109 protein-coding genes and 1 tRNA gene (2 of these 110 cut by a window edge) are annotated in these 115,343 nt (G+C 66.6%); 70 read left to right on the forward strand and 40 right to left on the reverse strand.

From position 1 onward, the window contains the following. From BST28_RS04260 to BST28_RS04275, 4 genes are all read left to right on the forward strand, one after another. Positions 1-522 carry the 3' portion of a TetR/AcrR family transcriptional regulator gene (locus tag BST28_RS04260; protein WP_370474583.1) on the forward strand. The gene continues 132 nt to the left of window position 1, outside the view, so only the last 522 of its 654 coding nucleotides appear in the window; its start codon lies off the left edge, out of view; its stop codon occupies positions 520-522. Positions 523-567: 45 nt separating this feature from the next. Continuing rightward, a complete protein-coding gene (locus tag BST28_RS04265) occupies positions 568-1,005 on the forward strand; it encodes a PaaI family thioesterase (protein WP_011560605.1) in 438 nt (145 codons plus the stop codon). Further along, positions 1,005-1,916 (forward strand): alpha/beta fold hydrolase, encoded by a 912-nt coding sequence (locus BST28_RS04270; RefSeq protein ID WP_011560604.1) that lies wholly within the window; start codon positions 1,005-1,007, stop codon positions 1,914-1,916. Before BST28_RS04265 ends, BST28_RS04270 begins: the two co-directional genes overlap by 1 nt. A 90-nt stretch (positions 1,917-2,006) precedes the next feature. Next, on the forward strand, positions 2,007-2,588 hold the full coding sequence (locus BST28_RS04275; protein WP_005110548.1) for a TetR/AcrR family transcriptional regulator: 582 nt from the start codon (positions 2,007-2,009) through the stop codon (positions 2,586-2,588). A gap of 16 nt (positions 2,589-2,604) precedes the next feature. On the opposite strand, the gene BST28_RS04280 is transcribed toward BST28_RS04275, so the two are convergent. From BST28_RS04280 to BST28_RS04290, 3 genes are read right to left on the reverse strand one after another with little or no spacing between them, the layout of a single operon-like run. Then, the gene (locus BST28_RS04280) at positions 2,605-3,804 is read right to left on the reverse strand and encodes an NAD(P)/FAD-dependent oxidoreductase (RefSeq protein ID WP_011560602.1); all 1,200 of its coding nucleotides are present in this window, start codon (positions 3,802-3,804) and stop codon (positions 2,605-2,607) included. Next, complete coding sequence (locus tag BST28_RS04285; RefSeq protein WP_011560601.1) at positions 3,801-5,189, reverse strand: cytochrome P450; 1,389 nt, start codon at positions 5,187-5,189, stop codon at positions 3,801-3,803. The genes BST28_RS04280 and BST28_RS04285 overlap by 4 nt, the downstream gene beginning before the upstream one ends. Positions 5,190-5,219: 30 nt before the next feature. Next, complete coding sequence (locus tag BST28_RS04290; RefSeq protein WP_011560600.1) at positions 5,220-5,540, reverse strand: 2Fe-2S iron-sulfur cluster-binding protein; 321 nt, start codon at positions 5,538-5,540, stop codon at positions 5,220-5,222. Positions 5,541-5,654: 114 nt separating this feature from the next. Here BST28_RS04290 and BST28_RS04295 point away from each other — a divergent pair, with 114 nt between their 5' ends. The 11 genes from BST28_RS04295 to BST28_RS04350 all read left to right on the forward strand — a co-directional run bounded on the left by BST28_RS04295 (position 5,655) and on the right by BST28_RS04350 (position 14,790). Beyond that, positions 5,655-6,659: a helix-turn-helix domain-containing protein gene (locus BST28_RS04295; RefSeq protein WP_011560599.1), complete on the forward strand. Its 1,005-nt coding sequence runs from the start codon at positions 5,655-5,657 to the stop codon at positions 6,657-6,659. Between the two features lie 280 nt (positions 6,660-6,939). Further along, positions 6,940-8,106: a thiolase family protein gene (locus BST28_RS04305; RefSeq protein ID WP_011560598.1), complete on the forward strand. Its 1,167-nt coding sequence runs from the start codon at positions 6,940-6,942 to the stop codon at positions 8,104-8,106. Then, positions 8,103-8,540, forward strand: a complete 438-nt coding sequence (locus BST28_RS04310) for a Zn-ribbon domain-containing OB-fold protein (protein WP_011560597.1) — start codon at positions 8,103-8,105, stop codon at positions 8,538-8,540. The genes BST28_RS04305 and BST28_RS04310 overlap by 4 nt, the downstream gene beginning before the upstream one ends. Continuing rightward, positions 8,537-9,580, forward strand: a complete 1,044-nt coding sequence (locus BST28_RS04315; RefSeq protein ID WP_014382413.1) for an LLM class flavin-dependent oxidoreductase — start codon at positions 8,537-8,539, stop codon at positions 9,578-9,580. The genes BST28_RS04310 and BST28_RS04315 overlap by 4 nt, the downstream gene beginning before the upstream one ends. Then, a complete protein-coding gene (locus BST28_RS04320) occupies positions 9,573-10,031 on the forward strand; it encodes an FAS1-like dehydratase domain-containing protein (protein ID WP_011560595.1) in 459 nt (152 codons plus the stop codon). Before BST28_RS04315 ends, BST28_RS04320 begins: the two co-directional genes overlap by 8 nt. Beyond that, complete coding sequence (locus BST28_RS04325) at positions 10,028-10,453, forward strand: dihydroxy-acid dehydratase (protein ID WP_011560594.1); 426 nt, start codon at positions 10,028-10,030, stop codon at positions 10,451-10,453. The genes BST28_RS04320 and BST28_RS04325 overlap by 4 nt, the downstream gene beginning before the upstream one ends. A gap of 32 nt (positions 10,454-10,485) precedes the next feature. Beyond that, positions 10,486-10,977 (forward strand): FAS1-like dehydratase domain-containing protein, encoded by a 492-nt coding sequence (locus BST28_RS04330; protein WP_017205330.1) that lies wholly within the window; start codon positions 10,486-10,488, stop codon positions 10,975-10,977. Then, entirely contained in the window at positions 10,974-11,444 is a 471-nt protein-coding gene (locus BST28_RS04335) for a hotdog family protein (protein WP_011560592.1), read from the forward strand. The genes BST28_RS04330 and BST28_RS04335 overlap by 4 nt, the downstream gene beginning before the upstream one ends. A gap of 43 nt (positions 11,445-11,487) precedes the next feature. Then, on the forward strand, positions 11,488-12,255 hold the full coding sequence (locus tag BST28_RS04340) for an enoyl-CoA hydratase/isomerase family protein (RefSeq protein WP_011560591.1): 768 nt from the start codon (positions 11,488-11,490) through the stop codon (positions 12,253-12,255). A gap of 1 nt (position 12,256) precedes the next feature. After that, positions 12,257-13,069, forward strand: coding sequence for a TIGR03084 family metal-binding protein (locus BST28_RS04345; protein WP_011560590.1), 813 nt, complete (start codon positions 12,257-12,259; stop codon positions 13,067-13,069). Beyond that, on the forward strand, positions 13,066-14,790 hold the full coding sequence (locus tag BST28_RS04350; RefSeq protein WP_011560589.1) for an acyclic terpene utilization AtuA family protein: 1,725 nt from the start codon (positions 13,066-13,068) through the stop codon (positions 14,788-14,790). Before BST28_RS04345 ends, BST28_RS04350 begins: the two co-directional genes overlap by 4 nt. On the opposite strand, the gene BST28_RS04355 is transcribed toward BST28_RS04350, so the two are convergent. From BST28_RS04355 to BST28_RS04380, 6 genes are all read right to left on the reverse strand, one after another. Further along, positions 14,787-15,380 (reverse strand): TetR/AcrR family transcriptional regulator, encoded by a 594-nt coding sequence (locus BST28_RS04355; RefSeq protein WP_011560588.1) that lies wholly within the window; start codon positions 15,378-15,380, stop codon positions 14,787-14,789. The genes BST28_RS04350 and BST28_RS04355 overlap by 4 nt on opposite strands. Before the next feature lie 219 nt (positions 15,381-15,599). Next, the gene (locus BST28_RS04360) at positions 15,600-17,153 is read right to left on the reverse strand and encodes an acyl-CoA synthetase (protein WP_011560587.1); all 1,554 of its coding nucleotides are present in this window, start codon (positions 17,151-17,153) and stop codon (positions 15,600-15,602) included. A 26-nt stretch (positions 17,154-17,179) separates the two neighbouring features. Beyond that, on the reverse strand, positions 17,180-18,334 hold the full coding sequence (locus tag BST28_RS04365) for an acyl-CoA dehydrogenase family protein (RefSeq protein WP_011560586.1): 1,155 nt from the start codon (positions 18,332-18,334) through the stop codon (positions 17,180-17,182). 54 nt (positions 18,335-18,388) lie between these two features. Then, complete coding sequence (locus BST28_RS04370; RefSeq protein WP_005116476.1) at positions 18,389-20,422, reverse strand: ATP-binding protein; 2,034 nt, start codon at positions 20,420-20,422, stop codon at positions 18,389-18,391. 5 nt (positions 20,423-20,427) lie between these two features. Beyond that, positions 20,428-22,029, reverse strand: coding sequence for an acyl-CoA carboxylase subunit beta (locus tag BST28_RS04375; protein WP_011560585.1), 1,602 nt, complete (start codon positions 22,027-22,029; stop codon positions 20,428-20,430). A gap of 343 nt (positions 22,030-22,372) precedes the next feature. Continuing rightward, positions 22,373-23,047 carry a TetR/AcrR family transcriptional regulator gene (locus tag BST28_RS04380; protein ID WP_083080094.1) on the reverse strand — a complete coding sequence of 225 codons (675 nt, stop codon included), beginning with the start codon at positions 23,045-23,047 and terminating at the stop codon, positions 22,373-22,375. A 69-nt stretch (positions 23,048-23,116) separates the two neighbouring features. Here BST28_RS04380 and BST28_RS04385 point away from each other — a divergent pair, with 69 nt between their 5' ends. Next, complete coding sequence (locus tag BST28_RS04385; protein WP_083080095.1) at positions 23,117-23,986, forward strand: metal-dependent hydrolase; 870 nt, start codon at positions 23,117-23,119, stop codon at positions 23,984-23,986. A gap of 178 nt (positions 23,987-24,164) precedes the next feature. On the opposite strand, the gene BST28_RS04390 is transcribed toward BST28_RS04385, so the two are convergent. Further along, complete coding sequence (locus BST28_RS04390) at positions 24,165-24,797, reverse strand: TetR/AcrR family transcriptional regulator (protein WP_109560635.1); 633 nt, start codon at positions 24,795-24,797, stop codon at positions 24,165-24,167. Positions 24,798-24,925: 128 nt separating this feature from the next. Here BST28_RS04390 and BST28_RS04395 point away from each other — a divergent pair, with 128 nt between their 5' ends. The 14 genes from BST28_RS04395 to BST28_RS04460 all read left to right on the forward strand — a co-directional run bounded on the left by BST28_RS04395 (position 24,926) and on the right by BST28_RS04460 (position 41,633). Beyond that, positions 24,926-25,780, forward strand: coding sequence for an SDR family NAD(P)-dependent oxidoreductase (locus tag BST28_RS04395; RefSeq protein ID WP_083080097.1), 855 nt, complete (start codon positions 24,926-24,928; stop codon positions 25,778-25,780). Positions 25,781-25,792: 12 nt separating this feature from the next. Then, positions 25,793-26,716 carry a reductase gene (locus tag BST28_RS04400; protein ID WP_083080098.1) on the forward strand — a complete coding sequence of 308 codons (924 nt, stop codon included), beginning with the start codon at positions 25,793-25,795 and terminating at the stop codon, positions 26,714-26,716. Beyond that, a complete protein-coding gene (locus BST28_RS04405) occupies positions 26,713-28,206 on the forward strand; it encodes a flavin-containing monooxygenase (RefSeq protein WP_083080100.1) in 1,494 nt (497 codons plus the stop codon). Before BST28_RS04400 ends, BST28_RS04405 begins: the two co-directional genes overlap by 4 nt. Before the next feature lie 44 nt (positions 28,207-28,250). Continuing rightward, entirely contained in the window at positions 28,251-29,768 is a 1,518-nt protein-coding gene (locus tag BST28_RS04410; protein WP_011560579.1) for a flavin-containing monooxygenase, read from the forward strand. Beyond that, on the forward strand, positions 29,765-30,730 hold the full coding sequence (locus BST28_RS04415) for an alpha/beta hydrolase (protein WP_012296509.1): 966 nt from the start codon (positions 29,765-29,767) through the stop codon (positions 30,728-30,730). The genes BST28_RS04410 and BST28_RS04415 overlap by 4 nt, the downstream gene beginning before the upstream one ends. 76 nt (positions 30,731-30,806) lie before the next feature. Beyond that, complete coding sequence (locus BST28_RS04420; protein ID WP_083080101.1) at positions 30,807-32,369, forward strand: flavin-containing monooxygenase; 1,563 nt, start codon at positions 30,807-30,809, stop codon at positions 32,367-32,369. Positions 32,370-32,469: 100 nt separating this feature from the next. Beyond that, complete coding sequence (locus tag BST28_RS04425) at positions 32,470-33,927, forward strand: cytochrome P450 (RefSeq protein ID WP_083080103.1); 1,458 nt, start codon at positions 32,470-32,472, stop codon at positions 33,925-33,927. Next, positions 33,924-34,577, forward strand: a complete 654-nt coding sequence (locus BST28_RS04430; RefSeq protein WP_083080104.1) for a transglutaminase-like domain-containing protein — start codon at positions 33,924-33,926, stop codon at positions 34,575-34,577. Before BST28_RS04425 ends, BST28_RS04430 begins: the two co-directional genes overlap by 4 nt. Positions 34,578-34,603: 26 nt before the next feature. Beyond that, entirely contained in the window at positions 34,604-36,223 is a 1,620-nt protein-coding gene (locus BST28_RS04435) for a fatty acid--CoA ligase (RefSeq protein ID WP_109560643.1), read from the forward strand. Between the two features lie 38 nt (positions 36,224-36,261). After that, a complete protein-coding gene (locus tag BST28_RS04440; protein WP_083080107.1) occupies positions 36,262-37,407 on the forward strand; it encodes an acyl-CoA dehydrogenase family protein in 1,146 nt (381 codons plus the stop codon). A gap of 46 nt (positions 37,408-37,453) precedes the next feature. Beyond that, positions 37,454-38,512, forward strand: coding sequence for a BtrH N-terminal domain-containing protein (locus BST28_RS04445; protein ID WP_083080109.1), 1,059 nt, complete (start codon positions 37,454-37,456; stop codon positions 38,510-38,512). A gap of 93 nt (positions 38,513-38,605) precedes the next feature. Continuing rightward, positions 38,606-39,016, forward strand: a complete 411-nt coding sequence (locus BST28_RS04450) for an SCP2 sterol-binding domain-containing protein (protein ID WP_083080110.1) — start codon at positions 38,606-38,608, stop codon at positions 39,014-39,016. 146 nt (positions 39,017-39,162) lie between these two features. After that, entirely contained in the window at positions 39,163-40,269 is a 1,107-nt protein-coding gene (locus BST28_RS04455; protein WP_083080112.1) for an NDMA-dependent alcohol dehydrogenase, read from the forward strand. 164 nt (positions 40,270-40,433) lie between these two features. Beyond that, positions 40,434-41,633, forward strand: a complete 1,200-nt coding sequence (locus BST28_RS04460) for an acyl-CoA dehydrogenase family protein (RefSeq protein ID WP_083080113.1) — start codon at positions 40,434-40,436, stop codon at positions 41,631-41,633. 142 nt (positions 41,634-41,775) lie between these two features. Here the strand turns inward: BST28_RS04460 and BST28_RS04465 are convergent, their stop codons facing one another. Beyond that, entirely contained in the window at positions 41,776-42,495 is a 720-nt protein-coding gene (locus tag BST28_RS04465; protein ID WP_083080114.1) for a creatininase family protein, read from the reverse strand. Continuing rightward, on the reverse strand, positions 42,492-43,709 hold the full coding sequence (locus BST28_RS04470; RefSeq protein WP_234808192.1) for a hypothetical protein: 1,218 nt from the start codon (positions 43,707-43,709) through the stop codon (positions 42,492-42,494). The genes BST28_RS04465 and BST28_RS04470 overlap by 4 nt, the downstream gene beginning before the upstream one ends. A gap of 155 nt (positions 43,710-43,864) precedes the next feature. Between BST28_RS04470 and BST28_RS04475 the strand changes: the two genes are divergently transcribed. From BST28_RS04475 to BST28_RS04490, 4 genes are all read left to right on the forward strand, one after another. Next, complete coding sequence (locus BST28_RS04475; protein WP_083080115.1) at positions 43,865-44,203, forward strand: SCO3933 family regulatory protein; 339 nt, start codon at positions 43,865-43,867, stop codon at positions 44,201-44,203. 91 nt (positions 44,204-44,294) lie between these two features. Next, complete coding sequence (locus BST28_RS04480) at positions 44,295-45,707, forward strand: FtsK/SpoIIIE domain-containing protein (protein WP_083080117.1); 1,413 nt, start codon at positions 44,295-44,297, stop codon at positions 45,705-45,707. Between the two features lie 86 nt (positions 45,708-45,793). Beyond that, the gene (locus tag BST28_RS04485) at positions 45,794-47,278 is read left to right on the forward strand and encodes a replication initiator (protein ID WP_234808194.1); all 1,485 of its coding nucleotides are present in this window, start codon (positions 45,794-45,796) and stop codon (positions 47,276-47,278) included. 186 nt (positions 47,279-47,464) lie between these two features. Then, positions 47,465-49,105, forward strand: coding sequence for a recombinase family protein (locus BST28_RS04490; protein WP_083080120.1), 1,641 nt, complete (start codon positions 47,465-47,467; stop codon positions 49,103-49,105). Here the strand turns inward: BST28_RS04490 and BST28_RS04495 are convergent. Continuing rightward, positions 49,087-49,172 (reverse strand) — tRNA-Leu (locus BST28_RS04495). The genes BST28_RS04490 and BST28_RS04495 overlap by 19 nt on opposite strands. A gap of 113 nt (positions 49,173-49,285) precedes the next feature. On the opposite strand from BST28_RS04495, the gene BST28_RS04500 reads away from it, so the two are divergent. Continuing rightward, on the forward strand, positions 49,286-50,620 hold the full coding sequence (locus BST28_RS04500) for a M20/M25/M40 family metallo-hydrolase (protein ID WP_083080121.1): 1,335 nt from the start codon (positions 49,286-49,288) through the stop codon (positions 50,618-50,620). Between the two features lie 43 nt (positions 50,621-50,663). Beyond that, a complete protein-coding gene (locus tag BST28_RS04505) occupies positions 50,664-51,194 on the forward strand; it encodes a YbhB/YbcL family Raf kinase inhibitor-like protein (protein WP_083080122.1) in 531 nt (176 codons plus the stop codon). Positions 51,195-51,315: 121 nt separating this feature from the next. Here BST28_RS04505 and BST28_RS04510 read toward each other — a convergent pair whose 3' ends face one another. The 3 genes from BST28_RS04510 to BST28_RS04520 are packed head-to-tail and all read right to left on the reverse strand — an operon-like array spanning position 51,316 to position 53,676. Further along, positions 51,316-52,383, reverse strand: coding sequence for a quinone-dependent dihydroorotate dehydrogenase (locus BST28_RS04510; RefSeq protein WP_083080124.1), 1,068 nt, complete (start codon positions 52,381-52,383; stop codon positions 51,316-51,318). Positions 52,384-52,387: 4 nt separating this feature from the next. Continuing rightward, a complete protein-coding gene (locus BST28_RS04515) occupies positions 52,388-52,654 on the reverse strand; it encodes a DUF5703 family protein (protein ID WP_065289311.1) in 267 nt (88 codons plus the stop codon). Continuing rightward, a complete protein-coding gene (locus BST28_RS04520) occupies positions 52,651-53,676 on the reverse strand; it encodes a YncE family protein (protein WP_083080181.1) in 1,026 nt (341 codons plus the stop codon). The genes BST28_RS04515 and BST28_RS04520 overlap by 4 nt, the downstream gene beginning before the upstream one ends. Before the next feature lie 131 nt (positions 53,677-53,807). Between BST28_RS04520 and BST28_RS04525 the strand changes: the two genes are divergently transcribed. Then, positions 53,808-54,098 carry a hypothetical protein gene (locus BST28_RS04525; RefSeq protein ID WP_020425456.1) on the forward strand — a complete coding sequence of 97 codons (291 nt, stop codon included), beginning with the start codon at positions 53,808-53,810 and terminating at the stop codon, positions 54,096-54,098. On the opposite strand, the gene BST28_RS04530 is transcribed toward BST28_RS04525, so the two are convergent. Continuing rightward, complete coding sequence (locus BST28_RS04530) at positions 54,040-56,394, reverse strand: MMPL family transporter (RefSeq protein WP_083080125.1); 2,355 nt, start codon at positions 56,392-56,394, stop codon at positions 54,040-54,042. The two genes, BST28_RS04525 and BST28_RS04530, sit on opposite strands and share 59 nt — an antisense overlap. Positions 56,395-56,590: 196 nt before the next feature. Here BST28_RS04530 and BST28_RS04535 point away from each other — a divergent pair, with 196 nt between their 5' ends. From BST28_RS04535 to BST28_RS04545, 3 genes are read left to right on the forward strand one after another with little or no spacing between them, the layout of a single operon-like run. Continuing rightward, positions 56,591-57,562, forward strand: a complete 972-nt coding sequence (locus BST28_RS04535; protein ID WP_420093422.1) for a type III polyketide synthase — start codon at positions 56,591-56,593, stop codon at positions 57,560-57,562. A 3-nt stretch (positions 57,563-57,565) separates the two neighbouring features. Continuing rightward, positions 57,566-58,066 carry an isoprenylcysteine carboxyl methyltransferase family protein gene (locus BST28_RS04540; RefSeq protein WP_083080128.1) on the forward strand — a complete coding sequence of 167 codons (501 nt, stop codon included), beginning with the start codon at positions 57,566-57,568 and terminating at the stop codon, positions 58,064-58,066. After that, positions 58,063-59,079 carry an NAD(P)/FAD-dependent oxidoreductase gene (locus BST28_RS04545; protein WP_083080130.1) on the forward strand — a complete coding sequence of 339 codons (1,017 nt, stop codon included), beginning with the start codon at positions 58,063-58,065 and terminating at the stop codon, positions 59,077-59,079. Before BST28_RS04540 ends, BST28_RS04545 begins: the two co-directional genes overlap by 4 nt. A 32-nt stretch (positions 59,080-59,111) precedes the next feature. On the opposite strand, the gene BST28_RS04550 is transcribed toward BST28_RS04545, so the two are convergent. From BST28_RS04550 to BST28_RS04565, 4 genes are all read right to left on the reverse strand, one after another. Then, a complete protein-coding gene (locus tag BST28_RS04550) occupies positions 59,112-59,741 on the reverse strand; it encodes an anti-sigma factor family protein (protein WP_083080131.1) in 630 nt (209 codons plus the stop codon). A gap of 77 nt (positions 59,742-59,818) precedes the next feature. Then, positions 59,819-60,349, reverse strand: coding sequence for a sigma-70 family RNA polymerase sigma factor (locus BST28_RS04555; RefSeq protein WP_083080133.1), 531 nt, complete (start codon positions 60,347-60,349; stop codon positions 59,819-59,821). Positions 60,350-60,409: 60 nt separating this feature from the next. Beyond that, positions 60,410-62,026, reverse strand: a complete 1,617-nt coding sequence (locus BST28_RS04560; RefSeq protein ID WP_083080134.1) for a carotenoid oxygenase family protein — start codon at positions 62,024-62,026, stop codon at positions 60,410-60,412. Then, positions 62,023-62,538 carry a sigma-70 family RNA polymerase sigma factor gene (locus tag BST28_RS04565; protein WP_083080136.1) on the reverse strand — a complete coding sequence of 172 codons (516 nt, stop codon included), beginning with the start codon at positions 62,536-62,538 and terminating at the stop codon, positions 62,023-62,025. The genes BST28_RS04560 and BST28_RS04565 overlap by 4 nt, the downstream gene beginning before the upstream one ends. Before the next feature lie 184 nt (positions 62,539-62,722). Here BST28_RS04565 and BST28_RS04570 point away from each other — a divergent pair, with 184 nt between their 5' ends. From BST28_RS04570 to BST28_RS04600, 7 genes are read left to right on the forward strand one after another with little or no spacing between them, the layout of a single operon-like run. Continuing rightward, entirely contained in the window at positions 62,723-63,577 is an 855-nt protein-coding gene (locus BST28_RS04570) for an undecaprenyl-diphosphate phosphatase (RefSeq protein ID WP_083080183.1), read from the forward strand. Further along, on the forward strand, positions 63,574-64,260 hold the full coding sequence (locus BST28_RS04575; protein WP_083080137.1) for a histidine phosphatase family protein: 687 nt from the start codon (positions 63,574-63,576) through the stop codon (positions 64,258-64,260). Before BST28_RS04570 ends, BST28_RS04575 begins: the two co-directional genes overlap by 4 nt. Positions 64,261-64,310: 50 nt before the next feature. Then, a complete protein-coding gene (locus tag BST28_RS04580) occupies positions 64,311-64,904 on the forward strand; it encodes an Rv2134c family protein (protein ID WP_019739060.1) in 594 nt (197 codons plus the stop codon). After that, positions 64,888-65,706: an Rv2133c family protein gene (locus BST28_RS04585; RefSeq protein WP_083080139.1), complete on the forward strand. Its 819-nt coding sequence runs from the start codon at positions 64,888-64,890 to the stop codon at positions 65,704-65,706. Before BST28_RS04580 ends, BST28_RS04585 begins: the two co-directional genes overlap by 17 nt. Positions 65,707-65,752: 46 nt before the next feature. Next, on the forward strand, positions 65,753-66,532 hold the full coding sequence (locus BST28_RS04590; RefSeq protein WP_019739058.1) for a 3'(2'),5'-bisphosphate nucleotidase CysQ: 780 nt from the start codon (positions 65,753-65,755) through the stop codon (positions 66,530-66,532). A gap of 24 nt (positions 66,533-66,556) precedes the next feature. Then, complete coding sequence (gene mshC / locus BST28_RS04595) at positions 66,557-67,792, forward strand: cysteine--1-D-myo-inosityl 2-amino-2-deoxy-alpha-D-glucopyranoside ligase (RefSeq protein ID WP_083080140.1); 1,236 nt, start codon at positions 66,557-66,559, stop codon at positions 67,790-67,792. Positions 67,793-67,832: 40 nt separating this feature from the next. Then, positions 67,833-68,708, forward strand: coding sequence for an SDR family oxidoreductase (locus BST28_RS04600; RefSeq protein ID WP_083080142.1), 876 nt, complete (start codon positions 67,833-67,835; stop codon positions 68,706-68,708). A 1-nt stretch (position 68,709) separates the two neighbouring features. Here the strand turns inward: BST28_RS04600 and BST28_RS04605 are convergent, their stop codons facing one another. Continuing rightward, the gene (locus tag BST28_RS04605; protein ID WP_019734849.1) at positions 68,710-69,576 is read right to left on the reverse strand and encodes a PAC2 family protein; all 867 of its coding nucleotides are present in this window, start codon (positions 69,574-69,576) and stop codon (positions 68,710-68,712) included. Positions 69,577-69,777: 201 nt separating this feature from the next. On the opposite strand from BST28_RS04605, the gene metH reads away from it, so the two are divergent. The 5 genes from metH to BST28_RS04630 all read left to right on the forward strand — a co-directional run bounded on the left by metH (position 69,778) and on the right by BST28_RS04630 (position 76,066). Continuing rightward, entirely contained in the window at positions 69,778-73,518 is a 3,741-nt protein-coding gene (metH, locus tag BST28_RS04610) for a methionine synthase (RefSeq protein WP_019734850.1), read from the forward strand. 26 nt (positions 73,519-73,544) lie between these two features. Continuing rightward, positions 73,545-74,279 carry an HAD family hydrolase gene (locus BST28_RS04615; RefSeq protein WP_083080185.1) on the forward strand — a complete coding sequence of 245 codons (735 nt, stop codon included), beginning with the start codon at positions 73,545-73,547 and terminating at the stop codon, positions 74,277-74,279. 100 nt (positions 74,280-74,379) lie between these two features. Then, positions 74,380-74,661, forward strand: a complete 282-nt coding sequence (locus BST28_RS04620; protein WP_029249489.1) for a phosphoribosyl-ATP diphosphatase — start codon at positions 74,380-74,382, stop codon at positions 74,659-74,661. 2 nt (positions 74,662-74,663) lie between these two features. Then, positions 74,664-75,524: an ATP phosphoribosyltransferase gene (hisG, locus tag BST28_RS04625; protein ID WP_043337687.1), complete on the forward strand. Its 861-nt coding sequence runs from the start codon at positions 74,664-74,666 to the stop codon at positions 75,522-75,524. Between the two features lie 59 nt (positions 75,525-75,583). After that, positions 75,584-76,066 (forward strand): DUF4126 family protein, encoded by a 483-nt coding sequence (locus tag BST28_RS04630; RefSeq protein WP_019738474.1) that lies wholly within the window; start codon positions 75,584-75,586, stop codon positions 76,064-76,066. Positions 76,067-76,076: 10 nt separating this feature from the next. Here BST28_RS04630 and BST28_RS04635 read toward each other — a convergent pair whose 3' ends face one another. Together BST28_RS04635 and BST28_RS04640 are read right to left on the reverse strand one after the other, a co-directional pair. Next, positions 76,077-76,862 carry a thioesterase family protein gene (locus tag BST28_RS04635; RefSeq protein WP_065289316.1) on the reverse strand — a complete coding sequence of 262 codons (786 nt, stop codon included), beginning with the start codon at positions 76,860-76,862 and terminating at the stop codon, positions 76,077-76,079. Beyond that, positions 76,859-77,671, reverse strand: coding sequence for a RecB family exonuclease (locus BST28_RS04640; protein ID WP_019736557.1), 813 nt, complete (start codon positions 77,669-77,671; stop codon positions 76,859-76,861). The genes BST28_RS04635 and BST28_RS04640 overlap by 4 nt, the downstream gene beginning before the upstream one ends. A gap of 65 nt (positions 77,672-77,736) precedes the next feature. On the opposite strand from BST28_RS04640, the gene BST28_RS04645 reads away from it, so the two are divergent. Continuing rightward, on the forward strand, positions 77,737-78,570 hold the full coding sequence (locus tag BST28_RS04645) for a tRNA (adenine-N1)-methyltransferase (RefSeq protein ID WP_065289301.1): 834 nt from the start codon (positions 77,737-77,739) through the stop codon (positions 78,568-78,570). Positions 78,571-78,596: 26 nt separating this feature from the next. On the opposite strand, the gene BST28_RS04650 is transcribed toward BST28_RS04645, so the two are convergent. The 3 genes from BST28_RS04650 to BST28_RS04660 are packed head-to-tail and all read right to left on the reverse strand — an operon-like array spanning position 78,597 to position 79,952. After that, positions 78,597-78,890: a DUF503 domain-containing protein gene (locus tag BST28_RS04650; protein WP_019736559.1), complete on the reverse strand. Its 294-nt coding sequence runs from the start codon at positions 78,888-78,890 to the stop codon at positions 78,597-78,599. Between the two features lie 2 nt (positions 78,891-78,892). Beyond that, the gene (lppK, locus tag BST28_RS04655) at positions 78,893-79,423 is read right to left on the reverse strand and encodes a lipoprotein LppK (RefSeq protein ID WP_019736560.1); all 531 of its coding nucleotides are present in this window, start codon (positions 79,421-79,423) and stop codon (positions 78,893-78,895) included. Positions 79,424-79,433: 10 nt separating this feature from the next. Further along, complete coding sequence (locus tag BST28_RS04660; protein WP_052312243.1) at positions 79,434-79,952, reverse strand: MTB12 family secreted protein; 519 nt, start codon at positions 79,950-79,952, stop codon at positions 79,434-79,436. 124 nt (positions 79,953-80,076) lie between these two features. Between BST28_RS04660 and arc the strand changes: the two genes are divergently transcribed. Next, positions 80,077-81,900, forward strand: coding sequence for a proteasome ATPase (arc, locus tag BST28_RS04665; protein WP_029249107.1), 1,824 nt, complete (start codon positions 80,077-80,079; stop codon positions 81,898-81,900). 109 nt (positions 81,901-82,009) lie between these two features. Here the strand turns inward: arc and BST28_RS04670 are convergent, their stop codons facing one another. Continuing rightward, a complete protein-coding gene (locus tag BST28_RS04670) occupies positions 82,010-82,426 on the reverse strand; it encodes a hypothetical protein (RefSeq protein ID WP_083080143.1) in 417 nt (138 codons plus the stop codon). A 125-nt stretch (positions 82,427-82,551) separates the two neighbouring features. On the opposite strand from BST28_RS04670, the gene BST28_RS04675 reads away from it, so the two are divergent. The 6 genes from BST28_RS04675 to BST28_RS04700 all read left to right on the forward strand — a co-directional run bounded on the left by BST28_RS04675 (position 82,552) and on the right by BST28_RS04700 (position 87,294). Beyond that, complete coding sequence (locus BST28_RS04675) at positions 82,552-83,178, forward strand: TetR/AcrR family transcriptional regulator (RefSeq protein ID WP_029249108.1); 627 nt, start codon at positions 82,552-82,554, stop codon at positions 83,176-83,178. Between the two features lie 22 nt (positions 83,179-83,200). Next, positions 83,201-84,709 carry a depupylase/deamidase Dop gene (gene dop / locus BST28_RS04680; RefSeq protein WP_019736565.1) on the forward strand — a complete coding sequence of 503 codons (1,509 nt, stop codon included), beginning with the start codon at positions 83,201-83,203 and terminating at the stop codon, positions 84,707-84,709. 101 nt (positions 84,710-84,810) lie between these two features. Continuing rightward, positions 84,811-85,005, forward strand: a complete 195-nt coding sequence (locus BST28_RS04685; protein ID WP_013828730.1) for a ubiquitin-like protein Pup — start codon at positions 84,811-84,813, stop codon at positions 85,003-85,005. After that, the gene (gene prcB / locus BST28_RS04690; RefSeq protein ID WP_019736567.1) at positions 85,002-85,886 is read left to right on the forward strand and encodes a proteasome subunit beta; all 885 of its coding nucleotides are present in this window, start codon (positions 85,002-85,004) and stop codon (positions 85,884-85,886) included. The genes BST28_RS04685 and prcB overlap by 4 nt, the downstream gene beginning before the upstream one ends. Continuing rightward, positions 85,883-86,629 carry a proteasome subunit alpha gene (gene prcA / locus BST28_RS04695; protein WP_019736568.1) on the forward strand — a complete coding sequence of 249 codons (747 nt, stop codon included), beginning with the start codon at positions 85,883-85,885 and terminating at the stop codon, positions 86,627-86,629. Before prcB ends, prcA begins: the two co-directional genes overlap by 4 nt. 8 nt (positions 86,630-86,637) lie before the next feature. Further along, entirely contained in the window at positions 86,638-87,294 is a 657-nt protein-coding gene (locus BST28_RS04700; protein ID WP_083080145.1) for a GntR family transcriptional regulator, read from the forward strand. A gap of 96 nt (positions 87,295-87,390) precedes the next feature. Here BST28_RS04700 and BST28_RS25030 read toward each other — a convergent pair whose 3' ends face one another. Both BST28_RS25030 and gjpA read right to left on the reverse strand, forming a co-directional pair. Beyond that, entirely contained in the window at positions 87,391-89,625 is a 2,235-nt protein-coding gene (locus tag BST28_RS25030) for a PGRS repeat-containing protein (protein WP_165758050.1), read from the reverse strand. A 49-nt stretch (positions 89,626-89,674) separates the two neighbouring features. Beyond that, on the reverse strand, positions 89,675-90,766 hold the full coding sequence (gene gjpA, locus BST28_RS04710) for an outer membrane porin GjpA (RefSeq protein ID WP_083080148.1): 1,092 nt from the start codon (positions 90,764-90,766) through the stop codon (positions 89,675-89,677). Positions 90,767-91,319: 553 nt separating this feature from the next. On the opposite strand from gjpA, the gene BST28_RS04715 reads away from it, so the two are divergent. Continuing rightward, the gene (locus BST28_RS04715; protein ID WP_420093424.1) at positions 91,320-93,587 is read left to right on the forward strand and encodes a PEP/pyruvate-binding domain-containing protein; all 2,268 of its coding nucleotides are present in this window, start codon (positions 91,320-91,322) and stop codon (positions 93,585-93,587) included. Here the strand turns inward: BST28_RS04715 and BST28_RS04720 are convergent. The 4 genes from BST28_RS04720 to BST28_RS04735 all read right to left on the reverse strand — a co-directional run bounded on the left by BST28_RS04720 (position 93,562) and on the right by BST28_RS04735 (position 96,323). After that, a complete protein-coding gene (locus BST28_RS04720) occupies positions 93,562-93,798 on the reverse strand; it encodes a DUF167 domain-containing protein (protein ID WP_019736957.1) in 237 nt (78 codons plus the stop codon). The genes BST28_RS04715 and BST28_RS04720 overlap by 26 nt on opposite strands. Before the next feature lie 96 nt (positions 93,799-93,894). Beyond that, positions 93,895-95,091, reverse strand: coding sequence for a lipid-transfer protein (locus BST28_RS04725; RefSeq protein ID WP_019736958.1), 1,197 nt, complete (start codon positions 95,089-95,091; stop codon positions 93,895-93,897). Beyond that, positions 95,084-95,533 carry a Zn-ribbon domain-containing OB-fold protein gene (locus BST28_RS04730; RefSeq protein WP_019736959.1) on the reverse strand — a complete coding sequence of 150 codons (450 nt, stop codon included), beginning with the start codon at positions 95,531-95,533 and terminating at the stop codon, positions 95,084-95,086. The genes BST28_RS04725 and BST28_RS04730 overlap by 8 nt, the downstream gene beginning before the upstream one ends. Before the next feature lie 100 nt (positions 95,534-95,633). Further along, a complete protein-coding gene (locus BST28_RS04735) occupies positions 95,634-96,323 on the reverse strand; it encodes a sensor domain-containing protein (RefSeq protein ID WP_165607132.1) in 690 nt (229 codons plus the stop codon). A gap of 71 nt (positions 96,324-96,394) precedes the next feature. Here BST28_RS04735 and polA point away from each other — a divergent pair, with 71 nt between their 5' ends. After that, entirely contained in the window at positions 96,395-99,121 is a 2,727-nt protein-coding gene (gene polA, locus BST28_RS04740; RefSeq protein WP_083080151.1) for a DNA polymerase I, read from the forward strand. A gap of 93 nt (positions 99,122-99,214) precedes the next feature. On the opposite strand, the gene BST28_RS04745 is transcribed toward polA, so the two are convergent. Continuing rightward, entirely contained in the window at positions 99,215-100,351 is a 1,137-nt protein-coding gene (locus tag BST28_RS04745; RefSeq protein ID WP_029249182.1) for a PrsW family intramembrane metalloprotease, read from the reverse strand. Positions 100,352-100,517: 166 nt separating this feature from the next. On the opposite strand from BST28_RS04745, the gene rpsA reads away from it, so the two are divergent. Both rpsA and coaE read left to right on the forward strand, forming a co-directional pair. Further along, complete coding sequence (rpsA, locus tag BST28_RS04750) at positions 100,518-101,957, forward strand: 30S ribosomal protein S1 (RefSeq protein ID WP_019736963.1); 1,440 nt, start codon at positions 100,518-100,520, stop codon at positions 101,955-101,957. A 30-nt stretch (positions 101,958-101,987) separates the two neighbouring features. Then, a complete protein-coding gene (gene coaE / locus BST28_RS04755) occupies positions 101,988-103,205 on the forward strand; it encodes a dephospho-CoA kinase (protein WP_083080152.1) in 1,218 nt (405 codons plus the stop codon). Between the two features lie 6 nt (positions 103,206-103,211). Here coaE and BST28_RS04760 read toward each other — a convergent pair whose 3' ends face one another. Both BST28_RS04760 and BST28_RS04765 read right to left on the reverse strand, forming a co-directional pair. Further along, a complete protein-coding gene (locus BST28_RS04760) occupies positions 103,212-103,640 on the reverse strand; it encodes a hypothetical protein (RefSeq protein ID WP_019736965.1) in 429 nt (142 codons plus the stop codon). 10 nt (positions 103,641-103,650) lie between these two features. Further along, positions 103,651-104,193, reverse strand: coding sequence for a ribonuclease FAU-1 family protein (locus tag BST28_RS04765; RefSeq protein ID WP_019736966.1), 543 nt, complete (start codon positions 104,191-104,193; stop codon positions 103,651-103,653). Positions 104,194-104,238: 45 nt separating this feature from the next. Here BST28_RS04765 and uvrB point away from each other — a divergent pair, with 45 nt between their 5' ends. Then, positions 104,239-106,410, forward strand: a complete 2,172-nt coding sequence (gene uvrB, locus BST28_RS04770) for an excinuclease ABC subunit UvrB (RefSeq protein WP_083080154.1) — start codon at positions 104,239-104,241, stop codon at positions 106,408-106,410. An 82-nt stretch (positions 106,411-106,492) separates the two neighbouring features. Beyond that, the gene (locus BST28_RS04775) at positions 106,493-107,908 is read left to right on the forward strand and encodes an MFS transporter (protein WP_165607059.1); all 1,416 of its coding nucleotides are present in this window, start codon (positions 106,493-106,495) and stop codon (positions 107,906-107,908) included. 25 nt (positions 107,909-107,933) lie between these two features. Here BST28_RS04775 and BST28_RS04780 read toward each other — a convergent pair whose 3' ends face one another. Then, on the reverse strand, positions 107,934-109,484 hold the full coding sequence (locus BST28_RS04780; protein ID WP_083080155.1) for a glycosyltransferase family 39 protein: 1,551 nt from the start codon (positions 109,482-109,484) through the stop codon (positions 107,934-107,936). 241 nt (positions 109,485-109,725) lie between these two features. Here BST28_RS04780 and BST28_RS04785 point away from each other — a divergent pair, with 241 nt between their 5' ends. The 3 genes from BST28_RS04785 (at position 109,726) to BST28_RS04795 (ending at position 111,450) form a co-directional block, all read left to right on the forward strand. After that, positions 109,726-110,172 carry a universal stress protein gene (locus BST28_RS04785; RefSeq protein ID WP_019737579.1) on the forward strand — a complete coding sequence of 149 codons (447 nt, stop codon included), beginning with the start codon at positions 109,726-109,728 and terminating at the stop codon, positions 110,170-110,172. Between the two features lie 226 nt (positions 110,173-110,398). Then, on the forward strand, positions 110,399-110,794 hold the full coding sequence (locus BST28_RS04790) for an XRE family transcriptional regulator (protein ID WP_065288739.1): 396 nt from the start codon (positions 110,399-110,401) through the stop codon (positions 110,792-110,794). After that, positions 110,791-111,450 carry an RES family NAD+ phosphorylase gene (locus BST28_RS04795; protein WP_083080157.1) on the forward strand — a complete coding sequence of 220 codons (660 nt, stop codon included), beginning with the start codon at positions 110,791-110,793 and terminating at the stop codon, positions 111,448-111,450. Before BST28_RS04790 ends, BST28_RS04795 begins: the two co-directional genes overlap by 4 nt. 13 nt (positions 111,451-111,463) lie before the next feature. Here BST28_RS04795 and BST28_RS04800 read toward each other — a convergent pair whose 3' ends face one another. After that, positions 111,464-112,150: an MBL fold metallo-hydrolase gene (locus BST28_RS04800; RefSeq protein ID WP_065288717.1), complete on the reverse strand. Its 687-nt coding sequence runs from the start codon at positions 112,148-112,150 to the stop codon at positions 111,464-111,466. Positions 112,151-112,207: 57 nt separating this feature from the next. On the opposite strand from BST28_RS04800, the gene uvrA reads away from it, so the two are divergent. After that, on the forward strand, positions 112,208-115,114 hold the full coding sequence (gene uvrA / locus BST28_RS04805) for an excinuclease ABC subunit UvrA (RefSeq protein ID WP_065288716.1): 2,907 nt from the start codon (positions 112,208-112,210) through the stop codon (positions 115,112-115,114). A gap of 107 nt (positions 115,115-115,221) precedes the next feature. Here the strand turns inward: uvrA and BST28_RS04810 are convergent, their stop codons facing one another. Continuing rightward, positions 115,222-115,343: the 3' portion of a winged helix DNA-binding domain-containing protein gene (locus BST28_RS04810; protein WP_065288715.1), read on the reverse strand. Its footprint extends 1,051 nt past the window's final position; the window shows 122 of its 1,173 coding nt (coding positions 1,052-1,173); its start codon lies off the right edge, out of view — the gene reads right to left on this strand; its stop codon occupies positions 115,222-115,224.

The raw sequence follows: 115,343 nt of genomic DNA on the forward strand, positions 1-115,343 counted from the left end.
GTGGGCACGACCATGGAGGACATCGGCAGAACAGCGGGTGTGTCCAGGGCAACGGTGTATCGCTACTTCCCCAGTCGGGAGGCGGTGATGTCGGGTGTCATCATTCGCGCCGCCGAGCGCTATCTCGACCGCATCAGCCCGCGGATCGCGGCGCACGCCGACCTGGGCTCCGCGCTCGTCGATTTCGTGGAATACACGGTTGAGGCCGCGCGCCGCGAAGAGATCATCGGATTGTTGTTCGGCAGCGACGAGGAACTCGCCGGCGTGGGTCTCGCGGCGGGGACCTCGACGTCCCTCTTCGAAATCGTCACCGAATTTCTGCGTCCCATCTTCACCAGACACTGGAGTTGCGTGGAACCGGGCGTCTCCGTCGACGACGCCGCCGAGTGGGTTGTCCGCACGATATTGAGCCTGCTGACTGTTCGAGGGCCGCGGGAGCGCAGTCGTGACGGACTCCGGGCGTTTCTGTCGAGGTTTCTCCTTCCGGCGATCCTGGCGGGTGACCACGCTCGACCGATGTGACATCTATGGCGTAATGTCTCGACGGCAGATGAGGTAGGAGGGCCTGTGCAATTCACCACGTTCAACGAACAGGTCGCTGAGCAACTAAAGAGCGCAGCAGAAACCACGGGCGGGTTGGCCGGTTACCTCGGCTTCCGTCACACCGAATTCACTGCGGGACGGCTCGTCGCGGAGATGGACGCACGCGACGACCTGAAGACGCCTTTCGGGAACCTGCATGGGGGCTGCTTATCGGCCATGGTCGACCACTGCCTCGGAGTGGTGTTTTATCCCGTGATTCCACTGGGATCTTGGGTCGCGACAACGGAGTTCAAACTGAATCTGCTTCGTCCGGTCTCTAGCGGCACCTGTGTAGCCACAGCCGAGATCATCTCGCTGGGCAGAACCAGCGGTGTGGCGCGTATCGACATCTGCAACGACGGCAGAGCGGTGTGTGCGGCCCAGGGAACCGTCACCGTCGTCGCACCGAAGACGAGCTCCTGATGTCGGCAAAGAGAACAGGCGATTCGTCGGCTCCTGTGGTCGAGCGCGTGCCCACGGCGGACGGGCTGACGCTGGCGGTCGACCTCTACCGCTGTGATGCGCCGCGGGCGGTCGTGTTGCTCCTTCACGGCGGAGGTCAAAGCCGACACGCCTGGGACGTCACCGCCCAACGCCTGCACCAGCGGGGCTACACGGTGGCCGCGTACGACACCAGGGGACACGGGGACAGCGACTGGGACCCCGACGGACGCTACGACGGGGACCGGCTTGGATCCGACCTATTGGCCGTGCGCTCATACGCCGATTCCGGCCGCCCCGTCGCCGCGATCGGCGCCTCTCTGGGCGGCTTGACCATTCTCGGAACACACTTGCTCGCCCCGCCGGACCTATGGCAGGCCGTCGTCCTGGTTGACGTCACTCCGCGAATGGAGATGGAAGGCGCCCGACGAGTCGTAGCGTTCATGTCGGCACACCCCGAAGGTTTCGACAGCCTAGAGTCGGCCGCTGACGTGATCGCCGCCTACAACCCGCACCGCCCTCGCCCCGAAAACCTCGACGGCCTCCGAAAAGTCCTCGCCCGTCGCGAAGACGGTCGCTGGGCCTGGCGATGGGATCCAGCTTTCGTGACGTCGAATTTCCAGTTCCTGCAGGGTGATCCAGACGAAGGCGCTAAAGACTTCGACATGATGAGCGCGTTCCTTCTTGATGGTGCGAGGCAGGTGTCCGCGCCAACGCTGCTGGTCCGGGGCCTACTATCTGACATGGTCTCCGAAGAGACAGTAAAGCATTTCCTGACCGTCGTTCCGCACGCGCAAACCGTTGACGTATCGGGCGCGGGACACATGATTGCCGGCGACAACAACGACGCATTCTCGACGGCGGTCGTCGAATTCCTCGACAGGACCACATGAACCCTGCTGTCGGTTGACTGCCCATGTAGGGCTGGCGCCTATCCTGCTCCTATGCCAACTGAACCAGCGCGGGTGTCTTTCCGCCGGCATGTGCGCGAAAAGGTTTTGAGGGCGACACGAGAACTCGCCATCGAGAAGGGCTGGGATCAGGTCCGGATGAGCGAGGTTGCCGAATCGGTCGGCGTCTCCCGCCCGACGTTGTACAAAGAGTTCGGCGACAAACAGGGGCTCGGCGACGCGCTTGTGGTGTCGGAGGGCCAGCGCTTTATGGAAGGCATTCTTGCCGTCCTTGCCGAACACGTGGGCGACGTGCGGGGCGGCATCACCGCAGCGGTGCAATTCACCCTCTGTGAAGCAGAAGACAGCCCGCTCCTCAAGGCAGTTCTGACGTCCAACCCTTCGGGGAATGATCGCGGTGGCTCGTCGTCTACTGGAGTCCTACCTCTTCTGCCGACGTCGGCTTCCCTGCTTCAGCTCTGCTCCGCGGCTCTGATCACGTGGTTTAACGACCACTTCGACGATCTCGATCCCGAAGACGTTGAGGAGGTCGCAGATGTTCTGGTGCGACTGACAGTGAGTCATGTTGTACTCCCAGCCGCGGACATCGCCACCACCGGTGAGCGGATCTCCCGCGTAGCACTCAGGTACCTGGGAGTTGTCCACAGTTTGTAACTAGCAAGCTCTCGTGTCAGATCGAGCCGGCGAGGAGCTCTGAGCGGTCAACTCGGAGCTGCTGGCTGATGGCCCGCTTACTGAACATGAAATCGCGAGGACGGTTGACGCAGTCGGCGGCGATGAGTTCACGATCGCGGAAGTAGAAGCAGCTGAAGTCACGGTCACGCGACGGGTCGCCGCTGAAGACCACTTCGTCGTATCCGGTGTTGAGACCGGCGATCTGGAGTTTGAGATCGTACTGGTCGGACCAGAACCACGGAAGCGCAGCGATTGCGCTGTGTTTTCCGCAGATTGTCGCCGCAGCGATCTTGGCCTGCTCGCCGGCGCTCGATACGGATTCCAAACGAATACGCGAGCCGTATCGAGCCATGGTGTGGCTGGTGCAGTCGCCGGCGGCCACGATGTCGGGGTCGCTGGTGCGGGCCTGGTCGTCGATCACGATGCCGTTGTCGACGGATAATCCTGCGGCCGAGGCGAGCTCGGTGTTCGGCACCACACCGACGCCGACGATGACCAAGTCGGCGGGGATCGGTTCGCCGCCTGCCAGCACGACCTCCTGCACTCTGCCGTTGCCGGAGAAGGCTTCGACGAGAGCGTGTGTTCGGATCTCCACTCCCTCGCCGTTGTGGATTCGGGTGTAAAACGCGGAAACCTCCGGCGCGGTGACCCGTTCGAGTACACGCTCGGTTGCCTCGAGGACGGTGACGTTCATGCCGAGCGAACACAGCGAGGCCGCCGTTTCCAACCCGATGTAACCGCCGCCCACGATCACAACCCTCCGACCCGGTGTAGCGGCGGCACGGATCAACTCGACGTCTGCAGCGGTACGCAGGTAGTGAATTCCGGGAAGATCCACCCCTGGTGTGGGGAGTCGTCTGGCCCTTGCGCCGGTGCACAACGCGAGCTTGGTGTACGTCAGCGTGTCGCCGGTGCTCAGAGACACACGCTTGGCACTCCGGTGGATCGCCTCCACGGTCGCATTCAAGAGTCGAATGTGCTGCTTTTCGTAGAAATCAGCGCCGCGAATCAGGAGGTCGTCGAGGCCGTTCTTGCCGGCCAGGTATCCCTTCGACAACGGAGGCCGGTGGTAGGGCAGTCCCCCCTCGTCGCCGATGAGCACGACCTCCCCAGACCACCCCTCCCTTCGAAGATTAGCTGCCAACTGCGCGCCGGCGTGGCTCGCGCCGACGATCACCGCTCGTTCGGGAGTCACGCACTTGGCCTGGGAGTGAGGCGAACCATCAGCTTGCTGATACCCCTGACGAAATTCGATTGCACATACTCGGGTTCGCCGACCACCTCGATGTTCTCAAAGCGAGGGAGCAATTCCTCCCACAGGATTCGAAGCTGCAACTCAGCAAGTCGGTTTCCCATGCACCTGTGCACGCCGAACCCGAACGAGATGTGATTGCGGGCGTTGCTCCTATCGATGATCAACTCATCGGCCCGCTCGAAGACACGCTCATCGCGGTTACCAGAGGCGTACCACATCACGACCTTGTCGCCCTTGCGGATGAATTGCCCGTTCAACATGATGTCTTTTTTCGCGACTCGGCGCATGTACGCCAACGGGGTCTGCCAGCGAATGATCTCGGATACCATGTTGGGAATCAGGTCAGGGTTCGCCTTCAACTTCTCGAACTGATCGGGGAACTGGTTCAAGGCGAGAACCCCTCCGCTCATCGAGTTGCGAGTCGTGTCGTTTCCCCCGACGATCAGCAGTACCAAATTGCCGAGGAATTCCATCGGGCGGTCGATGAGATCCTTAGTGTCCTCGTTGGCCTGCAGCATCGTGATCAGATCGAAGCCCGGTCGCTCCCCGTTGGCGGTACGGGCCGCCTTGTCATGCCAGAGAGCGCTGAGACCCTTCGCCATGTCGACCATGCCACGAAACACTCTGTCGTTGTCGGAAGGACCACCATTGGCTTGCTCCATGGAGGTGGCGAGGTCCGACCATTCCACGAGCTTGTGCCGCTGCTCGTACGGGAAGTCCAGCAGGGTCGCGAGCATGCGCGCTGTCAGTTCGATGGAGACGTGGTGCACCCAATTGAACGGCTGATCCACCGGTAGATCGTCCAGCACTTCCTGGACACGCGAGCGGATCAGCCCCTCCATCTCGCGCAGGTTCTTCGGCGCGACAACCCCTTGGACGGAAGCGCGCTGCAAGTCGTGTTGTGGCGGATCCATCGCGATGAACATGGCGATGTCCATGAAGCGGGGCGGTCTCCCGATGATGATGAACGGCTCTGCGGAGAAAGCCTCGTGGTTCTTGTCGACGGCGATGATGTCCGCGTGGCGGGTCACCGACCAGAACGGGCCGAACGCACTGTGAGCCTGGTAGTGCACCGGCGCCTCGTTGCGCACGCGTTCGAAGTAGGACTTCCAGCGGCCTTGGCGGTAGAGGAACGGGTTGCTGAGATCGATGTCGGCGATATCAACGTCCTCGACCGGAGGAATGGGCGTCTCGGTGAAGATCTTCTTACCATTGGTTCCGGTTACCCACCGGCGTGTCTTGTCGTAGAGGTGTGCGCCGCGGATTTGCAGCTCCAGAGGCACGGCAGACTGGGCTTTGGCGGCCACTGCCGCGGGAATACTCATTATTGTTTCCTCCAAATCCATGACGTTGTTTCAGAGCTGGAACTCAGGTAGCTCGACCGTCAAGCCATCCCATGCCTCGGAGGCGGACATCTGGCAAGACAGCCTCGACGTCCGCTGACGCTCGGGGTTCATCGCGAGCATCTCCTCTTCGTTGGCGCCGCAGAGTCCCACCGTGTCCGACCACTCGGGAGCGACGATCACGTGGCACGTTCCGCATGCGGCTTCCCCTCCACAATCGCCGTCGATGCCGGGCACCGCGTTGTTGACCGCAACCTGCATCAAGGACTGCCCTTCGGCCAAGGGGGCTTCGTACTTCTCGCCGTCGTGAGAGACGAAGGTGACGACTGCCATGATTAACTCTCCTCAATTTGGAACTCCTCTATTTAGCGTTGTCGCGCGTGACCAGCGTCGCTAGGCTCGCAGGAGTCAAAAAGTTGTGTTTTTAGCTCACGCGCAGGGAGGCACGTGAAACTCGACGACTCGGGTATGCCAGCGCTGGCTTTCCTGCAGATGCTGGACAGTGAGGCGCTGGGGCATGACGCCAGCATTGCGCTCCGCAGCATCATGGTTCGCGAGCACGTTACCGAGTCGATGTTGGTGGGTCGCGACGCGCAGGTCCCCTTACGGTGGTTCAGGGAGATATATTCCGATTTCGATTGTGATCAGGGAACCCGTCTGGGTTTCGCGTTCGCTGAACACGCCAAACTGACGTCCTTTGGGGCACTCAGTGTTCCCTTGGTCAGCGCGGGCTCGGTAGCCGAGGTTGTCGAGTTGCTTGCTTATCTGCCGGTGATCACCACAGCCCTCAGCCCGACGTTCCATTCGACGGAACGCGGCCTCACGATCGGGCTCACCGGTCGCACCGGTGACGCGGGCCTGAACTGCCTGGCCGTCACCTACGGTGGGCTGGCGCTGTTGCGTCTGCTCGACATGCTCGCGGGTGCCGTACCGAATATTGAACTGCATTTAAGTCATTCAGCGCCGGAGTCGTGGGTTCTTCATGACGAAGTGTTGGCGGGTCGGATCTTCTTCGACGCCCCCAGCTCGTTCGTCCACGTTCCCGCGGCTTCGCTCGAGGAGGTCTGTCGATTCTCCGATCCTGTGGCGTACCGGATTGCCGTCACCGATTTGCAGCGAACTCTCGATCAACGACGTGACACGTCGGTCTCCGAAAAAGTAAGGGACCTGCTCGAAAAAGATCCCGGAAAAACGAACATCAGCCGGACGGCGGGCGAGCTTTCGATATCCCCGAGCACGTTGAAGCGGCGCCTCCGCGAAGAGGGGACCACCTTTCGCGAATTGCGTCAGTCGTTCTTGCGGGAGCGAGCAATTCTGCGACTTCTCGACAGATCGTTGTCTGTAAGCGAGATCGCGGCAGAACTCGGGTACGCGGAGCTCACGAACTTCACACATGCCTTCAAACGGTGGACCGGTCGTTCACCGCGCCACTTCAGAAAAACGCGCGACTGAGGGCTATAGATCCGCCCCGGCGTGTGCCGGGCGACCATCGGAACCAGCGGGCTTCACGATCGGCCTCATCTGTCACCTGGACATCGTCGAGAAACGACACGATCGGCGCGGGTTTCGGTCATCGCAGCACCCTCTTGGGAAGAGGCGCAAGGACATTCCAGAGAATCCATACCGCGCTAGCGGCGGGTGCGGGCGGGGGTGACGCGGACCTCTAGGCACGCTATGCTAACCGTCGTTCACGTCGGGACCGGCGTTGGACGCGTGGTCGAGAGGAGTCCGGATGCCACACGACCAGCCGGCCATCATCGGTGCCGCCGAACTCGCTCCAGGGAGAAACGTTCCGTACACCTCCACTGAATTGCATGTGCGCGCCGCGGTCGCGGCTCTCGCCGACGCAGGGGTGGTCCCAGACGAGGTCGACGGTCTGGTGTGCGCCGGGCCGATGACGAACGAGGGTTCGATCTTCCTGTCCGAGGACCTCATGGACTATCTCGGGCTGCACAATCTGAAACTTCAGATGACCTGTCAGCTTGGCGGCGGGACCCATCTCGCCATGACGCGCATGGCGAGTAACGTCATCGCCCGGGGCGAGGCCGAGACGGTGCTGGTCGTGTCGGCGGGCAAGTTTCCACCGATCCGCGATGGCGGGCGCGAACTGATGGCGCTGGTGTGTGACCACGCGTTCGAGATGCCCTATGGACCGTCCGTGCCGGCGCTCTACGGTTTGATCGCGCAGGCCTGGATGCACGAGACGGGACAGGGCAAGGCGGACATCGCCGAGGTCACCGTGTCGCAGGACCGGTGGGCCGCACTGAACCCCGCGGCTATCGCGCACGGCGCTCAACGCCTGACTGTGGAGGACGTGCTGGCGTCCCGGCCGATCGCCGGGCCGTTCCACTTCTACCACTGCTCGATTCCCTGCGAGGGCGGTGGCGCGCTGGTGCTGGGCTCGGCCCGCCGGGCTCGCGCGGGCAAGCACCGGCCGGTGCATTTGCTGGGCTTTGGAGAGGGTCACACCCACGGTTTTCTGACCTCGCTGGCCCGGCCGGGTCGTACCGGGGCCGCCCGTTCGGGTCCGATGGCCTTTGAGCGCTCCGGACGGGCGCCGGCCGACGTCGACATCGCTTTGCTCTACGACGCCTTCGCCTCCAACCCGGCGATGATCCTTGAGGAGGCGGGTTTCGTGAAGCCCGGTGGGGCAGGCGATTTCTACCGTGACGGCTGCGCCGATCCGGGGGGCGACCTTCCGGTGAACACCGACGGCGGCCTAATCCGGTTCGGGCACACCGGGACCTCCTCTGGCATTTCGCAGATCCTTGAGGGTTACTGGCAGTTGTCCGGTCGCGCCGAGGGCCGTCAGGTGCCCGGGGCGGATACCGCGTTCGTGCACAGCTACGGCTCGATGCTGTGCAGTCACGTCAGCATGGTGATGGAGGGAGCGTCATGACCGCAGCTTCGAGTTCTCTCGACGGTCTGCACGATCCTGAGGCGCTGCCGCCGCTGACCGATGTCAACCGTCCCTACTTCGCAGCAGCGGCCCGCGGTGTACTCGTCTTCCAGCGGTGCGCGAACGACCACCCTTTCCTCTACCCGCGGCTGGTGTGTCCCGTCTGCCATGACGGTGAGTTGGCCTGGGAGACCGCGGCGGGTACTGGTGAGATCGTCAGTTTCGCGCCGGTGTACCGCCCCCCGTGGGACTCGTTCCCGCGCAGCGAGCCGTACGTCGTCGTGCTCGTTCGTCTGGACGAGGGGCCGCAGTTGTTGGCCAGTCTCGAGGGCGTGGCCCCAGATGAAGTTGCGATCGGGGCGAGAGTGCGCGCAGTGTTCGAGCGGGTGAACGAGGACCTTGGGCTGGTCCGATTCAGGCTGGCGGCGTCGTGACCACGTACGGGGTCTCGGTGCTCGGCGCGGACTTGGCCACCCTTGTCGAGACCGCCGAGGCTACCGACCTCGCCGGCTTCGACGCCGCCTGGGCCTCGGAGTTCTACTCGCGCTCCGGCTCGATCTCGATGGCCGCGATGGCCGCGCGCACAAAGCGCTGCCGCATCGGGTCGTCGATCCTGTATGGCGTCGGGCGCAGCCCGCTCGTGCTCGCCACCGAGGCGCGTGACCTCGACGAGCTTTCAGGCGGGCGCGTCGTACTCGGGCTCGGCAACGGTACACGCCGCATGATGAGCGACTGGCACGGCGTGGAGGACACCTCCGCTCCCGCTCTGCGCATGGAGGAGCTGGTCCCGCTCGTGCGTCGGATCTGGAACCTGCACGAGGGCCCCGTGCGCCATGAGGGGCGCTTCTACCGGATGAATCTCGTCCCAACCGGCGACGTCGCGCCGCCGAAGCGAGCGATCCCGATCATCACCGCGGGCGTGCGTCCGCGGATGTGCGAGGTGGCAGGGCGCGTAGCCGACGGGTTGGCTGGTCATCCGCTGTTCACCACGACTTACGTCGAGGAGGTCGCCCGCCCAGCCGTCGTGCGCGGTGCGGAGCGGGCCGGACGCGATCCCGCCGACATTGAGATCGTCTCGATGGTCATCTGCGCGGTGCACGACGACCCACAGATCGCACGTCGTGAGGCCGCGCAGCAGATCGCGTTCTACTCCTCGGTGAAGACCTACGAGCACGTGCTCGACGTCAGCGGTTTCGCCAGGCAGGCAGCGGCCATCCGCGACGCGTTCGCACGGCGTGACCTGCCGGCCATGTTCGCCGCGGTCACCGACGACATGATCGACGCGATGGCGGTGGCCGGCACCGCCGCCGAGGTCCGAGAAGGGCTGCGCCGCTACGAGGGCGTGCTGGACCACATCGTTCTCTACTCACCCTCGATTGGTCTCGCGCCCGAGCGCATCGCCGAGAACCTCGGCAGCCTCATTCGCGATTGTGCGCCGGCCTTCGCCGGCGGGAAAGGTGACCAGAGTGGCTGACGCATCGCTCATCGGGACGCAACTCGGGAGGACCACGTTTCCCGTCGACCGGTCCAAAGTGCGCGAGTTCGCACTTTCGCTCGGCGACCGCGACCCGATCTACCAGGACGTCGCGGCCGCCCGCGCCGCCGGCTTCGGCGCGATCCCCGCTCCTCCGACCTTCGTCGTCTCCTCGGCTCACTGGCGCGCCGACGACGACATGTTCGGCGCCCTCGGGCTCGACCTGCGACGCGTACTGCACGGTGAGTGCGGCTGGGAGTATTTCGCGCCGGTGTTCGTCGGCGACGAGCTCACCGAGACTCGTCGGGTGTCGAACGTGACCAGCCGCGAGGGGAAGCGCGGCGGCATCATGACAATCGTGACGATCGAGACCGACTTCACCAACCAGCGCGACGAACTCGTCGTGCGCCAGACCGACGTCTTGATCGAAACCGGAGGCTCCACCCAATGACGACATCCCCCGCGCCGGTGGCGTTGGCCATCGGCGACGAGATGCCGACCTCACAGTTCGGCCCGCTGACGCGCTCGCACATCGTTCGCTACGCCGGCTCCGGCGGCGACTTCAACCCGATCCACCACGACGAAGAGTTCGCCCGCGCGGCCGGCATGCCCGGTGTGTTCGGCATGGGACTGCTGCACGGCGGTGTGCTCGCGCAGCGGCTGACCGCCTGGGTGGGGCTGGCCAACATCCGCTCGTTCCGCATCCGGTTCACCGGTCAGGTATGGCCCGGTGACCTGCTCAGCTTCGGCGGCAGGGTCACCGGCGTGCGCGAGGCCGGAGGGCAGCAGGTGGCAGACCTCGAACTCGTGGTCACGCGCCAGACCGGCGAACCCGCGATAAAGGGGAGCGCCGTCGTGCAGGTGACCCGGTGAGCGCGCCAACGAGCGACGTCACCGGCCTCGGGATGACGTTCGGGACCTTCGACGAAGGCCGGGCGTGGGTCGGTCATCGCTCCGAACCGCGGCATGCGTGGTTCCCGATCGACCGCTCGATGGTGTTGTACTACTGCTCGCTCGTCGAGGACGCGAACCCCCGTTACTGGGAGGGTGAGGACTGCCCGCCCGGGCTGCTGATGAGCCTCGGCTTCGCGCCGCAGTGGGTGCCCGGGTACCTAGCGCGTGCCGACATGATGTTCGCGCTCAGCGTCCCGTTGCCGGGCCACCACATCATCAACGCCTCGACGACGACGGAGTTCGAACGCCGGCCCCGGGTAGGCGATCACGTGTCGATCGTGGAGGAGATCGCCTCGATCTCCGAGCCCAAGACGACGCGGGTGGGCACCGGTGTGTTCATCACCACGGTGAGCACCTTCTCCGACCAGCACGGTGAGGTCATCGGCCGCAACACCAACGTGCTCTTCCGATACGACACCGCCGATAGTGAAGGCGCATCATGAACGACTCCACCGAGCGCAGCATGGTCCGCGTCCCCGTGCGGTTCGAGGACATCGCCGTCGGCGACACCCTGACGCCCGTCTCGATCGAGATCAGCTACAAGCGCATCTGCATGAACGCGGCTTCGACATGGGACTGGTTCCCCGGTCACCACGACCCCGACTACGCGCGCAGCCAGGGCCAGCGCACGATCTACCTGTCAACCCTCTTCTTCCATGGCTTCATCGACCGCGGCCTCAACGAATGGGCCGGACCCGACGCGCTCATCCGGCGCCGCAGAATCTCAATGATCCGGTCGATCTATCCGGGCCAGACCGCAACCCTGAGCGGCAAGGTCGTGGCCAAACGCGACGATGGCGGACGGCGCCTCGTCGACCTCGAGTTGCTCGTCTCGAGCGAAGATGGTCCGTGCGTGCCGAGTGAAGCCACCGTTGAGCTGGCCGACCCGTTTGTCGAGGTGCCGGGGTGAGCTGCCACTCACATGCGAGGCGACGGTGAGGGACGGAGGCTCGGTGGCCGAGCAACCGGTTCGCTACGAGGTCGTCGACAGCGTGGCCTGGCTGACGATCAACCGGCCCGAGGCGCGCAACGCGCTGAACAACGCTGTGCGCACGGGGCTTTTCGACGCGGTACGCCGCTTCAATGACGACGACGCGGCGAAGGTGCTCGTCCTCACCGGCGTGGGCGATAAGGCGTTCTGCGCCGGCGGGGACTTGAAGGAGATGGCGCAGAACGCGCTCAAGGTGCCCCCGAAGGACTTCGCTCCGCAGTTCGGCCGCAACATCGATGTCGCGAAGCCGACGATCGCGGCCGTCAACGGTGTCGCGTTCGCCGGGGGCTTCCTGCTCGCGCAGCAGTGCGACCTGGTCGTGGCTGCCGAACACGCGACCTTCGCCGTCAGCGAGGTCAAAGTCGGCCGCGGGTCGCCGTGGGCGGCACCGCTATCGTGGCTGGTGCCCCCACGCGTTGCCATGCAGATCCTGCTGACCGGCGACCCGATCACCGCCGAGCGCGCCCACCAGGTCGGCTTAGTCAATGAGGTGGTGCCGGCCGATCAGTTGCGCGAGCGTACCCGGCAGTTGGCGCTCAGCATCGCCGCGAACGCACCGCTATCGGTGCTTGCGTCCAAGCGCACCGTGTACCTCTCGGCACAGCACCACCTCGCCGCCGCCTACGACCTGGCCGACGAGATATGGGAGCCGGTCTATCTGAGCGACGACGCGCAGGAAGGCCCGACGGCGTTCCGCGAGAAGCGCGCACCACAGTGGAAGGGACGCTGACATGGCGGTGACCATGCAGTCGGTAATCGCCGACATCGAAGCCGAAACGGCCGCGTTGCGCGAACTCATCGCACCGCTGCCCGAAGGTCCGCGCGGCTGGGACGCGCCGACTCCGGCCGTGGGCTGGGCGATCCGCGACCAGATCAGCCATCTGGCGTTCTTCGACGACGTGGCGGTGCGCTCGGCCACCGACCCCGACGGTTTCAGCAGCGACTACCTGCCGATGATGGCCGACGGAAGCATCTCACCCGACGTCATCGCTGAGCGCTACCGTCAAATGCCGGCTGCCGACCTGCTCGCGTGGTTCGACACGTCGCGTGCAGCCCTCGTTGCGGCGTTCGCGGACATTGCCCCGGCGACCCGCCTGCCGTGGTTCGGGCCGACGATGAGCGCGGTCTCGTCGCTGACAGCGCGACTCATGGAGACCTGGGCGCACGGCCAGGACATCGTCGACGCGCTCGGCGCGACCCGCGAGGCCACGGCACGGCTGCGGCACGTGGCCCACATCGGGGTGGGTGCGCGCGCTTTCAGCTACCTGGCCAACGGTCTGGACCTCCCCGCGGACCCGGTACGCGTCGAGCTGACCGCTCCGGACGGCAGCGTCTGGACGTGGGGGCCAGCCGACGCCGCCAACCGCGTGAGCGGGCCGGCGCTGGACTTTTGCCTGTTGGTGACCCAACGCCGCCACCGCGACGACACCGCTTTGGTCGCCGACGGACCGCTGGCCGACCAGTGGCTCGCGATCGCCCAGGCCTTCGCGGGGCCCCCTGGCGGCGGGCGCGTGGCGGGCCAGTTCGCAGGGGGTCAGCGGTGAGCGTCCCGGTCCGCATCGGCAACTGCTCCGGCTTTTACGGCGACCGCATCGCCGCAGCCCGCGAGATGGTCGAGGGCGGACCGATCGACGTCCTGTGCGGTGACTATCTGGCCGAGCTGACCATGCTCATCCTGGCCAAGGCCCAGGCCAAAGACCCGTCCGGCGGGTACGCGCGGACTTTCCTCACCCAAATGGAACAGGTGCTGGGCACCTGTCTCGATCGTGGCATCAAGGTCGTCGCGAACGCGGGCGGGCTGAATCCCGCCGGCTTGGCCGCCGCGTTGCGCGAGCTGTCCGCACGTCTCGGCCTCACCGCGCGCGTCGCGCACGTCGAGGGCGACGACCTACGTGGCGACCTCCACGCAATCACGCCGCCCGTCGGCGACATCAAACCGGTGTCGGCCAACGCCTACCTCGGCGCCTGGGGCATCACCGAGGCGCTGCATTCGGGCGCCGACGTCGTCGTGACCGGCCGGGTCACCGACGCATCCCTCGTGGTCGGTCCCGCGGCCTGGTGGCACGCCTGGGCACGCGCCGACTGGGATCGGCTCGCGGGTGCGGTCGTCGCCGGGCACGTGATCGAGTGCGGCCCTCAGGCGACGGGCGGCAACTACGCGTTCCTCGACGAGATCACCGACCGCCGCTACCCGGGGTTTCCGATCGCCGAGGTCGCCGAGGACGGCTCTTCGGTGATCACGAAGCATCCCGGCACCGGGGGACTGGTCTCAGTCGGCACGGTCACCGCCCAGCTGCTCTACGAGATCGCTGAACCTGCCTACCTCGGCCCCGACGTCGTCGCCCACTTCGACACCATTCGCCTGGCTCAACAGGGTGAGCACCGTGTCGCGATCAGCGGTACGAAAGGCAGTCCGCCGCCGGACACGTTGAAGGTGGCGCTGAACGAGGTGGGCGGCTTCCGCAACACGATGACCATGGTGCTCACCGGCCTCGACATCGAGGCCAAGGCGGCCTTCGCCGAACAGCAGCTCTTCGACGTTCTCGGCGGACGCGACGCCTTCGACGAAGTCGACGTGCGACTGTTGCGTTTCGACGTCTCCGATGCGCCGACGAACGAGCAAGCCTGCGCGCACCTGCGTGTGACGGTGAAGGACGCCGACCCGCGAAAGGTGGGCCGAGCCTTCTCCGGCGGGGTCATGGAGATCGCCCTGGCTGGTTTCGCCGGCTTCCACACCACCACGCCACCGTCCTCGGAGACCGCGTTCGGCGTCTACCGGCCGGCCTACGTTCCGCGCTCGGCCCTCACGCACGTGCTCGTCGACGCCGACGGCAATCGGCACGTGATCCCTGACCCGCCGACCGGTGCGGTCCCGCCGGCTGGGATCGCCCCGCCCGCGAAGCTGCCGGCGCCATCCGGGCCGACGCGGCTCGCGCCGCTCGGGTCGGTACTCGGTGCGCGGTCCGGAGATAAGGGCGGCAACGCCAACCTCGGACTGTGGGCACGCGACGACCCCGGTTACGCGTGGGCGCGCGAGTACCTGAGCGTCGAGCGGCTGCGCACACTGCTCGGGCCGGAGACGGCGCACCTGCGCATCGAGCGCTTCGAACTGCCGAACCTGCGCGCGCTCAACGTGGTGGTGCACGGCTTGCTCGGTGACGGGGTGGCCTCCTCGACCCGGCCGGACGCGCAGGCCAAGGGGCTCGGGGAGTACGTGCGATCCCGAGTGGTGGACGTTCCCGAATCGCTGCTCGACACACACTAAATCCGGTGCGGGGCGCCGTCTACCTGCTGTGTAACCGCGCGGCTGAACAGCGCCGCAACGGCCGCGGCGGCCAGCATCGCCTCAATCGTCGCGTCGTCCAGCGACGCCGGCATGTACGCGGACGCGTTGAGCAATGACAGCACGGCGGCGACCAGGCCCTGTGCGCGCTCACGGTCCAGATCGCCCCGTGCTCGTACGAGCGCGTCGACCCAGAAGGACTCGTACCTGTGCTGTCGGCGTCGCAGGGCACGGGTCGCCAGCGGCGACAGCGAGCGGTGCTCGCGGGCGTAGACGGCCAACAGGCCGCGTCGTCGCGCGCCGAAGGCCGCGTGTAGGTCGACAAGGGCGTGCAGGACCTCCGTCGGTGTGCCGGCGTTGGTGGCGCGCCGGGCGCCGGCCAGCAGCTCAGTCATGGCGGCGTCGCATAACTCGCGCAGGATCGCGTCCTTGTTCTGAAAGTGCCGGTAGACGGCCGGCCCGCTCACCCCTGCTGCGGCACCGATGTCGTCGATGCCCACGGCGTGAAAGCCTTGCCGCGCGAACAGGTCGGCGGCGGCCTCGAGGAGCAGTTTGCGGCGCAAACCGGCCACTTTCAGGCCTCCTGTCGATTTGTGGTTACGTTGTTCGCCGTCCGATCCGCTGGGCCGGGCTGGGATCCTACCGGCGCTGGGGTTGCCTGCGTCGGCACCCGCCGCACCAAATCAAGGGAGGTGAACGAAACCGCTAGCCCCCGCCGATGCTGTCGCATCCTCTTCTCAGTTCATGATTTAGGGGCCCTGCTTCGAACCCGCGATGTGCAGCGGCACGACTCAGCGCAAAACGACTCCGCCCTCGATGCCCGTGAACTGCGCGCGCAGCTCGGTCTTGAGCAGCTTGCCGGTGGCATTGCGCGGCAGTTCGGCGACGAAGTGCACGTCACGCGGACACTTGAAGTGTGCCAGCCGCTCCCGGCACCACGCTACGATCTCCTCGGCGCTCGGCGCCTGTGTCGCCGGGTCGGCGACCACGACCGCGACGACGCGTTCGCCCCACTTCGCGTCCTTACCGCCGATCACGGCGGCGTCGAACACCGCCGGGTGGCGGAAGAGAACCTGCTCGACCTCGATCGGGTAGACGTTCTCGCCGCCGGAGATGATCATGTCCTTCTTGCGGTCGACGAGGGTGATGAAGCCCTCGGCGTCCATGCGCCCGAGGTCGCCCGTGTGGAACCAGCCCCCGCGTAACGCCTCGGCGCTCGCCTCGGCCTTCATCCAGTAGCCGGTGAACACATTCGGGCCGCGCACGATCAGTTCGCCCACGGTGTCGGTCGCGACGTCGCGGTCGTCGTCGTCGACGATGCGGGCGTCGACATGCATTGCGACGCGGCCGATCGACCCGGCCCGCGTGCTGACGTTCTCGGCGTCGAGGACGGTCACCAAGGGAGCGGTCTCGGTCATGCCGAAGCCCTCGGTGAAGGGCACGCCTCGCTCGCGCATGAAGTCGATGACCGTGAGGGGGACGGGCGACCCGCCGCCCATGGCGAAACGCAGCGCAGACAGGTTGAAGGAGTCGAAGTCGGGCACCTGTGTGAGTGCGGTCCACATGGCCGGCACCATGAACTGGACCGTGACGTGGTGGTCGGCCATCGCCTGTAACGTCGCTCGCGGCTCGAAGGACGGCATGATCACGCTGGTGCCGCCGACGTACAACAGCGGCAGGGTGTGTACTCCCAGCCCGCCGATGTGGAACATCGGCGCCACCGCGACGGTGACGTCCTCGCCCCGCAGGCCGATGTCGGTGCCGAGGACGTTGATCGCGTTCCATAGCAGGTTGTCGTGGGTGAGGATCGCGCCCTTGGGTCGGCCCGTCGTCCCCGACGTGTACATGATGAACGCGGGGTCGCGGCCGTCGACGTCACCGTTGAGCGGTTCGGGCGCGGCGCCCGAGACGACGTCTTCGTAGCCGAGCTCGCCCGGCGCCGGCACCCCACCGGCGCGCACGACATGGCGCACGCGGACTCCGGACTCGGTGACGGCGCTCCTGGCCTGCGCGGCGAACGGCTCGTGGAAGACCAGAACATCGGCGCCTGAGTCGGCCAGGATGTAGCCGATCTCGGGTCCGGCAAGGCGCACGTTGAGCGGAACTGCAAGTGCGCCGATTTTGGCGCAGCCCAGCAGCACCTCGATGAACTCGGTCGAATTGACCAGCAGCATCGCGACCCGATCGCCCTTGCGCACGCCGAGGGCGATGAGTGCGGCGGCGACCTGGTTGGTGCGCCGATCGAGGTCGGCGTAGGTGATGTGCGCGCCGTTGCTGATCAACGCGGTGCGCCCGCCGTTGAGGAAGGCGCGCCGGCTCACCCACTGACCGATGCCGAGTTGCATTCGATTCCCTTTCATTCCGCGGCGACTCAGTAGGACGCGGGCAGTTTCAGGCTGTGCTGCGCCACGAAGTTGAGGATCATTTCGCGGCTGATCGGCGCGGTGCGCATGAGCCGGGCCGGACCCCACAACGTGGCGAGGCCGTACTCGGTGGCCATGCCGTTGCCGCCGTGGGTTTGAATCGCCTGGTCGAGCGCCAGGATGCCCGCCTCGGCTGCGGCATATTTCGCCATGTTCGACGCCTCACCCGACCCCGGATCGCCGGCGTCGTGCAGGGAGGCGGCACGCTGAGTCATCAACCGGGCCAGCTCAACCTGGATCTTGGCGTGGGCGAGCGGGTGCGATACGCCTTGGTGCGAGCCGATCGGCGTTCCCCACACGTGGCGGTTGCGGGCGTAATCGGCGGCTTTATCCAGCGCGTAGCGACCGATGCCGTTGCCGAGCGCCGCCCCCATGATTCGCTCCGGGTTCAGGCCCATGAAGACCTGGCGCAGGCCCTCGTTCTCCGCGCCGATAAGGTTGGCGGCCGGCACGCGGACGTCATCGAAGAATAGAGTGAACTGCTTCTCTGGAGTGACCGCCTGCACCGGGATGAGTGACTTGGTGAGCCCGGGGACATCGGTGGGCACGACGAGCAAGCTGAGTAGTCCGCGACCACTGTCGTTGGTAGACGTTCGGGTGACGACCAGGATCGCTTCGGCTTCGTCGACACCAGAAATGTAGTACTTGGTGCCGTTGATGACCCAGTCGTCGCCGTCGCGTTTCGCGGTCGTGGAGATGTTGTGCGAGTTCGAGCCCGCGTCCGGCTCGGTGATCGCGAATGCCATGATCGTCTCGCCGCTGGCGATGCCCGGCAGCCACTGCTGCTTGAGTTCCTCACTGCCGAATGCCTGGATGATCGTGCCGCAGATGGTCGGCGAGACGACGGTCATCAGCAGCGGGCAGCCCGCCGCGGCGAGCTCCTCACCGACGATCTGCATGTCGTAGATGCCGCCGCCGCCGCCGCCGTACTGCTCGGAAAGGTTCACCCCGAGGAAGCCCTGTTTGCCCACGGCCTGCCACAGCTCGGTGCTCTTCCCGCCGGCCAGCGACTTTTCCAGGTAGTACTCGTGTCCGAAGTCCTTGGCGATCTCGGCGACCGCCTTGCGCAGGTCCTGACGTTCCTCTGTCTCGTGCAATTCCATGACACTCCTCACATCGGTATCGACGCGCCACCGATCGGGAGCGCGCCGGCTTCATTAGAGCTCCGTGGCGTCCGACGCCACTTCACCGCCGTCCACCGCCTCGACCACGGCGAGGACGTCACCGCTCGAGACCTGATGGCCGACCTGGACCGGCAGGGCGCTCAGCACCCCGTCGATCGGGCTCGCGACGGTGTGCTCCATCTTCATCGCCTCCAGGACGACGAGCGTTTGACCGGCTGACACCGTCTCGCCCTCGGCGACCGGTAGTCGGATCACCGAGCCCGGCATCGGCGCGGTGAGCGACCCGGGCGGGTTCAGAGTGCTCGGGTCGACGAAGCGTGGCGCCAGCCGCAGGGCGGAGTAGCCGGCGACCGAGTCGAGGTGGGCAACATCGCCGTCGAGGACGACATCATAAGTGCGGCGCACCCCGTCGACGCGCAGCACCACCCGCTCGCTACTGCCCTCGACAACCTCGACGTCGGCCAACGGCTCGTCGTCGACCTGCAGGCAGGTCCCTGTCGAACCTAACGTGTACCCGACGCGCACTTCGCGCCCGCCCTGGGTCTGCCAGGTTGTGGTCTGCGGCTGCGAAGGGTTGTTGCGCCAGCCGGCGGGCAACGTGGCCTGCAGAGTTGCGACGGCACGCCGCGCGGCCACCCCGGCCACGGTCGCCGCGACGGCGTGCAGGCGCTCGGACTGCGTGTCTGGGAGGGCAGCGCCGAGTTGGGCGACGTCGTGTCGGTCAAGGAACCCAGTGTCGGTGCCCCGCCCGGCGAACTCGTCATGGCGCAGGACGCGAACAAGCAGGTTGCGATTGGTGGTCACGCCGTGAATACGGGCGCCGGCCAGCGCCGCCGAGAGGCTGGCAAGTGCCTCGTCGCGCGTTGGTGCCCACGCGATGACCTTGGCCAGCAGCGAATCGTAGTAATGACTGATGACCGAACCGGCACGAAAACCCGAGTCAACCCGCACGCCGGCAAGCGCCGGGACATCCAAGGTGCGCAGGGTGCCGGTACAGGGCCGGTAGTCATCGGCCGGATCCTCGGCGCACAGCCGGGCCTCGACCGCGTGACCGCGAATTCGCGGGTTGTGCATCTCCTCAGGCAGCGGGCGGCCCATGGCTACGAGCAGCTGGGCACGCACCAGGTCGAGGCCGGTGATCAGCTCGGTAACCGGGTGCTCGACCTGCAGCCGGGTGTTCATCTCTAGGAAGGCGAAGGAGTCGGCTTTGCCATCCTGAGCGGCGTCGTAGACGAACTCGACCGTCCCGGCGCCTACGTAGCCGACGGCGCGCGCGGCGGCGATGGCGGCCTCGCTCATCCGAGCGCGCAACGCGTCGTCGACGACCGGTGACGGCGCCTCCTCGATCACCTTCTGGTGTCGACGCTGCACGGAGCACTCGCGCTCGAACAGAGAGACGACGTTTCCGTGCGTGTCGGCCATGATCTGGATCTCGACGTGGCGTGGGCGCTGGACGTAACGCTCGAGGAAGACGGTGCCGTCGGCGAACGCGGCGGCGGCCTCACGCGAAGCGGAGGTGACCGCTTCGTCGAGCTCGTCCGGCGACGCGACAATGCGCATGCCTCGGCCACCGCCGCCGGCGCTGGCCTTGACCAGCACGGGGTAGCCGACGTCGGCGGCCAGCTTCGCCAGCTGCTCGGCCGATAGCCCCGTCGTGTCGCCACCGGGCAGCACAGGCACCCCCGCGTCGGACATCGTCTTCTTGGCCTGCAGCTTCGAGCCCATCGCGTCGATCGCCCCGGGCGGCGGACCGATGAAGACGAGGTCGGCGGCGGCACAGGCGCGCGCGAACCCGGCGTTTTCCGAAAGGAAGCCGTAGCCGGGGTGTACTGCGTCCGCGCCGGTGAGCGAGGCAGCGGCGATGATCCGGTGGATGTCGAGGTAGGTCTCGGCGGCAGACGAGCCGGGAAGGTGCACGGCCTCGTCGGCGTCGGCGACGTGCCACGCGTCGGCGTCGGCGTCGGAATAGACCGCGACGGTGGCGATCCCGAGATCGCGGCAAGTGCGGAACACCCGCCGCGCGATCTCGCCACGGTTGGCGACCAGGACCTTGCGGATCTTGGGCATCGCCATCACATCCGGAACACGCCGTAGCCACGCTGGCCACGGACCTCGCCGTTGTGGATCACCGACAGGCAGAACCCGAGAACGGTCCGCGTATCGCGGGGATCGATGATCCCGTCGTCGTAAAGTCGGCCGCTGTTGGCCAGTGCGACGGATTCGCGCTCGATCTGTTCCTCGACGGCGGCGCGCATCTGGGCGTCGGCCTGCTCGTCGAAGGGCAGCCCGCGGTCGGCGGCGGACTCGCGCGCCACGATGGACAGCACTCCGGCCAGTTGCGCCGGACCCATCACGGCCGACTTCGAGTTAGGCCAAGCGAATAGGAAACGCGGTGAGTACGATCGCCCGCACATGCCGTAGTTCCCGGCACCGTAGGACGCACCCATGGTGATGGTCACGTGGGGGACCGTGCTGTTTGATACGGCGTTGATCATCTTGGCGCCGTCCTTGATGATGCCGCCCTGTTCGTACTCGGCACCGACCATGAAACCGGTGGTGTTCTGCAGGAAGATGAGGGGGGTGTCGATCTGATTTGCCAGTTGGATGAACTGCGAACCTTTCTCGGCCTCCTCACTGAACAGGATGCCCCGTGCGTTTGCGAGGATGCCGACCGGGAAGCCGTGGATCGAGGCCCAGCCGGTGACGAGTGACGTGCCGTAGAGAGGTTTGAACTCGTCGAAGGCCGAGCCGTCGACCACTCGGGCGATGACGTCGCGGGGGTCGAAGGGCACCTTCGGATCGACCGACGCGATGCCGAGCAGCTGATCGGGGTCGTGCACCGGTGGGTGCGGCGGCGTGGTGGGTCCGGGGCCGTTCTTCCGCCAGTTGAGCCGCGCCATGATGCGACGGCCGATGCGGATCGCATCCTGCTCGTCCTCGGCCATGTAATCGGCCAGCCCCGAGGTGCGGGCGTGCATGTCGGCGCCGCCGAGCGACTCGTCATCGGAGACCTCGCCCGTGGCCATCTTGACCAGCGGCGGACCGCCGAGGAACACCTTGGAACGGTTGCGCACCATCACGACGTAGTCGCACATGCCCGGGACGTACGCACCTCCCGCGGTCGAGTTGCCGAAGACCAGGGCCAGTGTCGGCAGCCCCGCTGCGCTGTGCTGGGTCAAGTCGTGGAACAGCTGTCCGCCGGGCACGAAGATCTCTGCCTGTGTGGGCAGGTCGGCGCCGCCAGATTCGACGATGTTGATGATGGGCAGTCGGTTCTCCCGCGCGATGGCCATGCCGCGGAACACCTTGCGGAAGGTATAAGGGTTCGATGCGCCGCCGCGGACGGTGGGGTCGTGGGCGATGATCATCGACTCGATGCCCTCGACCACGCCGATGCCTACCACCACGCTACCGCCGACGGGGAACTTACTGCCCCAGGCGGCGAAGGGGCATAGTTCGAGGAACGCCGTGTCGGGGTCGAGCATCAGCTCGATGCGCTCGCGGACAAGCAGCTTGCCCCGCTTACGGTGGCGCGCAACGTATTTCGCGCCGCCGCCGCCGTTGACCAGCGCCAGTTGCTCCGCGATGGTGTCGAGTTGCGCGCTCAGTCCTTCGCGGTTCTTGAGATAGCCGGGCGCGGTGTCGTCGACCCGATCGGGCAGGACCTGTACCAAAGTTTTCCTTCCGGGCGAGCATCGACGTCGATCTACTAGGCGCTGATGTTAGCCGCAATTAACATCAGGTGACAACGGCGCAGGCGGGCGTCGGATTTGTTCCGCGCCGTGGTTCCGTCGAATGGCGAGGATCGAAGCGGTGCGTTCGCTGCAGATCGAGCGATCGAAGGAATTGACTGGGGAGGGACGGCACACAGGGCCCGTGCGAGGTCGTATCGAGTTCCTCGTCCGGCGCGCGTGGAGTCTACGGTTCGCGATCTCGGGTGAACACCCGCAGCGATTGTCAGTGTCGCGCCATGCCCTTCAGCCAACCGAGTAGTGCATAACGCCGGTCGGCCAGAATCTATCGGGTCTCCTCGGCTTTGGCCAGCGGCGGAGCGGCCTGATCAGGCGCCTGTCCGAGGGTATACAGGCCGAGAATGCCGAGAAAACCCGCACAGTGCTCGATAAGCATTTCAGTCGAGAGGTTCAGTTGTCCATCTATCCAGCGACGGAGTATCTCGAACAGGCCCCCGACACCGTAGGTAGCGGCGAGATCTGCGACTTGAAGCACATCGCTGGGTATATCGAGGTGCAAGCGGGCCTCTCTGAGCACCAGCTCCGCAAAATCGGTCATCAGATCGCTTCGCAGCTGCCGAAGGAGGGGTTCTGCGCCCGACTCGACAAACAGTATGCGGGCCATGCGGGGATCGTTCTCGATCACCTGAACCAGGGCCTTGATCGGAGCGAAGGCGAGTTCTTGAGGAGCAACCGTGTCGTCCGGAATGGCGCTGGTTATCACCGCTTGGAAGGTAGTGGAGATCTTGGCAAATACCGCACGCAAGAGCGCGTCTCGATCGCGAAACTGTTGGTAGAAGTACCGGCTCGTCACTCCTGATTTCGCACACACGGCGGTCACGGTGCACGCGGCAGCTCCGTGGGTGCCCATGATTGAGACCGCCGCATCAATCAACATCACGCGACGCTGCGCATCGCGTTGAGTTGCGGACAGCCCGCCATAGACACGTGCTGGACTCATGTCCTACAGTCTGGCAGTCTTATCTGACAAGGCATAAAGTCAGATCCAAACTTCGAGGAAGGACCTCACATGTCGGACGATCAAGCCCCGACCCCGACCCGGGTGCTGCCAAAACCCAGGCGCGTTCGGTTTCCGATGCCGACCTCCACGAAGCGGCAACACTTCGTGGATGGCGACCTGGTGATGAGCCATTTCATCTCGGTGCTTTCTGCGACGTTCCCGGAAGGCGAGGATTTCTTCATCCGCTCGGTCAGGAACTTCCAGAGTTCCATCGACGATCCCCAACTAGAGACAGCGGTCAAGGGTTTCATCGGACAAGAGGCCACACATCGACACCAGCATCGTCTCCTCAACGAGCGACTCCAGGTCATGGGTTATCCGACCGCGCGAATCGACCGTCATGTCGGACGCTTGATCAAGCGATTGGAACGGCGCTTTTCGCCGGAAATGCGGCTGTCCATGACCTCCGCGTTGGAGCACTACACCGCTACGCTGGCAGAAATCATTCTTACCAGCGAAGACGCCCAGAAGCTCATCGGCCAGACAGAGGTTCGACCGATTCTGCTGTGGCATGCCTTCGAGGAGTCGGAGCACAAAGCGGTTGCCTTTGATGTCTATCGGCTGGTGGGAGCAACCGAGCGCACCCGTGTACGGGGCATGCGGATCGCTTCAGTAATTCTGTTCGGCGAACTCATTCTGCAGACTGCCCTGTCCATGGCCGCTGACAAAGCCTCATATAACCCGGTCACCCTGGTGCGCAGTCTGTACCGCTTCAGTCGCACCCCGATGTTCACCGCCGATGCGCTGCGGCGATTCCGTTCCTACAACCGCCCGGGTTTCCACCCTGATGATTGGGACAGCGCCGCGGTCCTGGAGCGTTGGAGCAAGGAACTGTTCGACCAAGACGGTTCACAGAGAATTATCGCTCAGCCGGGATAGCAACGGTGCGGAAGTTCGGCGACGCAGGAGCACCGTTCCTGCGTCGCTCCTTCCGAACAGCGTGCGACGCCGGCAGCCTCACGCGCGCGCCGTCGGTCACGTGGGCGCCGGGACGGTCGAACCACGAATGCGGTTCGGCAGCGACGGCCACGGAGATGGTTGGCTCTGTGGGCCTGGATCAGTCGCTGACGACATAGCGTTGAGCGAGGGTCTCAGCCAGTCTGCTCGTGTGCGCGACCACTTCCTTCTCGGTCACCGCAAGCAGACCCGAGTTCCAGGCTGTCATGACTTCGACGAACCCGCCTACGGCGATCAGAGTGTCCATGCGAAGGGCCATCTCGTCGGCATCTTGTCGGAGGTGTGGCCGGCTTGCCTCAACGACCAACTGCGTTGCTTCCTGTAGCGCCACGGCGCGGCGGTCTTGCAGCGGTGAGCTACCGACATGCTGAGCAAGCAGGATGCGTGCCCGGCCGGGATCGCGTGCGATCCGGTCGATGACGACGGCGATCGCCGCGGTGATGGTTTCGATCGGCGGCCGATTCGCACGCTCGTTGAAGAGCGCAGCGACCTCGCCGAGCATGTCATTGCGGACGCCATCCCACGCAGCAACGAGCAGCTCATCGCGCGTCTTGAAGCCCTCGTAGAAGTATCGATCGTTCAGCCCTGCGCGGCCGCATACACCGCGCATAGTCACCGAGGCCCAACCGCTCTCACTCCAAATCTCGGTTGCGGCCTCGATCAATTGCTGCCGTCGCTCGGCACGACGCTCGGCCCCGGTCCGACCACCCCAGCGCTTGTTTCTCGACCGCACCTCTCCATCTTGACAAGGTGCTCGTTCCACCACCAAACTGGTGGCATGCGACACCAATGGTGGCTGGTGCCCCCAGATGAGAGTTTCCCCACAGCAGACGTCCATGTCGCGACCCGAAAGGCAGACGGATGAGATTGCTGCCCTTCGGCGGCGCACCAGGCAGAACGCACCGCGCCGATGCAGTCGTCACGGGCGCAGGAAGCGGTATCGGCCGCGCATTCGCCGTGGAGCTTGCGCGCCGAGGTGGACGCGTGGTGTGCGCCGACAAAGATCCCGTCACTGCAAAAGAGTCGGCAGAGTTGGTGAGGCAGGCTGGCGGCGAGGGCTTCGACATCGAATGCGATGTCACCGATCTTGAGCAGGTCCGCAACCTCGCTGATGTGAGCGAAGACTGGTTCGAGAAGGCTGCGAGCCTCGTCATCAACAACGCCGGAATCGGTGCGGGCGGCAACCGCATCGGCGCGACGTCGATCGAGGACTGGAACGCGGCGATTTCTGTCAACCTCTGGGGCGTTATCTACGGCTGCGAGACTTTTGTGCCTCGGCTCCGCAGCAATGGGCACGGCGGAGTCATCAATGTGGCGTCCGCAGCGAGCTTTGGCTCGGCCCCTCGGATGGCGGCTTACAACGTGAGCAAGGCCGGAGTGCTCGCTCTGTCGGAGACATTGGCGGCCGAACTGAGCGGTACTGACATCAACGTCACAGTGCTTTGCCCCACCTTCGTGAAGACGAACATCGTCAACAATCCTCAAATCGACGAGGCGGCTGCAAGACTCGCGACCAACCTGATGAAATGGACCGGCATTTCGCCACAGCACGTAGCTCGCATGACTTTGGACGCACATGATCGCGGACGGATTTACGTAGTGCCGCAACTTGACGCCAAAGTCTTGTGGCAACTCAAGAGGGGCCTTCCTGGTCCTTTCACACGCACGCTGGGCCTCGTGGAGCGCATGGCCTCGTGGAACGATTCAGCCGAGTAAAGGAGCAGGAAAGTGGCTTTCGCATACAGTGACATGCTCGAGACGATCAAAAACAGGCAGTGGGCTCTGGCCGATATCGATTGGGACGCTCCTGGGGCGGAACTGATCACCGACGAACAGCGTCCCAAACTCAAGCAATTCATGTCCGACGTGGTGTGGATTGAGCATGTTGGAGCGCGTGCCTTCGCCGCGATGGCTCCAAAGGCGCCATTCGAAGCGCTCGGAGACATTTACCGTTACTTTCACGCCGAGGAACAGCGTCACGCCAACGCCGAACTTGCCTTGATGCGTCGCTGGGGCATGCTCGAGGAAGGCAAGAAACCGATCCCGAACAAGAATATTCGGCTGGTCATCGAATGGCTGGACCGCTACGCCGAAGCCCTGCCCCTGACCGTCATCGGGGCCGCGATCCCGGCACTGGAGACTGCGCTCGATGGAGCGCTGCTGAAGTTTCTCCTCGATGAGGTTGACGACCCCGTCTGCGGGGAGGTGTTCAACAAGGTCAACAGCGACGAATCAAGGCATCTCGCGGTTGGCTTCCAGGTCTTGAACGACCTGGGCGCCAGCCCGATGCGAATCCACGCCATTCAAACTGCGGGCGCTCTGGTCGACCCGCGCATTCTCACCGGCGCGTTGCTGTATATCCCGCTGTTGACGCGCATGTTGATGAATCTCAACGCTATGGGTCTGTCCGAGGAGAAGTTATACAACGCAGTGACGCGGTACGCCAATGTCGGCGATCGCAGTGAACACACGCGTAGGGTGCCCGGCTATCACATCTTGAAGGCGCACATGTCGTCGTCCATCAAGCGGTCCCAGCCTCTGCACTTCGTGTCTCAGCGCCTTGGCAATGCGATCGATGTTTTCCCTGTTCAGATCTTCGGTCGGCCGCCATCCTGGACGGACGAACTGACCTACGAACCGGTTGCCAAATGACAGGCACCACGACGACGTTGATCGTCGGCGCCGGGTTCGCAGGTATCGGTGCGGCGATCAGACTGCTTCAAGAGGGCACGGATGACTTCGTCATCCTGGAACGGTCAGACCGCGTCGGAGGCACCTGGCGAGACAATACTTATCCCGGTGCGGCCTGCGATATTCCCTCGCTTCTCTACTCCTACTCGTTCGAGCCGAATCCGGGCTGGACTCAAACCTACTCGGGGAGCGCTGAGATCCTCGAATATATCGACGATATGGTCGACAAGTACGATCTTGCCCGGTTCATCCAGTTTGATACCGACGTGACTGCCTTGGAATTCGATGAGGATGCCGGCATCTGGATGGCCGACACAGCAGATGGAAAGCGGTATCACACCCGGTCAGTTGTGATGGCCAGTGGACCACTTGCCAACGCCAGCTTTCCCGATATTCGAGGAATTGATTCGTATGAGGGAAAGAAAATTCACAGTGCTCGATGGGATCACGGCTATGACCTCAGCGATAAGAGGGTTGCGGTCATCGGAACCGGCGCGAGCGCGGTGCAGATCGTTCCTGAGCTCGTGAAGTCGGCTGCGTCGGTCAAAGTTTTCCAAAGAACGCCCGGCTGGGTGCTACCGCGGGTGAACTTCAAGCATCCGGCCTGGGCGCGTTCGACCTTCAAACGACTGCCGATGAGCGAACAAGCGCTCCGCGACGCCTGGTTCTGGACCCACGAAGTGATGGCAGTGGGTATGGTCTGGAACACCGCCGCGACATCGGCGATACAGCTGGCGGCGAAGGCTCATCTGCGTCGGCAGGTGAAAGACCCCTGGTTGAGACGTCAGTTGACGCCCCATTTCAGACCCGGCTGCAAACGTATGCTCATGACCAGCGATTATTACCCTGCGCTACAGGCGGATAACTGCAAGCTGATCAGCTGGCCGATCGCCACATTGTCACCCAACGGGATCCGGACCGCCGACGGTGTCGAGCACGAAGTGGACTGCATCGTGTTTGCCACCGGCTTCGATGTGTGCAAACGCGGCACCCCGTTCCCGATCAGCGGCCTCGGCGGTCGGAAGCTCGGCGATGAATGGTCTCAGGGGACATTCGCGTTCAAGAGCGTGAGCGTGGCCGGGTATCCGAACTTATTCTTCACTTTCGGACCGAATTCCGGGCCAGGCCACAACTCGGCGCTCGTATATATGGAGGCCGCAATCGACTACATCGTCAAGGCGATCAAGCTCCTTCAGCAAAATGACATCAGCACTTTGGATGTGAGAGAGGATCGTCAGGACCGCTATCACTCCGAAATTCAGCGCCGCCTTCGACGAACGACCTGGAATTCGGGGTGCAGCAGTTGGTATTTGACCGAGGACGGCTACAACGGCACGATGTACCCAGGTTTCGCGACCCAGTTTACGAGAGAACTATCCCGCTTGAATCCTCATGATTACGTGATAACCCGGCGCGACGATACACACGTCGAGCTGACGCAATCACTCTGAATACAAGTTTGCAGGGCTGACCGTCAGAACGGTGAAATACAGGAATGGATCGCAAGTCCGACCGTAATTACGAGATAATTATCATAGGAGCTGGATTTTCCGGCATCGGGTCTGGCATTAGCTTGATGAAGGCGGGATTTACCGACTTCTTGATGGTTGATGACGCCGATGGCGTAGGTGGTACGTGGCACTGGAACACCTACCCGGGTATCGCTGTCGATATACCGTCGTTCAGTTATCAATTCTCATACGAAATGCGGCCCTCTTGGTCGCGCACGTACGCCCACGGCAATGAGCTCAAAGCCTATGCCGAGCGATGTGTTGAAAAGTATCGGCTCTGGGACCATATTCGTTTCAACACAACCATTACCGAGGCTTGTTTCGACGAGAACGCAACACGGTGGCATTTGACCAGTGCCAATGGTGAGGAGTTCACGGCACGCTTCGTGATAAATTGCTCCGGCGTTCTCAGTCGGCCAAAGTGGCCTGAAATCAAGGGGGTGCGAGATTTCGCCGGCGTTACGCTCCACACGGCTAGATGGGACAATGCCAAAGATCTCAGCGGGAAGAGGGTTGCAGTAATCGGTACCGGTGCATCGGCGGTGCAACTGATACCCGAAGTCGCAAAGAAAGCAGAGAGTCTGACGGTATTTCAGCGAACTCCAATTTATTGTCTGCCGAAGCCAGACTTCCCCATACCGACGTGGGGTGGAAGGCTTCTACATTTCCTGCCGGGGGCACAATTGGCGACCCGGACCGCCAGCCAGGCGTTCGTGGAAATCACTTTCCCAATCGCCGCTCACTTTCATACGGTGATACCGTTCGCCGATGTCATGGAGAGCGCCGCAAAGCGGTACATGCGGCGTGAGGTCCATGACCCGACGACGAGAGAACAACTCATTCCGCGCTACTCGTTGGGCTGTAAACGACCCAGCTTCCACAATTCCTATCTCGCAACGTACAACCGGTCCAACGTTTCGCTCGAGACGAGCGGCATAACCCATATCGACCATGCATCCGTCCATACTCGAGACGGCAAAGCTCATCCCATTGACGTCTTGATCCTGGCCACCGGCTTCAAAGTGATGGAGTCGGGCAACATGCCAACTTACGTATTGAAGGGACGCGGCGGGCTGGAGCAGGCTACATGGTGGGACGAGCATCGACTGCAGGCCTTCGAAGGGGTGAGCGTCCCGGGATTTCCGAATCATTTCAACATCTTCGGCCCGTACGGCTACAACGGTTCCTCGTACTTCACGCTCATCGAGGCGCAGAGTCGGCACATCGTCCGGTGTCTTCGTCGCGCGCGGGCGCTGGGTGCTAACTGCGTGGAGGTCAAGAAGGAGGCGAACGACCGTTATTTCGCCGAAGTGCTAAGGCGGCGTCACAGACAGGTTTTCTGGCAGCCGAGCTGTTCCAATGCCAACAGCTACTACTTCGACAGGCACGGTGACGTTCCACTCCGTCCATCAACGACTCTGGAGACCTATTGGCGGAGCCGCACCTTTCGCCTCTCGGACTACCGATTCGAGAATCGGCCCGAAGAGGTGTGTCCCCGGTGACCAGAATGGATGCCCCTGACTGGCAGCCCAGTCTTGCCAGTCATCTCGTCGCGATGTCCTCGCGAACCACGCTGCGGCCACTGGCGCAGCTGATGCCATCAAACGCCTACGGACTTGCGGTGATGGATCGCGTGCTTCGAACAGCGCTCGTAGCCTCACGGCCTCGGCGCGGCGTCACAGTGCGCAAGGTTGACACTGTATTCGCCGGAGGCCCGGTTCGTGGGGACTGGATCACCACGCCTGCCATTAATCCGCATGCCAACCCTTTGCTGTACATCCACGGCGGCGCCTATTCTATGTGCTCGCCGGAGACGCACCGCGGTCTTCTTGGTGAACTCGCCTCGGCGAGCGGGCGCCCCATCTTCGCAGTGAAGTATCGTCTTGCCCCGCGGTATCCCTATCCCGCAGCCGCGGACGATGCGCTGAATGCGTATCGCTGGCTTACCAGCGGAGGGTCCCCGGGTTCTTGTCAGCGCACCGTCGCGGTTGCCGGCGATTCAGCGGGCGGTCAGCTCACGATGGCCACGGCCTTGGGCGCACGTGCAGTTGGATTGCCGCTCCCTGATGCGATGCTGCTGATGTCTCCCGTCCTGGATCTCAGGTGCGAACTTGCCAGAGCGCGTGAAATTCGCCGCCGGGATCCTTTTGCCTCCGCTCAATCAGCGGCGCGCGCTCTTGACCTCTACGTAGGTGGCGCAGATCGCGGAGATCCGCGCCTCAGCGTGCTTGACGCGGACCTCACCTCGATGCCGCCGATCCTCATTCAGGTGGGCGGGAGAGAAATGTTGATCGATGACTCGCGCCGTCTCGCCGAGCGACTTCAATCAGCTGGATCCCACGTCGAGATCCAGGTATACCGGGGACAGATCCATGTATTCCAGGCTATGTTCCGGATTCTTCCCGAAGCCCGAGACGCGATTCATCGAGCGGGACGCTTCCTTGAAGCCTCGGAAGTCAGGTGAAAGTGTCCGAACAGGCAATGCTCCTACACCTACACCACCTCGACCGCCGCAGCGTGAAGTCAGTCGTCTCTGCCTCATGAGCAGCAACTTCGCGACGGCCTGTCGCGCGTACGATCCGTCGATCGTGATCATCGGGGCCGGCTTCGCCGGGGTTGCGATGGCCCACCGGCTGAAGAAGGACGGGTTCACGAACTTCACGATCCTGGAAAAGGCTGCAGACATCGGGGGTGTTTGGCGTGACAACACCTACCCGGGAGCGGCCTGCGACGTGCCGTCAGCGTTGTACTCGCTCTCCTACCAGCCCAATGCCCGCTGGTCACGGCGATATGCCGAGCAACCCGAGATACTCAAGTACCTCCAACAACTCGTGAAGAGTGGCGGACTGGACGCACATCTACGCACAGAGACCGAAGTTGTCGACCTGAGCTTCGATGAGCAGTTCGGGCGTTGGACCCTGGCTACGAACTCGAACGAGACAATAACCTGCGATGTCGTCGTCTCGGCCGTGGGTCAGCTCTCCTTGCCCTACATACCCGATATTGCCGACGCAGACTCCTTCCAGGGGCCGCGCTTTCATTCGGCACGTTGGGACCGATCGGTGTCGCTTCGCGGCAAGCGAGTCGCCGTCATCGGCACAGGAGCAAGTGCCATCCAATTCGTGCCACACATCGCCCAGGAGGCGGAGCATGTCACGCTGTACCAGCGTACGGCTCCGTGGATTCTCCCGAAATGGGACAGCACATATCGAGGCCGTCACCACAGGGTGAGCGAATTATTGCCGATGGCGCTGCGCCTCGAGCGTTTCGCGGTATGGCTAATTTTCGAGTTGCTCGCTGTGACGCTAGTCGACGCGAAGCCCCTCTCACGCGTCCTCGGTGCGATCGCGCGCCACCACCTACATCGGCAGGTCGCCAGCCGCTCTCTGCGCGAGCAATTAACGCCTTCCGACGCGCCAGGGTGCAAGCGAGTGCTGTTCTCGAATGACTACTATCCAGCAATCGCGAGTGATCGCGTGTCGTTGGTGCCGAACGCGATTGCAAAACTCTGCGACAAGGGTGTCACGACCGAGGACGGCGAATTTCGTCCTACAGATGTCGTGATCTACGGAACCGGGTTTCGCGCCACCGATTTCCTCGCCCCAATGTCCGTGCGCGGCTCCCACGGAGTCTCCTTGGCCGAGGTGTGGAAGACCCAGGCACACGCATATCTGGGCATCACTGTCCCCATGTTCCCGAACCTGTTCCTGCTTTATGGTCCCAACACGAATGTGGGCTCGGGGTCGATCCTCTACATGATCGAGTCACAAGTTCGTCACATCGCAACGCTCATCAAGGTCGTGGCTGCCCATCCAGGTCATGCGATCGATGTGAAGTCAGAGATTGCGCAGCGTTACAACACGCGCTTGAAACGGCGACTAGGGAGGTCGGTGTGGGCGCTCTGTGCGAGCTGGTATCGGACCTCGAGTGGGGAAATCCCGACGAACTGGCCGGGCCCTACCTTCATCTACCGACTCCTCACCCGTAATCCGCGAAGCAGCGATTACGTCTTGAGAAAGGTTGGGCCCCTAGCGGTAAAAAGCAGCTCCGAATGGAAGCTGTTGCGTCGCCGGGACGATCAGGGGTCCGAGGCGCTCACTTAACCACTTAGACCAATATTGTCCAGATATTGACATCAATCGCACATTTGTAAAGACTAGTGGCGACGCCGTCAGAGCGGCCAAGCGTCCAGGAGGAGGAACCATGACGAATCATCTTCTCGCGCCTGCACGCCACGTGAAGGAGCGGTTGTCCTCTGTGATCATGGTCCCCGCGCCTGACGCCGTCGACGACAGATGGCGTCGATGGAGTCGTGGTTGGCCGGTTCGTGAACTGTCACCAGTACCCGCGGGAAGTGGGTTGAAAGCTATCCGGGGGGATGCGGGACTGCCCTTGGTGGGTCACACGCTCGACTACATCCGATTCGGCTCGGATTTCAGTCGGGAGCGTTACGACCGTCTGGGTTCGGTGTCGTGGATGGGCGCGTTCGGCCACAAGATGGTGGTCATCGCCGGCCCGGACGCTACTCGCGAGGCATTCACGAGCGAAGCGAAGGCATTCTCTCAGGACGGCTGGTCCTTCCTGATCGACGCCTTCTTCCATCGCGGTTTGATGCTCATGAGCTTCGACGAGCACCTGATGCACCGGCGCATCATGCAAGAGGCGTTTACGCGTCCCCGCCTGACCGGATATGTCGAACAGGTGACCCCACGCGTTCGCACGGCAGTGCCCGCGTGGCCGGTGGGTCCGTCGGTTCGCATCTACCCACTGCTGAAGGAACTCACCCTCGACATAGCCACTGACGTCTTCATGGGCGGCCGCGGCAAGGACGAGAGCGATGCTGTCAACAAGGCGTTCGTCGCCACGGTCCGGGCGGCGAGTTCCCTTGTGCGTGCTCCCCTTCCGGGAACCAGATTCCGCGCTGGTGTGCGAGGCCGGCGCGTCTTGGAGGACTACTTCTTCCGGCATCTGCCGGCCGCGCGAGCCGGCGAGACGAACGATCTGTTCGCTGCTTTATGTCAAGCCACCACCGAGGACGGGGAGCGGTTTTCCGACGAGGACGTGGTGAATCACATGATCTTCCTGATGATGGCGGCCCACGACACATCGACGATCACCACCACTGCGGTCGCCTATTTCCTCGCCAAGTATCCGGAGTGGCAGGAGGCAGCGGCTGCGGAAGCCGAGGCCGTCGGTGACGGGTTGCCAGACATCGAAGCCCTGGAGAAGATGACGGTTATCGACCTTGTGCTCAAGGAAGCGCTCAGACTGCTTGCACCTGTTCCGCTGGTGATGCGCAAGACGGTTCGAGATGTCGCCCTCGACGGATATCACATCCCCGCGAACACGTTGTGCGCCATAACGCCCGCCGTGAATCACTTCGATCGGAAGATCTGGAGTGATCCGGACCGGTTCGATCCCTCACGTTTTGGCGAGCCTCGGCGTGAGGACCAACACCACCGATTCGCCTGGGTACCGTTCGGTGGTGGAGCGCACAAGTGCATTGGCATGCAGTTCGGGACCCTCGAGGTCAAAGCAATCCTGCACAGGATGCTGCGTTCGTTCACCTGGACGGTTCCGCAGAACTATCACATCCGATGGGACAACACCTCGCTGCCCATTCCGGTGGACGGACTTCCGTTGGAGATGAAGCGCCGATGACCGTTGGCCACAGGCCCTACCTCGATCCCACGGAGTTCCTTGACTGGCAACACGATTCGGTGCGTGACTTCACATCATCGGCCATCCGTGGCGCCTGCGGCGACACCGAGAAGGCGATCGCCATCTTCACCGCGGTCCGTGACTCCATTTGGTACGACCCGTACACGGTGACCGACAACCCGCACGCCTATCGCGCCAGCACCGTCGCAACCGCAGAACGAGCCTACTGCATCCCGAAGGCCGTGCTCCTGACTGCGGCGTGCCGAGCGGCGGGAATCCAAGCGCGGCTGGGGTTCGCCGATGTCCGAAACCACTTCCAGACCAAGACATTGCGCGAGCGTATGGGTGGTACCGACATTTTCGTCTATCACGGTTACAGTCTCATGCTTCTCAACGGTGCGTGGGTCAAGGCGACCCCGGCGTTCAATCGGGAGTTGTGCGCACGGTTCGGTGTCTCGCCCATCGACTTCGACGGGCGTAGCGACGCGCTGCTGCACGGGTTCACCGGGGACGGCACCCAGCACATGGAATATCTCCGTGACCGGGGAGCCTACGACGATCTACCCCTAGCGGACATCGTGCAGGCTTTGAGAACGCACTACGGAACATTCATCGACCAGCCGAACAGCCGTCCCGACCTCTTCGCCTGAAAGGGCCCTGCACCATGCAAAGCACCATGCAAAATGTTCCCCTCACGGTGTCGGCGATTGTTCAGCATGCGGCAGCCATACACGGTGACAGCGAGGTCATCACTCCGACCGGAGATGGGTATCGGAGAACGCCCTACCGTAGTCTGCTGGCGCGAGTGGCTCGCCTTGCTAATGCGCTGCGCAGCCTTGGCATCACGGCAGACCAACGCGTGGCCACCTTCCAGTGGAGCAACCAAGAGCATCTGGAGGCCTACTGTGCGATTCCCTCCATGGGAGCGGTCCTGCACACGCTCAACATTCGTTTGGCTCGGGAGCAACTCGCGTACATCGCCAACCACGCGTGCGATCAGATCGTCCTCGTCGACGCTTCGGTCGCCCCGTTGTTGGCGCCCGCGCTCCCAGCGATGGCGTCGGTGCACACCGTCATCGTTACCGGAGACGGCGACCTCGCCCCGTTACAGGGATGCGGGAAGACCGTTCTGCGTTACGAGGAAGTGCTTGCCGGTCAGGAAGAGTCATTTGACTGGCCTGAGCTCGACGAGCGGTCGGCCGCGGCCATGTGTTACACGAGCGGCACCACTGGAGATCCCAAGGGCGTCGTCTACAGCCACCGTTCGACGTACCTTCACTCCCTGGCCGCCTGCACAGCTAACGCGTTGTCAGTCAGCGAGGCCGACAGTGTGCTGGCCATCGTCCCGATGTTTCACGCCAATGCCTGGGGGCTTATCTACGCCGCGTTGATGTCCGGCGCGGATTTGGTGCTTCCCGACCGGTTTCTCCAGGCCGAGCCGTTGGTGTCGATCATCGAAGACACCAGGCCGACCGTCGCCGGTGCAGTGCCGACGATCTGGAACGATGTCGACCGATATCTGGATTCGCACCCTGGGCGGGACATTTCTTCGCTACGGCTGGTGGCGTGCGGGGGATCTGCTGTTCCGCTTTCCTTGATGCGGGCGTTCGAAGAGAAGTACAACGTGCCCATTGTGCAGGCATGGGGGATGACCGAAACCTCTCCGCTGGCGACCGTTGCACGTCCGGCTCGCGGAGCCGACACGACGCGACGATGGGAGATGCGCGCATCCCAGGGCCGGCCGATCTGCGGTGTCGAAATCCGGTTGCGGGACGACGACGGGAAACCCGTGCCGTGGGACGGTCGGTCAGTTGGGGAAATTCAGGCGCGCGGCCCTTGGATTACCGGTTCTTATTTCGGAGACAACGATACGGAGAAGTTCGACGACGGATGGTTGCGTACCGGTGATGTGGGCAGGATCGACGCCGAGGGCTATCTGACCCTGACCGACCGCTCGAAAGACGTCATCAAGTCAGGTGGCGAATGGATCTCCTCGGTGGAGCTGGAGAACGCGCTGATCGGGCACCCTGCCGTGTACGAAGCGGCGGTGGTCGGCGTCGCGGACGATAGGTGGCAGGAACGGCCGTTGGCGCTTGTCGTCGTCCACCCAGGAACCGACGTTGACATTGACCAACTCCGATCGTTCCTTTCGGGCAAAGTCGCCAAATGGTGGGTTCCTGAGCGATGGAGCTTCGTGTCCGATATTCCGCGGACGAGCGTCGGAAAGTACGACAAAAAGGCCATCCGTGCGCGCCACTCTGCCGGCGAATACCTCATCAAAATCGAAACGTCATAACGTCGAATCCCTGGAATTGCAACAGTCGGAAGGTAATCATGTCGTCCCCAATCTCTCCCTGGATGAATGCAGAATTACTCGAGCTTCGTGATCTCGCTTCGAAGTTCTTCTCGGCCGAATTGGCGCCGCATGCGCAACGCTTTGCCGACCAGCACCACGTCGACCGAGAACTGTGGAACCGAGCGGGCGAGCTGGGATTGCTCTGCATGTCCGTACCCGAGGAATACGGCGGAGGGGGCGGAACTTTCGCGCACGAAGCGGTCGTGCTCGAAGAGCAGGCCCGCATCGGTGACAGCTCATGGGGTGCGGGACTGCACAGCGGAATCGTCGCCCACTATATCCTGCATTACGCGACTGAAGAGCTGCGCGCGCAGTGGCTTCCCAAGATGGCGTCCGGTGAAATGATCGGGGCGATAGCCATGACGGAACCGGGGACTGGGTCCGATCTGCAGAGCGTCAAGACAAAAGCCATCCTGGACGGTGACGAGTACGTAGTCACCGGCTCCAAGACTTTCATCACCAACGGCCAACAGGCCGACCTCATCATCGTTGTTGCCAAGACAGATCCGAGCCAGGGCGCTGCGGGCATCTCTTTGATCGCTGTCGAGGCTGACCGGCCCGGATTCCGGCGGGGCAAGGTTCTCGACAAGATCGGCCAACGCGGCCAGGACACCTCCGAATTGTTCTTCGATGACGTGAGAGTTCCGCGCTCGCATCTACTGGGCCAGGCTGAGGGACAGGGCTTCATTCAGCTGATGACGCAGCTGCCACAAGAGCGACTCATCGTCGCGGTGGGAGCTGTCGCATCGATGGAACTCGCCCTGGATCAAACGCTCAAATACACCCGCGAACGGGAGGCGTTTGGTCGGCCCGTCTTCGGCTTCCAGAACACCAAATTCACCTTGGCGGAAGCTGCGACTGAAACGCGCATCGCGCGAGTATTCCTCGACTACTGCATCGACCTGCACCTTGCGGGTCAACTCGACGTGCAGACCGTCGCCATGGCGAAGTGGTGGACCACGGAGCGAGCGATGAAGGTACTCGATGACTGTATGCAGCTTCACGGCGGATATGGCTACATGACCGAGTACCCCATCTCCAGATTGTGGGTGGATCAACGCGTGCAGAAAATTTATGCCGGCACGAACGAGGTGATGAAGGAAATCATCTCGCGTTCCCTATGACTCAGATAAGTTGCCGCCTGCACGTTAGTCACTTGGAGGAGGATTGATGGCATCGATAGTGGTGCCGTATCGCCACGACACGGCGGGACATTGCGGATCGGGTGCTCTTCGGGATTTGACCGAATGGGCGGGGGTCCGTTGGGGTGGCCACACCCCGGACGAAGGTATCGTGTTTGCGCTCGGCGGGGCCCTCGACTTCTCGTATGTTCGCTCGGCACACCTAAATCCACCGATCTACCTCGTTGGACGCAGCGCGGACCTCGAAGACGAATACTTGACCCGGTTGGGTGCGCGCTTCGAGTGCCGTTCGACAGACGACCCCGATCTCGGTTGGAAATGGGTGACCGAACAGATCGATGCCGGTACCCCGGTCATGGTGTGGACTGACATCGCCGAATTGCCCTATCTGAGAACGCGTCTGAGTATGAGCCGACACGATGTCGTGATCGTTGGGTACGACGACGACGAGGAACTCGCGTTCGTAGTCGATAACGATCGCGATGTAACTCAAGCCGTGCCTTATGAGAATTTACGAAAGGCACGCGCATCGACGGGATTTCCCGTCCCCACGCGGCACACCACCTACGTGGTCGAGTGGCCCAGCGCGGCACCAGATCTCGGCAATGCTGCCCGGTCGGCCTTCCGTAGGTCTGCGGACGCGATGCAGGGTTCGTTTGTGAGCGCGCCGATTACCGAGGGCTCCGATTGTGAATCTCAGGCGCGTGGATTATCAGGTGTGTCGACGTTTGTGAAGGACCTCGAGCGGTGGCCGGAGATCTTTGACGACGACACCCTCGACGGTGCCTTGTTTGCGCTGAGCGCCTTCATCGAAAAGGCCGGAACCGGAGGCGGTCTTTTCCGAGATCTGCAGGCACGCGGATGTCGGCGCGTCGCTGAAGAGTTGGGTTTCGAACCTGCGTTCCGAGCAGCGGAGGCTGCGAAGACCGCATCTAAGCTGTGGACCGCTGTCGCGCGAACCGCTTACGAACGCGGTGCAGATCCGCGCCGGCGAGCGAGTGGCGCGGCCTGTCTCGCTGCGCAGTTGCCGCAAGCCGAACGTCGACTCGCGCAGGCGCTGAGGGAGGCAGGAAATCTACTCCTATGAATGCAGGTTACCTGCGGTGGAAATCAAACTGGGTGCGACCCAACGGAATTTTTTTGAGTGCTTGGACTGCGTCAACCAGAATGGAGATTCACGATGGCTGTCTTCGCTGATGCGGAAGAGGTTTACCGCTACCTCGCCGGAATCTTTCGACGAGGGTTGGAGAACGAAGACCTTGCGAACAGACTTGCCGGGTCCGGGGTGGTGTTGCGGATTCATTACACCGATCCAGATGCGGTAGTAACCGTGGATATGCCGAAGAGGGTGATAGAAACCGGCGCGGACAGTGGCGTTACACCGAATGTCGAATTGTTCATGTCCGCGGATACCGGAAATAGGTTCTGGTTGGGGAAGGTGAACTTGACCATGGCGATGGCCAAGGGAACGGTACGAGCGAAAGGTCCTGTCACGAAACTGATCAAGCTAATTCCGCAGGCGAAAAACCTTTTTCCAGAATATCGGGCAATCCTCGAAGCCGACAAGCGTCACGACCTGCTCGATGTGTGATGCCAGTCCGGTACGAGCCCGGGTGCGGGCGAGTGGTCGCCGCGGCCTACGGCGACATGTCGGGAGACATTCAGGACGAGTTCTTGTGACCGTGCGCAGTCGGGATTACTACTTCAGAAGCGTCATTAGATAGAAGGGACTTCAGCATGAAGACACGTGCCGCTGTTTTGTGGGGCTTGGAGCAGAAGTGGGAGGTCGAAGAAGTCGAGTTGGATCCGCCAGGTCCCGGGGAGGTCCTCGTGCGGCTGGCGGCCACCGGCTTGTGTCATTCCGACGAACATCTGGTCACCGGCGACCTCCCGATCCCATTGCCGGTAGTAGGGGGCCATGAGGGTGCTGGCACAGTCGCGGAGTGCGGCGAAGGGGTTGAGGATCTGTCCGAAGGTGATCCTGTCATCTTGACCTTCCTCCCCTCGTGTGGGCGCTGCTCCTACTGCGCGCGCGGCATGGGCAATCTTTGTGATCTGGGAGCGGCGCTGATGATGGGACCGCAGGTCGACGGCACCTATCGCTTTCACGCACGAGGCGAGGACGTCGGGCAGATGTGTTTGCTCGGAACGTTTTCCGAGTACACAGTGGTGCCGCAGGCATCCGTGGTCAAGATTGACGGCGGAATCCCTCTGGATCGGGCAGCGTTGATCGGTTGCGGCGTCACGACCGGCTACGGATCTGCGGTGCGGACTGGGGAGGTGCGCGCCGGGGACACCGTCGTGGTAGTGGGAGCAGGCGGAATCGGAATGAATGCGATTCAGGGCGCGCGAATCGCGGGGGCGCTGGCAATTGTGGCGGTCGATCCGGTGGAGTTCAAACGAGAGCAAGCGAGCGGGTTCGGCGCGACGCATACCGCCGCCTCGATGGATGAAGCTTGGTCGCTAGTCAGCGATATGACGCTGGGCAAGCTGGCCGATGTCTGCATCCTCACCACTGATGTGGCTGAGGCCTCTTATACCGCCGAAGCGCTGGCCTTGGTCGGAAAGCGCGGACGCGTCGTGGTTACGGCCATCGGGCATCCCGACGAGTCGTCGATCTCAGGGTCACTGCTGGAGATGACGCTTTACGAAAAGCAGATTCGTGGCGCCTTATATGGCTCATCTAATGCGCCACACGATATTCCGCGGCTGGTCGAGCTTTACTCGGCCGGGCGGTTGAAGCTCGACGAGTTGGTCACCCGCGAATACTCCCTCGACCAAATCAATGAGGGCTACCAGGATATGCGTTCAGGAAAAAACATCCGAGGGCTCGTCCGGTTCTGAAGAGAACCATGCTTCACTTCTCATGTTCACGTCCTTGCGCCGCTGCAGATTACACGCCGCCGGACCGCTTAGGCTGCTGCGCGTCGCGTCCTCCTTGCCCATCCTGAGGACGGCAAGCGTCAGCCACCTTGTAATCAATCCATCAAATTCTCGCGGAGGCTGAGATGACGGACGCAGGCACGACCACGGCATGCGAGGATGGGGCAGCTCGTTTCGTTGTCGCCCCGAAGGTGTGGACTACGCCGGAGCGACGAGCGCTGAGTCAAATGGCGCGGTCTTTCGTCGAACGTGAAATCGCGCCGAAGCTAGCGGAATGGGAGCGGGTGGGTGAGATCCCGCGCGACCTGCACCTCAATGCTGCCGAGGTCGGGCTTCTCGGAATCGGGTTCCCGGAAGAAGTCGGCGGCAGCGGCGGCAACGCGATTGACTCTGCACTGGTCACTGAGGCCATCCTGGCCGCAGGTGGGTCCACTGGCGTCTGCGCCGCCTTGTTCACCCATGGCATTGCCCTTCCCCACATTGCCGCCAATGGCTCCGAAGTCCTGATTGAACGATATGTCCGTCCGACGCTCGCAGGAAAGATGATCGGCTCGCTGGGCGTTACCGAGCCTGGGGCAGGCTCAGATGTCGCGAATTTGCGCACACGCGCAGTGCGCGATGGCGACACCTACGTGGTCAACGGAGCAAAGACGTTCATCACCAGCGGAGTTCGGGCGGACTTCGTTACTACGGCGGTACGCACCGGCGGACCGGGTTACGGGGGAGTTTCATTGCTCGTGATCGACAAGAATTCGTCTGGATTTGAAGTGTCCCGCCGGTTGGACAAGATGGGGTGGCGATGTAGCGACACCGCCGAGTTGTCTTTCGTCGACGTTCGCGTACCGGCTGAGAACCTGGTGGGGGCAGAGAACAGCGGGTTTTTGCAGATCATGCAGCAATTTCAGGCTGAACGGCTCGGCATCGCTGTCCAGGCGTACGCGACGGCGGATAGGGCTCTCGATCTCGCCAAGAGTTGGGCGCGGGAGCGTGAAACGTTCGGTAGACCGTTGACGGGGCGCCAGGTCATTCGCCATAAGCTTGCCGAGATGGCTCGACAGGTCGACGTGGCGTGCACCTACACCCGTGCGGTCATGCAGAGGTGGCTAGCAGGGGAGGATGTCGTTGCCGAGGTGTCGATGGCCAAGAACACCGCTGTGTATGCGTGCGACTACGTGGTCAACGAGGCGGTTCAGATCTTCGGTGGGATGGGCTACATGCGTGAGTCTGAGATCGAGAGACACTATCGAGACTGCCGGATTCTCGGAATAGGCGGCGGCACCAACGAAATCATGAACGAGATCATCGCCAAGCGTATCGGACTCTAGTTACTTGATACCAGTAAAGAAAGTTCTCACGAGCTGGGTCCACGGTGGCTGCTGGTGGGCGTCGGCGGTCTTGAGCTGGGGTGTTGCGGGGCGGCGGACGGGAGCGCCAGCGGACGGTAGCCGCCCCGCCCGGCTGCTTGGCTTATTGGCCGGTGAGGAGTCCGATCAGCGTGGCGGCGTTGCGGCCGAGGTGGTCGAGGGCTTGGCTGCCTTTGGTTTCGGTGGCTTGTGATGGGTAGCCGATGACGCCGGTGGGCGTGTAGGCGTGGATGCCGATGGTGGTCAGGTAGCGGCGGTCGGTGGCGGTGTGGTCGCTGGTCTGCCAGCCTTCGCGTAGGTAGTCGGGGTCGGTGGCGAGCAAGATGGAGGTCTCCAGTTCCCCGGCGTGCATGTCGTCGTGGCTGCTGCTATGGATGCCTGCGGCGGTTCGGGCCTCGGCCCAGTCTTCGCGGCTGGGGTAGAGCCCGACGTTGATGGGGGCCTTGGGCTGGTTGGCCTGCTGGACGACGTTGGTCAGTACAGCGTTGCCGCCGTGGCCGTTCACGATGATCAATCCGGCGGTGTTTTGTTGTGACAGTGATTCGATGATGTCAGCGACGATCGCGGCGAGGGTGGTGGCGCTGATGCTCACGGTGCCGGAGTAGGCCACGTGTTCGTGAGAGCAGCCGAATGTAACCGGCGGTAACTGAAACACTTTGTGGTGCTGACTGATTGACGATGCGATAGCACTGGCGATGAGCGTGTCGGTGCCGAGCGGAAGGTAGGGGCCGTGTTGCTCGAATGAGCCGACCGGCAGCACCGCGATAGAGCGGGCAGTTGCGGGGTCTGTGCTGGTGGTGTCGGGAATGACTCGACGGCTCATGCGATGACTCCTTGGGTGGCGTTTTTGATACGGCCGGCGAGCTGTTGCAGGATCGGGTCCTTGTTTCGTCGTCGTCGGCGGTCGCGCACGAGTGTGCCCGCCTTGGCCAGATGAAGTCTGGCCCGCTGCGAGGGTGCCGCGAGGTAGCCCGGGATCGCCGTGTCGGTGAGGGCCAGTGCTTGCTGGTATTCGCCGGTGGCGATATAGGCGTGCAGGAGCCGCATGTCGGCCACGGTCTGATCGCGGTACTGGTGTGCGGTCCAGGCGTGATGGTGTCCGGCGAGCAGGGCGACGGCCTTGTCGGGGTCATCAATGCGGAGGTAGCCGAAGGCGATCTCGCTGGCGACGTAGGCGGCGTGGGCGTAGATCGCATGATCATGAGGATGGGGTTGCAGATCGCCGAGTTCGAGGGCAGCGGCGGCACGGCGATGAAATTCTCGCTCATTCTGGTTAAACAGCTCAGCTAGGGCCTGTTGGCGGGCGATACTGGCGGCCAGGCGACCCACGTCGCGCCCGTCGATCAGTTCGGCGGCCTCAGCAGCCAAGACGGCGGCCAGGTCGGGGTCGCTGCGGGTCAGGATGTTGGACTGGCGCATCAGGATCATGGCGTTGAATGCTGGGCCGGCTGTGCGCAGGTGCAGGGCAGCGGTGTGGGTGAGTTTCTCTGCGGCGGCGTGATCACCGACATCTTGGGCGATCCATCCAGCGACCTCGGCGGTAGCCCCGGCAGCATGCCGCATCTCGGTCTTGATCTGCGAAGGTGCGTGCGCAATCAGGGATTCGATCGTGGCAAGGTCGGATTCCACCAGGGGGCGGGCGTGCTGAGGGCCGAAGGTGTGCTCGACTTCGATATGGGCTTGTTGCCGGGACTCGATGACAGCGAGTACGTCGCGGTTGACAGGAAGTCGCACCAGCAGCGGGTGCGGCAATGCGGTGGCGATGGGCACGCTGAACAACTCGTCGGGTTCGACGCCGAACACCGCGGCGAGGTCTTCACGCCACATCGGGCCGAGCATCCCGGTTCGCTCGATCTGGGCGATCTTTTGTCGTAGGGACTCCCGTTCGGGTAGGTCGGCATCGCCACGTAGCTTGCGGACGTTTTCAACCTCGATTGCCAACTCACGCAGGCTGTAGCCGTAGCGTTTCCGGGCCGCGCTGAGCCGCTGCGCATTGAGTGCGCGGATCGGGTCGGCTGCGGCCATGGTGTCGATCATGCCGCATACATCGGCGCAGGTCAGCCAGGTTTGCGCGTTTGCGGTTATCACTGTTATCACTGCCCGTCACTTCCAGAAGCATCGCCGGTAGCGCTGTCCTTGATCCGCGGATGAACACGCCCGCGTGAGAACAACAAAGGAAGGACAGCACCGAGATGAAACTGAAAATCGATACGACCGGCGTGACGTTCCTGTGCACCCGGATTCCGGAGCAGCGCACCAATTTCGACACCGGTACGCCACGCATCGATAAGGCAACTGGTCAAGCGTTGTGGCAGGTGCAGTTGATCGCCCTGGACGCCACCGGCGGCGAGGTGCTCGCCGTCACTGTGGTCGGGGAGCCGAAGCTCACGGTCGGACAGCCGGTCGCGGTGTCGGGTCTGGTCGCGCTGCCGTGGTCGCAGGACGGCCGCTCCGGCATCGCGTACCGCGCCGAAACCATCACCGCCGCCGACCCGGCCGCGGCGGCCAAGCCGGCCCAGCCGCCCCGGTAACCAAGGCCTGGCCCGGCAAGCAACCGCAGCAGCGCGCGCTTGCCGGGTCAGCGCCCCCATCATCTTCCCGCCGTAGCGAAAGCAGATCCCCATGTCCAATACCCCAAACCGTAAGAACCACAACACTAATCAAACAGACGATGACTGGATCGGCGAGCTGATCTGGGCAGGAGTCAAAGCCACCGGACAGTTGCTGTGGTGGGCGATCCTGTTCCCCGCCCTGAGCATCCCCGCCGTTGCGGCGATCTGGGTCGGTGTTGGCCACGGCGCCCGCGCCGGGTTAGGGATTGCTCTCGCGGCGGTCGCGGCATATATCGGCTGGGCTGTGCTGGAACCGGCATCATTCACTCGGTGGGTGAGCGCACCGCTGCGGCACCGCTGGCTGGCGTGGTGGCGCTATCACCGCACCTGGGAATCGGTGTGCGCTCTGCACGGTTTGACCGCCAAACACGGCGAGCGCACCCTGGTACCGGCCGTCATCTCGGCGCGCATCGGCCATCACGCTGACGCCCTGACCGTGAAGGTCGTGACCGGCCAATGCCTCACCGACTGGCAGAAACGCGGTCCGGCGTTGGCGGCGGCGTGGCGGGCCGAGCGGTTGACAATCCGGGCCACCACGCCGGGGCAGGTGCGGATCATCATCGGTCGCGGTGATGTACTCGGCCAACCGATCGCGTTGTCCATGCCGCGCCTTGCGATCCCCGTTGATCTGGGCGCGGTGCGGGTCGGCATCACCGAAGCCCGCGCCTGGTGGCGCCTACCCGTGTTGGGTCAGCACCTCCTAGTTGCCGGTGCCACCGGGGCTGGGAAGGGCTCGGTGTTGTGGTCGCTGATTGCCGGACTAGCGCCCGAGGTCAAGTCCGGCCGGGTCAGGTTGTGCGTGATCGACCCGAAAGGCGGCATGGAACTCGGCGCTGGCGCAGCGCTGTTCACCCGGTTCTGTCACCACACCGGTGAACCCGTGGTGGTGCTGCTGCACGAGCTGGTGGAGCTGATGCAGGCACGCGCCAACCGGCTGCGTGGACACACTCGCCTGCACAACCCCACGCCCAGCGAGCCGCTGATCGTGTTGATCGTTGACGAGATCGCCGCACTGACCGCCTATGTCACCGACCGCAAACTGCGCACCGAGATCGAGCAGCTGCTGGGGCTGTTGTTGTCGCAGGGTCGTGCGGTCGGGATTTCGGTGGTGGCGGCGGTGCAGGACCCGGCCAAAGACACCCTGCCGGTGCGGCAGTTGTTCACGGTGCGGATCGGGTTGCGCATGACTGAGGCCACCCAGACCACGATGGTGCTCGGCCAGGGGGCTCGTGATGCTGGTGCCGAATGCGATCTGATTGCTGATGCCACCCCCGGGGTCGGGTACGTGATGATCGACGGCACCGCTGAGCCGGTGCGGGTGCGCGCCTTTCACGTCACTGACCGCGACATCGCCGGCTTGGCCCGCACCTTTCGGGCGCCGCGCACGGGCGGTGAGCATTCGCAGGGCCGGGAACCACAGTGAGTGCTCCAGCCGACGGTGTGGGCGGATCGGTGGTCTCGCTGCCGGGCCTGCCCACCACCACCGACTCCGCACGGGTGATCACCCAGATGGTTCGGCGCGCATCCTCTGCGGGTTTCGAGATGTGGTGGCGGCGTGTCGAATCGGTGGGATGCTGTGCTCACCCGATTCAGCTGGTCGGCGCTGGCTCTATTGGGCGCCGGCAGGTGGTGTGGACACGGTGCAACAACCGCCGAGCCAGCGTCTGCCCGTCATGCTCGGACCTGTACGCCCGTGACACCTGGCAGCTGGTGCACGCCGGTGCCGCCGGCGGCCACCACAACATGCCCGCCGAGGTCGCCGCTCGCCCACAGGTGTTCGCCACCTTGACCGCGCCGAGCTACGGCACGGTGCACCACGCCACCGGCGCGCGTTGCCGCCCCACATCGACGAGTCCAGGAAGCCGCTGTATTCATGGGAATCCAGTGCGGTGCAACCTAACCCATTCCGTCGGTGATCCAATAGTGGGCCAGCCGTTATGCGGCCAGTGCTACGACTACGTCGGGCATGTTCTCTTTACCTGGCATCTGCCCGAGCTGTGGCGCCGTTTCACCATCGCATTGCGGCGCGCCGTAGCAGCACAGTTGAGAGCACGTGGGATGGACCGGGGCTCGGTACGCGTGAGTTTCGTCAAGGTCGTCGAACTGCAAGCCCGTGCCATCCCGCACATCCATGCCCTGATCCGCCTCGACCCACCGTCAGCACCCACCACCCAGAGTGACCAGAACCATTACGGCCCCGCCGCCACCTGTGGCGGTGGGGAGCCCCGTTCGGGTGCCGGACCCCGCGGCTGGGTATCGCCGATCACCGCGGGCGAGCTGGCCACGCTGATTCAGAGTGCTGCGCGCCAGATCCGTGTTGACGTTCTCGCCCTCGATGGCGACGTACGCGAGCTGCGGTTCGGCACCCAGATCGACGCCCAACCGCTCAGCGGCGAAGCAATGGCCGAACCGGTCGGCGCAGCGCCGACAGCTCGCTTGTCGCCGCGCCGGGTGGCGGCATACCTGGCCAAATACGTCACCAAATCCCTGCAGGACTTCGGTATCACCGCCCGGCGACTCTCGACGGAAGCGATCGCCACCCTCGACGTCAGCGAACACGTCCGGTCGATCTTGACCACCATCGCCGAACTCGCCGAACGTGTTGAGCCGATGGCCGGAATTGGGCGATGGCTGCACACGCTGGGCTATCGCGGACACATCACCACCAAATCGCGGCACTACTCGACCACCATGGGCGCCCTGCGCGCCGCACGTGCGACCTGGACGAGCAAGAAAAACGCCAAACCGATTGAACACCAGGTTCATACGTGGCCAATCGGGCGTGACGTCCCTACAACGGAGGCGCAGGCCAGCCTGGATGCTGACGAGGTGCTCTGGAAGTTCAACCACGCCGGACACACCAGTGCGGGGGAGCGCACCCTCGTCTACTCCGCGGCCCTCCAACGCATCCACACCCGGCGCATTGGATTGGTGGAAGCCCGTCGTCAAGTCCGCGACCAGCATGGAGATCCGCCAGGGGGACACGATGGCTGACGGTTCCCAAACAGCACATCCTCACTCCGAGTACAACGGTCGCAGCGATGCGCCGACGATGTCAGAGGGAGGTGTTGAAATTGTCGTACCAGAGAGCTATTGCCTTCCGCATGAGGCCAACCGCGCGCTGGTGCGCGTCATAATGGCCGTGCGGGACCGGATGCTCGGATCAGACAGGGGAGTCGCGTGAGCCTGAGGTTCGCCTTCTACGGCCGAGTGAGCACGGAAGACGCTCAAGATCCGGAGGCGAGCCGTAGCTGGCAGAAGCGGCGCGCCACGGACCTAATCGGTCCGCACGGCGGAGTCCTTGTCACTGATTACTTCGATGTGGGGCAGAGCCGCTCGCTGCCGTGGAAGCGCAGGCCAGAGGCATCACGGCTGCTTGCCGATGTCGCCGGTCGTGACCGTGGCTTCGATGCCGTCGTGATCGGGGAACCCGCTCGGGCGTTCTACGGTCCGCAGTTCGCGCTGACTTTCCCGGTGCTCACGCACTACGGAGTCGGCCTGTGGGTGCCCGAGGTCGGTGGCGCGGTCGATCCCGGTTCTGAGGCGCACGACCTGGTGATGACTCTGTTCGGTGGCATGAGCAAGGGTGAGCGCGCTCGAATCCAGATGCGCGTGCGCACCGCGATGTCGACACTGGCGCAGGACACGACCAGATATCTCGGTGGTCGACCGCCGTACGGTTACCGGCTCGTTGATGCCGGCCCGCACCCGAACCCTGCCAAGGCAAGTCTTGGGCAGCGGCTGCACCGTCTTGAACCGGACCCCGCGACGGCGCCGGTCGTCGAGCGGATCTACCGCATGTACGCCGACGGCGCGGGCCTGCGCTACATTGCGCAGCGGCTCACCGACGACGGTGTGCCGTCTCCGAGCCAATACGACCCGGCACGCAATCGCCACCGTGACCCGCGAGGCTGGTCTCATTCGGCGATCCGCGCCATCCTCGACAACCCGACCTATCTCGGTGTGCGCGTGTGGGGCAAGCAGGAGAAATACGAAGTCCTGGTCAATCCTGACGATGTCGCTGCGGGGTATGAGACACGGATGCGGTGGCGCGATCAGGCTGCCTGGGTCGTGCCGGACCGCCGCACTCATGAAGCGCTGATCACCGACGAACTGGCGCAGGCCGTTCGTCTTCGCACCCAGACCCGGCGTGGTCCCGGCCTGGTGTGCAGCAGGGAATCGACGGTGCCGTATGCGCTTCGCGGAATCCTGTTCTGCGCTGTGTGTGGACGGCGGATGCAGGGCGCCGCTCGCGGCGGGAAGCAAGCAACACGCATCCTGTACCGATGTGAACTGGGTAAGTCGCGTTCTGTACCTGTAGACCTGACTGATCACCCGCGCACGGTCTACCTGCGTGAGGACGCGGTGACACCCCGACTCGACCAATGGATCGCCAGCCTGGCCGATCCAGAAGACCTGGCCCGCGGACAGGAAGTCGACCCGGGAGCCGGCAACGCCGCCTTGCTGCGCCAACTCAGCGAAGCGAACAGCAAGGTTGCCGCTTTGATTGCCGCCGTGGAGTCCGGCGTGGCTGTCGAAGATCTCACCGAAGCGTTGCGCCGCCGTAGCGCCGAGCGCGACGAACTGAAGGCGCGCCTGGAACGAGTCGAGCAACCTCGCGCCATGTCTGCTGCACAGATCACCGAATTGGTGCAGGAGTTGGGTGGGCTGGCAGCGGTGCTCGGTGAAGCAACCGGGCCGGAGCGTGCTCAGGTGTACGCAAGCCTGGGCCTACGTCTTGATTACGATCCCCACCTGCGACAAGTCAAGGCGACGGCCGACTTAAGTCGTGTCGCCGGATGTGTCCGAGGGGGGACTTGAACCCCCACGCCCATTAATAGGGCACTAGCACCTCAAGCTAGCGCGTCTGCCATTCCGCCACTCGGACCGACCCGGATCGCCCGGGCAGCTAAGGCTAACGGATGCCGAACGCCGGACCCAAACCCAGCCCGTGCGGCGGCAGCCGAAAGCCCGGCCACCGAAGTGGTAGGAAAGGTAACTGTGACGGTGCGCCCTGATCCTGCCGACGAAGTCGTGGACCTCGTCAGCACGCTCATCCGATTCGACACCTCCAACACCGGCGAGCCGGACACGACCAAGGGCGAGGCCGAGTGCGCCCGGTGGGTGGCCGCACGGCTCGAGGAAGCCGGCTATCAGACCGAGTACGTCGAGTCCGGCGCACCGGGGCGGGGGAATGTCTTCGCACGGCTCAAAGGCAGCGACCCGAGCCGCGGGGCGCTGCTGATCCACGGCCACCTCGACGTGGTGCCCGCCGAAGCCGGCGAGTGGAGCGTGCACCCGTTCTCCGGCGCGGTCACCGACGGCTACGTCTGGGGCCGCGGCGCGGTCGACATGAAGGACATGGTCGGCATGACCATCGCGGTGGCCCGCCACCTGGCCCGCGCCGGGATCACCCCGCCGCGCGATCTGGTGTTCGCGTTCCTCGCCGACGAGGAGGCCGGCGGAAAGTACGGCGCGCACTGGCTGGTGGAGAACCGGCCGGACCTGTTCGCCGGCGTCACCGAGGCGATCGGCGAGGTCGGCGGCTTTTCGCTGACCGTGCCGCGCCGTGACGGCGGGGAGCGCCGGCTCTATCTCATCGAGACCGCGGAGAAGGGGCTGTGCTGGATGCGGCTGCGGGCCAACGGCCGCGCCGGGCACGGATCGATGGTCAACGACGACAACGCCGTCACCGCGGTGGCCGAGGCGGTGGCACGACTGGGCCGGCACCGGTTCCCGCTGGTGCTCACCGAGGCCGTCGAGCAGTTTTTGGCCGCGGTCAGCGAGGAGACCGGCCACGAGATCGACGTCGACTCGCCAGATCTGGAAGGCATGATCGAGAAGCTCGGCCCGATCGCCCGCATCGTCAACGCCACCCTGCGCGACACCGCCACCCCGACCATGCTGCAGGCCGGTTACAAGGCCAACGTGATCCCGGCGACGGCCGAGGCCGTGCTGGACTGCCGGGTGCTGCCCGGGCGCCAGGCGGCCTTCGAAGCCGAGGTCGACGAATTGATCGGCCCGGCCGTGACCCGGGAATGGGTCACCAACCTGCCGCCGGTGCAGACGTCCTTCGACGGCGACCTGGTCGAGGCGATGAACGCCGCGCTGCTGGCCTGTGACCCCGACGCCCGGACCGTGCCCTACATGCTGTCCGGGGGAACGGATGCAAAAGCGTTCGCCCAGTTGGGTATTCGATGCTTCGGGTTCGCCCCGCTGCGACTGCCGCCGGACCTGGATTTCTCCGCGCTGTTCCACGGGGTCGACGAGCGGGTGCCCGTCGACGCCCTGGAGTTCGGTACCCGGGTACTGCTCCACTTCCTGACACACTGTTGATGAAGACGACGAGGTTGACCCCAACGACGAGAGGACCACTCCTATGAGCTCCGCGCCCGATCCCTACGCCGCCCTGCCCAAGCTGCCGACGTTCACCCTGACCTCCTCGTCGGTCACCGACGGCCAGCCGCTGGCCACCGCGCAGGTCAGCGGAATCATGGGCGCCGGGGGACAGGACGCCAGCCCGCAGCTGAGCTGGTCGGGCTTCCCGGAGGAGACCCGCAGCTTCGCGGTCACCGTCTATGACCCCGATGCGCCCACCGCATCCGGGTTCTGGCACTGGGCGGTGGCCAACCTGCCGGCCACCTGCACCGAGCTGCCCGAGGGTGTCGGGGACGGGAGCCTGCTGCCCGGGGATGCGCTGACCCTGGTCAACGATGCCGGGATGCGCCGCTACGTGGGTGCTGCGCCGCCGGCCGGTCACGGCCCGCACCGCTACTACATCGCGGTGCACGCCGTCGACGTCGAGAAGTTGGAGCTGGCCGAGGACGCCAGCCCGGCCTACCTGGGCTTCAACCTGTTCATGCACGCCATCGCCCGCGCGGTCATCGTCGGCACCTACGAGCAGAAGTAGTGCAGCACCGGAACTGACCCCCCGCGAGCACACCCCGCCCCTCCCGCGAGCGTGCGTGTTTGCACGGCCGCGACCGGCGAGTCGCGTACAAGCGCGCACGCTCGCGCGACGGGCGCTAGCGTTAACGGGCCGCCGAGCCGACGGCCTCGGACAGTGACCCGAACCCGCCTTCGTGCAGTCGGCGGGCCAGGCCGTCGTGGATCTGGCGGGCCCACCCGCCGCCGCCGTAGATGAACCCGGTGTAGCCCTGCAGCAGCGAGGCGCCGGCGGTGATCCGCTCCCAGGCGTCATCGGCGGTCTCGATCCCGCCGACGCTGATCAACACCAGCCGGTCACCGACCCGGGCGTACAGCCGCCGCAACACCTCGAGGGCCCGGCGGGCCACCGGGGGACCGGAGATGCCGCCCGGTCCCAGCTCGGCCACGCCCGGGGTGATCAGCCCGTCGCGGGACACGGTGGTGTTGGTGGCCACGATGCCGGCCAGGCCCAGTTCCACCGACAGGTCCGCGACGGCATCGAGGTCGTCGTCGGCCAGGTCCGGTGCGATCTTCACCAGCACCGGCCGGGTGGTCTCGGCGCGTACCGCGGCCAGGATGGGCCGCAGCGCTTCGACCGCCTGCAGGTCACGCAGCCCCGGGGTGTTCGGCGAGCTGACGTTGACCACCAGATAGGAGGCCAGCGGCGCGAGCAGTCGGGCGCTGGCGCGGTAGTCGGAGACCGCCTCCTCGGCCGGGGTGGTCTTGGTCTTGCCGATGTTGACTCCGATCGGCACATCGGCCTGATGCCGGGCCAGCCGGGCGGCCAGCGCGCCGGCCCCGTGATTGTTGAACCCCATCCGGTTGAGCAACGCGCGGTCGTCGGGTAGCCGGAACAGCCGCGGTGCAGGGTTGCCGGGCTGCGGCGCCGCGGTCACGGTGCCCACCTCGGCGTAACCGAACCCCAGTGCGCCCCAGGCCTTCAACCCGACGCCGTCCTTGTCGAACCCGGCGGCCAGTCCGAGCGGGCCGGGGAAGCGCACCCCGAACACCGTGCTGGCCAACACCGGGTCATGGGGCGCCAGCCGGTGCTGCAACATCCGGCGTACCGGCGGCGGCGCGGTGGCGCCGCGCAACGCCGCGAAGGTGATGGTGTGAATGCGTTCAGGGGGCACCAGGAAAAGCGCGCGGCGCAGTGCGCCGTACCAGCCCATCGGCCTACAACCCCGGCTGGTCGACGCAGCGGTTGCCGTTGACCGCGTTCAACTGGGACTTCTTGCGGCGCAACAACACCCGCCGGCTTCCGTCGGTGTATAACCGCACCCGGGTCAACTCCCACCCTCGATATTCGGCCTCGATCGCCAACCGGGTCGAAGCGCCGATGCGGGTGACCTCCGGAGGCAACCGCAGCGGAATCCAGTCGTATTCATCGGACAGTTCGCTGTCCCAGCCCGCCGGCAGCCACCGCGGGCGCAGCGCGGTCAACGTTGCCTCGCCGCATGCTCGATGACCTGGACCCCGGCTGCGGCGCCCGACACCACATACAAGGTGTCCGACGTGTCGTCGAAAGCCAGAATGTTGGGCTGCTGCACGGTCGGGTATCGAACCTTCTCCACGGGAATTCCGGTGCTCAGATCGTAACCGACCACGGTGTTCGTCGCGGTCTGCGACACCCACGCGAACCCCTCGGCGCCGGCCACCCCGTAGGGGGCCTGCGGCACCGGGTAGGCCTGCCGCAGCATCAGCGGGTCGCTGCCGTAGACCAGCAGCTGTTCGCCGCGGGTGTCCGCCACCAGCACCGGTCCGCGCGCAGCGGCGGCCAGCGTCGTCGCGCCCTGGCCGGCGCGCAGCGCGTACTGCGGCTTGCCGTCGGGACCGATGGTGGTCACCGACGTCTGACCGCGGTCCAGCACGACGGAGGTATTGCCTTGCGCCACAAGCTCATCGACTCGGGCGAAGATCTTCGCCCGCTCGGCGGTCCGGGTGCCGTCGGAGGTCAGGGTGTGCACCGCGCCGTCGGCGGTGCCCAGCACCAGCGTGCCGTCACCACGCCGCGCGATCGCGGTGAAGTCGAGGTCGGCGGCGTCGTCGACGTCGATCCGGTTGATGCGGCGACTGCTCAGGTCGACGGTGAAGTAGCCGCCGCGGCTCGACAGGTAGGCGACACCCGCGCCGTCGCCGGTCACCGCGGTCGCCGGTCCCGGCAGCGCCAGGACGGCGTGGCCGGGCCCGCCGACCAGGTCCACCGCCGCGGGTGCCTGCGCGTCCGCACCGGGACACAGCACCACCAACAGCCCGGTGGCGGCGTCGAACACCGCGCCGGCGGCCCGGCCGCCCAGCGGACGCACCGTGCCGGCCGGGCGCTGGGACGCCGCCGGCGAGACGGCGGGCTGTGCCGGCGGGATCGTCGGCGGCGGCGCGGTGACGGGATTGGTGGAGCACGCCGTGAGCAGCAGCAACAGCGAGACCAGCAGGCCTCGCAAGGGCGGGCGGGGGGAGTGCTTCAGCACGGGCGGCTCTTCCGGCTTATCGCGGTCGATGGTCGACACGGGGGCGAACCTCGATTCTAAGGAGGGCCCCGAGGCCGGATCGGCATGTCCGGGTAACAATAAGTTCGCTTAGGTGTAATCTCGCGGCCATGACTGTGGCCGAAGATTGGCAACTGGCATGTTCTGAATTCCTCATCGAGGAAATCTGGACCGGCGCGTTCGCGAGCGGATTCGGCGAGGTCGGTGACGGGCGCAGCTTCTCCTTCCGCATCGAACAACAGGCGCTGGTGGTCGAGATCTACCGCCCCGGGCTCGACTGCCCGGTTCCGCACGACGAGGACGTGGTGGCCAGGGCCAGCCGCAGCCTGCTGGGCCTGGATCTCAGCGACGAGCGGAGTCTGGCTGCGGCCGTGCGTGACGCGGTGTCGGGCGCCCGTTGAGCGCGGCCCGATAGCCGAGCGCGTCCTCGACCACCGACTCGACGGGAGCCCGGCCGGACCGGCGGTGCCGCCCGCTGTGGGGGGCCGCCGGGGGATGGTCCTCACTGAGCCCGATCCGCTGGTGCAGCCGGGCGAGCGGTCCGGGCGCCCACCAGTTCGCCCGGCCCATCAGATGCATGAATGCCGGTACCAGCACCGTGCGTACCAGGGTGGCGTCGGCCAGCACGGCCAGGGTCAGCCCGACGCCGAACATCCGCATGAACGACACCTGCGCGGCGATCAGCGCGGCGAACGATATCGACATCACCAACGCGGCGGCGGTGATCACCCGCCCGGTGTGGGCCAGCCCGAGCGCCACACTGGCGTCGTTGTCGGCCGGGCTGCGGCCAGACGCCAGCCAGTACTCCCGGATCCGCGCGATGAGGAACACCTCGTAGTCCATCGACAACCCGAACGCGACACAGAACAACAGCACCGGCATGTTGGCGACCAGCGTTCCGGTCGGCGTCGTGCCCAGCGCCCCGAGATGGCCATCCTGAAAAATCCACACCAGCGCCCCGAAGGCGGCCGTCAACGACAACACGTTGAGCGCGAGAGCTTTCAGCGGCAACACGATACTGCCGGTCAGCAAAAACAGCAGGACGAACGTGATGGCCGCGATCAACCCCAGCACCAGCGGCAGCCGTGAGGTGATGGCGGCCACGCTGTCGCGGTTGGTCTGTGCCAACCCGGCCAGCTCAACCTGCCGCCCGCCCGGGACGCTGACTTCATGCAGCCGGTCGAGCTGTTCGTCGGAGGCCGCCGAGAACAGCGGCGCGGTGCTCGCGATCGTCAACAGCGCGCTGCCGTCGACCAGCCCGGTCGGTGCCGCCGGTGGCCCCACCGGCTGTCCGCCGACGAACGTGCCGGTCGGCGCGGTGACCGCCCCCACGTGGGGCACGGTCGACAGGGCGGCCGCGTAGCGCTCCAGGTCGGTGGTGTCGAGTCCGGTCGCGTCCGGGATGACGGCACTGACCGTCGTCGCGGAGTCGTCGGCGAATCCGGTGCGCAGCCGGTCACCGACCTGGTGCGCCGACGCCGAGTGCGGAAGTGCCCGGTCGTCGGGGAACCCCCACTTGACGCCGAGAAACGGCACCCCCAGCAGGAGCAGCACCGCGACGCCAGCCACCCCGATCGGCACCGCGTGGCGGATGACCGCCTTCGTCGACCGGTGCCAGAACTGCTGCTCGACCGGTGTGGGCGCCGGTGGGGACCGCCCCAGCAGGCGCCGCAACGGCCGGCGCACGTCCAACGCGTCGAGCCGTCCCCCGAGCGCCGCGATCAGGGCCGGGGTCACCACGATGGCCGCGACGGCCACGAACAGCACCGTGGCGACCCCGGCGTAGGCGAAGGATTTCAGGAAGTACATCGGGAACAGCACCATCACCGCCATCGACAACGCGACGGTGGTCGCCGAGAACAGCACCGTCCGGCCGGCGGTGGCCATGGTGTGGATCAGAGCGTCGGGGGGCTCCGCGCCGGTGGCCAGCTCGTCGCGGTAGCGGCTGATGATCAGCAACGTGTAGTCGATCGCCAGCGCCAGCCCCATCGCGGTGGTCAGGTTCAGCGCGAAGATCGACACATCGGCGTAGGCGGTGACCAGCCGCAGCATCGCCATCGAGCCCACGATCGCCACGGCACCCACCGCCAGCGGCAGCGCCGCCGCGACCAGCCCGCCGAACACCCAGACCAACACCAGGAAGCTCAGCGGGATCGCGATCGCCTCCATCATCAACAGATCGTGTTGGTTCTGCTCGTTGATCTGCGCATAGACCACCGCATTGCCGCCGGCCGCCACGGTGACGCCATCCCGGTCGTGCACCACCTCGTCCATCAGCGACTTGGCGTAGTGCTGGGCGTTGTTCTCGCCGCCGCGCAACTGGGCGATGATCAGTCCGGACCTGCCGTCGGTGCTGACCAGCCCCGGTGAGCCGGTCCAGGTCGAGGAGGTGCCGTACACCCACGGTGAGGCCTGCAGCCGATCGATGATCGCGGTGGCCACCGAGGCGGCCCGAGCGCCGGTTGCGCCGTGCGGGTCGGTGACGGTGATCAGCATCTGCTGGTCGCTTTGGCCGAACTTGTCGACCAGCAGCGCGGTGGCCCGAGCCGACTCCGAGTCCGGATCGTAGAACCCGCCGGCCGACAGTTTCCCGGCCACCGGGGCGCCGAAGACGGCCGCCGCGACGAGGATCAGCCCCGCCACGGCGATGATGCTGCGCGGCCTGGCGAGTGCAGCCCGAGCCATTCCGCGCAGCATCGGATCCTTCCGATTCAGATGTCACAGTCCTTCTGGGTAGATACGGATTTCAGACTATTGCGGTTCAACCGATCCGCATCCCGTTTTCGGGTTGAACCGTTGGGCCGGTGGCCGCGTAGTCCCGGGTGTGAGTACCTTGCCTGCTATCGCCTCTGCGGCCGTGGCGTTTCCGCCGTACCGCTACCGTCAAGACGAAATGACCGCGGCCCTGGCCGGTTTCGCCGGTCCGGAGTTTCGGCGCTTCGGTGCCGCCAGCGGTGTCGAAAACCGTCGGCTGGCGCTGCCGCTGGAACGCTACGCCGCCCTGACCGGCTTCACCGAGGCCAACGACGCCTATCTCGAGGTGGCGCTCGACCTCGGTGAGCAGGCACTGGTGATGGCGCTGGAGGACGCCGGCGTCGAGCCCGCCGAGGTCGACATCATCTTCTCGACGACGGTGACAGGTCTTGCCGTGCCGACCGTGGAGGCGCGGCTGGCCGCGCGCGTCGGGTTGCGGCCCGACGTCAAGCGGGTCCCGTTGTTCGGCCTCGGCTGCGTCGCCGGTGCCGCCGGGGTGGCCCGCATGCACGACTATCTGCGCGCCTTCCCCGGTCACGTCGCGGCGCTGCTCGCGGTTGAACTGTGCTCGTTGACAATTCAGCGCAACGACAATTCGGTCGCCAATCTGGTCGCGTCCAGTCTGTTCGGTGACGGCGCGGGCGCGGTCATCGCGACCGGTGCCGAGCGCGCGTCGGCAGGGCCGAAGGTGCTGGCTACCCGCAGCCACCTCTATCCCGACACCGAGGACGTCATGGGCTGGCACATCGGCAGCGACGGGTTCCGGATCATTCTGTCCGCCGACGTGGCGACCGTGGCCGAGAAGTATCTCGGCGAAGATGTCCGCGAATTCCTGGCCGACTACGGGCTGGAAACCTCCGACGTCACCACCTGGATCTGTCACCCCGGCGGCCCCCGGGTGATCGAAGCCGTCGAGAACGGCCTGGACCTGAGCGCCGATGCGCTCAACCGCACCCGGAGATCGTTGCGGGACAACGGGAATCTGTCGTCTGTCTCGGTGCTTGACGTACTGCGTGACACGCTGACCGAGAGGCCAGCGGCCGGATCGATCGGGCTGATGATCGCCATGGGTCCGGCGTTCTGCTCCGAACTCGTGCTGTTGCGCTGGTAAGCCATGTACACCCTGCTGATCGTCGTGGTCGGGATCGAACGGCTTGTAGAGCTGGTGGTGTCGCGGCGCAACGCCGCCTGGGCGTTCACCCAGGGTGGCGCGGAGTTCGGGCGCAGCCACTACCCGGTGATGGTGGTGCTGCATGCGGCGCTGCTGGCCGGGTGCCTGATCGAGGTGTGGGTGGCCCCACGGGCTTTCATCCCACGGCTGGGCTGGCCGATGCTGGCGGTGGTCATCGCGAGCCAGGCGCTGCGCTGGTGGTGTATCGCCACGCTGGGCCGGCGATGGAACACCCGGGTGATCGTGATCCCGCAGGCCGACCTGGTGCGGGCCGGGCCCTACCGGTGGCTGCATCACCCCAACTATGTGGCGGTGGTGGCTGAGGGGCTGGCTCTGCCGCTGGTGCACTCCGCCTGGCTGACCGCCCTGGCTTTCGGGGTGGCCAACGCGGTGCTGCTGGTGGTTCGGATTCGGGTGGAGAACGACGCGCTGGGGTATGCATGACGACCTTCGACGCGGACATCGTGGTTGCCGGCGGCGGCCCGGGCGGTCTGGCCGCCGCGCTGTGTGCCCGCCGGGCGGGGCTTTCGGTGATCGTGGCCGAACCACGCGCCGACCCGATCGACAAGGCCTGCGGGGAGGGGTTGATGCCCGGCGGTGTGGCGGAACTGGCCGCGCTCGGGATCGACCCGGCGGGGATGCCGCTGGCCGGTATCGCCTACGTCGGTGAGCGGCACCGGGCCGAAGCGCGGTTCTCCGGTCCACTGGGTCAGGGGGTGCGGCGCACCACATTGCAGGCCGCGCTCACCGCACGCGCTAAAGAGCAAGGGGCCCAATGGGTTACCGAAAAGGTCTCCGGCGTCGAGCAGGACCGGTACGGGGTGACGGCGGCGGGGATCCGGGCGCGGTGGCTCATCGGCGCCGACGGACTGCACTCCGCGGTGCGTCGTGCGGTCGGGATTTCTGTGGTGGCCGGAGCGCCCCGGCGCTACGGGGTGCGCCGGCACTACGCGGTGCCGGCGTGGTCGGAATTCGTCGAGGTGCACTGGTCGCGGTGGGGCGAGGCCTATGTCACGCCGGTGCAGCCGGATCTGGTGGGAGTGGCCATCTTGTCCTCACGCCGCCCCGACCTGTCCTGGTTCCCCTGGCTGGCCCGCCACCTGCGGGACTGCGGGCATGGTCCGGCCCGCGGGTGCGGCCCACTGCGACAAGTCGTCTCGCGCCGGGTCGCCGGCCGGGTGCTGCTGGTGGGCGACGCCGCCGGCTATGAGGACGCGTTGACCGGCGAAGGTATCAGCCTGGCCGTCAAGCAGGCCGCGGCGGCCGTGGCCGCGATCGTCGACGACACCCCGGCGTCCTACGAGCAGGCGTGGCACCGGATCACCCGCCACTACCGTCTGGTGACCCGGACGCTGGTGCTGGCCAGTGCACCGCGCGCGGCCCGGCGAGCCATCGTGCCGGCCTGCGCGGCCCTGCCCGGGGTGTTCGGCGGCATGGTGCACAGCCTGGCGCGCTGATCCGCTACTCGGATCACAGCGTGCGCTTCGGATCACAGCGTGCGCTGCAACAGCACCTCGCCGCTGTCGGCGGACACCACCTGCACCGAGGCGATCTGATCGGCCGACATCGAGGTGCTACCGGTGGGTGTCGCGGTATGGCCGGGATTGGCCACCCAGCTGGCCAGGCGGTTGCGGCTGCCGTCACGGCCCACGACGACCATCGCCAGCAGGTCATGCGGGGCGCTGCTGTCGGCGAGGCAGACGCAGCGCAGCTCGATCAGCGTGCCCCAGTCCTGATCGCTGAGCGAGACCGTCGAGGCCAGCAGTGCGGTGTTGACCTGGGCCATCGGCATCGCCGCGACTTTCGCCGGCGGCGGCGACTGAGTGGCGACACCGACGAACACGCCGGTGGCCAGTACGGCGGCCGCGGCCGCGGAGCTCACCCACGACAGCCGCGGCCGGTAGTGGCGCCGCGGCGCGGACAGCGCCGGTAGCGGGTTCTCGTCGCGGTCCGCATCAAGCAACGCCACATCCTCGAGGTCCAGGTGCGACAACAGCGCCGGCACCCCCTCGAGATCGGCGACCGCGCCTTGGCACCACGGGCACTCGCTCAGGTGCCCTTCGAATTCCTCCTGGTCGGTCGCCGACAGCGAGCCCAACACGTAGGCGGCATCCCACATCGCGTAGGCATGTCCGATGTCCGGTGCGTCACCGGGCCCACCGCGCCCTTCCGGCGTGGCGTGACCCCACTTCTGTGTCATCGGGTCACCCCCATCTCCTGTAATGCGAGCCGCAGCGCCCGGATGGCGTAGTGCAGCCGCGACTTCACGGTACCCTCGGCGATCCCGAGATCGGCAGCAATGCGTGCGGTGGTGCAGCCGGCGTAGTACGACCGGCGGATCACCTCGCGATGCTCCGGCGACAGGCGCACGAACGCCTCGGTGATCAGCATCCGATCCAGGGTCGCGTTGACCTCATCGGGGCCCGCGGGCTCGGGGGCGTCCTCGAGCGAGCCGACCTCGTGGCGCGCCCGGGAACTGCGGCTCTGGTCGATCACCAGGTGGCGGGCGACGGTGAACAACCAGGCGCGGGCCGAGCTCCCGGTGATCTCCAGGTGCGTCCAGGCCCGCAGCAGCGTCTCCTGGACGATGTCTTCGGCCCGGCCCCGGTCCCCGGTCAATCGCAGGACATAGCGCCGCAGGGCCGCCGCGTGCTCGTCGTAGAGCGCCGTGATCTGGGCGTCTCTGGAGCTCACCGTGTCGGTGACCGCGACTGCGGCAATAGGCATGCGACTTACCTCCCGGTGATGACACGAACGACCACCCCGGCTGGTTCACCGCCGCGGCGATCAGGCGGTGATCCAGTTGCCGTGAAATCCGTGCGGCACCCGCCGCGGCAGCCGGACGCGGGCCACCGGCTCGCCGGTGAAGTCGGCGGCGTCGATGATCACCAGGTCGCTGGCGTCGCGGGACGGGTCGTAGACGTAACTCAGGTACCAACCGGCCAGTTCGTCGTCGGGCCGGCCGTCGGCCGGGACGAAGATCGCCTCATCGGCGGCCCCGCGCGGACCGTTGCCGCCGAACCGGTGCTCCTCGGCGCTGCCGTCGCGCAGGTCGTAGCGGACCAGGGTGTTGGTGCCGACGGTGACGGCGTAGCGGGCCGGGCGGCCGTATCGCCGCTCGTCGATGCGCGGGAACTCCACGCCGCGGTCATCGATCTGGGTCTGTTCGACGGTGCCGGTCCGTAGGTCGATCGTCCAGCGCCACAGCGCCGCGGAGGCATCGAACGCGCTGTCGTCGCGCCACAGCTCCGGGTATCGGATCACTTGCAGCACAATCGAATCACCCGTCGGCGATGTGACGTCGTAGGCGTTGACGATGTGGAAGACGTAGCACGGGTCGATGTCGAACCAGCGCAGCTCCCCGAACGGGTCATCGCGGCGCAGGACGCCCAGCCGGGCGCCGTAGGAGTCGTCCCACCGGTACGGCAGATCCTGGTTGTCGGCCATGGTCACGGCCAGATCCAGGTCGAACAGCAGGGGCAGGTCCAGGAACACGATGTGCTCGGCGGTGAGCGCGAAGTCGTGCATCAAGGTGAGCGCCGGAACGTCGATGGGCCGGCTGATGGTCAGCTCACCGTCGGCGCCGGCACGGTGGTAGGTGACGTGCGGCTGCACCAGGCTGCCGTACCCGAAGAAGTGCAGTTCACCGGTGTCGGGGCAGATCTTGGGATGCGCGTTCATCGCGTCGGCCAGCTTGCCGCCGAAATCGTAGGCGCCCAACGTCTCGAGATCGTTGGTGATCTGGTAGGGCAGCGACGTCTCCATCAGCGCCAGGGTCTTTCCGGCATGGCGCACCACGTGGGTGTTGGCGACGCTGGAGCGCAGGTTGCGGCGGCCGTCGGCGCCGTACAGCGGGGCCGGATGCTCGAAGCTGTCGGTGTGCACCCACCGGTTGCGGTACCAGGCCGCTCGGCCGTGGATCAGCCGGATCCCGTGCACCATGCCGTCGCCGATGCACCAGTGGCCGCCGGCGGTGCGTGGATTCGGGCCGTTGCGCAGGTACCACCCGTTGAGTTCGGCGGGGATGGCCCCTTCGACGGGCAGGTCGACGGCGGTCGCTTCATCGGCGACCGGGGCGTAATTGCCGGTCCGGAAGAACGGCATGACCGTCTCCACCGGGGGAGCCGCCGCGGCCGGCGACGCTACGGTGCCCGGCACCGGCTGCAGCGCCGGGCCGGCGTCGAGGGCGGTCACCTCGTCGCGGGACAGCAGCGACAACAGCCGGGGCAGCGGGGCCAGTTCGGTCACCGCGCCGCGGCACGACGAGCAGCGGTCCAGGTGTGCCTCGAATTCGCTCCGGTCGGCGTTCGACAACGACCCCAGCACATAGGCGGCGTCCCAGGTCGAATACGGGTGACCGTTGCCGTTGCCGTTGATCGGCCCCGGGTCGAAGCGGCGCGTCATCGCGTCACCCCCATCTCGTCCAGCGAAGTGCGCAATGCGCGCAGGGCGTAGTGCAGTCGCGATTTCACGGTGCCTTCGGCGATCCCCAGGTCGGTGGCGATCTGGGCGGTGCTCCAGCCCTGGTAGTAGGAGCGCCGCAGCACGGCACGGTGGTCGGCGGACAGTGCGGCCATCGCGTCGGCGACCAGCATCCGGTCCAGCGCCATACCGAGGTCGTCCGGGCCGGGCGGGTCCGGCGGCCCGTCGCCGTTGGTCGAGAGTTTTTCGGAGCGGAACCGCATGCTGCGGTATTCGTCGATGACGATGTTGCGCGCGACGGTGAACAGCCAGGCCCGTGCCGATCGGGAGGCATCGTCGACGACCTCGGGATGCTGCCAGGCACGCAGCAACGTCTCCTGGACGACGTCCTCGGCCCGGGAGCGGTCACCGGTCAGCCGGAGGGCATAACGGGCCAGCGCGGTCGCGTGTTGGTCATAGAGCATCCGCATGGCGCCGACTTCCGGAATCTCCATCACCAACCTTCCGGTGGGGAATACGTCGAACACGCCCCCGGGGTTCACCGCCGGTGACGACGGCAGCGGTGAAATTCAGTGTGCGCCGGTCGACCGGGCGGCGCCACCTCCGGAAGTCCGCGCCGACACCCGCGGTACGGTCTTTGGCGTGTCCGAGGTCGTGGTGCCGGTACTGGAACCGGCGATGTCATGGCCCCAGGTCATCGTCCTGGCGATCGTGCAGGGGCTCACCGAGTTCCTGCCGGTCTCGTCCTCGGGGCACCTGGCGCTGGTGTCCCGGTTGTTCTTCGCCGGTGACGCCGGCGCCTCGTTCACCGCGGTGACCCAGCTCGGCACCGAGGCGGCCGTGCTGGTCTATTTCGCCAAGGACATCGCCCGGATCGCCACGGCCTGGCTGTCCGGGGTGGCATCGGCGCTGACCAAGACACGGCTGGCCGCCGACCGCGAAGCCGACTACCGGATGGGCTGGTACGTCATCATCGGCACCATCCCGATCTGCGTGCTGGGCCTGGTGTTCACCGACCAGATCCGCTCCGGGGTCCGCAACCTGTGGGTGGTGGCCACCGCGCTGGTGGTGTTCTCGGCGGTGATCGCCGCCGCGGAATACCTGGGCCGGCAGACCCGCCACGCCAAGCAGCTGACCTGGCGTGACGCCGTCCTGGTGGGCTCGGCGCAGACCCTTGCCCTGGTGCCGGGGGTGTCGCGGTCCGGGGCGACCATCAGCGCCGGCCTGTTCGCCGGCCTGGACCGGGAGCTGGCCGCCCGATTCGGATTCCTGCTGGCCATCCCGGCGGTGTTCGCCTCCGGGCTGTTCTCCCTGCCCGACGCGTTTCACCCGGCCGGTGCGGGGATGAGCGCCAACGGGCCGCAACTGCTGGTGGCCACCCTGATCGCCTTCGCGGTGGGCTGGGCGGCGGTGGCCTGGTTGCTGCGGTTCCTGGTCACCCACAGCATGTACTGGTTCGTCGGGTATCGGGTCCTGGCCGGGACGACGATCCTGGTCCTGCTGGCCACCGGTGTGCTGGCGGCCCAGCCATGACCGTCATCCTGTTGCGGCACGGCCGCTCCACCGCCAACACCGCCGGGGTGCTGGCCGGACGCTCCGAAGGCGTCGAGCTCGACGACCGGGGACGGGAGCAGGCCGCGCAGCTGGTCGAGCGGCTCGCCGGTCTGCCGATCAAGGCGCTGGTGCGCTCACCGCTGCTGCGGTGCCGCAGCACCCTCGAACCGCTGGCCGCCGCGCTCGGGCTGCAACCGGCGATCGACGAGCGTCTCGCCGAGGTCGACTACGGGGCCTGGACCGGCCGCAAGATGAGCGAGCTGACCGGCGAGCCGTTGTGGCGGGTGGTGCAGGCGCAGCCCAGCGCGGCGGTGTTCCCCGACGGCGAGGGACTGGCGCAGGTACAGGCCCGGGCGGTCGCCGCGGTCCGCGACCACGACCGGCAGCTGGCCGAGCGGCACGGCGCCGACGTGCTGTGGCTGGCCTGCACCCACGGCGACGTCATCAAGGCCGTCATCGCCGACGCACTCGGTGTGCACCTGGACGGTTTCCAGCGCATCACCGCCGACACGGCCTCGGCGAGCGTGATCCGCTACACGCCGTTGCGCCCGTTCGTCATCCACCTCAACCACACCGGCGCCTCGCTGGCCGCCGCGGTCAAGGATTCGCCACCCCCGGACGGCTCCTCGAGCGACGCCGCGGTCGGTGGGTCCACCACCTAGCCGACACAGATACCGGTGTGGTGGCCCACTGCCGGTATTTTGGAGATGCCATGTCCCGAGCTATCCACGTCTTCCGCACTCCCGACCGCTTCGTGGCCGGGACCGTCGGCCAACCAGGGAACCGCACCTTCTACCTGCAGGCGGTGCACGACGACCGGGTGGTCTCGGTGGTGCTGGAGAAACAACAGGTCGCGGTGCTCGCCGAGCGGATCGGTGCGCTGTTGCTGGAGGTCAACCGCCGTTTCGGTACGCCGGTACCGCCGGAACCGGCCGAGATCGACGACTTGAGCCCCCTGGTGACGCCGGTGGACGCCGAATTCCGGGTCGGAACCATGGGTTTGGGGTGGGACTCCGAGGCGCAGACCGTGGTGGTCGAGCTGCTCGCGGTCAGCGACACCGAATTCGACGCCTCGGTGGTGCTCGACGACACCGAGGAGGGCCCGGACGCGGTGCGGGTCTTCTTGACCCCGGAGTCGGCGCGGCAGTTCGCCACCCGGTCCAACCGGGTCATCTCGGCGGGCCGCCCGCCCTGCCCGCTGTGTGATGAGCCGCTGGACCCGGCCGGCCACATCTGCGTCCGCACCAACGGCTATCGGCGGGGCGCCTTCGGGCCCGACGATGAGCCCGATGACGTCGATCTCTGACGATCGGGAGGCGCTGCGCTCCGGAGAGCTGGAGGTCCTGGGCCGCATCCGCTCGGCGAGCAATGCCACCTTCCTGTGCGAGGCGACGCTGGGGGCGCGCCGCAGCCACTGCGTGTACAAGCCGATCGCCGGCGAGCAGCCGCTGTGGGACTTCCCGGACGGCACCCTGGCCGGCCGCGAGCTCGCCGCCCACCTGATCTCGGTCGAGCTGGGCTGGAACCTGGTGCCCTACACGATCATTCGGGATGGTCCGGCCGGACCCGGCATGGTGCAGCTGTGGGTGGACCAGCCCGGCGACAGCGACGACGTGCCGTCGGAGCCCGATCTGGTCGATCTGGCGCCGGTCGGCAAGATCCCGCCCGGCTATCTGTCGGTGCTGCGGGCCTACGACTACGCCGGCGACCCGGTCGTGCTGGTGCACGCCGACGACGTCCGGCTGCGCCGCATCGCGGTCTTCGACGTGGTGATCAACAACGCCGACCGCAAAGGCGGGCACATTCTGTGCGGCACCGACGGCACGGTCTACGGGGTGGACCACGGCGTGTGCCTGCACACGCACGACAAGTTGCGCACCGTGCTGTGGGGCTGGGCCGGCAAGCCCGTCGAAGACATGGCCGAGGACACGCTGCCGTCGCTGTCGCGGCTGGCCGAGGCGCTGAACGGCCCGCTGGCCGCCGCGCTGGAACCGCATCTGACCTCCGCCGAGCTCAACGCCCTGCGCCGGCGCGTGCGGAACCTGCTGGAGCACCCGGTGATGCCCGCCCCGAACAGCCATCGTCCGATACCCTGGCCGGCGTTCTGACCGGCTCGCGATCGGCCGCTGCCGCGCGGTCGGGGATACTTCCAGGGTGACGCTGACCGATGCGGCGCTGGCCGCCGAACTCGCTGTCGAGGCCGGAAAGCTGTTGCTGGAGGTCCGCGACGAGGTGGGATTCGGTCACCCGTGGCGTCTCGGCGACGCCGGCGATGCGCGCGCCAACCAGCTGATCCTCGACCGGCTGCGCGAAGCGCGCCCCGACGACGCCGTGCTCAGCGAGGAATCCCCCGACGATCTGGCCCGGTTGAACGCCGAGCGGGTCTGGATCGTCGACCCGCTCGACGGCACCCGCGAGTTCACCACGCCCGGACGCGACGACTGGGCGGTGCACATCGCGCTGTGGCAGCGCGACGGCCTGCCCGGCGGGGCCGGTGCCATCACCGATGCCGCGGTGTCGCTGCCGGCCCGCGGCAACGTCGTCTTCCGCACCGACACGGTCACCTCGGGCGCCGAGCCGGCCGACGACACGATCCCCATTCGGGTCGCGGTCAGCGCCTCCCGGATGCCCGCGGTGGTGCGCCTCATCCGGGCGGTGCTGCCGATCGAACCGGTGCTGATGGGCTCTGCGGGCGCCAAGGCGATGGCCGTGGTGCGCGGTGACGTCGACGCCTACCTGCACGCCGGCGGGCAGTGGGAATGGGATTCGGCGGCTCCGGCCGGGGTGGTGCTGGCGGCCGGGCTGCACGCGTCGCGGCTGGACGGGTCGCCGCTGCTCTACAACCGCCCCGACCCCTACCTGCCCGACCTGCTGATGTGCCGGCCGGAGGTGGCGCCCACACTGCTGGACGCGATGCGGCGGACAGTCCTGTAGGGGACGGGCTTTACAGTCGAGGGCATGCAATCGTGGTCCGCGCCGGCTGTTCCGGCCCTGCCCGGGCGCGGCCCGGCGCTGCGCCTGTATGACACCGCCGACCGGCAGGTCCGCCCGGTGTCGCCGGGCCCGACGGCCACCATGTACGTCTGCGGCATCACCCCGTATGACGCCACCCATCTCGGCCACGCCGCCACCTACCTGGTGTTCGACCTGATTCACCGGCTCTGGCTCGACGCGGGGCATCAGGTGAACTACGTGCAGAACGTCACCGACGTCGACGACCCGCTGCTCGAACGCGCCCAGCGCGACGGCGTGGACTGGCCGAGCCTGGCGGCCAGTCAGGTCGAGCTGTTCGCCGCGGACATGACGGCACTGCGGGTGCTCCCGCCGCAGCACTACGTGGCGGTCACCGAGGCCGTCGACGAGGTGGTCGAGGTGGTCGAAAAGATGCTGGCCGCCGGATCGGCCTACGTCGTCGAGGGGGAGCACCCGGATGTCTACTTCCGCGCCGACGCCACCGATCAGTTCGGCTATGAGTCCGGGTTCGACCGCGCCACCATGCTGGAGTTGTTCGGTGAGCGCGGCGGGGACCCGGACCGGGACGGCAAGACCGATCCGCTGGACGCCCTGCTGTGGCGCGCCGCCCGGCCGGGCGAACCGAGCTGGCCCGCACCGTTCGGCGCCGGACGGCCCGGCTGGCACGTCGAGTGCACCGCGATCGCGCTGAGCCGCATCGGCACCGGTCTCGACATCCAGGGCGGCGGGTCCGACCTGATCTTCCCGCACCACGAGTTCTCCGCCGCGCACGCCGAATCCCTCACCGGGGAGCGCCGATTCGCCCGACACTACGTGCACGCCGGCATGATCGGCTGGGACGGGCACAAGATGTCCAAGAGCCGCGGCAACCTGGTGCTGGTCTCGAAGCTGCGCGCCCAGGGTGTGGAGCCGGCGGCGATCCGGCTGGGTCTGCTCGCCGGGCACTACCGCAGCGATCGGTTCTGGGACGACGAGACCCTGCAGGCGGCCGGAGCCCGGCTGAACCGCTGGCGTGCCGCGACCGCGCTGCCCGCCGGGCCGAACGCCGAGGACGTCATCGCGCGGGTGCGCCGTTATCTGGCCGATGACCTGGACACTGTCAAAGCGCTTGCCGCACTGGATGGTTGGGCTACCGACGCACTGGAGTACGGCGGCCATGACACCGCCGCTCCGGGGCTGGTGGCCACCGCGGTCGATGCCCTGCTGGGCATATCCCTCTAGGCGCTACCGCCCCGAGCTGCGCCGGGAGTAGTTTGGCCGCATGGTTGCCATTCACTCCCAAGTCATCTTCATCACCGGCGGCGCGCACGGGATCGGCGCCGAGGCGGCCCGAAAGCTGCACGCCCAGGGCGCCAAGCTGGTGCTGACCGATCTGGACCAGGCTCAGCTCACGAAATTCGCCGACGAACTCGGCGGTGACCGGGTGCTGACCGTCGTAGCCGACGTGCGCGACCTGGAGGCAATGCAGGCCGCCGCCGAACAGGCCGTCGAGCGCTTCGGCCGCATCGACACCGTGGTGGCCAACGCCGGCATCGCCAGCTACGGGTCGGTGCTCGGCGTCGATCCCGCGGCGTTCCGGCAGGTCATCGACGTCAACCTGGTCGGGGTGTTCAACACGGTGCGGGCCACCCTGCCCGCCGTCATCGACCGCCGCGGCTACGTGCTGATCGTGTCCTCGCTGGCGGCGTTCGCCGCCGCCCCGGGAATGCTGCCCTACGACGCGTCCAAGGCCGGGGTGGAGCACCTGGCCAACACGCTGCGCCTGGAGGTCGCCCACCTCGGGGTGACCGTCGGCTCGGCGCACATGTCCTGGATCGACACCGCCTTGGTGCGCGACACCAAGAAGGACCTGCCGAGCGCCAACGAGATGCTGTCCAAGCTGCCGTGGCCGCTGAATAAGACCACGTCGGTCGAGGAGTGCGCCGACGCCTTCGTCAAGGGCATCGAAGAGCGCCGCACCCGGGTCTACTGCCCGGGCTGGGTGGGGCTGTTCCGCTGGCTCAAGCCGCTGTTGTCCAGCAAGTTCGGTGAGGCGCCGATCCGCAGTGTCGCCGCCGAGGCGGTGCCCCGGATGGACGCCGAGGTCGCCGCGCTGGGCCGCTCCACCAGCACCTACACCGGTTCCATCGAGAACTGAGTCAACGCCGGCGCCGGCGCAGATAGCGTTCGAACTCGGCGGCCAGCGCGTCGCCGTCGATCTTGTTCAGCGCCTCGGTCATGTCGACCTCGGCGTCGCCGCGTTCCTCCAGTGAGGTCACGTAGTCGGCGATCTCGTCGTCCTCGCTGGCCATCTCGGTGACCGCCTGCTCCCACTCCTCGGCCTGGGCCGGCAGGTCGCCCAGTGGCACCTCGACGTCGAGGGCGTCCTCGACGCGGCGCAGCAGCGCGACCGTCGCCTTGGGATTGGGTGGCTGCGAGACGTAATGCGGCACCGCCGCCCAGAACGTCACCGCGGGAATCCCGGCCGCCACGCAGGCGTCCTGGAACACTCCGGTGATCCCGGTGGGCCCCTCGTAGCGGGTCTCGGTCAGGCCGAAGCGGGTCGCCGACTCCGCCGAGTACGCCGCCCCGGACACCGGCACCGGACGGGTGTGGGGAGTGTCGGCCAGCAGCGCACCCAAAATCACCACGGTGTCCACGTCGAGTTGTTCGATGACCGCCAGCAGTTCGGCGCAGAACGTCCGCCAGCGCATGTTCGGCTCCACGCCGTGCATCAGCACGATGTCGCGGTCGCTGCCCGGCGGCCGGCAGTGCGAAATACGCATCGACGGCCACACCAGCTCGCGGGTGACGCCGTCGAGCTGGCGGATCACCGGCCGATTCACCTGGTAGTCGTAGTAGGCCTCGTCGTCGATGTCGACGATCAGCCGGGCCCCCCAGATGCTGGACAGATGCGCTACCGCGTCGCTGGCGGCATCACCTGCGTCGTTCCAGCCCTCGAACGCGGCCACCACGATGGTGTCGTGCAGGTCGGGAAACGCGGTGCCGTCCTCCGGTCGGGTCACCAACCCAGCCTAAGGCCTGCGCAAAGATCATGGGCTGTGCCGGACCGGCCGGGTCGGCCGGCCGGGGGCATTCGTCCCGACGCGAAGTGACCACGTAGACTTTATTACCGCCGAGAGGCGTTGCAACGGTTCGCCGGTACCTACCGGTGACCGCCACGCTCGGCAGATCTAAGGACGCCTTCCGCCATGGAAGGAACTCGCATGACCGCCGCTGATCCCGCAACGTTCGCGCCCAACATCCGGCCCGACGCCACCGACGAGCTGACGGTTGCGCTGCGCCGGCGGATCATGGTGATCGACGGCGCGATGGGCACGGCGATTCAGCGGGACCGGCCCGACGAGGCCGGTTACCGCGGCGAGCGGTTCGCCGAGTGGCCGACCCCGCTGCAGGGCAACAACGATCTGCTCACGTGCACGCAGCCGCAGATCATCGAGGGGATCCACCGCGAGTACCTCGAGGCGGGCGCCGACATCCTGGAGACCAACACGTTCAACGCGAACGCGATCTCGCTCTCCGACTACGACATGGCGGACTTCAGCTACGAGCTGAACTATGCCGGTGCCGCCCTGGCCCGCAAGGCGGCCGACCAATACAGCACGCCGGACAAGCCCCGCTACGTGGCCGGCACGCTCGGGCCGACGACGCGCACGGCGTCGATCTCGCCGGATGTCAACGACCCCGGCGCCCGCAATGTCTCCTACGACCAGCTGGTCGCCGCCTACCTCGAAGCCGCCAACGGCCTGGTCGACGGCGGCGCCGACATCATTCTCATCGAGACGATCTTCGACTCGCTCAACGCCAAGGCGGCGGTGTTCGCCGTCGAGACGCTGTTCGAGGACCGCGGTCGGCGCTGGCCGGTCATCATCTCCGGCACCATCACCGATGCCTCCGGGCGCACGTTGTCGGGTCAGGTCACCGAGGCGTTCTGGAACTCGATCCGGCACGCCAAGCCGATCGCGGTGGGCCTCAACTGTGCGCTGGGGGCGCCGGAGATGAGGCCCTACATCGCCGAGATGGCGCGGATCGCGGACACCTTCATCTCGTGCTATCCGAATGCCGGTCTGCCCAACGCTTTTGGCGAATACGACGAGTCCCCGGAGCGTCAGGCCGGCTACATCGCCGACTTCGCCGAGGCCGGCCTGGTCAACCTGGTCGGGGGGTGCTGCGGAACGGCGCCGGAGCACATCGCCGAGATCGCCAAGGTCGTCGAGGGCAAGGCGCCACGCGAGCTGCCGACGATCGAGGTCGCCACCCGGCTCGCGGGTTTGGAACCGCTGAACATCACCGACGACTCCTTGTTCGTCAACATCGGTGAACGCACCAACATCACCGGCTCCGCCCGGTTCCGCAACCTGATCAAGGCCGAGGACTACGACACCGCGTTGTCGGTCGCGCTGCAGCAGGTCGAGGTCGGTGCGCAGGTCATCGACATCAACATGGACGAGGGCATGATCGACGGTGTCGCCGCGATGGATCGGTTCACCAAGCTGATCGCGACCGAGCCGGACATCAGCCGGGTCCCGGTGATGATCGACTCCTCCAAATGGGAGGTCATCGAGGCGGGCCTGAAGAACGTGCAGGGCAAGCCGATCGTCAACTCGATCTCCATGAAGGAGGGCGAGGAGAAGTTCGTCCATGAGGCCCGGCTGTGCCGCAAGTACGGCGCCGCCGTCGTCGTGATGGCCTTCGACGAACAGGGCCAGGCCGATAACCTGGAGCGCCGCAAGGAGATCTGCGGGCGTGCCTACCGGATCCTGACCGAAGAGGTCGGCTTCCCGCCCGAGGACATCATCTTCGACCCGAACTGCTTCGCGCTGGCAACCGGCATCGAGGAGCACGCGACCTACGGGATCGACTTCATCGAGGCCTGCGCGTGGATCAAGGAGAACCTGCCCGGGGTGCACATCTCCGGCGGTATCTCGAACGTGTCGTTCTCATTCCGGGGCAACAACCCGGTGCGCGAGGCGATTCACGCGGTGTTCCTGTACCACGCCATCAAGGCCGGTCTGGACATGGGCATCGTCAACGCCGGGGCCCTGGTGCCCTATGACTCGATCGACGCAGAGCTGCGGGAGCGTATCGAGGACGTCGTGCTGAACCGTCGCGAGGACGCCGCCGAAAGGCTGCTGGAGATCGCCGAACGGTTCAATTCCTCTGAGAGGGGCGAAGATCCCGCTGCGGCCGAGTGGCGATCTCTGCCGGTCCGCGAGCGGATCACGCACGCCCTGGTGAAGGGCATCGACGCCCACGTCGACGAGGACACCGAGGAGCTGCGGGCCGAGATCGCCGCCGCGGGAGGCCGGCCGATCGAGGTGATCGAGGGCCCCCTGATGGACGGCATGAACGTCGTCGGCGACCTGTTCGGCGCGGGCAAGATGTTCCTGCCGCAGGTGGTGAAGTCGGCCCGGGTGATGAAGAAGGCCGTGGCCTACCTGCTGCCGTTCATCGAGGCGGAGAAGCAGCCGGGCGACGCCGACCACACCAACGGCACGATCGTGATGGCGACCGTGAAGGGCGATGTCCACGACATCGGCAAGAACATCGTCGGGGTCGTGCTGCAGTGCAACAACTACACCGTGGTCGACCTCGGTGTGATGGTGCCCGCCGACAAGATCCTGGCCGCGGTCAACGAGTACGACGCCGACATGGTCGGCCTCTCCGGCCTGATCACCCCGTCGCTGGAGGAGATGGCCGGCTTCGCCGCCGAGATGGAACGCGAGGGCCTGGAGATTCCGTTGTTGATCGGCGGCGCGACCACCTCGAGCGCCCACACGGCGGTCAAGATCGCGCCGCGCCGCAGCGGTCCGGTGATCTGGGTCAAAGACGCCTCGCGTTCCGTTCCGGTCGCCGCCGCGCTGCTCGACGACAAGCAACGACCGGCGCTGCTGGAGCAGACCGAGAAGGACTACGCGTCCCTGCGGGAACGGCACGCCCAGAAGAACGAGCGGCCGATGGTGCCGCTGGAGAAGGCCCGCGCGAACCGGACGCCGATCGAGTGGGAGGGCTACACGCCGCCGGTACCCGTCCAGGGCCTCGGCGTGCGCGAGTTCCTCGACTACGACCTGGCCGAACTGCGCGAGTTCATCGACTGGCAGCCGTTTTTCAACGCCTGGGAGATGAAGGGCCGCTTCCCCGACATCCTCAACAACCCGGCATCGGGTGAGGCCGCCCGCAAGCTGTACGACGACGCCCAGCAGATGCTCGACCGCGCGATCGCGGAGAAGTGGCTGACGGCCAACGCGGTGATCGGGTTCTTCCCGGCCAACGCCGTCGGCGACGACGTCGAGGTCTACACCGACGAGTCCCGTACCGAGGTGCTGACCGTATTCCACAACCTGCGCCAGCAGGGCGCGCACCGGGCCGGCATCCCGAACCGGTCGCTGGGTGACTTCATCGCCCCCAAGGACACGGGTCTGGCGGACTACATCGGCGCCTTCGCGGTCACCGCCGGACTCGGTAGCGGCGAGAAGATCGCGGAGTTCAAAGCCGATCTCGACGACTACAGCGCCATCCTGCTGGAGTCGGTCGCCGACCGGCTGGCGGAGGCCTTCGCCGAACGGATGCACCAGCGGGTTCGCAAGGAGTTCTGGGGATTCCAGCCGGACGAGGACTTGGACAACGACGCACTCATCGCCGAGAAGTACCAGGGAATCCGCCCCGCCCCGGGCTACCCGGCCTGCCCGGAGCACACCGAGAAGGCGACGATCTGGAAGTTGATGGACGTCCACGAGCGCACCCGCATCGAGCTCACCGACTCGATGGCGATGTGGCCCGGCGCGGCCGTCAGCGGCTTGTACTTCTCGCACCCGCAGTCGCAGTACTTCGTGATCGGCCGGTTGGCCCAGGACCAGGTCGCCGACTACGCCAAGCGCAAGGGCTGGACCCTGGCCGAGGCCGAGCGCTGGCTCGGCGCCAACCTCGGCTACAACCCGGAGGACTGAGCTGAGATGCTGTCCTGATGGGCGCCTTGCGCGCGGTGCTGTGTGACATGGACGGCACCCTGGTCGACTCCGAGAAGCTGTGGGATGTCGCGATGGACGCGCTCTATGACCGCCTCGGCGGGGTGCTGACCCCGGAGGTGCGGGCGACCACGGTCGGCGGCTGCGCGGAGAACACCATGCGCATCGTCTACGACGATCTGGGCCTGTCGCCCGACCCGGCGGCGATGGCCGACTCGGCGAACTGGCTGCACGACTACACCGCCGGGCTGTTCGACACCGGCCTGCCCTGGTGCGACGGCGCGCGGGAGCTGCTCGACGGACTGGCCGCGGCGGCCATGCCCGTGGCCCTGGTGACCAACACCCCGCGGGCGCTGGCCGAGCGGGCGCTGAACACCATCGGCCGGCACTACTTTTCGGCGGTGGTCTGCGGCGATGAGGTGTCGCGCGGCAAGCCGGCACCCGATCCCTACCTGCGGGCCGCGGCGCTGCTGGAGCTCGACCCGGGCTGGTGTCTGGCGGTGGAGGATTCGCCGACCGGGGCGGCCGCCGCCGAAGCGGCCGGCTGCGCGGTGCTGGTGGCGCCGAACGCGGTGCCGGTACCGGCCGGGCCGCGGCGCCGGCAGGTGGCCTCGCTGGCCGGTCTCGGGCTGGCCGACCTGCACGACATCTACACCGACCTGGCCACCCCTCATGAGCGCGAGCCCCATGAGCGCGAGTCCCATGAGCGCGAGCGTGCGTGTTTGTCCGCCGACACGCCGTAAATCCTGTACATCTGTGCACGCTCGTGCCGGTGGCGGGCAGCGCTCGCGCCGGTGGCGGGCCGGCTCCGGGCGAAACTGCCGTGACGGCCTCCGCCGGCGCATGAAACAATCCCTGCTCGTGAAGACGTTCGAGGAGCTGTTCGCCGAGCTCGGTGAGCGCGCCGCCACCCGACCGGCCGGCAGCGCCACCGTGGCCGCGCTGGATGCTGGGGTGCACGCCGTCGGCAAGAAGATTCTGGAGGAGGCCGGCGAGGTATGGATGGCCGCCGAGCACGAGTCCGACGACGCGCTGGCCGGTGAGATCAGTCAGCTGCTGTATTGGACCCAGGTGCTGATGATCTCGCGCGGGCTGACGCTGTCCGACGTCTACCGGAAGCTGTGAGCATGTTGCGTGTCGCGGTCCCCAACAAGGGGGCGCTCAGTGAATCCGCCGCGGCGATGCTGTCCGAGGCCGGCTACCGCAGCCGCTCGGACGCCAAGGACCTGACCGTTCTCGACCCCGTGAACAAGGTCGAGTTCTTCTTCCTGCGACCCAAGGACATCGCCATCTACGTCGGGTCGGGTCAGCTCGACTTCGGCATCACCGGCCGGGATCTGGCCGCCGAATCCGGGGCGCCGGTCGCCGAGCGGTTGGCGCTGGGATTCGGGTGGTCGAAGTTCCGTTACGCCGCCCCGGCCGGGCGGGACTGGACCGCTGCGGACCTGGCCGGCAAGCGGATCGCCACCGCTTATCCCAACCTGGTCCGGAAAGATTTGGCCACCAAGGGAATTGAAGCCACCGTCATCCGCCTCGACGGGGCGGTGGAAATCTCGATCCAACTCGGGGTGGCCGACGCGATCGCCGACGTGGTGGGCTCCGGTCGCACCCTGCGCCAGCACAGCCTGGTGGCCTTCGGGGAATCACTGTGCGACTCAGAAGCGGTGCTGATCGAGGGTGCCGTATCCAACGGCCGCAGCGCGGAGACCGCCGCCGCCCGTGATCAATTGGCCGCCCGGGTCCAAGGCGTGGTGTTCGGCCAGCAGTATCTGATGCTGGACTACGACTGCCCGCGCGCGGTGCTCGACCGGGCCGCCGCGATCACTCCCGGGCTGGAGTCGCCGACCATCGCCCCCCTCGCCGACCCCGACTGGGTGGCGGTCCGCGCGCTGGTGCCGCGGCGCGAGGTCAACGCGATCATGGACGAACTGGCCGCCATCGGGGCCAAGGCCATCCTCGCCTCGGACATCAGATTCTGCCGATTCTGATCAGTGCAGGTCGCAGCGCTGCCGACGTGTTAGCGTCCGGGAGACCCTAGGAGGCTCTCGTGACGCATTTCCTCGTGCTGCTCCTCGCGCTGTTGATCGGTACGGTCGCCGGCCTGCGTGCGTTCACCGCGCCGGCCGTCATGGCCTGGGCCGCCGCACTGCACTGGATCAACCTCAACGGCACCTGGGCCGAGTGGTTGAGCCACCCGGTGACCGTCACCGTCTTGACGGTGCTGGCGGTCGGCGAACTCGTCAACGATCAGTTGCCCCGAACGCCGAATCGCACGGTGCCCCTGCAGTTCGCCGCACGGATCCTGCTCGGTGGGTTCGCGGGTGCGGTACTCGGCACGGCCTGGAACTTCACCTGGACGGCGCTGGGTGCGGCCGTGATCGGCGTGGTGATCGGCACGTTGGGCGGCTTTGCCGCCCGGCAGCGCCTGGTCGCCGTCAATGGCGGCCACGACCTGCCGATCGCGCTACTGGAGGACGCTGTCGCCGTCCTGGGCGGGATCGCGATCGCTGCCTTCACCGCGGTCGTATGAGCTGAGACGTTCAGCGCCGCTGCACCAGCAGTGTCTGCGCTGACGTTCCGATGAAGCCGTTGCGGTCGAACAACTCCGCGGTGGTGACGCCGATGCCGTCCGGACCGATCGAGGCGCGGGCCCGCAGGCCGAATTCCTCTCCGGCGGGCAGCCGGTGCAGGTGTACGACGGTGTCGGTGTTCATGAACATGTACTGCTCGGTGTCCAGGGCCGCGCCCACGCCGTTGGCCGAGTCGACCACCATCGCCAGTCGCTGCAGCGCGGTGGTCTGCTCGGTGTCGACCAGGTGCAGGTGCGAGCTCAGCCAGGCCACCGCGGCGCCGTCGGCGGAGTCCGGCTGCACCCGCCACTTGACCGAGTGGGCGTATCCACTGGCTTGGGCGAACCAGTCCGGCGGCGGCAGCGAAGGCCCGTCCGCTAGCGGCGGGTGCCGGTCGGCGGCCACCGCCGCGGTGTCGGCGGTGGCCAGCGCCCATGCGCTCAGCCGGGCTACCGGACGGTCGTCGTCGGCATGCATCTCGGCTTCCAGCAAGCAGATTCGCCGACCGGGCCGCTGCACCCGGGCCTGCACCCGCACTCGGCCGACCGGTATGGCGCCCAGGATGTCCAGGCTCAGCCGGGCGATCCGCTGGCCCGATCCGGCGATCAGGCGCTCGATCTCGCGGGTGAGCAGCGCCAGCGGGGGTGAGCCGTGCTGCAGCTGCGCTCCCCAGTTACTGCGGGTGAAATCGGTGGCTTCGAAGACCCCCTCGTCGGGCCCGCACCCGGGCGCCCGACGGTAGTAGGCGCCGCTCACGCCGCGTCGTCCGCCGGCCAGCCGGGGTAGGACGGCGGTGTCCCGCCGAATGCGGGGCACCGCGTGCGGTGCGCGCACCGGTCGCACCACCGCGACGGGTTGGGCCGGAAATCGCCTGTGGCACCGGCGGTTTGGATGGCACGCCAGATCGCGATCAGGGTCTTCTCGAAACGCAGCAGCTCCGCGTGGTCGGGGGAGTAGTCCAGCACCTGGCCGTCGGCGAGGTAGATCAACCGCAGCTGCGCGGGCAGCACCCGGCGTGATCGCAGCAGCGCCACCGCATAGAACTTCATCTGGAACAACGCCTTCGACTCGGCGGATCCGGACCGCCGCCCGCTGGCCGAGGGAGCCCTGCCGGTCTTGTAGTCGACCACCCGCAGCCCGCCCGAAGGGGCGACGTCGATGCGGTCGACGAACCCGCGCAGCCGGGTCCCGTCGGCCAGCTCGACCTCGACGCGCTGTTCGCAGCTCTGCGGATCGAACCGGCGCGGATCCTCCAGCCGGTAGTAGCCCGACAGCAGCCTGCGGGCCTCGGCCAGCAGCTTGTCGGTGTCGAGCCCCTCACTCAAAGCCGGCTCGGCGCTGATCAGGTCTCCCCACGACGGAGCCACCAGATCGGCAGCCGTCTCCGGGCCGCGCTGGGACGCCGGCAGCGCGTAGAGCCGTTCCAGGGCACCGTGTACCAGCGTGCCGCGCAACTGCGCCGCCGACGGCGCCTCGGCCAGGCGGTCGATCGCCCGGAAGCGGTACAGCAGCGGGCACTGTCTGAAGTCGACCGCGCGTGACGGGGACAACGCCGGCCTGCTCATAGTCAGGCACCCTACGGGCAGGCACCGACAACCTGTTCGTCGAACACGCCTTAGGGTTAACGGCTGTGTCAGAATCCGGGATCTTCCAAGCGGGTGACCGGGCGCAGTTCACCGACGCCAAGGGCCGCCGCTACACCACGGTGCTGGTGCCCGGCGGTGACTTCCACACCCATCGCGGCGCCATCCCGCACGACGCGGTGATCGGGTTGCCGGACGGCAGCGTGGTCAAGTCCGCCAACGGTGATCCGTTCCTGGTGCTGCGACCGCTGCTGGTCGACTACGTGATGTCGATGCCGCGCGGAGCGCAGGTGATCTACCCCAAGGATTCCGCGCAGATCATCCACGAGGGCGACATCTTTCCCGGGGCCCGGGTGCTGGAGGCCGGCGCCGGCTCGGGTGCGCTGACCCTGTCGTTGCTGCGCGCCGTCGGCCCCGAGGGCCGGGTGATCTCCTACGAACTGCGCGACGACCACGCCGTGCACGCCCGCGCCAACGTCGAGAGCTTCGTCGGGCACCTGCCCGACAACTGGCAGCTGGTGATGGGTGACGTCGCGGACTGCGACATGGCGGCCGGATCGATCGACCGGGTGGTGCTCGACATGCTGGCGCCGTGGGAGGTGCTCGACACCGTGTCGCGGGTGCTGATCGCCGGCGGGGTGCTGGTGATCTACGTCGCCACCGTGACCCAGCTCTCCGAGGTGGTGGAGGCGCTGCGCAAACAGCAGTGCTGGACCGAGCCGCGGGCCTGGGAGACGCTGCAGCGCGGCTGGAACGTCGTCGGCCTGGCGGTGCGGCCCCAGCACGCCATGCGCGGTCACACCGCGTTCCTGGTCACCGCCCGACGGCTGGCGCCGGGCACGGTGACCCCCACCCGGTTGAGGCGCAAACGCCCGGTGTGATCGGTGAAACCGCTTGCGTCGCGGCGCTAGTCGTCGCTGCGGTTCAGCCCGCGGTGCACCGACAGCAGTTCGACTTCCGGGCGGGCGGCCACCAGACGTTCGGCCGCGTCCAGCAGCTGCACCAGATGGCCCCGCTCGCCGGACACCGCGGACACCCCGATCCCGCTGCGCCGGTGCAGCTCCGCCGAATCCGTCTCGGCGGCCGCCACGTTGAACTTGCGCCGCAGTTCCGCGACGATCGGCCGCACCACCGAACGCTTCTCTTTGAGCGAATGCACGTCGCCTAGCAGCAGGTCGAACTCCAGCCAGCCGATCCACATGGCTACGGGGTGGCCGGCGTCGAGGAGCCGGAGTGCGCCTCGGCGAACGCCAGCAAGGTCTTGGCGGTCTCCTGCGACAGCTGCCAGCCACCGTGGTGCGGCGCGAACTCCATCGGGAAGGTGAATCCGCCGGCGTCGGGGTTGGCGGTGTTGACGGTGACGTCGGCGGTCACGTTGCCCGGATGGCGGTCCGACCAGGTCAGCTCGGCGGCCTCGAGGTTCAACGGCAGATAGCCGCCGTCTTTGAGGGCGGTGCCGAACTTGGCGATGGTCTCGGCGTCGGTGGGCTTGGCGTTCTCGATGAGGCCCACCTTGTCCGCCGCGGGAAGGTCGGGGTCGGAGAGTCGGTACAGCACGTCGGTCAGCGCCTCGGGTGCCGGCATCGCCGACGCCGGAGGTTCCGCGGGCGCCGTCGTGGTCGACGTCGTTGGCAGCTCGGCCGGTGGTGGTGGCGCCGACTGGTGGCCGGTGCAGCCCGACAGCGCCAGCACCGCCGCCAGGGCGGTGCTCACGGCGATGCGTTGCCGGGCCATCCAGCAGCGGTCAGTTCGACGAAGTCATCTGCGACAGCGTCATCAGCGAGCTCCGGGACAGCTTCCAGCCGCCCTGGTCGACGAACATCAGGTTGACCGTGCGCGGCTCCATCTGCGGCCCGGAGGCGGTGACGTCCGCCGTGGCAGCGCCGGGGCCGGCCGGGGCGATGTTCGCCACACCGATCGACAGCGGGAACTTGCCGTTCGCCACGCCCTTGGCCATCTTGCGGTCCATGACACTGCTCTCGACCGGGCCCAGGCCGCCCTCAACCAGGTGGGACTTGCCGGCGGCGGGGATGGCCGGGTCAGCCAGGGTGTTGAGAACGTCGGTCAACTGCTCGGGCGCCGGCACGGCGGCCGGCGGGTCGAGCGGCAGGGGCGCGCCGAACACCGTCAGCTGCACCTGCGGAACGACGGTTGCAACCGAAGTCACACCTGCTGCGGCTGCCCCGACGATCGCGGCTGCTGCGAAGCCTGTGGCTAGGTATTTCACGGTCACAAAGGTCCTTTCGACGGCTTGAATTGTCATCAAGGCTAACAGCGTTTCCGGTGTGTCGGATTCCCACTGCGCACGCGAATGCACAATGGCCGGTAGCGTTGAGGTATCCGTCGCTTCAACTTCCAGTTCGGGAAAGGAGCGCAACATGGACAACATGGGAGACTCAGGGCGTTCTGAGGCCTTCGACGCGTCCAGCGGGCCGGGTATCCCCGGTGACGACCTGGCCGAGCTGGAGGAGCTGCGCCGCGAGGCCGCGGTGCTGCGCGAACAGCTGGACAGCGCCCCGCAGGACAGCGCCCGTGTCGGGCGTGACGTGCGGCAGCTCGAGGCCCACATCGACTCGCTGACTGCGCGCAACTCCAAGCTGATGGACACCCTCAAGGACGCACGTCAGCAGCTGCTTGCGCTGCGCGAGGAGGTCGACCGGCTGGGCCAGCCGCCCAGCGGGTACGGCGTGCTGCTGGCCAGCCACGACGACGACACCGTCGACGTGTTCACCTCCGGGCGACGGATGCGGCTGAACATCTCGCCGAACATCGACGTCTCGACCCTCAAAAAGGGTCAGACGGTGCGGCTCAACGAGGCACTGACCGTTGTCGAGGCCACCGCCTTCGAATCAGTCGGCGAGATTTCAACCCTGCGTGAGGTGCTGGCCGACGGTCACCGGGCGCTGGTGGTGGGCCACGCCGATGAGGAGCGCATCGTCTGGCTGGCCGAGCCGCTGGTCGCCCCCGACCTTCCCGACAGCAACCCGGACGCCATGTCCGATGACCGGCGTCCCCGCAAGCTGCGCCCCGGCGACTCGCTGCTGGTCGACACCAAGGCCGGCTACGCGTTCGAGCGCATCCCCAAGGCCGAGGTCGAAGACCTGGTGCTCGAGGAGGTGCCCGACGTCAGCTACGGCGACATCGGCGGCCTGACTCGCCAGATCGAGCAGATCCGGGACGCCGTGGAACTGCCGTTCCTGCACAAGGACCTCTACCGCGAGTACGCGCTGCGTCCGCCCAAAGGGGTGCTGCTCTACGGTCCGCCCGGCTGCGGTAAGACGCTGATCGCCAAGGCGGTGGCCAACTCACTGGCCAAGAAGATGGCCGAGGTGCGCGGCGACGACGCCCACGAGGCCAAGTCGTACTTCCTCAACATCAAGGGCCCCGAGCTGCTCAACAAGTTCGTCGGCGAGACCGAGCGTCACATCCGGCTGATCTTCCAGCGTGCGCGGGAGAAGGCCTCCGAAGGCACCCCAGTGATCGTGTTCTTCGACGAGATGGACTCGATCTTCCGCACCCGCGGCACCGGCGTCTCTTCGGATGTGGAGACGACGGTGGTTCCCCAGCTGCTCAGTGAGATCGACGGCGTGGAGGGGCTGGAGAACGTCATCGTGATCGGCGCCTCCAACCGGGAGGACATGATCGACCCGGCGATCCTGCGGCCCGGCCGCCTCGACGTCAAGATCAAGATCGAGCGCCCGGATGCCGAAGCCGCCCAGGACATCTTCTCCAAGTACCTCACCGTGGGGCTGCCGGTGCACGCCGACGACCTGGCCGAGTTCGGCGGGGACCGAGCGGCCTGCATCAAGGCGATGATCGAGAAGGTCGTCGACCGGATGTACGCCGAGATCGACGACAACCGGTTCCTGGAGGTCACCTACGCCAACGGGGACAAGGAAGTCATGTACTTCAAGGACTTCAACTCCGGGGCGATGATCCAGAACGTCGTCGACCGCGCGAAGAAGAACGCGATCAAGTCGGTGCTGGAGACGGGTCAGCCCGGTCTGCGCATCCAGCACCTGCTGGACTCGATCGTCGACGAGTTCGCCGAGAACGAGGACCTGCCCAACACCACCAATCCCGATGACTGGGCGCGGATCTCGGGCAAGAAGGGGGAGCGGATCGTCTACATCCGCACCCTGGTCACCGGCAAGAGCTCGAGCGCCAGCCGTGCCATCGACACCGAATCCAACCTGGGCCAGTACCTCTAGCCGCGCCCGGTGGCGCGAAGCCCCCAGTGGCGCGAGCGTGCGTGTTTGCACATCGACACGCCGCAAATCTTGTACAACTACGCACGCTCGCGCCGGCCGCCACCCGCGCCTAGCCCGATTTGCCTAGCTGCTCGGTTGCGACTTTGGTGGCGCCGATAGCCGCATAGGTGCCCGTCAGGGCCACCATGCTCAGAGCCGCCCGCAACGGCAGATCGCGGCGTATCAGGTGGCCGACGCCGTTGACGGTGTCGGTGGTGTCGACCGCCAGGGCGAGCCGCCTCCAGCGATGGCGTTCCGCGGTGGCACTGGTCAGGTAGCCCAAGCCCATCGCGAATGCACGCGCGCCATAGATCCGGGTCAGGTAGGTGAGTTCGGGGGAGGGTGTGACGCCCAGGATTCTGGCGAAGCCCCGCGGTGCGGCCAGCGAGGCGGCGGCAAGGACCACCCGCCCGAGTGCCATCAGGCTCAAGGCGCTGGTGCGACTCTCGTCGACGGCGACGTCCTGAGCGACATGTGTCGTTGCCATGCGAGCCTCCTCGTCCGGTCGAACTAACTGACTGACCGTCAGTCATGTTACCGTAGCGGTGGCTGCACGCCACTGTCAAACGTGTTCGGCGCCGGCGGCACCGATCCCGAGAAAGGAGATGTGCCTTGGCGCAACAGGGATCTCGACGACGACGCACGACGTTGCCCGCCGAACAACGGGAACGTCAGTTGTTGGAGGTGACCCGAGGCTTGCTGCTGGCCGACGGGCCGACCGAGCTGACGGTGGACAAGGTCACCGCGGCGGCCCAGGTCGCCAAGGGCACCTTCTACCTGTACTTCGATTCCAAGGATCACCTGCTGGCGAAACTGTGGTCCGACTACCTGGAGACCTTCCTGGCCACCGTGCGGGGCCAGCTCACCGCCACGACGCCCTCGGCCCCCGGTTGGCCCGCGGCAATCGATGCGCTGATCGAGCAGATGGTCCGCTACGACATCGCCAACGCGGCGCTGCACCGGGCGGTGTTCTCACAAGCCTCCGGTGACGGATTGCGCCAACTACGCCAAGCCGATTCGAAAGTCATCACGCTGCTGGCCGACGCGATCGCCGCCGCCGTAGTTGCCGGGGCCGCCACGGTGGCCGATCCGGCCACCACGGCAGGGCTGTTGTACTACGCCGTCGACGGCCTGTTGAACGCCGCTTACCTGGGCGAGGCCGAGCCGGACGCGGACGTCATCATCGCCGCGGCCCGGGAGATGGCCCACCGGACCCTACTCACCAACCGGCCCCGCTGATGGCCTCGCATAGGCTGAGGCCATGCAACGGATCATCGGGACGGAAGTCGAATACGGCATTGCTTCGCCGTCGGATCCGACCGCGAACCCGATCCTGACCTCCACTCAGGCGGTACTGGCCTACGCGGCGGCGGCCGGTATCCCGCGCGCCAAGCGCACCCGCTGGGACTACGAGGTGGAATCCCCGCTGCGCGACGCCCGCGGCTTCGACCTGTCCCGCTCGTCGGGCCCGCCGCCGATCATCGACGCCGACGAGGTCGGGGCGGCCAACATGATCCTGACCAACGGGGCCCGGCTGTATGTCGACCACGCCCACCCGGAGTACTCCGCGCCCGAGGTCACCGACCCGCTGGACGCGGTGATCTGGGACAAGGCCGGCGAGCGGGTGATGGAGGCCGCCGCCCGCCACGTGGCCAGCGTCCCGGGGGCCGCCAAGCTGCAGCTCTACAAGAACAACATCGACAACAAGGGTGCCTCCTACGGCACCCACGAGAACTACCTGATGAGCCGGCAGACACCGTTCTCGGCGATCATCGCCGGCCTGACCCCGTTCCTGGTGTCGCGGCAGGTGGTCACCGGTTCCGGCCGCGTCGGCCTGGGCCCCGCCGGGGACGAACCGGGCTTCCAGCTCTCCCAGCGCGCCGACTACATCGAGGTCGAGGTCGGCCTGGAGACCACCCTCAAGCGCGGCATCATCAACACCCGCGACGAACCGCACGCCGACGCCGACAAGTATCGCCGGCTGCACGTCATCATCGGCGACGCCAACCTCGCCGAGACCTCCACGTATCTGAAGTTGGGCACCACGGCGCTGGTGCTCGACCTCATCGAGGAGGGCCCCGAGCACGGCATCGACCTGACCGACCTGACGCTGGCCCGTCCGGTGCGCGCGGTGCACGTGATCAGTCGCGACCCGACGCTGCGGGCGACCGTGGCGCTGGCCGACGGCCGGGAGATGACCGCCCTTGCGCTGCAACGGATCTACCTGGACCGGGTGGCCAAGCTGGTCGACGCCCGCGATCCGGATCCGCGCGCCACCGACATCATCGAGACCTGGGCCCGGGTCCTCGATCAGCTGGAACGCGACCCGATGGAGTGCGCCGACCTGCTGGACTGGCCGGCCAAGCTGCGCCTGCTGGAGGGTTTCCGGCAGCGCGAGAACCTGAGCTGGTCGGCTCCGCGGCTGCACCTGATCGACCTGCAGTACTCCGACGTCCGGCTGGACAAGGGCCTCTACAACCGGCTGGTCGCCCGCGGTTCCATGCAGCGGTTGATCACCGAGCAGCAGGTCCTCGACGCGGTGGACAACCCACCCACCGACACCCGTGCCTACTTCCGCGGCGAGTGCCTGCGCCGGTTCGGCGCCGACATCGCGGCGGCCAGCTGGGACTCGGTGATCTTCGACCTCGGCGGGGAGTCGCTGGTCCGCATTCCCACCCTGGAGCCGCTGCGCGGCAGCAAGGCCCACGTCGGGGCGTTGCTGGACTCGGTAGACAGCGCAGCTGAGCTGGTCGAACAACTGACCACCTAGGCGCCGCGCGCCTTAGCCCACGTCCGCGCCGGTACCGACGGTAGGGTGGAGAAACCGACGTGCGCGTGATGCGCAAGCCGATGGAGATGCAGGAGGCAGCGATGGCTCAGGAGCAGACCAAGCGTGGCGGTGGCGGTGGCGACGAGGACGACCCCACCGGTCCCGCGGCCGCCGGCCAGGAGCGTCGCGAGAAGCTGACCGGCGAGACCGACGACCTGCTCGACGAGATCGACGACGTGCTGGAAGAGAACGCGGAGGACTTCGTGCGCGCGTACGTCCAAAAGGGCGGCCAGTGAGCTGGCCCTTCCATGACCGTCTTCCCGTCCAATCCGCGCTCCCGGGGCTGCCGTCGGCCTCGGTAGACCTGTCGTCGTTCTCGGACTTCCTGCGCCGCCAGGCGCCGGATCTGCTGCCGGCGGGCAGCGCGGGCCAGAGCTCCGGCGCCGGGGCGGAGCTGCCGCACGGCACCACGATCGTCGCGCTGAAATACCCCGGCGGTGTGGTGATGGCCGGGGACCGGCGCTCCACCCAGGGCAACATGATCGCCGGGCGTGACGTGCAGAAGGTCTACATCACCGACGACTACACCGCCACCGGCATCGCCGGCACCGCGGCGATCGCCGTCGAATTCGCCCGGCTCTACGCCGTCGAGCTTGAGCATTACGAGAAACTCGAAGGGGTGCCGCTGACGTTCGCCGGAAAGGTGAACCGGCTGGCGATCATGGTGCGCGGCAACCTGGGCGCGGCGATGCAGGGGTTGCTGGCGCTGCCATTGCTGGTGGCCTATGACATCGACGAGGCTGACACCCAGCACGCCGGGCGCATCGTGTCGTTCGACGCCGCCGGGGGATGGAACATCGAGGAGGAGGGCTATCAGGCGGTCGGCTCCGGATCGCTGTTCGCCAAGTCCTCGATGAAGAAGCTGTACGCGCAGGTGGCCGACGCGGATTCGGCGCTTCGAGTGGCGGTCGAGGCACTGTACGACGCCGCCGACGACGATTCCGCCACCGGCGGACCGGATCTGGTGCGCGGCATCTACCCGACGGCGGTCACCATCGACGCCGACGGCGCCGTCGACATCCCCGAGGAGCGCATCGCCGAGCTGGCCCGGGAAGTCATCGAGAGTCGCACTCGCGGGCGGGATCCGGAGCCGAAGAGCAAGCGGGGTAAGAAATGAGCTTCCCGTACTTCATCTCCCCTGAGCAGGCGATGCGCGAGCGGAGTGAGCTGGCGCGCAAGGGCATCGCCCGCGGCCGCAGCGTGGTGGCGCTGGCCTACGCCGACGGGGTGCTGTTCGTCGCCGAGAATCCTTCGCGCTCACTGCAGAAGATCAGCGAGCTCTACGACCGGGTCGGGTTCGCCGCCGCGGGCCGGATCAACGAATTCGAGAACCTGCGCCGCGGTGGCATCCAGTTCGCCGACACCCGCGGCTACGCCTACGACCGCCGCGACGTCACCGCACGCCAGCTGGCCAACGTCTACGCCCAGACCCTGGGAACGATCTTCACCGAGCAGGCGAAGCCCTACGAAGTCGAGCTGTGCGTGGCCGGAGTGGCCTACCAGGGTCAGGCCAAAGCCCCTGAGCTGTACCGGATCACCTACGACGGGTCGATCACCGACGAGCCGCATTACGTGGTGATGGGCGGCACCACTGAGCCGGTGATCGCCGCGCTCAAGGAGTCTTACACCGAGAACGCCGCACTGCCCGACGCCCTGCGGCTCGCGGTCAACGCCTTGCAGCAGCCCGACACCGGCAATGGATCCGAGTCCCGCAAGTTGGGGCCCGGCACCCTTGAGGTGGCCATTCTGGACGCCAACCGGCCGCGACGGGCCTTTCGTAGGATCGCTCGGTCGACATTGGAAGAGTTGCTGCCGCAGGCAGATTCGTCGGGGGAGACATCAGGCGACGCTTCCGGCTAGGGATTGCGGTGCCGAAGAAATACGGGGTCAAAGAGAAGGAGCTGGTCGCCGGCCACATCGTCGACCTTGTCCTATCCGGTGAACTGCGCACCGGCGACCGCATCAACCGCGATGCGATCGCGGCGAACCTGGGTGTCAGCCGACTGCCTGTGCAGCAGGCCCTGGATCAACTCGAGTACGAAGGCCTGGTGGTCAGCCATTACCACCGGGGTGTGTTCGTCGAGCGGTTCGATGAGGCCGCCGTGCTCGAACAGCATGAGCTGCACGGGGTGCTGAACGGTATTGCGTCGGCACGAGCGGCCACCAATCCGACCCCGCGGGTCCTGGCCGAACTCGATGCCGCACTGCGGACGTTGCGAGCCAGCAAGGAGCCCGGGGCGTTTCAGGAAGCGGCCTACGCCTACCGGCGCATCATCGTCGAGGAGTACGCCGGCCCCCGGTTGCAGGCGGCGATCGTTGCGGCACGCGTCTTCGCGCCGCGCGGATTCTGGGGGAGCTACCCCCGGGGCAATGCGGAGTTCGCTCACACCTACGAAGCGGAGACCGCGGCGATCCATGCGCGTGATGCCGAGGCCGCACGGGCCGCGAACATGGAGCGGGCGGACCTACGGGCCAAGGTGGTGATCGCCGAGCTGACCGCCCGCGGCGTGCTGGGTGCGTCATAGGGGGCTATGAGGCCTGAGGGTCGGCGGACGTGGCTTTGAGCCGGGGAAGGCCCGGCACGCGGTGGCGTGCCGGGCCTTCCCGTTTGGGGCGTCTGCCTACTCCGCGGGTGCGGGGTGCGCGCCCTGACCGCCGGTGCCGCCGGTGCCGCCGGTCGTCCCGACGGGAGCACCGCCGGGCTGGCCGGGCCCGCCGGGGGTCTCGCCGACCGCACCGCCGGTACCACCGCTGCCGCCGGTGCCGCCGTTGACGGCGCCGGCGCCGTTGCCGCCGTTGCCACCGGTTCCGCCGTTGCCGCCGACCGGATCGGTGGAGGGGGAACCGCCGTCGACGTAACCACCGCCGGCCCCGCCGGCGCCCCCGTTGCCGCCGTTGCCGGCGTGGCTGGGCCCGATACCCAGGTCGTTGGCCGGCGTTTCGACGCCGCCACTAGTACCCCCGATGCCGCCATTGCCGCCGTTGCCGGCTGTTGTTGCTCCGGCTCCGCCGTTGCCGCCGGTGCCGCCGTTGCCGCCGGAGGCAGTGCCGGAGCCGCCGGCCCCGCCTGCCCCACCGTCGCCGCCGGCGCCACCACCCGACAGGGCGCTGCCCACGTTGGCCCCGCCGTTGCCGCCGTTGCCGCCGTTGCCGCCGACGCTGACCACACCGGGTCCCGGGGCGCCGTTGCCGCCGGCACCACCCGCCCCACCAGTCCCCGCGGCGACAGTGCCGGCGCCGCCGCCGCCACTGCCGCCGTTGCCGCCGTTGCCGCCGATGCTGTAAGTGTTGCCGTCGTGCTGCCAGCCGGTGCTGGTACCGCCGTCACCACCCTTACCGCCGGCATGGCCGCCGCCACTGCCGCCGCTACCGCCGTTGCCGCCGTTGCCGCCGGCATAGGTACCGGTGCCGCCCTTGCCGCCGTCGCCGCCAGGGCCACCGGTAAAGCCGGAACCCCCGGTGCCGCCGTTGCCACCAATGGTCTGGACGGTAGGGTCATCGGTGGCGGCGTTGCCACCATCGCCGCCAAGCCCCCCGCCTTCGCCGCGGCCCGAGCCGCCGTTGCCGCCGTTGCCGCCCTTGCCGGCGCCGGCGAAGCCGCCGTCGCCGCCGTCGCCGCCTCTGCCGCCGGTCACTGCGCCACTGTCCCTGGCTCCAGCCGAAGACAGGCCAGCGGACCCACCGCTACCGCCGTTGCCGCCGTTGGCCCCGGCGCCACCATTGCCGCCATTGCCGCCGTCGGCGCCGATGCCGGTCCCGAACGAGTAGCCACCGGCGTTGGCTCCGTTGCCGCCAGCGCCGCCGTTGCCGAGGTAGATGCCGTTGGCGTCCTGGTAGGCGTTGCCGCCGTTGCCGCCGTTGCCGCCGACTGCGTTGGCACCGTACTGCCCGGCACGTCCGAAGGACGGGTCGCTGTAGATGGTGGAGCCGCGGGCCCCGGCCGCACCACCCGTGCCGGCTCTAAGGCCGACCTGGGCATTTGCGCCGTTGCCGCCGTTGACGTGCTCGGCGGTGCCGTTGGCGCCGTCCCCGCCGTTGCCGCCGCGGCCACCATCGCCACCATTGCCGCCGTTTCCGAACATGAAGCTGCTGCGGCCGCCGCCCCCGCCGTTGCCCCCGGCACTGGGGCGTCCGCCGTTACCGTCGCCGCCGTTGGCCCACGTGCCGGCGGCACCGTTGGCGCCGGTACCGCCGTTGCCGCCGTTGCCGCCGTTGCCGAAGAACCATCCAGACGCGTTGCCGCCAGCACCGGCGTTGCCGCCTGCGATAGTCGGGTCGAGGGAGGCGCCGCCGTTGCCGCCGTTGCCGCCGTTGCCCATCCAGTTGCCGCCGGCTCCGCCGGCGCCGCCGTCGGCGCCGGCTCCGCCGTCACCGCCATCGCCGCCGTCGCCGAGCCAGCCCGGCGCGTTGCCGCCGTTGCCGCCTGCGACCCCGGCTTCGGTGCTGTCCCAGCCGTCACCGCCATCGCCGAACCACAGGCCGCCGTTGCCGCCGTCCGGGTTCTCGGCGGTGCCGTCGACGCCGTTGCCGATCAGGAACTGGCCGGCGGCGGTGTTGATCCAGCCGTTGACCATCTCACCGAAGTCGCTGGTGATCCAGGACTGCAGACTGTCATGCAGCGGGTCATAGACCCACTGGTCGATCATGCCGGTCCAGTCGAAGGCGCCCACCTCGGCCGGGCCGGGGTCCAGCCATGCCGAAGTATCGAAAAGCTCAGCGATCCAATCGAACTCGTCGGCCTGCGCCGGCGTCGGCACGGTCAGCGGGGCCATCCCGAAGGCCAGGAATGCGCCCACCGCACTGGCAGTGCCAACCGCCCGAAAGTGACGGCGCGGGTTGGTGTGATGACGACTCATCTTGACGGAAACCTTTCTGAGAAAAGAGGGGGATAAGGGCTTTGGGCGATCAGAGGCCGAACAGATCGCCCAGCCAACCGAATGCGTCGGATGCTGCGCCGGCGCCGCCGTCATCGACCAGATCGGTGGGCAGCAGGGGCAGTTCGGCGCCCGCCAGCGGCGGGGTCACCACGACCGCGCCCTTGCCATCCCAGCCCGAACCCAGCAGGGCGCCGACGGTTTGGCCCCAGGCCTGCCACGCGGCGATCGGGCCGATCCCGGCACTGTTGAGGTCCAGGGTGCCCAGGACCGGGACTCCGCTGAATTCCAAGCCGACACTTTGGAACAAGGAGCCGCCGACCGCCGGTACCTCGGCGGCGAGCTCACCGCCGGGTCCCAGTACCTGGTAGCTCACAGCGGCCGCTCCCGTAGACAGCAGGCCACCGAAGGCGAAGTCCAGGTGGTCCATGGTCATGCCGGCCGGGAAGAATCCGGCGTCGTTGATCATCGGCAACAACGAATCCAGGTTCAACGTGGCGCCGTTGAGCATGGCGCCCCACATGTTGGTCAGGGTGTCGCCGAAGCTGTCACCGTCGGTGATGCTGTTCAGCAACGCGATCCAGGGGCTGACGGCTGGGCCGATCATGCCCATAAAGACCGCGCTGGCCGGCGAGCCCAGCATGTTGATGATCGGCAGGATCTGGTTGGGATCCACGTCGGCGGGCAGATACCCGGCGACCTGGCCGAACATCAGCGCGTGGGTGCTGTCCATGGTGTGGTTGATGACCGTGGCTTGGGTTTCGTCGGTGGTGTTCTGCAACGCCCACCCGGAGATCACCGCATTCAGGTGCAGCTGGAGCTGTTCATTGACGCTGTTGGTGCTGCCGGCGGGGTCGTTGAGCAGTTGGTCGGCGTAGTCCATCTGGTTGGCCCAGAACTGCTGCATCCCGACCCCGGGCGCCAAATACCAGTTGTTCAGCAGCGTGGTCAGGTTGGCCGACGCGGCGTTGACGACGTCCTCCCACGCCCCGGTCAATTGCACCGCGGGGGACAGGGCATCGGACAGGGTGGGCAATGGCGCGGCCACCGGCGTCGCCGCAATGAGGCTGGCCCCGACAAGTGCCACACCGGCGGTGGCGTAGGGGCGAACTGTGGCGTGCAAGGGGTCTCCTTCGGGTTAGTGATGCACAGCACGGAGAGGGACGAGATGAGGCTAACTGAGATACACCTGATTTGTATACAAATAAGTAGAACTTGTTCTAAAACGATCCTGGGCGTCGCGATATAGGGCTGCGTAGTGCCTGGTGTACGTGGGGGAGCTGGGGGCCCAAATCTCGGATCTAACCTGGATAACCCGGAGGCACAATGGTCGAACGAAAGCGCAGATCTCCGGGCTGAGCAGCGTCTCCGGCGCTGACGGCCGTTCAAAAATATGAATGCATGTTGTAAAAAAATGTCCAGGTCACCCAGCGGGCGAACGCACCGGCAATGGATTTCTCAGGATTGGGCCCGTCCTCACCCCGCTTCGGTGATACCGCTTCCGAACCGGAAGGCGTCGCGTTAGCGTGATCCGACGGACGCGAAGATCGGAGGACGCCACGCTTGGACCTCGCGGTAACGCCGGACAGATGAGTACGCCGATCATCAAGGCCCTGGCTGATATCCGTGCCGCCGACGCCGGCTTCAGCGGCGGCAAGGGCGCCAATCTGGGCGAGTTGCTGGCAGCCGGACTTTCGGTCCCCGACGGATTCGTCATCGGCGTCGCGGCCTACCGGGACGCCGTCGCCGCAGGCCCGCCCGCGACACCCTCGGGCGAGGTCCGTGATGCGATCGTGGCGAGCTATCGGGCCCTGGGTCCGGACGTTGCCGTAGCCGTGCGTTCATCAGCGTTGACCGAGGATGGAGCCACCTCTTCGCACGCCGGAATCTATGAGACAGCACTCAATGTCACAGGGGCAGAACAACTGCTCGACGCCGTCCGCGACTGCTGGACTTCTGCGTCATCGCCACGGGCCCGTCAATACGGTCGAACCCAAGGCCTGGGATCTGCAGAGTCCGGGATGGGTGTGGTTGTCCAGCGTCAGGTTTGCGCATCTTGCGCCGGTGTCGCCTTCACCGTTGATCCCCTGACCGGCTGTCGTGACCGACTGGTCCTGGAATCCGCACAAGGGCAGGGGCAGGCCGTTGTCGCCGGGACGGTGACGCCGGACCGCGTCGTCGTCGACAAACATTCGCTGGAGATCCTGGCGATCAAGCGTGGCCAGCGGAATATGATGCAACTCTCGTTGTCCGAGAACCAGATTCGTGAGATCTCGCAATATGCGCTGGCGATCGAGCGCAGGTACGGGCGCCCGCAGGACATCGAATGGGCCCTCGATGGGCAGGGCAAGGTCTGGATTCTGCAGGCCCGTCCCGTCACCACATTCGACGCGTTGCAGGCGAGGGCCAGAGCCGCCGAATTCTACGATCCGCCGCGCCCTCCCGGCAGTCGCTGGACCCGGGTGAACATCGGCGAGGCGCTGCCCGGGGTACCCACACCCCTGACCTGGTCGATGTGGAGCGCGGGACTGACCATGGCACAACGCGAATCCCAGATCCGCGTCGGCGTCATATCGAGACGCGAGGACGGGCGGATGCCGCTTCTCACGCTGGCCCGAGGATGGCCGGTGCTGTCGGTCGATCTGCTGTTGAGCCAAGTCGCCCAGGTCCCCGGCGTGGATCCCAAGGCGTTCAGTGAGCAGCTGCTCGGGGCGGCTGAAGATGTCGACGCAGCGCCGCTGGGTGCCCGTGTCGCGACCGCGTTGCGGATGACGGCGCGCGCCCCGATCGCCCTGGGCATGCTCGGCCGGCGCCTGGGACGCGCCAGTGCGATCTCGCGACGGGCATGGCAGCGGGAGGTCTCGAAGCCCGCGGTGGACCCCCAAGCGTTGTTGGCCGGGGCCGCGGCGCGTTTCGGCGAAACACTGACCGCTCACACCATGCAGACCTACTTGTGCCAGTCCCTGTACCAGGCCGTGGAGCGGTTCGCCGGAACCAAGGTGATCGACCTGCTCTCCGGAGACGGGGACCTTCCGGAGGCTCACCTTGCCCGGGATCTGTGGCTGCTGGCCGGAGGCCGGATCTCTTTGGAGCACTTTATTTCTGAGCATGGATTCCACGGTCCCGACGAGGGAGAGATCGCCTCCGCGTCGTGGCGTCAGGACCCCGAGCCGGTGCTGCAGGCCGCACAGGCATGGGTCGATGGTGACCGTTTGCGTGATCGCGTTGCGGCACTGGAGGAACGCCGTGATGAACGACGCCGGGCCGAGGCGGCGTTGTGCGCATCGGTTCCGCGCCCGTGCCGCCGGGCGGTCGCGCGTCTGATCGCCATGGCCCGTCGAGCGTTGGTCGGCCGGGAGATCGGCAAGGCGGCGTTCCTGCAAGACCTCGATGTCGCCCGCCACGCGGTGTCCTATCTGGGCGACGATGCCGTCTGGCACACCCTGGATGAACTCCGATCGAAGGTGCACCTGACGTCGGCCGATATCATTGCCCGCCAATGTATCCGTTCGCAATGCGCCACCCTGGAACCACCGCTGTCGTTTGCCGGTGATCCGGGCGAGCAGTCGTGCGGCACCGTCGAAGGTGTGCCGTCGATGATCACCGGGGTCGGCGCCAGTCCGGGTTGTGCTCGCGGGCGGGCGCGCGTGGTGACCGAACCCGCCTCGGCGGTGGTGCTCGGCGCGGATGAGGTGCTCATCGCGCATACCACCGATCCCTCGTGGGTGATGACGTTCATGACGGTCGCCGGCATGGCGATCGACGTCGGCGGGACACTGTCGCACGCGGCGATCATCGCCCGTGAGCTCGGAATCCCTTGTGTCATCGGGACCGGCAACGGCACCCGGGCGATCCCCGATGGGGCACTCGTCGAGATCGACGGATCGCAGGGGACGGTGCGGATTCTCGGCGCGCCGACTACCGATCGATCCGGAAACGCTTGATTCGCGCCCCTGCTCCCGAGGCCAGTTCGACCCGACTGCGCGGTACCCCGAAATGCTCGGCCAGCACCCGGATCACCGCCGCGTTGGCTTTGCCGTCCACGGCTTGTTCGCGTACGTAGACCGTCAGCTGACCGTCGTCGTCGGCCTCCACCAGCGGGCCCTTGCGGCTGCCCGGCTTGACCTTGACGACGACGGTTTCGGTGCTGCTCACTGCAACAGGATCCCCGTGCCGCGAGCGTGCATAGTTGTACGGCACATCGCGGCGTGTCGTGTGCAGACGCGCACTCTCACGGGGGAGAAGGTCAACTCAGCGGGCGACGATCACCGACGAGCCGTGACCGAACAGGCCCTGGTTGGCCGTCACGCCCACCGTGGCGCCCTCGACCTGCCGGCCGGTGGCGGTGCCACGCAGCTGCCAGGTCAGCTCGCACACCTGGGCGATGGCCTGCGCCGGGATCGCCTCCCCGAAGCAGGCCAGCCCGCCGGACGGGTTCACCGGCACCCGGCCGCCGATGGTGGTGGCGCCGCTGCGCAGCAGCTGCTCGCCTTCGCCCTTGGCGCACAGGCCCAAGTGCTCATACCAGTCCAGTTCCAACGCGGTGGACAGGTCATAGACCTCGGCCAGGCTGACGTCTTCGGGGCCGATACCCGCCTCCGCATAGGCCGCGTCGAGGATCTGGTCCTTGAACACCCGCTCCGGCGCCGCCACCACTGCGGTGGAATCGGTTGCGATGTCCGGTAATTCGGGAAGGTGCTGCGGGTACTGCGGGGTGACGGTGGACACCGCCCGCACCGACGGCACACCCTCGAGTGAACCCAGGTGCTTTTTTGCGAATTCCGCGCTGGCCACGATCAGCGCGGCCGCGCCGTCGGAGGTGGCGCAGATGTCGAGCTGGCGCAGCGGGTCGGAGACCACCGGGCTGGCCAGCACGTCCTCGACCGCGGATTCCTTGCGGTAGCGGGCATTCGGGTTGGACAGCCCGTGCCGGGAGTTCTTCACCTTCACCGCCGCGAAGTCCTCGGAGGTGGCGCCGTAGAGGTCCATCCGGCGGCGTGCCAGCAGCGCGAAGTACACCGGGTTCATCGCGCCGATCAGGTGGAAGCGCTGCCAGTCCGGGTCGTTCTTGCGCTCACCGCCGACCGGAGCGAACGCGCCCTTGGGGGTGGTGTCGGCGCCGATCACCAGCGCGACGTCGCAGAACCCGGCCAGAATCTGGGCGCGCGCGCTCTGCAGCGCCTGCGAACCGGACGCGCAGGCGGCATACGACGAGGACACCGGCACCCCGTTCCAGCCCAGCTTCTGGGCGAACGTGGATCCCGCGATGAAGCCGGGGTAGCCGTTGCGGATGGTGTCCGCGCCGGCCACCAGCTGGATCTGGCGCCAGTCCAGGCCGGCCTCGGCCAGCGCGGCACGAGCGGCGACCACGCCGTACTCGGTGAAGTCGCGGCCCCACTTGCCCCACGGGTGCATGCCGGCACCCAGGATGTACAACGGCTCAGGCATTGGAGTCCACCTTCTTCCACGCGTAGACGGTGTGCGTCACGCCGTCGTCGTCGGTGTAGAGCGGCATGGTGGTCAGCTCCATCTCCATGCCGACCTTCAGATCCGCGGCCAGCGTGCCCTCGACCACCTTGCCCAGCACGATCAGCCCCTCGTCGGCCAGCTCCACCGCGGCGATCGCGAACGGCTCGAACGGGTCGCTGGCCGGGTAGGGCGCCGGCGGCAGGTACCGGTTCTCGGTGTAGCTCCAGATCGTGCCGCGCCGCGACAGGGCAACCGACTCCAGCACGTCGCCGTCGCAGGCGGGGTTGGGGCAATTGTTCTCCCGCGGCGGGAACACGTAGGTGCCGCACTGCGGACACTTGGCGCCGATCAGGTGGGGAAGGCCGGCGTCATCGGTGGCGTACCACCCATCGATGGCGGGCTGTGAAGAGGCTGCTGGCACCCGCCCAGCGTACCGAACCAGACCGGCAAAACTGAAACGTGTTGCAGTTCAGCCGGCGGGGGCGGTGCTGGACACCGATCTCCTGGTGCTGCCCTACGGCCTAGCTGCGGCCGACTCGGGCGGCCACGATCTCAGCTACGCCGGCAGCGATGTTTGTGGAGCCCATCTGGTAGTTCATCACCGCGATGACGACGTTGTCGACGCTGCGCAGTTCATAGTGGCTCTGCGTGGTCAGGTCGGGCCGTGCCTCGCTGGAGTTGGTGACCCGCCATGACACAGCCGCCGGTGTGACGGTCAGATCGGTCAGCGACTGCGTGCCGATGTCGGTGATCAGCACCGAGTTGCCTGAGTTCCTGCAGTCCGTCAGGAGTTTGCCGATCCGTTGCGTCACCTTGGCCGCGGGCGCCGGTTGGGGGTAGACGCCGATCTCCTGTTTCAGCATCGCGTTACTCCACCCGGTGTAGCGGACCCGCCGGAAAGAGATCGGCGCTGGATCGAACACCGTCTCGGTGGCGCCGCCGAGGACGGCGCACCATGATCCGGGCGGGACGCCCTTCGGCCACCACGTGGGGTTGATCGGTTCGGTGTCCACGCTCGGTTCGTTCTCCGGGTTGAGCCCGGCCCGTTCCGGGAGGTCTGCCAGCGCGACTGGCAGGATGCCTACCTGATCTGCGGGGAAGGGGGTGCCGGGCTCGGCGTTGGCCGCCCCCGCTAGTCCGAGTGCAACCGCACACAGCACGGTCGTCGTGCCAGCGGCCAACCGTCGACGCGCGCATGATCGTTCCTTCACGCCACTACCGTCCCACCGTCGCTGCAGACCGTCCCGCCCGACAGCGTCGCGTCGTGCATAGAGTTGTCTCCGTGAGCTCAGCCAAGACCGCCCCGACCGACGCTGCGCAAGACACCCAGACCAAACCGACGTTGCTGCTGCTGGACGGAAACTCGCTGGCCTACCGGGCGTTCTACGCCCTGCCCGCGGAGAACTTCAAGACTCGTAGCGGCCTGACCACCAACGCCGTCTACGGGTTCACCGCCATGCTGATCAACCTGCTGCGCGACGAGGCTCCCACCCACGTCGCCGCCGCGTTCGACGTGTCCCGGCAGACCTTCCGCTCCGAGCGTTTCCCGGAGTACAAGGCGACCCGATCGAGCACCCCGGACGAGTTTCGCGGCCAGATCGACATCACCAAGGAAGTCCTCAACGCGCTGGGCATCACCACGCTGTCGGAACCCGGTTACGAGGCCGACGACCTGATCGCCACGCTGGCCACCCAGGCCGACGCCGACGGCTACCGGGTTCTGGTGGTCACCGGGGACCGCGACGCACTGCAATTGGTCAACGACAACGTGACCGTGCTCTACCCCCGCAAAGGCGTCAGCGACCTGACCCGGTTCACCCCCGAGGCGGTGGTGGAGAAGTACGGCCTGACCCCGGCCCAGTACCCGGACTTCGCGGCGCTGCGTGGCGACCCCAGCGACAACCTGCCCGGCATCCCGGGCGTCGGGGAGAAGACCGCATCGAAGTGGATCGTCGAGTACGGCTCCCTGCAGGGACTGGTCGATCAGGTCGACACCGTCAAAGGCAAGGTCGGGGATGCGTTGCGCGCCAACCTTTCCGCGGTGATCCTCAACCGCGAACTCACCGACCTGGTGCGCAACGTGCCGTTGGCCCAGACCCCGGACACACTGCGGCTGCTGCCGTGGAACCGCGAGCAGATTCACCAACTCTTCGACGACCTCGAATTCCGGGTGCTGCGCGACCGGCTCTTCGAGACGCTGTCGACCGCAGAGCCCGAGGTCGACGAGGGCTTCGAGGTGCGCGGCGGCGCACTGGAACCCGGCACCGTCGCGGCCTGGCTGGCCGAACACTGCGCCGACGGACGGCGCGCCGGGCTGGCCGTCATCGGCAGCCATCGCAGTTACGACAGCGACACCACCGCGCTGGCGATCGCCGCCGGCGACGGTGACGGCGGCTACCTCGACACCGCGACCCTGACCGCCGAGGACGACGCCGCGCTGGCCGCCTGGTTGGCCGACCCGGACCGGCCCAAAGCGCTGCACGAGGCCAAGCTGGCCCTGCACGACCTCGCCGGGCGCGGCTGGACCCTCGACGGCGTCACCTGCGACACCGCGCTGGCCGCCTACCTGGTCCGGCCCGGGCAGCGCAGTTTCAGCCTCGATGACCTGTCGGTGCGCTACCTGCGCCGGGAACTGCGCGCCGAATCCGATGAGCAGCAACAACTCTCGCTGCTCGACGACGCCGAGGGCATCGACGATCAGGCGGTGGCGACCGCGCTGCTGCGGGCCCGCGCAGTCACCGATCTGGCCGACGCGCTGGACGCCGAGCTGGCCCGCATCGACTCGGCCGCACTGCTCGCTGACATCGAGTTGCCGCTGCAGCGGGTGCTCGCCGAGCTGGAGACGGCCGGGATCGCCGTCGACCTGGACCGGCTCACCGAGCTGCAGAGCCGGTTCGGCGACGAGATCCGCGACGCCGCCGAAGCCGCCTACGCGGTGATCGGCAAGCAGATCAACCTCGGATCGCCCAAGCAGCTGCAGGTGGTGCTCTTCGACGAGCTGGGCATGCCCAAGACCAAGAAGACCAAGACCGGCTACACCACCGACGCCGACGCGCTGCAGTCGCTGTTCGACAAGACCGGCCACCCGTTCCTGGAGCACCTGCTGACTCACCGCGACGTCACCCGGCTCAAGGTGACCGTCGACGGCCTGCTCAAATCGGTTGCCTCCGATGGCCGTATCCACACCACGCTGAACCAGACCATCGCGGCGACCGGCCGGCTGTCGTCTACCGACCCCAACCTGCAGAACATTCCGATCCGCACCGACGCCGGCCGGCAGATCCGCGATGCCTTCGTCGTCGGCGCGGGCTATGCCGAGCTGATGACGGTCGACTACAGCCAGATCGAGATGCGCATCATGGCGCACCTCTCCGGTGATGCGGGTCTGATCGAGGCGTTCAACACCGGCGAGGACCTGCACTCGTTCGTCGGGTCACGGGCGTTCGGCGTGCCGATCGACGAGGTGACCCCGGATATGCGGCGCCGTGTCAAGGCGATGTCCTACGGCCTGGCCTACGGGCTGAGCGCCTACGGGCTGGCCCAGCAGCTCAAGATCTCCACCGAAGAGGCCAAAGAGCAGATGGACGCCTACTTCGACCGGTTCGGCGGGGTGCGGGACTACCTGCATCAGGTCGTCGAGCAGGCCCGCAAGGACGGTTACACCTCGACGGTGCTGGGCCGGCGGCGCTACCTGCCGGAACTGGACAGCAGCAACCGCCAGGTCCGCGAGTCCGCCGAACGCGCGGCGCTCAACGCCCCGATCCAAGGCAGTGCGGCCGACATCATCAAGGTCGCGATGATCAACGTCGACCAGGCCTTGAAGGCCTCAGGGCTGCGCTCCCGGATGCTGCTGCAGGTGCACGACGAGCTGCTCTTCGAAGTGGCCGAGGGTGAACGCGAGCCGCTGGAGGCGCTGGTGCGCGCTCAAATGGGCAGCGCCTACGAGCTGAGTGTGCCGCTGGAGGTGGCCGTCGGCTACGGGCGCAGTTGGGACGCCGCCGCGCATTAGCCTCGGCCAGCGCAAGTCGCGGTGAGTGCGCGGTTTCGCACGCAAATCCGGCCGATGCGCACCACAGCGCACACTCGGCGCGATCGGCACCGATCAGCGCCGTACCAGCCCCGGCGCGCGGTATCCCGCCATCGTGTAGAGCACGGGCGCCGCGGCCCGGGCGGCCATCACCCCGTAGGCGTCCTCGTGCTGCATCGCGAACACCTCCGGGTCGCCGAAGCCCCGGTCGATGCGGTCTCGCACGAACGCCAGCTCCACCACCTGGGCGGCGAACCTCTTGACCGCCTGCGCGGCGGGGCGGCCCCCGATGCGTCTGGCCTCGCGGATCGCCTGCTTGCGGGCCCGGATCGAACCCAGCCAGGTCTCCTCGTTCGGGCTGATCAGGCCGCCGGCCACCATCGCCGGCAGCTTGGCGGCGACCAGCTGCTGCTCGTGCCGGCGGCTCAGGATGCCCAGCAGCACCATCAGCAGGAACACCGGAACCATCCAGGTCAGGTAGGTCACCACGAAGAACTGGCCGCCGGCCGTCGCCAGTGAGGCATTCCACAGCGCGTGCATGCCCACCGCCGCCAGATACCCGAGCACGATCACGACGGCTTTGGACCCGAAGCTGCGGCGGCGCAGCGCGAAGAACACCCCGATGCCCGTCATGGTGGTGAACAGCGGGTGGGCGAACGGCCCGAAGATCAGCCGTGCGACGGCCACGGCGGCCATCTTGGCCGGCGAGTCGGCGGGCGCGATGTAGACGATGTCCTCCATCCAGGCGAATCCCACCGCCGTAATGCCCGCATACACCATGCAGTCGGTCAGCGAGTTCAGCTCGTGGCGCCGCCGGCCGGTCAGCATGATCAGCAGAAACAGGCCCTTGGCGGCCTCCTCGATGAACGGCGCCTGGATCGCGGCCATGTCGAAGGCCTTCGACACCAGCGGTCGCACGGTGGCCACCGAGGACCCGAACGTCTCCAGGCCCACCGCCAGCACCACCGCGACCGACGCTCCCCACAGGAAGGCCAGTTGCAGCAGACGCCGGGGTTCGGGCTCCCAGCGATCCAGCCACCGGTAGCAGAACAGCACCACCAGCATCGAGAGGCTGGCCAGCACCAAGGCGATCAGCGTGCCGGCCGGGTTGGCGGCGGTGAACAGCAGGAGCAGCAGCGCGGTGAGAATGGTGAGCGCGACGATGACGAACAGCGGCGCTCCGACCTTTCGGCGGTTCCGCATCCGGGGCATAGCGAGGCAGCGTAGACCACCGGTTTGTCCAGCGTGCAACACGTCGAGTAGCCTCGACAGGTAGGCCTCGACTTGTCCTAGACCGAGATCGTGGCCACCGCATGCCCAGGCATGCGTGACTTCACCCCGTCCCTACTACCTCAACTTGTCCGGAGCAACCCCACACATGCCAAGTCCCACCGTCACCTCGCCGCAAGTAGCCATCAACGACATTGGCTCGGCCGAGGATTTTCTCGCCGCCATCGACAAAACGATCAAGTACTTCAACGATGGCGACATCGTCGAGGGGACGATCGTCAAGGTTGACCGGGACGAGGTCCTGCTCGACATCGGTTACAAGACCGAAGGTGTCATTCCCAGCCGCGAGCTGTCCATCAAGCACGACGTCGACCCGCACGAGGTGGTGTCCGTCGGTGACGAGGTCGAGGCCCTGGTCCTGACCAAGGAGGACAAAGAGGGCCGGCTGATCCTGTCCAAGAAGCGCGCCCAGTACGAGCGCGCCTGGGGCACGATCGAAGAGCTCAAGGAGAAGGACGAGGCCGTCAAGGGCACCGTCATCGAGGTCGTCAAGGGCGGCCTGATCCTCGACATCGGGCTGCGCGGCTTCCTGCCCGCCTCGCTGGTCGAGATGCGCCGCGTCCGCGACCTGCAGCCCTACATCGGCCGGGAGATCGAAGCCAAGATCATCGAGCTGGACAAGAACCGCAACAACGTGGTGCTGTCCCGCCGCGCCTGGCTGGAGCAGACCCAGTCCGAGGTGCGCAGCGAGTTCCTCAACCAGCTGCAGAAGGGCGCCGTCCGCAAGGGTGTCGTCTCCTCGATCGTCAACTTCGGCGCCTTCGTCGACCTGGGCGGCGTGGACGGCCTGGTGCACGTCTCCGAGCTGTCCTGGAAGCACATCGACCACCCGTCCGAGGTGGTGCAGGTGGGCGACGAGGTCACCGTCGAGGTGCTCGACGTCGACATGGACCGCGAGCGGGTTTCGCTGTCGCTCAAGGCCACCCAGGAAGACCCGTGGCGGCACTTCGCCCGCACCCACGCGATCGGCCAGATCGTTCCGGGCAAGGTCACCAAGCTGGTGCCGTTCGGTGCGTTCGTCCGCGTCGAGGAGGGCATCGAGGGTCTGGTGCACATCTCCGAGCTGGCCGAGCAGCACGTCGAGGTCCCGGACCAGGTGGTCGCGGTCGGCGACGACGCGATGGTCAAGGTCATCGACATCGACCTGGACCGGCGCCGGATCTCGCTGAGCCTCAAGCAGGCCAACGAGGACTACACCGAGGAGTTCGACCCCTCCAAGTACGGCATGGCCGACAGCTACGACGAGCAGGGCAACTACATCTTCCCCGAGGGCTTCGACGCCGAGACCAACGAGTGGATCGAAGGTTTCGACAAGCAGCGCACCGAGTGGGAGGCCCGGTACGCCGAGGCCGAGCGCCGGCACAAGATGCACACCGCGCAGATGGAGAAGTTCGCCGCCGCCGAGCACGCCGAGCCTCGCTCGGGTGCCAACGGTTCGCACCGCGATGAGGCTCCGGCCGGCGGTTCGCTGGCCAGCGACGAGCAGCTCGCCGCGCTGCGGGAGAAGCTCGCCGGTAACAGCGCTTAACTCGCGCCCAAGCGCGGTGAAAGGGCGCAGATGCTGCGTATCGGTCTGACCGGCGGTATCGGCGCCGGTAAGTCGACCGTGTCGGCTGCCTTCAGCCGCCAGGGTGGCGTCATCGTCGACGGTGACGTCATCTCCCGTGAAGTCGTGGAGCCCGGTACCGAAGGCCTCGCCAAACTGGTCGAGGCCTTCGGGCCGGGCATCCTGCTTCCAGACGGTGCTTTAGACCGTCCGGCGCTGGCCGCGATCGCCTTCAGCGACGACGACAAGCGGGCGACGCTCAACGGGATCGTGCACCCGCTGGTGGCGGCGCGCCGCGCGGAGCTGATCGAAGCGGCCGGTGACGAGGCGGTGATCGTCGAGGACATTCCGCTGCTGGTCGAGTCGCAGATGGCTCCGCTGTTCCCGCTGGTGGTGGTGGTGCACGCCGACGTAGAGACACGAGTAGCCCGACTCCTTCAGTACCGCGGGATGTCGGAGGAGGACGCCCGGGCCCGGATCGCCGCGCAGGCCACCGAGCCGCAACGGCGCGACGTCGCCGACGTGTGGCTGGACAACTCGGGCGATCCGGATCAACTGGCGGAGCAGGCGCTCGACTTGTGGGAGCAGCGCATCAAGCCGTTCGCGCACAACCTCAGAACCGGCCAAACGGTGCCGTCTCCGGCGCAGCTGATGCCGGCCGATCCGACCTGGCCGGATCAGGCGCAGCGCATCCTGGCCCGGGTGCGCACCGCCTGCGGGCACCGGGCGGCCCGGGTCGATCACATCGGGTCCACCGCGGTGCCCAGCCTGGACGCCAAGGACGTCATCGACGTTCAGGTCACGGTCGAATCCCTGGCGGTGGCCGACGAACTCGCCGAAGCCCTGCTGCGCGCCGGTTACCCGCGGATCGAGGCGATCACCGCCGACAACGGCAAACCCGACACCCGCAGCACCGTCGCGGAGTTCGACCACAGCGACGATCCGGCGCTGTGGCAGAAACGTCTTCACGCCTCCGCTGACCCGGGGCGGGCCACCAACGTGCACATCCGGGTGGCGGGCTGGCCCAATCAGCAGTTCGCCCTGCTGTTTCCGGCCTGGCTGTCCGCGGACGCCGAGGCGCGTAACGAGTATCTGGCGGTCAAGCGCGAGGCGGAACGCGCGGGCGTCGAGGGCGGCATCGAGGCCTACGCCGACGTCAAGGAACCCTGGTTCGACACCGCCTACCGGCGGGCGTGGGCTTGGGCCGACGACACCGGTTGGCGTCCCTGAGGCCGGTCAGGCCATGCTGCTGATCAAGGCGCCGCACAGCATCGCGCCGTTGCGCGGGTCGCTGCTGTCCTTCCAGGTGGTGACGAATCGGTCGCTCTTCACCGCGACGATGTCGTCCACGTGGATCTCGCAGTGCACGTTGGCCGACGACGGCCAGCGCAGCCGGATCACCATGCCCGCCTTGCTGGGATCGGACAGCACCGCGTTGGCCTCGAACGGGGCACCGAAGCTGTCGATGTCGCCGCTGGCGGTCTGATAGTCGTTGAGCATGAAGGTGACGACGCTGCCGGTCGTCCAGGCGTCGACCCGGGCGATGTAGGTGACGTTGTGCAGCTCCTCCGGGGCCGCTGCCGCCGTGGCCGGGATCAGTTGACCGCACCCGAGCAGGGCCGCGGTGGTCGCGGTGGCGACACCGATTCGCAGGTTGGCGTTCATGTTGACGAGACTACCTAAATGATCCCGGTGGCGACCCGGTAAGACCATCGCTGACCGGCCACGACACCGGCATGCCCCGGGAGGCCAGCCAGCGCTGCAGGTCGTAGCCGTGGCTGGCCAGGCCGTCGACGGCGGCGACAGACCGGGCCACCGCCCGCTCGGCGTCGTCCTGGCTGAGTAGGCCCTCGCGCACCGCGACCATCAGTTCGTCGACGTCGGTGAGCTCGACGTCCTGCCCGGTGCGCACCACCAGATCCAGGTAGTGGTCCCGGGAGCGCCACTGCACCGGTCCGGGCGTGTACTCGCCGACATCGAGGTAGAAGTCCTGGTCACGCTCGTGGCCCGGGTTGAAGTGGAAGACCGTCGCACGCAGCCCCAGCTCCGGCAGCAGCCAGGACTCCAGGTAGTGGAACTGGGCCCGGCCCGGGGTGGGCCGGGCCAGGTAGAGGCCCCACGGCTGCACGGTATAGACGTCGACCGCGCGCACCACCCCTTTCGGGTCGGTATTGGTGTATCCGACCAGGTCAAAGGTTTCGTGCTTCGGTGGGTGCACCGCTGACCGCCTCTCCTTGTCAGACACCCGGCTTACCCTGGGTTCGTGGCTTTCGCAACGGAACACCCTGTCGTCGCGCATTCGGAGTACCGGCCGCCCGCCGACGCCGTCGAAGGCATCGTGCGGGCCGGCGGCCATTTCGACGTCGTCAGCGACTATCAGCCGGCCGGCGACCAGCCCGCCGCCATCGCCGACCTGGAGCGGCGCATCAAGGCGGGGGAGAAGGATGTGGTGCTGCTGGGCGCCACCGGCACCGGCAAGTCGGCCACCGCGGCCTGGCTGATCGAACGGCTGCAGCGGCCCACCCTGGTGATGGCACCGAACAAGACGCTGGCCGCGCAGCTCGCCAACGAGCTACGAGAGATGTTGCCGCACAACGCCGTCGAGTACTTCGTCTCGTACTACGACTACTACCAGCCGGAAGCCTACATCGCGCAGACCGACACCTACATCGAGAAGGACAGCTCTATCAACGACGACGTGGAGCGGCTGCGTCACTCGGCGACCTCGAGCCTGCTGTCCCGGCGCGACGTGGTGGTGGTGGCGTCGGTGTCGTGCATCTACGGCCTGGGCACCCCGCAGTCCTATTTGGACCGTTCGGTCGAGTTGCAGGTGGGCGCCGAGGTGCCGCGTGACGCCCTGCTGCGGCTGCTGGTCGACGTGCAGTACACCCGCAACGACATGGCGTTCACCCGCGGCTCCTTCCGGGTGCGCGGCGACACCGTCGAGATCATCCCGTCCTATGAGGAGCTGGCCGTCCGCATCGAATACTTCGGCGACGAGATCGAGGCCCTGTATTACCTGCACCCGCTCACCGGGGACGTGGTCCGCAAGGTCGATTCGCTGCGGATCTTCCCGGCCACCCACTATGTGGCCGGCCCGGAGCGGATGATGCAGGCCATCTCCACCATCGAAGAGGAGCTGGCCGCCCGGCTCGACGAGCTGGAGCGCCACGGCAAGCTGCTGGAAGCCCAGCGGCTGCGGATGCGCACCAACTACGACATCGAGATGATGCGCCAGGTCGGGTTCTGCTCGGGCATCGAGAACTATTCACGCCACATCGACGGCCGCGGCGCCGGCACCCCGCCGGCCACCCTGCTGGATTACTTCCCCGAGGACTTCCTGCTCATCATCGACGAATCGCACGTCACCGTGCCGCAGATCGGCGGCATGTACGAGGGCGACATGTCGCGCAAGCGCAACCTGGTGGAGTTCGGCTTCCGGCTGCCGTCGGCCTGCGATAACCGGCCGCTGACCTGGGAGGAGTTCGCCGACCGGATCGGGCAGACGGTCTACATGTCGGCCACCCCGGGCCCGTATGAGCTCAGCCAGGCCGGCGGTGAGTTCGTCGAGCAGGTGATCCGCCCGACCGGCCTGGTGGATCCGAAGGTGGTGGTGAAGCCCACCAAGGGCCAGATCGACGACCTCATCGCCGAGATCCGGCAGCGCGCCGAGGCCGACGAGCGGGTGCTGGTCACCACGCTGACCAAGAAGATGGCCGAAGACCTCACCGACTACCTGCTGGAGATGGGCATCCGGGTGCGCTACCTGCACTCCGAGGTCGACACGCTGCGCCGGGTGGAGCTGCTGCGCCAGCTGCGGCTGGGCGACTACGACGTCCTGATCGGCATCAACCTGCTGCGGGAGGGCCTGGACCTGCCGGAGGTGTCGCTGGTGTCGATCCTCGACGCCGACAAGGAGGGCTTCCTGCGCTCCACCCGCAGCCTGATCCAGACCATCGGCCGCGCCGCCCGCAACGTCTCCGGCGAAGTGCACATGTACGCCGACAAGATCACCGACTCGATGCGGGAGGCCATCGACGAGACCGAGCGGCGCCGCGCCAAGCAGATCGCCTACAACGAGGCCAATGGCATCGACCCGCAGCCGCTGCGCAAGAAGATCGCCGACATCCTCGACCAGGTGTATCGGGAGGTGGAGGACACCGAATCCATCGAGGTCGCCGGGTCGGGCCGCAATTCGTCACGTGGGCGTCGGGCCCAGGGCGAACCGGGACGCGCCGTTTCCGCCGGAGTGTTCGAGGGCCGCGACACCGCCAACATGCCGCGGGCCGAGCTTGCCGACCTCATCAAAGACCTCACTGAGCAGATGATGAACGCGGCCCGGGACCTGCAATTCGAGCTTGCCGCGCGAATCCGCGATGAGATCGCCGACCTGAAGAAGGAATTGCGGGGCATGGATGCGGCCGGAATCAAGTGACGCGCCAGCAAGGCATGCATTTTCGCGTGTCGTGGTGATCCGTGATTGACTGCAAGCGGTGGTGGATCTGACTGAAGCGGTGATAACCGACTCCGCTGTAAACACTGGCAGCTGGCGCGAGCTGCTCGGCAGGCGCTACCTGGGTACCTCGGCCGTGCTGGCCGGGGGTGTCGCGCTCTACGCCACCAACGAGTTCCTCACGATCAGCCTGCTGCCCAGCACCGTCCGGGACATCGGCGGGGAGCGGTTCTACGCCTGGGTGACCACCCTGTATCTCGTCGGATCGGTGATCGCCGCCGCCGCCGCCAACGCGGTGCTGGTCCGGATCGGTTCCCGATCGTCCTACCTGCTGGGCCTGCTGGCGTTCGGCGTCGGCGGCGTGGTGTGCGCGATGGCGCCCCAGATGGAGATTCTGCTGATCGGCCGCACCCTGCAGGGCATGGGTGGCGGCCTGCTGGCCGGGTTGGGCTACGCGCTGATCAACGCCGTCCTGCCCAGCTGGTTGTGGACGCGGGCGTCCGGGCTGGTCTCGGCGATGTGGGGCGTCGGCACCCTGGTCGGTCCCGCGGCCGGCGGCTTGTTCGCCCAGTTCGGCCTGTGGCGGTGGGCATTCGGTGTGATGGCGATGCTGACCGGGGTGATGGCCGCGGCGGTGACGGTGGTGCTGGCCGCCGGGCGCGGCAGCCACCACGGCGAACCGATGAAGATCCCGGTGCGCTCGCTGCTGTTGCTCGGTGGCGCCGCACTGGCGGTCAGCGTCGCGCAGTTGCCGCACAACATGGTGGGTGCGGCCGGGCTGCTGCTCGCCGGCGCCGTCCTACTGGTGGTGTTCCTCATCCTGGACCGGCGCTCGTCGGCCGCGGTGCTGCCGCCCAGCGCCTTCCAGCCGGGCCGGGAGAAGTGGATCTACGTGACGCTGGGCCTGCTGATGGCCACCACGAAGGCCAACCTCTACATCCCGCTGCTGGGTCAGCGGCTGGCCCACCTGCCGCCGGTGATGGCCGGGTTCCTGGGCGCCGCCCTCTCGACCGGCTGGACGTTCAGCGAGATCGCCAGCGCCTCGGTGAGCAAGGTGCGGGTGATCATCGGACTGGTGATCAGCGCACCACTGGTGATGTCGGCGGGCCTGGCGGTGGTGGCGTTCACCCGGATGAGCCACTACAACCCGACCGCGGTCGGTGCGATCTGGGCGCTGGCCCTGCTGGTCGTCGGCATCGGTGTCGGCGCCGGCTGGCCACACCTGTCGGCGTGGGCGATGAGCTGTGTCGATGACCCCGCCGAGGGGGGAACGGCCGCCGCGGCCATCAACACCGTGGCGCTGATCGGCGGGGCGTTCGGGGCGGGCTTCGCCGGCCTGGTGGTCAACACCGCCATCGGCACCGGACTGCCGGCGGCCCGCTGGCTGTTCGCGACGTTCGCGGTCCTGGCCGCCCTGGGGTGCGTGGTGGCCTATCGGGCCAGCCGGGGTGCCGAATCGTTGGCCGGCGCCCACGACTGACGGCCCGGGCGGGCCGAATGCGGGTTCACCGGATGGATCTGATCACCTGGGAGTAGGTGAACTGCCAGCGTTCGACGACGCGAAAACCCAGCTGGCGCAGCACCTGGCCGTCGGGAGTGCGGGCGAACCGGGTGCCCACCGGCAGCATCGCAGCGACCTGATGCGCCGGCAGGGCGTGATCGTGATCGGTGATCGTCCAGATCGTCGGGCAGTCGACCAGCTGATCGGTCAAAGCCCACACCGCCAGATGCCCGTCCCAGAGCCGGCCCAGGTCCTGCCGGCGCGGCCCCAGGCCCGGGTCCCGCAGCTTGGCGAACGTGTTGGGCCGTCCCGCCGGCAGGGCCCGGATCGGGCCGGGCAGCCAGCGGGTGGTGTTGTCGATCAGCAGGCAGTCCCCGGGCCGGGCATGCGCGTCGATCACGTCGGCCACCGCGCTGTAGTCCCAGCCTTCCTTGGTGTACCGATCTCGTTGGTTGGCAACATAATTGGGCGCCGCGGCGAGCACCAGCGCCGCCACAAGGCCGATCAGCGCCCGGCGTGACGCGGCGATCGTGGTGACGGTGAGGGCCAAGATGATCGCCATCGCCGGCGCCGTGGCGATCAGATAGCGCGGGTAGTAGACGGGCTTGACCAGCGCCGAATAGACCACCGTGGCCACGGTGGGGATGATCAGCCACGCGGTGCACAGCGTCAGCAGCTGCCGCACCCCGCCGGCCGGCGCCGGGCGCGCCCCGGCCCGCACCGCGATGACCGCGCCGACGATCAGCAGCCACGCCAGGAGGGCGAACGGCACGCTCTTGTCGAAGAACTGCTGTTGCGCGATCTCGAGCACGGTGGCGAGGTTCAGCGGATGAATCCAGGCCACCTGCCGAATCTGGTTCTGGGTGAACCACAGAAACGGCGCCAACCCCACCAGCGCCATGCCGGCCGCAGTCGCCCACCGCCGCCGCGCCGAGGGTCCGCTGCCGGGCAAGACCACGGGGTGCACCGCCACCATGAGCACCGTGAAGATGTTCAGCACCGTCGACGCCACCACCGCCACGCCGTAACCCACCCACAGCGGCCCGGTGTTGCGCCGCGCCGCCGCGACGCACAGCACGGTCAGCCACACCGCGGCCGCCGCCGCGAACGCGTAGGGGCGGGCCTCGACCCCGGCCCACGTCACCCGCGGCAGCACCGCATACAGCGTGCCCGCGCAGACCGAGAGCCGCCGGCCGGCGAACTGACGGCACAGCACCACCACTCCGGCGGCGCCGACGCCGACCGCCAGGCAACTCGGCACCCGCGCCCAGAACTCGGTGGCGGGGAAGACGACGAACCAGCCGTGCATGAACAGGTAGTACAGGCCGTGCACCGCATCGATGTGGCTCAGCAGGTGCCACAGTTCGGGTAGCGAGCGATGCGTCGACGCCGAGATCGTGGCCGACTCGTCGAACCACAGCGACGGCCGGCTCGCCCCGATACCGCTGATCATCGTCGCCGCCACCGCGATCACGACCGCATCGGGGGGCCTGGGCCGTCCGCGGGACGGTGCCGTTGCCGTGCTCACCGGGGCGCGGGTCAGTACCTGGCTCAACGGCGTGCCCTATCGCTGGGGATGAGGGTGAGGAATTCCCACGCTACCGCCCGGCGCGTGTTGTCAGCTACGTCACGACGGCCGCGAATCCGGTTTTGCAGCCTGTCAGTGCGAATGTGTGGGCAGCAACGCAGGCGACATGTGATGCCAATCGCCCCCATCGGGGCCGCTGACGCGTTAATGTCGCCATGGCTTAGAACATGACAGTGCACATGGCAACTTTTCATCGGAGGGGTTACGGATGAGCGGCTACAAGACGGTGGTGGTCGGTACGGACGGCTCGGATTCGTCGCTGCGTGCCGTCGACCGCGCCGGGCACTTGGCGTCCGGGCAGGGCGCGAAGGTCGTCATCGCCACCGCTTACCTGCCGCACGAAGACGACCCACGGGCTGCCGACCTGCTCAAGGATGAGAGCTACAAGGCCTCCGGCAACGCTCCGATCTACGCCATCCTCAAGGAGGCCAAGGAGCGCGCCATCGCGGCCGGGGCCAACGAGGTGGAGGAGCGCGCCGTGGTCGGCGCGCCGGTCGACGCCCTGGTGGATCTGGCCGAGGAGGTCAAGGCTGACCTGCTGGTGGTCGGCAACGTCGGGCTGAGCACGATCGCCGGGCGCCTGCTCGGGTCGGTGCCGGCCAACGTGTCACGGCGCGCCAAGGTGGACGTGCTGATCGTGCACACCACCGGCTGACCCTCACGGCAACGCCTCGGCCTGCCATGCGCGTGTTGCCGACGCCTGCTCGCTGGCGCTGAACGCCAGCCGCCCCGAGTTTCAGGGGACGCTGCGACAGGGCCCGCGGTTCCACCGTTACGTCCATCCCGGCGTGACGACCGCCCACGTGGTGTTGTTTGTGGTGTTGTTCCGGGTAGTTCTAGTGGTAGTCTTGTGGTGGATACAGTCTGTCCGGAGGTTCCAAATGTCTGTTCTAACAGCCAGCGCCGCTGAGAAGCTCGATTTCGAGGCAACGACCCGCCCAATTCGGGAAATCGCTGGCTATTTGCAGGAGACGGTCGGACAACGAATCGCCGCCGCCCTCGCAGGACTTGCCGATGCGAAACAGATCGGCCGATACGCGCGAGAAGGCGGCCCGGAACCACACGATGCAACCGAACGTAGGTTGCGAGAGGGCTACAAAGTAGTCCGAATGCTGGTCGATGCGTACGACGACAAGACTGCTCGGGCCTGGTTGTTCGGCACGAACACACGTCTGGACGATCGTGCGCCAGTCGAAGTTCTCGGCGGCGCGTCCGACACGGCTGATTTCGCGAGGGTGGTGCAGGCGGCTAGACAGGTCGCTAGCTTTCAGGCGTGAGCAACGTCGGCTCCGAAATTCCGTTGTGGCGAGTTGGCTACCACGCAACTCCACTCGAATTCACGCCACTCGAGCTATACAGCTTCAGCCATCGGTTCGACGACATTCACCACCGCTTTCGCACTCTCTATCTGGCGGACATGCCCGAAACCTGCCTCCGCGAAGTGCTGGCCGACCTCCGGCCAAATCTCGGTGCCAAGCTCAGGCATATCGAACGATACGGGCCTGAAGCGGCTGAAGACTTCGCCGCTGCGCCCGTGACTGCAAGCTGGCGCCGCCAGCACGTACTAGTTCCAGCGCTACTAAGAATCGATGGCCCGATTATTGACCTAACCGACGGGGCGGTCCGTCAAGAGATAGAAGACAGGCACGCCCCGCTTCTGGTCGAAAATGGCATGGAGCATCTTGATCTGCACGAGATTACGACGAGTCGTCGCGTGGTTACCCAGACGATTGCTGGAGTCCTCTACGACAGGGGTGTAGCTGCCGTGAGGTTTTTATCTCGGCTTGACGCTGAGCCTTGCGTGGCCCTATTTGAGGGCCGCGGAGACGCGGACCTCATTGGCGAGACCGTTGCCCTGACGGACCCCGCCCCCGATCCGCTTCGCATTGTCACGACCGAGTGGAATCTGGATCTGGAGACCTGTCCTGCCTAGCTTCGGAAGGAGCTCACCAACCCCGTTCGCGCCACTCGGCCAGATGCGGGCGTTCGGCACCGAGTGTGGTGTCATCACCGTGCCCGGGATAGACCACGGTGTCATCACCGAACCGGTCGAACACCTTGCGGCTCACGTCGCCGAGCAGGCGCTCGAAGTCCCCGGGCTGCCAGGTCTTTCCGACACCCCCCGGGAACAGGCAGTCCCCGGTGAACAACTGCGTCACACCGCCGGTGGCCGCACCGTCCAGCGCCAACGCCACCGACCCCTCGGTGTGGCCCTGCAGGTGGATCACGTCGAAGGTCAGGTCTCCGACGCTCACCGTGTCGCCGTCGGCCAGCAGCCGGTCGGGGGTCACCGGCAGTGGGTCGGCGTCCAGCGCGTGCGCTGCCGTCGGCGCCCCGGTCGCCTCGGCCAGCGCGGCCAGCGCCTGCCAGTGGTCGAAGTGCTGGTGGCTGGTCACGATCAGCGCCACGTCCGGGGCGTGCTCGCGCACCAGCGCCACCAGATTCTCGGCGTCGTTGGCCGCATCGATCAACAACGTCTTACCGGTGTTGGTGCAGGTCACCAGGTAGGCGTTGTTGTCCATCGGGCCCACCGACGTCTTGATGATCGTCGCCCCGGGCAGGGTGCGGCGGGCCGCTGTTCCGGGTTCGACGTGTCCGGTGTAGGCGTCGTCAACGGCGATCTGGGAGGTCATATCCGCAACCGTACTGGCCCTGACCTGGTTGTCGGTAGCGCCACCTAGCATGGACGGGTGGCTGACCGGCTGATCATCAAAGGTGCGCGTGAACACAACCTGCGCAGTGTGGACCTGGACCTGCCACGTGATGCGCTGATCGTCTTCACCGGGCTGTCCGGGTCGGGTAAATCCTCGCTGGCCTTCGACACGATCTTCGCCGAGGGCCAGCGCCGCTACGTCGAATCGCTGTCGGCCTACGCCCGGCAGTTCCTGGGCCAGATGGACAAGCCCGACGTCGACTTCATCGAGGGTCTGTCGCCGGCGGTATCGATCGATCAGAAGTCCACCAACCGCAACCCGCGCTCGACGGTCGGCACCATCACCGAGGTCTACGACTACCTGCGGCTGCTGTATGCGCGGGCCGGCACGCCGCATTGCCCGGTCTGCGGTGAGCGCATCGCCCGCCAGACCCCGCAGCAGATCGTCGACCAGGTGTTGGCCATGGATGAGGGCCTGCGTTTCCAGGTGCTGGCACCGGTGGTGCGCACCCGCAAGGGTGAGTTCGCCGACCTGTTCGAGAAGCTGAACACGCAGGGCTACAGCCGGGTCCGGGTCGACGGCGTGGTGCACTCGCTCACCGATCCCCCCAAGCTCAAGAAGCAGGAGAAGCACGACGTCGACGTCGTGGTGGACCGGTTGACGGTCAAAGAGTCGGCCAAGCAGCGGCTCACCGACTCCATCGAGACCGCGCTGGGCCTGGCCGACGGCATCGTGGTGCTGGAGTTCGTCGACCGCGACGACGACCACCCGCACCGCGAGCAGCGGTTCTCCGAGAAGCTGGCCTGCCCCAACGGCCACCCGCTGGCCGTCGACGACCTGGAGCCGCGGTCGTTCTCGTTCAACTCGCCTTACGGGGCCTGCCCGGAATGCGCCGGGCTGGGCATCCGCAAGGAGGTCGACGCCGACCTGGTGGTGCCCGACCCGGACCGCACCCTGGCCGAGGGCGCGGTGGCGCCGTGGTCGATGGGGCCCACCAGTGAGTACTTCACCCGGATGATGGCCAGTCTCGGTGCGGCGATGGGTTTCGACGTCGACACCCCGTGGCGCAAACTTCCCGCCAAGGCCCGCCGGGCCATCCTGGAGGGCTCCGACGAGCAAGTCCACGTGCGTTACCGCAACCGCTACGGCCGAACCCGCTCCTACTACACCGATTTCGAAGGTGTGATGGCGTTCCTGCAGCGCAAGATGGAGCAGACCGAGTCCGAGCAGATGAAGGAACGCTACGCCGGCTTCATGCGTGACGTGCCGTGCCCGGAGTGCGCCGGCACCCGGCTCAAGCCGGAGATCCTGGCGGTGACATTGGCCGCCGGCGACTACGGCAGCAAATCCATTGCGCAGGTGAGTGATCTGTCGATCGCGGACTGTTCCGATTTCCTCAACGCGCTCACGTTGGGCCCGCGCGAGCAGGCCATCGCCGGGCAGGTGCTCAAGGAGATCCAGTCCCGGCTGAGTTTTTTGCTCGACGTCGGATTGGAGTACCTGACCTTGTCGCGGGCCGCCGGAACGCTGTCCGGCGGTGAGGCGCAACGCATTCGGCTGGCCACCCAGATCGGCTCGGGCCTGGTCGGGGTGCTCTACGTGCTCGACGAGCCGTCGATCGGGCTGCACCAGCGCGACAACCGCCGGCTGATCGAAACCCTGGTGCGGCTGCGCGACCTGGGCAACACCTTGATCGTGGTCGAGCACGACCTGGACACCATCGCCCACGCCGACTGGATCGTCGACATCGGGCCGGCGGCCGGGGAGCACGGCGGGCGGATCGTGCACAGCGGGCCCTATGCCGAGTTGCTGGCCAACCCCGACTCCATCACCGGGGCCTACCTGTCCGGTGCGAAAAGCATTGCGGTGCCGGCGGTTCGCCGTACGATCGACCACCGCCGCCAGCTCGGGGTGGTCGGTGCCCGCGAGCACAACCTGGCCGGGGTGGACGTGGCGTTCCCGCTGGGCGTGCTCACCGCGGTGACCGGTGTGTCCGGATCGGGCAAGTCGACGCTGGTCAACGACATCCTGGCGGCGGTGCTGGCCAACAAGCTCAACGGTGCCCGGCTGGTGCCCGGCCGGCACACCCGCGTCACCGGCCTGGACCACCTGGACAAGCTGGTGCGGGTCGACCAGTCACCGATCGGGCGCACCCCGCGCTCCAACCCGGCCACCTACACCGGGGTGTTCGACAAGATCCGCACCCTGTTCGCCGCCACCACCGAGGCCAAGGTCCGCGGCTACCAACCCGGCCGGTTCTCCTTCAACGTCAAGGGCGGTCGCTGCGAGGCGTGCACCGGCGACGGCACCATCAAGATCGAGATGAACTTCCTGCCGGATGTCTATGTGCCCTGCGAGGTCTGTCACGGCGCCCGCTACAACCGGGAGACGCTGGAGGTGCACTACAAGGGCAAGACCATCGCCGAGGTGCTCGACATGTCCATCGAGGAGGCGGCGGAGTTCTTCGAGCCGATCACCGGCATCCACCGCTATCTGCGGACCCTGGTCGACGTCGGGCTCGGCTATGTGCGGCTGGGTCAGCCGGCGCCGACGCTGTCCGGCGGTGAGGCGCAGCGGGTGAAGCTGGCCTCGGAGTTGCAGAAGCGCTCCACCGGGCGCACGGTCTACATCCTCGACGAACCCACCACCGGCCTGCATTTCGAGGACATCGCCAAACTGCTGGGCGTCATCAACGGCCTGGTCGACAAGGGCAACACGGTGATCGTCATCGAACACAACCTGGACGTGATCAAGACCGCGGACTGGATCATCGACATGGGCCCCGAGGGCGGCGCGGGCGGCGGCACGGTGGTGGCCACCGGCACACCCGAGGACGTGGTGGCCATCCCGGAGAGCTACACCGGCAAGTTCCTCGCCGAAATCCTCGGCGCACCGGCCAAACCCGCCAAGACGGTCAAGCGGAAGCGCAAGGCCAGCGCCTAGGCGTCGGCAACGGCGTCTTTCGACTCCGTCCTGCCCGCAGCGACCCAGTCGGGGCCGGGGGTACGCGATACTCACACGGCAGTTCACGGCTTCGCGCGGCTACGCCCTCAGCGTGCCGCCTTCATCAGCGGTGACGGAAACCGCGGTGACACCCGCACCCCGTCCAGCCAGTCGGTGAGCCGGCGGGCCCGCTTGTCCAGCACCTGGCGCGCCAGGCGGCCAGGGTCCT

The organism is Mycolicibacter kumamotonensis, from assembly GCF_002086285.1.
In the GTDB taxonomy this organism is placed as follows: domain Bacteria; phylum Actinomycetota; class Actinomycetes; order Mycobacteriales; family Mycobacteriaceae; genus Mycobacterium; species Mycobacterium kumamotonense.

Coding starts and splice junctions, on each gene's coding strand:
- BST28_RS04270 (WP_011560604.1), top strand. CDS start 1,005: ATGTCGGCAAAGAGAACAGGCGATTCGTCGGCTCCTGTGGTCGAGCGC.
- BST28_RS04285 (WP_011560601.1), bottom strand. CDS start 5,189: ATGAGTATTCCCGCGGCAGTGGCCGCCAAAGCCCAGTCTGCCGTGCCT.
- BST28_RS04290 (WP_011560600.1), bottom strand. CDS start 5,540: ATGGCAGTCGTCACCTTCGTCTCTCACGACGGCGAGAAGTACGAAGCC.
- BST28_RS04305 (WP_011560598.1), top strand. CDS start 6,940: ATGCCACACGACCAGCCGGCCATCATCGGTGCCGCCGAACTCGCTCCA.
- BST28_RS04310 (WP_011560597.1), top strand. CDS start 8,103: ATGACCGCAGCTTCGAGTTCTCTCGACGGTCTGCACGATCCTGAGGCG.
- BST28_RS04325 (WP_011560594.1), top strand. CDS start 10,028: ATGACGACATCCCCCGCGCCGGTGGCGTTGGCCATCGGCGACGAGATG.
- BST28_RS04330 (WP_017205330.1), top strand. CDS start 10,486: ATGACGTTCGGGACCTTCGACGAAGGCCGGGCGTGGGTCGGTCATCGC.
- BST28_RS04335 (WP_011560592.1), top strand. CDS start 10,974: ATGAACGACTCCACCGAGCGCAGCATGGTCCGCGTCCCCGTGCGGTTC.
- BST28_RS04345 (WP_011560590.1), top strand. CDS start 12,257: ATGGCGGTGACCATGCAGTCGGTAATCGCCGACATCGAAGCCGAAACG.
- BST28_RS04360 (WP_011560587.1), bottom strand. CDS start 17,153: ATGCAACTCGGCATCGGTCAGTGGGTGAGCCGGCGCGCCTTCCTCAAC.
- BST28_RS04365 (WP_011560586.1), bottom strand. CDS start 18,334: ATGGAATTGCACGAGACAGAGGAACGTCAGGACCTGCGCAAGGCGGTC.
- BST28_RS04370 (WP_005116476.1), bottom strand. CDS start 20,422: ATGCCCAAGATCCGCAAGGTCCTGGTCGCCAACCGTGGCGAGATCGCG.
- BST28_RS04380 (WP_083080094.1), bottom strand. CDS start 23,047: ATGAGTCCAGCACGTGTCTATGGCGGGCTGTCCGCAACTCAACGCGAT.
- BST28_RS04385 (WP_083080095.1), top strand. CDS start 23,117: ATGTCGGACGATCAAGCCCCGACCCCGACCCGGGTGCTGCCAAAACCC.
- BST28_RS04395 (WP_083080097.1), top strand. CDS start 24,926: ATGAGATTGCTGCCCTTCGGCGGCGCACCAGGCAGAACGCACCGCGCC.
- BST28_RS04405 (WP_083080100.1), top strand. CDS start 26,713: ATGACAGGCACCACGACGACGTTGATCGTCGGCGCCGGGTTCGCAGGT.
- BST28_RS04410 (WP_011560579.1), top strand. CDS start 28,251: ATGGATCGCAAGTCCGACCGTAATTACGAGATAATTATCATAGGAGCT.
- BST28_RS04420 (WP_083080101.1), top strand. CDS start 30,807: ATGAGCAGCAACTTCGCGACGGCCTGTCGCGCGTACGATCCGTCGATC.
- BST28_RS04425 (WP_083080103.1), top strand. CDS start 32,470: ATGACGAATCATCTTCTCGCGCCTGCACGCCACGTGAAGGAGCGGTTG.
- BST28_RS04430 (WP_083080104.1), top strand. CDS start 33,924: ATGACCGTTGGCCACAGGCCCTACCTCGATCCCACGGAGTTCCTTGAC.
- BST28_RS04435 (WP_109560643.1), top strand. CDS start 34,604: ATGCAAAATGTTCCCCTCACGGTGTCGGCGATTGTTCAGCATGCGGCA.
- BST28_RS04440 (WP_083080107.1), top strand. CDS start 36,262: ATGTCGTCCCCAATCTCTCCCTGGATGAATGCAGAATTACTCGAGCTT.
- BST28_RS04445 (WP_083080109.1), top strand. CDS start 37,454: ATGGCATCGATAGTGGTGCCGTATCGCCACGACACGGCGGGACATTGC.
- BST28_RS04450 (WP_083080110.1), top strand. CDS start 38,606: ATGGCTGTCTTCGCTGATGCGGAAGAGGTTTACCGCTACCTCGCCGGA.
- BST28_RS04455 (WP_083080112.1), top strand. CDS start 39,163: ATGAAGACACGTGCCGCTGTTTTGTGGGGCTTGGAGCAGAAGTGGGAG.
- BST28_RS04460 (WP_083080113.1), top strand. CDS start 40,434: ATGACGGACGCAGGCACGACCACGGCATGCGAGGATGGGGCAGCTCGT.
- BST28_RS04465 (WP_083080114.1), bottom strand. CDS start 42,495: ATGAGCCGTCGAGTCATTCCCGACACCACCAGCACAGACCCCGCAACT.
- BST28_RS04470 (WP_234808192.1), bottom strand. CDS start 43,709: ATGATCGACACCATGGCCGCAGCCGACCCGATCCGCGCACTCAATGCG.
- BST28_RS04475 (WP_083080115.1), top strand. CDS start 43,865: ATGAAACTGAAAATCGATACGACCGGCGTGACGTTCCTGTGCACCCGG.
- BST28_RS04480 (WP_083080117.1), top strand. CDS start 44,295: ATGTCCAATACCCCAAACCGTAAGAACCACAACACTAATCAAACAGAC.
- BST28_RS04485 (WP_234808194.1), top strand. CDS start 45,794: ATGGTTCGGCGCGCATCCTCTGCGGGTTTCGAGATGTGGTGGCGGCGT.
- BST28_RS04505 (WP_083080122.1), top strand. CDS start 50,664: ATGAGCTCCGCGCCCGATCCCTACGCCGCCCTGCCCAAGCTGCCGACG.
- BST28_RS04510 (WP_083080124.1), bottom strand. CDS start 52,383: ATGGGCTGGTACGGCGCACTGCGCCGCGCGCTTTTCCTGGTGCCCCCT.
- BST28_RS04525 (WP_020425456.1), top strand. CDS start 53,808: ATGACTGTGGCCGAAGATTGGCAACTGGCATGTTCTGAATTCCTCATC.
- BST28_RS04530 (WP_083080125.1), bottom strand. CDS start 56,394: ATGCTGCGCGGAATGGCTCGGGCTGCACTCGCCAGGCCGCGCAGCATC.
- BST28_RS04535 (WP_420093422.1), top strand. CDS start 56,591: ATGACCGCGGCCCTGGCCGGTTTCGCCGGTCCGGAGTTTCGGCGCTTC.
- BST28_RS04540 (WP_083080128.1), top strand. CDS start 57,566: ATGTACACCCTGCTGATCGTCGTGGTCGGGATCGAACGGCTTGTAGAG.
- BST28_RS04545 (WP_083080130.1), top strand. CDS start 58,063: ATGACGACCTTCGACGCGGACATCGTGGTTGCCGGCGGCGGCCCGGGC.
- BST28_RS04550 (WP_083080131.1), bottom strand. CDS start 59,741: ATGTGGGATGCCGCCTACGTGTTGGGCTCGCTGTCGGCGACCGACCAG.
- BST28_RS04555 (WP_083080133.1), bottom strand. CDS start 60,349: ATGCCTATTGCCGCAGTCGCGGTCACCGACACGGTGAGCTCCAGAGAC.
- BST28_RS04560 (WP_083080134.1), bottom strand. CDS start 62,026: ATGACGCGCCGCTTCGACCCGGGGCCGATCAACGGCAACGGCAACGGT.
- BST28_RS04565 (WP_083080136.1), bottom strand. CDS start 62,538: ATGGAGATTCCGGAAGTCGGCGCCATGCGGATGCTCTATGACCAACAC.
- BST28_RS04570 (WP_083080183.1), top strand. CDS start 62,723: ATGTCATGGCCCCAGGTCATCGTCCTGGCGATCGTGCAGGGGCTCACC.
- BST28_RS04575 (WP_083080137.1), top strand. CDS start 63,574: ATGACCGTCATCCTGTTGCGGCACGGCCGCTCCACCGCCAACACCGCC.
- BST28_RS04580 (WP_019739060.1), top strand. CDS start 64,311: ATGTCCCGAGCTATCCACGTCTTCCGCACTCCCGACCGCTTCGTGGCC.
- BST28_RS04585 (WP_083080139.1), top strand. CDS start 64,888: ATGACGTCGATCTCTGACGATCGGGAGGCGCTGCGCTCCGGAGAGCTG.
- mshC (WP_083080140.1), top strand. CDS start 66,557: ATGCAATCGTGGTCCGCGCCGGCTGTTCCGGCCCTGCCCGGGCGCGGC.
- BST28_RS04600 (WP_083080142.1), top strand. CDS start 67,833: ATGGTTGCCATTCACTCCCAAGTCATCTTCATCACCGGCGGCGCGCAC.
- metH (WP_019734850.1), top strand. CDS start 69,778: ATGACCGCCGCTGATCCCGCAACGTTCGCGCCCAACATCCGGCCCGAC.
- BST28_RS04620 (WP_029249489.1), top strand. CDS start 74,380: ATGAAACAATCCCTGCTCGTGAAGACGTTCGAGGAGCTGTTCGCCGAG.
- hisG (WP_043337687.1), top strand. CDS start 74,664: ATGTTGCGTGTCGCGGTCCCCAACAAGGGGGCGCTCAGTGAATCCGCC.
- BST28_RS04640 (WP_019736557.1), bottom strand. CDS start 77,671: ATGAGCAGGCCGGCGTTGTCCCCGTCACGCGCGGTCGACTTCAGACAG.
- BST28_RS04650 (WP_019736559.1), bottom strand. CDS start 78,890: ATGTGGATCGGCTGGCTGGAGTTCGACCTGCTGCTAGGCGACGTGCAT.
- lppK (WP_019736560.1), bottom strand. CDS start 79,423: ATGGCCCGGCAACGCATCGCCGTGAGCACCGCCCTGGCGGCGGTGCTG.
- BST28_RS04660 (WP_052312243.1), bottom strand. CDS start 79,952: ATGACAATTCAAGCCGTCGAAAGGACCTTTGTGACCGTGAAATACCTA.
- arc (WP_029249107.1), top strand. CDS start 80,077: ATGGGAGACTCAGGGCGTTCTGAGGCCTTCGACGCGTCCAGCGGGCCG.
- BST28_RS04670 (WP_083080143.1), bottom strand. CDS start 82,426: ATGGCAACGACACATGTCGCTCAGGACGTCGCCGTCGACGAGAGTCGC.
- dop (WP_019736565.1), top strand. CDS start 83,201: ATGCAACGGATCATCGGGACGGAAGTCGAATACGGCATTGCTTCGCCG.
- BST28_RS04685 (WP_013828730.1), top strand. CDS start 84,811: ATGGCTCAGGAGCAGACCAAGCGTGGCGGTGGCGGTGGCGACGAGGAC.
- prcA (WP_019736568.1), top strand. CDS start 85,883: ATGAGCTTCCCGTACTTCATCTCCCCTGAGCAGGCGATGCGCGAGCGG.
- BST28_RS25030 (WP_165758050.1), bottom strand. CDS start 89,625: ATGAGTCGTCATCACACCAACCCGCGCCGTCACTTTCGGGCGGTTGGC.
- BST28_RS04725 (WP_019736958.1), bottom strand. CDS start 95,091: ATGCCTGAGCCGTTGTACATCCTGGGTGCCGGCATGCACCCGTGGGGC.
- BST28_RS04745 (WP_029249182.1), bottom strand. CDS start 100,351: ATGCCCCGGATGCGGAACCGCCGAAAGGTCGGAGCGCCGCTGTTCGTC.
- rpsA (WP_019736963.1), top strand. CDS start 100,518: ATGCCAAGTCCCACCGTCACCTCGCCGCAAGTAGCCATCAACGACATT.
- coaE (WP_083080152.1), top strand. CDS start 101,988: ATGCTGCGTATCGGTCTGACCGGCGGTATCGGCGCCGGTAAGTCGACC.
- BST28_RS04760 (WP_019736965.1), bottom strand. CDS start 103,640: ATGAACGCCAACCTGCGAATCGGTGTCGCCACCGCGACCACCGCGGCC.
- BST28_RS04785 (WP_019737579.1), top strand. CDS start 109,726: ATGAGCGGCTACAAGACGGTGGTGGTCGGTACGGACGGCTCGGATTCG.
- BST28_RS04790 (WP_065288739.1), top strand. CDS start 110,399: ATGTCTGTTCTAACAGCCAGCGCCGCTGAGAAGCTCGATTTCGAGGCA.
- BST28_RS04800 (WP_065288717.1), bottom strand. CDS start 112,150: ATGACCTCCCAGATCGCCGTTGACGACGCCTACACCGGACACGTCGAA.